Annotated in this window: 98 protein-coding genes, 1 other RNA gene and 2 pseudogenes (1 of these 101 running past the window's edge); 37 read left to right on the forward strand and 64 right to left on the reverse strand. The window is 64.0% G+C overall.

Going from position 1 to position 114,845, the window contains the following annotated elements; translation table 11 throughout:
- The first annotated feature begins 31 nt into the window (after positions 1–31).
- Positions 32–841 carry a hypothetical protein gene (locus QFZ88_RS05105; protein ID WP_024923436.1) on the forward strand — a complete coding sequence of 270 codons (810 nt, stop codon included), beginning with the start codon at positions 32–34 and terminating at the stop codon, positions 839–841.
- A 31-nt stretch (positions 842–872) separates the two neighbouring features.
- Here QFZ88_RS05105 and murB read toward each other — a convergent pair whose 3' ends face one another.
- The 12 genes and pseudogenes from murB to mraZ all read right to left on the reverse strand — a co-directional run bounded on the left by murB (position 873) and on the right by mraZ (position 14,715).
- Entirely contained in the window at positions 873–1,838 is a 966-nt protein-coding gene (gene murB / locus QFZ88_RS05110) for a UDP-N-acetylmuramate dehydrogenase (RefSeq protein WP_024923437.1), read from the reverse strand.
- Positions 1,835–3,241 carry a UDP-N-acetylmuramate--L-alanine ligase gene (gene murC, locus QFZ88_RS05115; protein WP_024923438.1) on the reverse strand — a complete coding sequence of 469 codons (1,407 nt, stop codon included), beginning with the start codon at positions 3,239–3,241 and terminating at the stop codon, positions 1,835–1,837. The genes murB and murC overlap by 4 nt, the downstream gene beginning before the upstream one ends.
- Positions 3,238–4,365 (reverse strand): undecaprenyldiphospho-muramoylpentapeptide beta-N-acetylglucosaminyltransferase, encoded by a 1,128-nt coding sequence (gene murG, locus QFZ88_RS05120; protein ID WP_024923439.1) that lies wholly within the window; start codon positions 4,363–4,365, stop codon positions 3,238–3,240. Before murG ends, murC begins: the two co-directional genes overlap by 4 nt.
- A gap of 12 nt (positions 4,366–4,377) precedes the next feature.
- Complete coding sequence (gene ftsW, locus QFZ88_RS05125; protein WP_024923440.1) at positions 4,378–5,538, reverse strand: putative lipid II flippase FtsW; 1,161 nt, start codon at positions 5,536–5,538, stop codon at positions 4,378–4,380.
- Positions 5,538–6,938: a UDP-N-acetylmuramoyl-L-alanine--D-glutamate ligase gene (gene murD / locus QFZ88_RS05130; RefSeq protein WP_024923441.1), complete on the reverse strand. Its 1,401-nt coding sequence runs from the start codon at positions 6,936–6,938 to the stop codon at positions 5,538–5,540. The genes ftsW and murD overlap by 1 nt, the downstream gene beginning before the upstream one ends.
- Before the next feature lie 7 nt (positions 6,939–6,945).
- Positions 6,946–8,028, reverse strand: a complete 1,083-nt coding sequence (gene mraY, locus QFZ88_RS05135) for a phospho-N-acetylmuramoyl-pentapeptide-transferase (RefSeq protein ID WP_024923442.1) — start codon at positions 8,026–8,028, stop codon at positions 6,946–6,948.
- A 22-nt stretch (positions 8,029–8,050) separates the two neighbouring features.
- Positions 8,051–9,481 (reverse strand): UDP-N-acetylmuramoylalanyl-D-glutamyl-2,6-diaminopimelate--D-alanyl-D-alanine ligase, encoded by a 1,431-nt coding sequence (locus QFZ88_RS05140; protein ID WP_024923443.1) that lies wholly within the window; start codon positions 9,479–9,481, stop codon positions 8,051–8,053.
- Entirely contained in the window at positions 9,478–10,926 is a 1,449-nt protein-coding gene (locus QFZ88_RS05145) for a UDP-N-acetylmuramoyl-L-alanyl-D-glutamate--2,6-diaminopimelate ligase (protein ID WP_024923444.1), read from the reverse strand. The genes QFZ88_RS05140 and QFZ88_RS05145 overlap by 4 nt, the downstream gene beginning before the upstream one ends.
- A gap of 58 nt (positions 10,927–10,984) precedes the next feature.
- Entirely contained in the window at positions 10,985–12,697 is a 1,713-nt protein-coding gene (locus QFZ88_RS05150; protein ID WP_024923445.1) for a peptidoglycan D,D-transpeptidase FtsI family protein, read from the reverse strand.
- Positions 12,698–12,873: 176 nt separating this feature from the next.
- Positions 12,874–13,239, reverse strand: a pseudogene (locus QFZ88_RS05155) (hypothetical protein); the annotation flags it as partial.
- Between the two features lie 4 nt (positions 13,240–13,243).
- Positions 13,244–14,260, reverse strand: coding sequence for a 16S rRNA (cytosine(1402)-N(4))-methyltransferase RsmH (gene rsmH / locus QFZ88_RS05160; protein ID WP_024923447.1), 1,017 nt, complete (start codon positions 14,258–14,260; stop codon positions 13,244–13,246).
- Positions 14,257–14,715 (reverse strand): division/cell wall cluster transcriptional repressor MraZ, encoded by a 459-nt coding sequence (mraZ, locus tag QFZ88_RS05165; protein WP_024923448.1) that lies wholly within the window; start codon positions 14,713–14,715, stop codon positions 14,257–14,259. The genes rsmH and mraZ overlap by 4 nt, the downstream gene beginning before the upstream one ends.
- A 415-nt stretch (positions 14,716–15,130) precedes the next feature.
- Here mraZ and QFZ88_RS05170 point away from each other — a divergent pair, with 415 nt between their 5' ends.
- On the forward strand, positions 15,131–16,249 hold the full coding sequence (locus QFZ88_RS05170; protein ID WP_024923449.1) for a cystathionine gamma-lyase: 1,119 nt from the start codon (positions 15,131–15,133) through the stop codon (positions 16,247–16,249).
- A gap of 80 nt (positions 16,250–16,329) precedes the next feature.
- Here QFZ88_RS05170 and rnpB read toward each other — a convergent pair.
- The 6 genes from rnpB to QFZ88_RS05200 all read right to left on the reverse strand — a co-directional run bounded on the left by rnpB (position 16,330) and on the right by QFZ88_RS05200 (position 21,256).
- Positions 16,330–16,725, reverse strand: an RNA gene (gene rnpB / locus QFZ88_RS05175) — RNase P RNA component class A.
- 80 nt (positions 16,726–16,805) lie between these two features.
- Positions 16,806–17,570 (reverse strand): lytic transglycosylase domain-containing protein, encoded by a 765-nt coding sequence (locus QFZ88_RS05180; RefSeq protein ID WP_024923450.1) that lies wholly within the window; start codon positions 17,568–17,570, stop codon positions 16,806–16,808.
- 186 nt (positions 17,571–17,756) lie between these two features.
- Positions 17,757–18,521 (reverse strand): peptidoglycan recognition protein family protein, encoded by a 765-nt coding sequence (locus QFZ88_RS05185; RefSeq protein ID WP_024923451.1) that lies wholly within the window; start codon positions 18,519–18,521, stop codon positions 17,757–17,759.
- On the reverse strand, positions 18,518–19,237 hold the full coding sequence (locus QFZ88_RS05190) for a J domain-containing protein (RefSeq protein WP_024923452.1): 720 nt from the start codon (positions 19,235–19,237) through the stop codon (positions 18,518–18,520). Before QFZ88_RS05190 ends, QFZ88_RS05185 begins: the two co-directional genes overlap by 4 nt.
- An 89-nt stretch (positions 19,238–19,326) precedes the next feature.
- A complete protein-coding gene (locus tag QFZ88_RS05195) occupies positions 19,327–19,971 on the reverse strand; it encodes a PQQ-binding-like beta-propeller repeat protein (protein ID WP_024923453.1) in 645 nt (214 codons plus the stop codon).
- A gap of 64 nt (positions 19,972–20,035) precedes the next feature.
- A complete protein-coding gene (locus QFZ88_RS05200) occupies positions 20,036–21,256 on the reverse strand; it encodes a hypothetical protein (RefSeq protein WP_024923454.1) in 1,221 nt (406 codons plus the stop codon).
- Positions 21,257–21,375: 119 nt separating this feature from the next.
- On the opposite strand from QFZ88_RS05200, the gene QFZ88_RS05205 reads away from it, so the two are divergent.
- A complete protein-coding gene (locus tag QFZ88_RS05205) occupies positions 21,376–22,170 on the forward strand; it encodes a DUF899 domain-containing protein (RefSeq protein WP_024923455.1) in 795 nt (264 codons plus the stop codon).
- 5 nt (positions 22,171–22,175) lie between these two features.
- Complete coding sequence (locus QFZ88_RS05210) at positions 22,176–22,481, forward strand: hypothetical protein (protein WP_024923456.1); 306 nt, start codon at positions 22,176–22,178, stop codon at positions 22,479–22,481.
- Positions 22,482–22,601: 120 nt separating this feature from the next.
- Here the strand turns inward: QFZ88_RS05210 and QFZ88_RS05215 are convergent, their stop codons facing one another.
- The gene (locus QFZ88_RS05215; protein ID WP_024923457.1) at positions 22,602–22,835 is read right to left on the reverse strand and encodes a hypothetical protein; all 234 of its coding nucleotides are present in this window, start codon (positions 22,833–22,835) and stop codon (positions 22,602–22,604) included.
- Positions 22,836–23,016: 181 nt separating this feature from the next.
- Between QFZ88_RS05215 and QFZ88_RS05220 the strand changes: the two genes are divergently transcribed.
- Complete coding sequence (locus tag QFZ88_RS05220; protein WP_179654195.1) at positions 23,017–26,661, forward strand: hydantoinase B/oxoprolinase family protein; 3,645 nt, start codon at positions 23,017–23,019, stop codon at positions 26,659–26,661.
- Between the two features lie 12 nt (positions 26,662–26,673).
- On the opposite strand, the gene QFZ88_RS05225 is transcribed toward QFZ88_RS05220, so the two are convergent.
- Positions 26,674–27,063: a cupin domain-containing protein gene (locus QFZ88_RS05225; RefSeq protein WP_024923459.1), complete on the reverse strand. Its 390-nt coding sequence runs from the start codon at positions 27,061–27,063 to the stop codon at positions 26,674–26,676.
- Between the two features lie 155 nt (positions 27,064–27,218).
- On the opposite strand from QFZ88_RS05225, the gene QFZ88_RS05230 reads away from it, so the two are divergent.
- Together QFZ88_RS05230 and QFZ88_RS05235 are read left to right on the forward strand one after the other, a co-directional pair.
- Positions 27,219–28,463 (forward strand): DUF3419 family protein, encoded by a 1,245-nt coding sequence (locus QFZ88_RS05230; RefSeq protein ID WP_024923460.1) that lies wholly within the window; start codon positions 27,219–27,221, stop codon positions 28,461–28,463.
- The gene (locus tag QFZ88_RS05235) at positions 28,463–29,122 is read left to right on the forward strand and encodes a class I SAM-dependent methyltransferase (RefSeq protein ID WP_024923461.1); all 660 of its coding nucleotides are present in this window, start codon (positions 28,463–28,465) and stop codon (positions 29,120–29,122) included. Before QFZ88_RS05230 ends, QFZ88_RS05235 begins: the two co-directional genes overlap by 1 nt.
- Before the next feature lie 36 nt (positions 29,123–29,158).
- Here the strand turns inward: QFZ88_RS05235 and QFZ88_RS05240 are convergent, their stop codons facing one another.
- Positions 29,159–30,541, reverse strand: coding sequence for a serine hydrolase domain-containing protein (locus QFZ88_RS05240; RefSeq protein WP_024923462.1), 1,383 nt, complete (start codon positions 30,539–30,541; stop codon positions 29,159–29,161).
- Positions 30,542–30,834: 293 nt separating this feature from the next.
- Here QFZ88_RS05240 and QFZ88_RS05245 point away from each other — a divergent pair, with 293 nt between their 5' ends.
- Positions 30,835–31,644 (forward strand): GH25 family lysozyme, encoded by an 810-nt coding sequence (locus QFZ88_RS05245; RefSeq protein ID WP_024923463.1) that lies wholly within the window; start codon positions 30,835–30,837, stop codon positions 31,642–31,644.
- A gap of 82 nt (positions 31,645–31,726) precedes the next feature.
- A complete protein-coding gene (locus QFZ88_RS05250) occupies positions 31,727–33,001 on the forward strand; it encodes a lytic murein transglycosylase (protein ID WP_024923464.1) in 1,275 nt (424 codons plus the stop codon).
- Here the strand turns inward: QFZ88_RS05250 and QFZ88_RS05255 are convergent, their stop codons facing one another.
- Positions 33,002–33,349 (reverse strand): MliC family protein, encoded by a 348-nt coding sequence (locus QFZ88_RS05255; protein ID WP_036254254.1) that lies wholly within the window; start codon positions 33,347–33,349, stop codon positions 33,002–33,004.
- A gap of 32 nt (positions 33,350–33,381) precedes the next feature.
- The gene (locus QFZ88_RS05260; RefSeq protein WP_024923466.1) at positions 33,382–34,602 is read right to left on the reverse strand and encodes an alanine racemase; all 1,221 of its coding nucleotides are present in this window, start codon (positions 34,600–34,602) and stop codon (positions 33,382–33,384) included.
- Positions 34,603–34,806: 204 nt separating this feature from the next.
- Here QFZ88_RS05260 and QFZ88_RS05265 point away from each other — a divergent pair, with 204 nt between their 5' ends.
- Entirely contained in the window at positions 34,807–35,727 is a 921-nt protein-coding gene (locus QFZ88_RS05265; RefSeq protein WP_024923467.1) for a DMT family transporter, read from the forward strand.
- A gap of 416 nt (positions 35,728–36,143) precedes the next feature.
- Positions 36,144–36,752: a YdeI/OmpD-associated family protein gene (locus tag QFZ88_RS05270; protein WP_024923468.1), complete on the forward strand. Its 609-nt coding sequence runs from the start codon at positions 36,144–36,146 to the stop codon at positions 36,750–36,752.
- A 240-nt stretch (positions 36,753–36,992) separates the two neighbouring features.
- On the opposite strand, the gene metF is transcribed toward QFZ88_RS05270, so the two are convergent.
- Complete coding sequence (gene metF / locus QFZ88_RS05275) at positions 36,993–37,952, reverse strand: methylenetetrahydrofolate reductase [NAD(P)H] (protein ID WP_024923469.1); 960 nt, start codon at positions 37,950–37,952, stop codon at positions 36,993–36,995.
- Complete coding sequence (locus QFZ88_RS05280) at positions 37,952–38,959, reverse strand: ArsR/SmtB family transcription factor (RefSeq protein WP_024923470.1); 1,008 nt, start codon at positions 38,957–38,959, stop codon at positions 37,952–37,954. Before QFZ88_RS05280 ends, metF begins: the two co-directional genes overlap by 1 nt.
- A gap of 120 nt (positions 38,960–39,079) precedes the next feature.
- On the opposite strand from QFZ88_RS05280, the gene tsaA reads away from it, so the two are divergent.
- Both tsaA and QFZ88_RS05290 read left to right on the forward strand, forming a co-directional pair.
- On the forward strand, positions 39,080–39,586 hold the full coding sequence (gene tsaA / locus QFZ88_RS05285; RefSeq protein ID WP_024923471.1) for a tRNA (N6-threonylcarbamoyladenosine(37)-N6)-methyltransferase TrmO: 507 nt from the start codon (positions 39,080–39,082) through the stop codon (positions 39,584–39,586).
- Positions 39,583–39,897, forward strand: a complete 315-nt coding sequence (locus QFZ88_RS05290; RefSeq protein WP_024923472.1) for a DUF2293 domain-containing protein — start codon at positions 39,583–39,585, stop codon at positions 39,895–39,897. The genes tsaA and QFZ88_RS05290 overlap by 4 nt, the downstream gene beginning before the upstream one ends.
- A gap of 2 nt (positions 39,898–39,899) precedes the next feature.
- Here QFZ88_RS05290 and QFZ88_RS05295 read toward each other — a convergent pair whose 3' ends face one another.
- Both QFZ88_RS05295 and QFZ88_RS05300 read right to left on the reverse strand, forming a co-directional pair.
- Positions 39,900–40,667 carry an SDR family NAD(P)-dependent oxidoreductase gene (locus QFZ88_RS05295; RefSeq protein ID WP_024923473.1) on the reverse strand — a complete coding sequence of 256 codons (768 nt, stop codon included), beginning with the start codon at positions 40,665–40,667 and terminating at the stop codon, positions 39,900–39,902.
- Between the two features lie 44 nt (positions 40,668–40,711).
- Positions 40,712–42,214, reverse strand: coding sequence for an amino acid permease (locus QFZ88_RS05300; RefSeq protein WP_307417106.1), 1,503 nt, complete (start codon positions 42,212–42,214; stop codon positions 40,712–40,714).
- A 183-nt stretch (positions 42,215–42,397) separates the two neighbouring features.
- On the opposite strand from QFZ88_RS05300, the gene QFZ88_RS05305 reads away from it, so the two are divergent.
- Together QFZ88_RS05305 and QFZ88_RS05310 are read left to right on the forward strand one after the other, a co-directional pair.
- Positions 42,398–43,222: a helix-turn-helix transcriptional regulator gene (locus QFZ88_RS05305; RefSeq protein ID WP_210270967.1), complete on the forward strand. Its 825-nt coding sequence runs from the start codon at positions 42,398–42,400 to the stop codon at positions 43,220–43,222.
- Between the two features lie 139 nt (positions 43,223–43,361).
- A complete protein-coding gene (locus QFZ88_RS05310) occupies positions 43,362–44,309 on the forward strand; it encodes a D-amino acid aminotransferase (RefSeq protein ID WP_024923476.1) in 948 nt (315 codons plus the stop codon).
- A gap of 193 nt (positions 44,310–44,502) precedes the next feature.
- On the opposite strand, the gene QFZ88_RS05315 is transcribed toward QFZ88_RS05310, so the two are convergent.
- Positions 44,503–45,105, reverse strand: a complete 603-nt coding sequence (locus QFZ88_RS05315) for a TetR/AcrR family transcriptional regulator (protein ID WP_024923477.1) — start codon at positions 45,103–45,105, stop codon at positions 44,503–44,505.
- A gap of 94 nt (positions 45,106–45,199) precedes the next feature.
- Here QFZ88_RS05315 and QFZ88_RS05320 point away from each other — a divergent pair, with 94 nt between their 5' ends.
- Positions 45,200–46,213, forward strand: a complete 1,014-nt coding sequence (locus tag QFZ88_RS05320; protein WP_024923478.1) for a hypothetical protein — start codon at positions 45,200–45,202, stop codon at positions 46,211–46,213.
- A gap of 27 nt (positions 46,214–46,240) precedes the next feature.
- On the opposite strand, the gene QFZ88_RS05325 is transcribed toward QFZ88_RS05320, so the two are convergent.
- Complete coding sequence (locus tag QFZ88_RS05325; RefSeq protein ID WP_024923479.1) at positions 46,241–46,858, reverse strand: MOSC domain-containing protein; 618 nt, start codon at positions 46,856–46,858, stop codon at positions 46,241–46,243.
- Positions 46,859–46,944: 86 nt separating this feature from the next.
- On the opposite strand from QFZ88_RS05325, the gene QFZ88_RS05330 reads away from it, so the two are divergent.
- Complete coding sequence (locus QFZ88_RS05330; RefSeq protein WP_244431120.1) at positions 46,945–47,652, forward strand: methyltransferase family protein; 708 nt, start codon at positions 46,945–46,947, stop codon at positions 47,650–47,652.
- A gap of 1 nt (position 47,653) precedes the next feature.
- Here the strand turns inward: QFZ88_RS05330 and QFZ88_RS05335 are convergent, their stop codons facing one another.
- The 3 genes from QFZ88_RS05335 to ettA all read right to left on the reverse strand — a co-directional run bounded on the left by QFZ88_RS05335 (position 47,654) and on the right by ettA (position 51,485).
- Complete coding sequence (locus QFZ88_RS05335) at positions 47,654–48,775, reverse strand: beta-ketoacyl-ACP synthase III (RefSeq protein ID WP_024923481.1); 1,122 nt, start codon at positions 48,773–48,775, stop codon at positions 47,654–47,656.
- A 225-nt stretch (positions 48,776–49,000) separates the two neighbouring features.
- Positions 49,001–49,771 carry a trans-aconitate 2-methyltransferase gene (gene tam, locus QFZ88_RS05340; RefSeq protein WP_024923482.1) on the reverse strand — a complete coding sequence of 257 codons (771 nt, stop codon included), beginning with the start codon at positions 49,769–49,771 and terminating at the stop codon, positions 49,001–49,003.
- 64 nt (positions 49,772–49,835) lie between these two features.
- Positions 49,836–51,485, reverse strand: a complete 1,650-nt coding sequence (ettA, locus tag QFZ88_RS05345) for an energy-dependent translational throttle protein EttA (RefSeq protein WP_024923483.1) — start codon at positions 51,483–51,485, stop codon at positions 49,836–49,838.
- Positions 51,486–51,860: 375 nt separating this feature from the next.
- Here ettA and QFZ88_RS05350 point away from each other — a divergent pair, with 375 nt between their 5' ends.
- Entirely contained in the window at positions 51,861–52,097 is a 237-nt protein-coding gene (locus tag QFZ88_RS05350) for a GDCCVxC domain-containing (seleno)protein (protein ID WP_081766855.1), read from the forward strand.
- Positions 52,098–52,145: 48 nt separating this feature from the next.
- Here QFZ88_RS05350 and QFZ88_RS05355 read toward each other — a convergent pair whose 3' ends face one another.
- The 4 genes from QFZ88_RS05355 to QFZ88_RS05370 all read right to left on the reverse strand — a co-directional run bounded on the left by QFZ88_RS05355 (position 52,146) and on the right by QFZ88_RS05370 (position 54,014).
- Positions 52,146–52,619: a hypothetical protein gene (locus QFZ88_RS05355; protein ID WP_024923484.1), complete on the reverse strand. Its 474-nt coding sequence runs from the start codon at positions 52,617–52,619 to the stop codon at positions 52,146–52,148.
- A 132-nt stretch (positions 52,620–52,751) separates the two neighbouring features.
- Positions 52,752–53,222: a hypothetical protein gene (locus QFZ88_RS05360; RefSeq protein WP_139116463.1), complete on the reverse strand. Its 471-nt coding sequence runs from the start codon at positions 53,220–53,222 to the stop codon at positions 52,752–52,754.
- Between the two features lie 30 nt (positions 53,223–53,252).
- Positions 53,253–53,729, reverse strand: coding sequence for a DUF2127 domain-containing protein (locus QFZ88_RS05365; RefSeq protein ID WP_024923486.1), 477 nt, complete (start codon positions 53,727–53,729; stop codon positions 53,253–53,255).
- A 123-nt stretch (positions 53,730–53,852) separates the two neighbouring features.
- Complete coding sequence (locus QFZ88_RS05370; RefSeq protein WP_179654176.1) at positions 53,853–54,014, reverse strand: hypothetical protein; 162 nt, start codon at positions 54,012–54,014, stop codon at positions 53,853–53,855.
- Positions 54,015–54,193: 179 nt separating this feature from the next.
- Here QFZ88_RS05370 and QFZ88_RS05375 point away from each other — a divergent pair, with 179 nt between their 5' ends.
- Positions 54,194–54,829: a TetR/AcrR family transcriptional regulator gene (locus tag QFZ88_RS05375; RefSeq protein ID WP_024923487.1), complete on the forward strand. Its 636-nt coding sequence runs from the start codon at positions 54,194–54,196 to the stop codon at positions 54,827–54,829.
- A gap of 125 nt (positions 54,830–54,954) precedes the next feature.
- On the opposite strand, the gene QFZ88_RS05380 is transcribed toward QFZ88_RS05375, so the two are convergent.
- The gene (locus tag QFZ88_RS05380; protein WP_024923488.1) at positions 54,955–55,971 is read right to left on the reverse strand and encodes a ribonuclease T2 family protein; all 1,017 of its coding nucleotides are present in this window, start codon (positions 55,969–55,971) and stop codon (positions 54,955–54,957) included.
- Between the two features lie 206 nt (positions 55,972–56,177).
- Between QFZ88_RS05380 and QFZ88_RS05385 the strand changes: the two genes are divergently transcribed.
- The 3 genes from QFZ88_RS05385 to QFZ88_RS05395 all read left to right on the forward strand — a co-directional run bounded on the left by QFZ88_RS05385 (position 56,178) and on the right by QFZ88_RS05395 (position 60,029).
- The gene (locus QFZ88_RS05385; RefSeq protein ID WP_024923489.1) at positions 56,178–57,113 is read left to right on the forward strand and encodes an alpha/beta fold hydrolase; all 936 of its coding nucleotides are present in this window, start codon (positions 56,178–56,180) and stop codon (positions 57,111–57,113) included.
- 97 nt (positions 57,114–57,210) lie between these two features.
- Entirely contained in the window at positions 57,211–58,371 is a 1,161-nt protein-coding gene (locus QFZ88_RS05390; protein ID WP_036254265.1) for a CaiB/BaiF CoA transferase family protein, read from the forward strand.
- Positions 58,372–58,379: 8 nt separating this feature from the next.
- Complete coding sequence (locus QFZ88_RS05395) at positions 58,380–60,029, forward strand: thiamine pyrophosphate-binding protein (RefSeq protein WP_024923490.1); 1,650 nt, start codon at positions 58,380–58,382, stop codon at positions 60,027–60,029.
- Between the two features lie 29 nt (positions 60,030–60,058).
- Here QFZ88_RS05395 and QFZ88_RS05400 read toward each other — a convergent pair whose 3' ends face one another.
- The 9 genes from QFZ88_RS05400 to QFZ88_RS05440 all read right to left on the reverse strand — a co-directional run bounded on the left by QFZ88_RS05400 (position 60,059) and on the right by QFZ88_RS05440 (position 69,815).
- Positions 60,059–61,081: an LLM class flavin-dependent oxidoreductase gene (locus QFZ88_RS05400; protein ID WP_024923491.1), complete on the reverse strand. Its 1,023-nt coding sequence runs from the start codon at positions 61,079–61,081 to the stop codon at positions 60,059–60,061.
- Positions 61,082–61,264: 183 nt separating this feature from the next.
- On the reverse strand, positions 61,265–62,236 hold the full coding sequence (locus tag QFZ88_RS05405) for an ABC transporter substrate-binding protein (protein WP_024923492.1): 972 nt from the start codon (positions 62,234–62,236) through the stop codon (positions 61,265–61,267).
- A gap of 48 nt (positions 62,237–62,284) precedes the next feature.
- Positions 62,285–63,439 (reverse strand): ABC transporter permease, encoded by a 1,155-nt coding sequence (locus QFZ88_RS05410; protein ID WP_024923493.1) that lies wholly within the window; start codon positions 63,437–63,439, stop codon positions 62,285–62,287.
- Positions 63,436–64,314, reverse strand: coding sequence for an ABC transporter permease (locus QFZ88_RS05415; protein ID WP_024923494.1), 879 nt, complete (start codon positions 64,312–64,314; stop codon positions 63,436–63,438). The genes QFZ88_RS05410 and QFZ88_RS05415 overlap by 4 nt, the downstream gene beginning before the upstream one ends.
- A gap of 6 nt (positions 64,315–64,320) precedes the next feature.
- A complete protein-coding gene (locus QFZ88_RS05420; RefSeq protein WP_024923495.1) occupies positions 64,321–65,112 on the reverse strand; it encodes an ABC transporter ATP-binding protein in 792 nt (263 codons plus the stop codon).
- On the reverse strand, positions 65,109–65,483 hold the full coding sequence (locus tag QFZ88_RS05425; protein WP_036254268.1) for a hypothetical protein: 375 nt from the start codon (positions 65,481–65,483) through the stop codon (positions 65,109–65,111). Before QFZ88_RS05425 ends, QFZ88_RS05420 begins: the two co-directional genes overlap by 4 nt.
- A 2-nt stretch (positions 65,484–65,485) precedes the next feature.
- The gene (hydA, locus tag QFZ88_RS05430) at positions 65,486–66,937 is read right to left on the reverse strand and encodes a dihydropyrimidinase (RefSeq protein WP_024923497.1); all 1,452 of its coding nucleotides are present in this window, start codon (positions 66,935–66,937) and stop codon (positions 65,486–65,488) included.
- Between the two features lie 130 nt (positions 66,938–67,067).
- Positions 67,068–68,318, reverse strand: coding sequence for a Zn-dependent hydrolase (locus QFZ88_RS05435; protein WP_024923498.1), 1,251 nt, complete (start codon positions 68,316–68,318; stop codon positions 67,068–67,070).
- 168 nt (positions 68,319–68,486) lie between these two features.
- Complete coding sequence (locus QFZ88_RS05440; RefSeq protein ID WP_024923499.1) at positions 68,487–69,815, reverse strand: aspartate aminotransferase family protein; 1,329 nt, start codon at positions 69,813–69,815, stop codon at positions 68,487–68,489.
- Positions 69,816–70,056: 241 nt separating this feature from the next.
- On the opposite strand from QFZ88_RS05440, the gene QFZ88_RS05445 reads away from it, so the two are divergent.
- The 4 genes from QFZ88_RS05445 (at position 70,057) to QFZ88_RS05460 (ending at position 73,447) form a co-directional block, all read left to right on the forward strand.
- Entirely contained in the window at positions 70,057–70,695 is a 639-nt protein-coding gene (locus QFZ88_RS05445; protein WP_024923500.1) for a TetR family transcriptional regulator C-terminal domain-containing protein, read from the forward strand.
- Positions 70,696–70,800: 105 nt separating this feature from the next.
- Positions 70,801–72,150, forward strand: a complete 1,350-nt coding sequence (locus QFZ88_RS05450) for a GntP family permease (RefSeq protein ID WP_024923501.1) — start codon at positions 70,801–70,803, stop codon at positions 72,148–72,150.
- Positions 72,147–72,659, forward strand: coding sequence for a gluconokinase (locus QFZ88_RS05455; RefSeq protein WP_024923502.1), 513 nt, complete (start codon positions 72,147–72,149; stop codon positions 72,657–72,659). Before QFZ88_RS05450 ends, QFZ88_RS05455 begins: the two co-directional genes overlap by 4 nt.
- 89 nt (positions 72,660–72,748) lie before the next feature.
- Entirely contained in the window at positions 72,749–73,447 is a 699-nt protein-coding gene (locus QFZ88_RS05460) for a DUF4087 domain-containing protein (RefSeq protein WP_024923503.1), read from the forward strand.
- A gap of 20 nt (positions 73,448–73,467) precedes the next feature.
- Here QFZ88_RS05460 and QFZ88_RS05465 read toward each other — a convergent pair whose 3' ends face one another.
- A complete protein-coding gene (locus QFZ88_RS05465) occupies positions 73,468–74,340 on the reverse strand; it encodes a helix-turn-helix transcriptional regulator (protein ID WP_024923504.1) in 873 nt (290 codons plus the stop codon).
- A 152-nt stretch (positions 74,341–74,492) separates the two neighbouring features.
- Here QFZ88_RS05465 and QFZ88_RS05470 point away from each other — a divergent pair, with 152 nt between their 5' ends.
- Positions 74,493–75,212, forward strand: coding sequence for an SDR family oxidoreductase (locus QFZ88_RS05470; RefSeq protein ID WP_024923505.1), 720 nt, complete (start codon positions 74,493–74,495; stop codon positions 75,210–75,212).
- A gap of 21 nt (positions 75,213–75,233) precedes the next feature.
- Here the strand turns inward: QFZ88_RS05470 and QFZ88_RS05475 are convergent, their stop codons facing one another.
- From QFZ88_RS05475 to QFZ88_RS05500, 6 genes are all read right to left on the reverse strand, one after another.
- Positions 75,234–75,605 carry a DoxX family protein gene (locus tag QFZ88_RS05475; protein WP_024923506.1) on the reverse strand — a complete coding sequence of 124 codons (372 nt, stop codon included), beginning with the start codon at positions 75,603–75,605 and terminating at the stop codon, positions 75,234–75,236.
- Between the two features lie 65 nt (positions 75,606–75,670).
- Positions 75,671–76,048 (reverse strand): DoxX family protein, encoded by a 378-nt coding sequence (locus QFZ88_RS05480; RefSeq protein WP_024923507.1) that lies wholly within the window; start codon positions 76,046–76,048, stop codon positions 75,671–75,673.
- 68 nt (positions 76,049–76,116) lie between these two features.
- Positions 76,117–76,575: a carboxymuconolactone decarboxylase family protein gene (locus QFZ88_RS05485; RefSeq protein WP_024923508.1), complete on the reverse strand. Its 459-nt coding sequence runs from the start codon at positions 76,573–76,575 to the stop codon at positions 76,117–76,119.
- Between the two features lie 18 nt (positions 76,576–76,593).
- On the reverse strand, positions 76,594–77,112 hold the full coding sequence (locus QFZ88_RS05490) for an RrF2 family transcriptional regulator (protein WP_024923509.1): 519 nt from the start codon (positions 77,110–77,112) through the stop codon (positions 76,594–76,596).
- A gap of 113 nt (positions 77,113–77,225) precedes the next feature.
- Positions 77,226–78,539, reverse strand: coding sequence for an NAD-dependent dihydropyrimidine dehydrogenase subunit PreA (gene preA / locus QFZ88_RS05495; RefSeq protein ID WP_024923510.1), 1,314 nt, complete (start codon positions 78,537–78,539; stop codon positions 77,226–77,228).
- Between the two features lie 2 nt (positions 78,540–78,541).
- Complete coding sequence (locus QFZ88_RS05500) at positions 78,542–79,909, reverse strand: NAD(P)-dependent oxidoreductase (protein WP_024923511.1); 1,368 nt, start codon at positions 79,907–79,909, stop codon at positions 78,542–78,544.
- A 266-nt stretch (positions 79,910–80,175) separates the two neighbouring features.
- Between QFZ88_RS05500 and QFZ88_RS05505 the strand changes: the two genes are divergently transcribed.
- On the forward strand, positions 80,176–80,952 hold the full coding sequence (locus tag QFZ88_RS05505; RefSeq protein WP_024923512.1) for a VOC family protein: 777 nt from the start codon (positions 80,176–80,178) through the stop codon (positions 80,950–80,952).
- Positions 80,953–81,030: 78 nt separating this feature from the next.
- Here the strand turns inward: QFZ88_RS05505 and QFZ88_RS05510 are convergent, their stop codons facing one another.
- The 4 genes from QFZ88_RS05510 to QFZ88_RS05525 form a co-directional block, all read right to left on the reverse strand.
- A complete protein-coding gene (locus tag QFZ88_RS05510) occupies positions 81,031–81,426 on the reverse strand; it encodes a type II toxin-antitoxin system VapC family toxin (RefSeq protein ID WP_024923513.1) in 396 nt (131 codons plus the stop codon).
- Positions 81,426–81,671, reverse strand: coding sequence for a type II toxin-antitoxin system VapB family antitoxin (locus QFZ88_RS05515; protein ID WP_024923514.1), 246 nt, complete (start codon positions 81,669–81,671; stop codon positions 81,426–81,428). Before QFZ88_RS05515 ends, QFZ88_RS05510 begins: the two co-directional genes overlap by 1 nt.
- Positions 81,672–81,759: 88 nt before the next feature.
- The gene (locus QFZ88_RS05520; protein ID WP_024923515.1) at positions 81,760–84,201 is read right to left on the reverse strand and encodes a GcvT family protein; all 2,442 of its coding nucleotides are present in this window, start codon (positions 84,199–84,201) and stop codon (positions 81,760–81,762) included.
- Between the two features lie 126 nt (positions 84,202–84,327).
- Positions 84,328–85,866: a trimethylamine methyltransferase family protein gene (locus tag QFZ88_RS05525; protein ID WP_024923516.1), complete on the reverse strand. Its 1,539-nt coding sequence runs from the start codon at positions 85,864–85,866 to the stop codon at positions 84,328–84,330.
- 216 nt (positions 85,867–86,082) lie between these two features.
- On the opposite strand from QFZ88_RS05525, the gene QFZ88_RS05530 reads away from it, so the two are divergent.
- The gene (locus QFZ88_RS05530) at positions 86,083–86,673 is read left to right on the forward strand and encodes a transglycosylase SLT domain-containing protein (RefSeq protein ID WP_024923517.1); all 591 of its coding nucleotides are present in this window, start codon (positions 86,083–86,085) and stop codon (positions 86,671–86,673) included.
- A gap of 789 nt (positions 86,674–87,462) precedes the next feature.
- Here QFZ88_RS05530 and QFZ88_RS05535 read toward each other — a convergent pair.
- The 6 genes and pseudogenes from QFZ88_RS05535 to QFZ88_RS05560 form a co-directional block, all read right to left on the reverse strand.
- Positions 87,463–89,598, reverse strand: a pseudogene (locus QFZ88_RS05535) (dipeptide ABC transporter ATP-binding protein); the annotation flags it as partial.
- A 16-nt stretch (positions 89,599–89,614) separates the two neighbouring features.
- Positions 89,615–90,772 carry an ABC transporter permease gene (locus QFZ88_RS05540; protein WP_024923519.1) on the reverse strand — a complete coding sequence of 386 codons (1,158 nt, stop codon included), beginning with the start codon at positions 90,770–90,772 and terminating at the stop codon, positions 89,615–89,617.
- Positions 90,773–90,784: 12 nt separating this feature from the next.
- A complete protein-coding gene (locus tag QFZ88_RS05545) occupies positions 90,785–91,819 on the reverse strand; it encodes an ABC transporter permease (protein WP_024923520.1) in 1,035 nt (344 codons plus the stop codon).
- 147 nt (positions 91,820–91,966) lie between these two features.
- The gene (locus QFZ88_RS05550) at positions 91,967–93,622 is read right to left on the reverse strand and encodes an ABC transporter substrate-binding protein (RefSeq protein WP_024923521.1); all 1,656 of its coding nucleotides are present in this window, start codon (positions 93,620–93,622) and stop codon (positions 91,967–91,969) included.
- Positions 93,623–93,918: 296 nt separating this feature from the next.
- The gene (locus tag QFZ88_RS05555) at positions 93,919–98,097 is read right to left on the reverse strand and encodes a translocation/assembly module TamB domain-containing protein (protein ID WP_036254310.1); all 4,179 of its coding nucleotides are present in this window, start codon (positions 98,095–98,097) and stop codon (positions 93,919–93,921) included.
- Positions 98,098–98,101: 4 nt separating this feature from the next.
- On the reverse strand, positions 98,102–100,030 hold the full coding sequence (locus QFZ88_RS05560; protein ID WP_024923523.1) for an autotransporter assembly complex protein TamA: 1,929 nt from the start codon (positions 100,028–100,030) through the stop codon (positions 98,102–98,104).
- A 364-nt stretch (positions 100,031–100,394) separates the two neighbouring features.
- On the opposite strand from QFZ88_RS05560, the gene QFZ88_RS05565 reads away from it, so the two are divergent.
- The 8 genes from QFZ88_RS05565 to QFZ88_RS05600 all read left to right on the forward strand — a co-directional run bounded on the left by QFZ88_RS05565 (position 100,395) and on the right by QFZ88_RS05600 (position 114,034).
- A complete protein-coding gene (locus QFZ88_RS05565; RefSeq protein WP_024923524.1) occupies positions 100,395–105,875 on the forward strand; it encodes an alpha-2-macroglobulin family protein in 5,481 nt (1,826 codons plus the stop codon).
- 19 nt (positions 105,876–105,894) lie between these two features.
- Complete coding sequence (gene pbpC, locus QFZ88_RS05570) at positions 105,895–108,009, forward strand: penicillin-binding protein 1C (protein WP_051504756.1); 2,115 nt, start codon at positions 105,895–105,897, stop codon at positions 108,007–108,009.
- A gap of 274 nt (positions 108,010–108,283) precedes the next feature.
- The gene (locus tag QFZ88_RS05575) at positions 108,284–109,312 is read left to right on the forward strand and encodes a sulfate ABC transporter substrate-binding protein (protein ID WP_024923526.1); all 1,029 of its coding nucleotides are present in this window, start codon (positions 108,284–108,286) and stop codon (positions 109,310–109,312) included.
- Between the two features lie 78 nt (positions 109,313–109,390).
- Positions 109,391–110,242 (forward strand): sulfate ABC transporter permease subunit CysT, encoded by an 852-nt coding sequence (gene cysT, locus QFZ88_RS05580; protein WP_024923527.1) that lies wholly within the window; start codon positions 109,391–109,393, stop codon positions 110,240–110,242.
- Positions 110,235–111,119, forward strand: a complete 885-nt coding sequence (gene cysW, locus QFZ88_RS05585) for a sulfate ABC transporter permease subunit CysW (RefSeq protein ID WP_024923528.1) — start codon at positions 110,235–110,237, stop codon at positions 111,117–111,119. The genes cysT and cysW overlap by 8 nt, the downstream gene beginning before the upstream one ends.
- A 13-nt stretch (positions 111,120–111,132) precedes the next feature.
- Positions 111,133–112,185 carry a sulfate/molybdate ABC transporter ATP-binding protein gene (locus tag QFZ88_RS05590; RefSeq protein WP_024923529.1) on the forward strand — a complete coding sequence of 351 codons (1,053 nt, stop codon included), beginning with the start codon at positions 111,133–111,135 and terminating at the stop codon, positions 112,183–112,185.
- Between the two features lie 169 nt (positions 112,186–112,354).
- A complete protein-coding gene (locus QFZ88_RS05595; protein WP_024923530.1) occupies positions 112,355–113,341 on the forward strand; it encodes a sulfate ABC transporter substrate-binding protein in 987 nt (328 codons plus the stop codon).
- Positions 113,342–113,581: 240 nt separating this feature from the next.
- Positions 113,582–114,034: an RrF2 family transcriptional regulator gene (locus QFZ88_RS05600; RefSeq protein ID WP_024923531.1), complete on the forward strand. Its 453-nt coding sequence runs from the start codon at positions 113,582–113,584 to the stop codon at positions 114,032–114,034.
- Between the two features lie 68 nt (positions 114,035–114,102).
- Here QFZ88_RS05600 and QFZ88_RS05605 read toward each other — a convergent pair whose 3' ends face one another.
- On the reverse strand, positions 114,103–114,845 hold the 3' portion of the coding sequence (locus QFZ88_RS05605; RefSeq protein ID WP_024923532.1) for an MFS transporter. It continues 493 nt past the right edge of the window; 743 of the gene's 1,236 nt are visible here — the last part of the coding sequence; its start codon lies off the right edge, out of view — the gene reads right to left on this strand; the stop codon is at positions 114,103–114,105.

The following is a 114,845-nucleotide window of genomic DNA, read 5'->3' on the forward strand; positions in this document are numbered from 1 at the left end:
TTGAATCAGCTGTTCACCACGGAGGGGAACCATGGCCAGGCCAGCACAAGATTGGATCGCATCCGCCGTCGCCATCACGCCTGGCTTCGAGACATCGGGAGATCCTTACCGCGCCGCTGTCGGCGATTTCGACGGCATGGGAATTTCCTGCGGCGCGCTGCAATGGAATATCGGCAAGGGCTCGCTGCAGCCTATGGTCATCGCTGTTGGGCAGGCCGAGGTTTGGGCGCTGATGCCCACCTTTGGACAGGAGTTGTGGGCGGCCTGCGGCACCTCGGTTTCGAGGGGGCTGGCCATCGTTCGCAGCTGGCAGAGCGGCACGACGCTGAGGGCCAGGCCGAAAGCCGAGTTGCAGGCGCTGATGGGCAGCCCGGCTATGCGCGAGCAGCAACGCATCCGGATAGAAGCGGTGGCGCAAAGGGCATTCGACCGCGCCGCCGCCTGGGCAAGCGAGGCCGGGCGGCCGGCGCCCTCGAAGCGGCTTTTCTGCTGGTTCTTCGACATCGTCACCCAGAATGGCGGGCTTGAAGGCCTGACGCCCGGACGGGTTTCCGATTTCATCCGGTTGAACAGTCCCGACCGCGTCGACGATTTGATCTGCGATTTCCTGGCGACGCGCGCCGGCCCCAGCGGCCACATAACCGACGCCAAGAAGAACGGCGCCGCCTGGCGCGACACCGCCGACGCCGAGAAACTGGAAATCCTGTGCATGAGCTATCTGCGCTCGGGAACGGCAGCGCCCAGATGGCGGCACGTCGTCCTCAACCGCAAGGGCACGATCGCCATGGGCAAGGGCTGGGTCAATTCCGCCAGATGGGATTTTTCGGCCCACGGCCTGTGACGGCGCCAAGCGCGACGCGAGGGGGCAGCGGCTAGAGCAGCTGCCCCTGGAATTCCTGCACCTCGTGCCCGGCGCGGAACTTGCCGATGCGCTTGATTTCCCAGTGCAGGCGGATGCCGGAATGTTCCAGCACGCGCTCGCGCACCGTCTCGCCGAGATTTTCGAGGTCATAGCCGGTCGCGGTGCCGGTGTTGATCATGAAGTTGCAGTGCATGGGCGACATCTGGGCGCCGCCCACCATCAGCCCGCGACAGCCGGCCTTGTCGATTTCCTTCCAGGCGGAAGTGCCTTCCGGGTTCTTGAAGGTCGAGCCGCCGGTCTTCTCGCGGATCGGCTGCACCGTCTCGCGATGGTGCTGCACGGCTTCCATCGCCGCCTTGATGACGTCCTTGTCTTCCGCGAAGCCTTCGAACAGCGCCGAGGTGAAGATGAGATCGGCCGGCGCCGCCGAATGCCGGTAGGCATAACCCATGTCGGCGTTGGTCAGCACATGCAGCTCGCCCTTGCGGTCAAGCGCCCGCACTTCCACGACCCGCTCGCGCGTCTCGACGCCATTGGCGCCGGCATTCATGCGCAGCGCCCCGCCGATCGCGCCCGGAATGCCGTGGTAGAAATGGAAGCCGCCGATACCGGCCTCGAGCGCCGCCGCCGCCACCCGCTTGTCGGGCGTCGCGGCCCCTGCCCTGATCTGGGTCGACCCGACCACCTCAGCCTCGCCAAAACCCTTGGCGGAAAGCCGGATGACGAAGCCGGAAATGCCGCCGTCGCGCACCAGAAGGTTCGAGCCGACGCCGACGATGGTCAGCGGCACGTCCTCCGGCACCGCCTTCAGGAAAGCGGCAAGGTCTTCCTCGTCGGCCGGCTGGAACAGCGCGTCGGCCAGGCCGCCGGCGCGGAACCAGGTGATCTTGTCCATCTCGGCATTGGGCGTGATGCGGCCGCGCAGGCCGGCCAGCCTGTCGCCGAGCTTTTCCAGCAGCGCATCGCCGCGTGTCATGATCCTGCCCCGGCAAGTTCCTTCGGCAGCGCATAGGCCCATTGCGTGATGTTGCCGGCGCCGAGGAAGACGACGAAGTCGCCGGCTTTCGCCAGACCGCGCACGATCGGCGCGATATCGGCAGGCCCTTCGATGTAGCGCGCGTCGCGATGGCCGCCGGAGCGGATCCGCGAGACCAGCGCGTCGGAGGTCGCCCCTTCGATCGGATCCTCGCCGGCGGTGTAGACCGGCGCCACCATCACCGTGTCGGCATCGTTGAAGCAGGACGAGAATTCGTCGAACAGATCGTGCAGGCGGCTGAAGCGATGCGGCTGGGCAATGGCGATGACGCGGCCCTTGGTGGCGTCGCGCGCGGCCTTCAGCACCGCCTTGATCTCGACCGGATGGTGGCCGTAATCGTCGAACACCTCGACCCCGTTCCACGAACCGGTGTGGGTGAAGCGGCGCTTGACGCCGCCAAAGGCGGACAGGCCCTTCTTGATCGCCTCGGCGGAAATCCCGAGCTCATTGGCGACGGCGATCGCCGCTGTCGCGTTGGAGACGTTGTGGCGGCCGGGCATCGGCAGGCTGAGATCGGAAATCACCGTCTCGCCGCCGCGCTTGCGGTTGCGGATGACGACGTCGAAGCGCGAGGTGGCGCCCTCCATGCGATGGTTGGCGAAGCGCACGTCGGCCTGCGTATTCTCGCCATAGGTGATGACGCGGCGGTCCTCGATGCGGGCGACCAGCGCCTGCACTTCCGGATGGTCGGTGCACATGACGCCAAAACCGTAGAACGGCACGTTCTCGACGAACTGGCGGAAGGCTTCGCGCACTTTGTCGAACGAGCCGTAGTGGTCGAGATGCTCGGGATCGATGTTGGTGACGACGGCGACATCGGCCGGCAGCTTCAGGAAGGTGCCGTCGCTCTCGTCGGCCTCGACCACCATCCATTCGCCGTCGCCCATGCGCGCATTGGTGCCATAAGCGTTGATGATGCCGCCATTGATGACGGTCGGGTCGAGCCCGCCGGCTTCGAGCAGCGTCGCCACCATCGACGTCGTCGTGGTCTTGCCATGGGTGCCGCCGATGGCGACCGCGTTGCGGAAGCGCATCAGCTCGGCCAGCATTTCGGCGCGGCGCACGACGGGCAGGTTCTTCTCGCGCGCTGCCGCGAGTTCGGGGTTGGCCTTCTTGATGGCGGTCGAGACCACCACCACCTCGGCCTCGCCGAGATTTTCGGCGCGGTGCCCGACGAAGCACTCGATGCCCTTGTCGCGCAGGCGCTGCACATTGGCGCTTTCGGCCTGGTCGGAACCCTGCACCTTGTAGCCGAGATTGTGCAGAACCTCGGCAATGCCGCTCATGCCGATGCCGCCGATGCCGATGAAATGCACGAGCCCGATCGTCTGCGGCATCTTCATGCGCTTCTATCCTTCCTGAATTCTTCCACGGTTCTGCGCGAGGCAATAGCCTCTGTCAGGTCGGCGAGCAACCGCGCCGCGTGTGGGCGTCCGACCGACTTCGCCGCAGCCGCCATGCCGGCCAGCCGCTCCGGTTCCTCCATCGCCACACCAAGCAGCCCGGCGACCACCTCCGGCGTCAGCGTCGATTGCGGGTGCACCTCACCGCCGCCGGCCGCCGCCAGCGCGGCGGCATTCGCCGCCTGGTCATGGTCGAGCGCGTGCGGATAAGGCACCAGCAGCGCCGGCCGGCCGATCACGGCGATCTCCGAAACGGTCGAGGCGCCGGAGCGCGAAATCACCAGATGGGCGGCGGCGATGCGCTGCGCCATATCGGTGAAGAAGGGCGAGACCTGCGCTTCGATGCCGAGCCTCGCATAGGCGTCCTTGACCCTGCCGACATCGTCGGCGCGCGCCTGCTGGACGACGGAAAACCGCCGCCGCTGGTTTTCGGACAGCAGCGCGATTGCCGCGGGGATGGCATCTGAGAAGAACTGGGCGCCCTGGCTGCCGCCGAACACCAGAAGGCGGAAGGGATCCTCGCCGGCCGACGCGACATAGGGCGTCTTGGCGGCTTCGAGCACGGGCGGCCGCACCGGGTTGCCGGTGGTGACGGTCTTGGCGCCGGCGATGCTGGCGTCCTCGGGCAGGAAGCCACCGGCGATGGCGTCGACCCTGGCCGACAGCGCCCGGTTGGCGCGGCCCATCACAGCGTTCTGCTCATGGATGACGGTCGGCACCTTGCGCCGCGTCGCCGCGAACACCGGCGGCAGCGTCGGATAGCCGCCGAAACCGACAACCACTTCGGGCTTGATGCGGCCGATGACGCTGGAAGCCTGCCTGACGCCCTGCCAGATGCGCCACATCGCGCCAGCCAGCGCGAACGGGTTCTTCGAACCCATGGTGGCGGCGCGGATCGTGTGCACGGCCGTTGCCGGAAAATGCGCGGCAAAGCGCGAAGCGCGGTCGTCGGTGGCCAGATGCACCGCCCAGCCGCGTCCGATCAGCTCATGCGCCAGCGCCTCTGCGGGAAACAGGTGTCCGCCGGTGCCGCCGGCCGCGAGTAGAATAACCCCCTTTGCCATATGTGCGCCGATCTACTCCGCCGGCATGACGCGCGAGGCGTAGCCTTGCAGGCCGCCCAGCGACTTGCGTTTCTCGGGCTTCTTGCGGGTCAATGCCAGCACCATGCCCATGGAGATGGCGATCGCGATCTGCGAGGAGCCGCCATAGGAGATGAAGGGCAGCGTCATGCCCTTGGCCGGCATCAACTGCAGGTTCACCGCCATGTTGATGATCGACTGCAGGCCGAAAATGGTGACCAGGCCGCCGATGGAATAACGCGTGAAGTCGTCATGCTCCTTCAGCGCCGTGTTGAGGCCGCGCAGCACGATGAAGGCGAAGATGGTCATGATGAAGAAACACATGATCAGCCCGTATTCCTCGCCCGCCACCGAGAACACGAAGTCGGCGTGGCTGTCGGGAATGACGCGCTTGACCGTGCCCTCGCCCGGTCCGACGCCGAACCAGCCGCCATTGATCAGCGCCTCCTTGCCCATGTCGACCTGATAGGTGTCGCCCTCGCCGGTCAGGAAGCGGTCGATACGGCCGGCGACGTGCGGCAGGATCGTATAGGCCGCGAACACGCCGGTGGCGCCCATTGCGCCCAACACGACGATCCACAGCCACGACAGGCCGGCCATGAAGAACATGATGCCCCAGGTGCCGGTCACCAGCATAGTCTGGCCGAAGTCAGGTTGCGCCACCAGAAGCGCCACGACGAGGCCGAGCAGGATCATGGCCAGCACATTGCCTGGAATGTCGGGCTGGCGCTTGTGTTCGGCGAACAGCCAGGCGCACAGCACGACGAAGGCCGGCTTGAGGAATTCGGAAGGCTGTACCGACAGGCCGGCGAAGGAAATCCAGCGGCGCGCGCCCTTTACCTCCACGCCGACGAACAGCACCGCCACCATCAGCACCAGCATGATGCACAGCATGATGACGGCCATGCGCCGTATCTGCCGTGGTTCGAGGAAGGACACGGCCAGCATCACGCACAGCGCCGGCACGGTGAAGATGATCTGGCGCGTGGCGAAATGGAACGGGTCGAGGCCGATGCGCTGCGCCACCGCCGGGCTGGCGGCGAAGGACAGCACGATGCCCAGTCCCATCAGCGACAGGAACGCCGCCAGGAACCATCGGTCGATGGTCCACCACCAGGTTGCAACGGGGCTTTTGTCGAGACGGCTGGCGGCCATTATCGTGTCCCTCCGATGGGTTTCACGCCATCAATAGCAGCGACGGCTTGCCTGAAGGCTTCGCCGCGCACCTCGAAATTCTTGAACTGGTCGAAGGAGGCGCAGGCCGGCGACAGAAGCACCACCGCCTCGCCGCTCTCGTCCCGGGCGGCTTCCGCCGCCGCGCGTTCCACCGCGGTCGCCAGCGTGCCGGCGATCTCGTAGGGCACCGCCTCGCCGAGCGTCGCCGAGAAGGCCGGGGCGGCCTCGCCGATCAGATAGGCCTTGGCGATGCGCGGGAAGAAACCGCGCAGCGGTTCGATGCCGCCTTCCTTGGGCAGGCCGCCCGCGATCCAGTAGATACGCGGGAAAGACGACAGCGCCGGTGCGGCGGCATCCGCATTGGTTGCCTTGGAATCGTTGATGAACAGCACGTGATCCTTGCGGGCGACCTGCTCCATGCGGTGCGCGAGGCCCGGGAAGCTCTCCAGCCCGGCCTGGATCTCGCCGAGTTCCAGCCCGACTTTCAGGCAGGCGGTGACCGCCGCCAGCGCGTTCTGCGCGTTGTGCTGACCACGCAGCGAGCCGATGCCCTCCAGAAAGCCGACGCGGCTGTAGCGCCCGTGCACGGCTTCCATCAGATTGGTGCCGTCGGCAAAATAGCCGTCGGTGAGCGGCAGCCGCTTGGAGATGCGGATGACTTCCTTGCCGGCGCGCTCGAGCCGGTCGGCGATCTGCGCGCACCAGGCGTCGTCGACGCCGATGATCGCGGTTTCGGAACCCGCCACCAATTGTTCCTTGATCGACGCGTAGTGCTGCATCGTGCCGTGCCGGTCGAGGTGATCCGGCGTCAGGTTGAGCAGGATGCCGGCGGTCGGGTTGATCGAGGGTGCGAGATCGATCTGGTAGGACGAACACTCCACCACATAGTGGCGGCCCGCCGCAGGCGGATCGAGCGTCATCACGGCGCGGCCGATATTGCCGCCCATCTGGGTGTCGCGTCCGGCCGATTTCAGGATATGCGAAGTCAGCGCCGTGGTCGTCGACTTGCCGTTGGTGCCGGTGATGGCGATGAAGGGTGCATCCGCCTGCAGCCTGTTGCGCTCGCGCGCGAACAGTTCGACGTCGCCGATCACCTCGACGCTTGCCGCGCGCGCCAACTCCACCACCCAATGCGGCTTGGGGTGGGTCAGCGGCACGCCGGGCGACAACACCAGCGAGGAAATGCCCGCCCAGTCGGCGCCGCGCAGATCGCCCGTGGTAACGCCCTGCTCCTGTGCCCTCGCCACGCTCTCGGGATTGTCGTCCCAGGCCAGCACTTCGGCGCCGCCCTCGATCAGGGCACGCGCGGTCGCGATGCCGGACCCACCGAGCCCGAACAGTGAAACGCGTCTGCCTGCGAAGGATGTAGCCGGGATCATGCAGGGCCTATCGCAGCTTGAGGGTGGAGAGGCCGATCAGCGCCAGGATGACGGCGATGATCCAGAAGCGGATGACGACCTGGCTCTCGGTCCAGCCGAGCTTTTCGAAATGGTGATGGATCGGCGCCATCAGGAACACACGCTTGCCGGTCATCTTGAAGTAGCCGACCTGGATGATCACCGAGAGGATTTCCAGGACGAACAGGCCGCCGATGATGGCCATGACGATCTCGTGCTTGACCGCGACCGCCACCGTGCCGATCAATCCGCCAAGCGCCAGCGAACCGGTATCGCCCATGAAGATCGCCGCGGGCGGCGCGTTGAACCACAGGAAGCCGAGGCCGGCGCCGATCACCGCGCCCAGGATCACCGCCAGTTCGCCGGTGCCCGGCACGAAATGGATCTGCAGATACTCCGCGAACACCGCGTTGCCCGACAGATAGGCGATGACGCCGAAGGAGGCGGCCGCGATCATGATCGGCACGATGGCGAGGCCGTCCAGACCGTCGGTCAGGTTCACGGCGTTGCCCGCGCCCACCACCACGAAGGCGGCGAAGGGGATGAAGAAGAAACCGAGATTGATGATCAGTTCCTTGAAGAACGGAAAGGTCAGCGAGGAGGAGAACGGCGGCTGGCCGCTGCGCATGATGATCCAGGCGGCGATGCCGGCGATGATGAATTCGAGCGCCAGGCGCGCCTTGCCGGAAAAGCCGAGATGCGACTGCTTGGTGACCTTGAGGTAGTCGTCATAGAAGCCGATGGCGCCGAAGCCGAGCGTGACGAACAACACTACCCAGACATAGATGCTGGTCAGGTTCGCCCACAGAAGCGACGAGCCGATGATGCCGGTCAGGATCATCAGCCCGCCCATGGTCGGCGTGCCGGCCTTCTTGAAATGCGTCTGCGGCCCGTCGGCGCGGATCGGCTGCCCCTTGCCCTGGCGCACACGCAGCGAATTGATGATCGTCGGCCCGAAGATGAAGACGATGAGGGCGGCCGTGATCAGCGCGCCGCCGGTGCGGAAGGTGATGTAGCGAAAGACATTGAAGACCGTGACGTGGTCGGCAAAGTCGACGAGAAGCCAGAACATGCGTTTTCGTCCCCCGGGGCCTTCAAATCTGCGTTGCGGCGGTCTCCGCCGGAAATGTCTTGACCAGAGTGTCGACCAGCTTGGCGAAGCCGATACCCTTCGATGACTTGACCATCACCACGTCGCCCGGCTGCAAGGCCTTGATGAGCGCAGGCTTCAGCGCGTCGGTGGTTGGCATGTAAGTGACGTTCGCCTCGGCCGGCAGCGCTTCCGCCAGGGCCTGCATATCAGGTCCGGCGAGCAGCACCATGTCGGCGCCCGCCTCCGTTACAGGCTCGGCCAATGCGGCATGCAGCTTCTGCGACTGCGAGCCCAGTTCCAGCATGTCGCCGAGCACGGCGACGCGGCGTCCGCCTTCGGCCACCGGCGTGTCGCGCAGCAGCGTCAACGCCGCGCGCATCGAGGTCGGGTTGGCGTTGTAGCTTTCGTCGATCAGCGTCGCCGTGCCGCCGGGCAGGCCGAGCACATGGCGCAGGCCACGGCCCGGTGCCGCCGACAGGTCGGCCAGGGCCTCGGCGATACGCGTAACCTCGGCGCCGACGAGATGGGCCGCACCCAGCACCGCCAGCGCATTCTGCGCGATATGCCGTCCTGGCGCACCGACGCGCGCCACCAATTCCTTGCCGGCGATCTTGACGGTGATGACCGAATGGTCGGCCGCAAGCACGCAGTCGACCAGGCGATAGGTGGAGCGCTGCGCCTCGCCGAAGCCGAAGACATGGGCGACACCGGCCTGGCGCGCCATCTTAGCCAGCAGCGTCGAGCGCGGGTCGTCGCGGTTGAGCAGCGCCGCGCCTTCCGGCTCCAGCCCTTCGAAGATTTCGGCCTTGGCCTTGGCGATCTCGTCCAGATTGCGGAAGAAGCCGAGATGGGCGGCCGCGATCAAAGTGACGATGGCGACATGCGGGCGCACCATCTTCACCAGCGGCCGGATCTCGTCGGGATGGTTCATGCCGATTTCGAAGACGCCGTAGTCGGTGTCCTGCGGCATGCGCGCCAAGGTCAGCGGCACGCCCCAATGGTTGTTGAAGGAGGCGGCCGAGGCATGCACCTTGCCGACCACGGACAGGACGTGACGAAGCGCTTCCTTGGTGGTGGTCTTGCCGACAGAGCCGGTCACCGCGATGATCCTGGCGCGGGAACGCGCGCGCGACGCCACGCCGAGCTTTTCAAGCGATGCCAGCACGTCGGGCACCACGATCATCGGCGCGGTCAGCCGGCCAAGCGCCGGTAATTTGCCTTCGGCGACGATGAGAACGCCGGCGCCGGCCTTGATGGCGGCGGTGGCGAAGTCGTGCCCGTCCATCGCGTCGCCCTTGATGGCGAAGAAGGCCTCGCCCGGCTGCAATGTGCGGCTGTCGATGGAAATGCCGCTGACGCCTTCCGGCATGGCGCCGATCGGGCGGCCGTCAAGGGCGGCAACAAGGGCGTCGGCGGTCCACAGATGGCTCATGCGGCACGCTCCCTGAGTGCGGCGCGCACCTCCTCGTGATCGGAGAACGGCAGCGTTTCGGCGCCGACGGTCTGCCCTTCCTCATGGCCCTTGCCGGCCACGATCAGCGTGTCGCCGGCATCGAGCATCGCCACCGCTTCGTGGATCGCCTTGCGGCGGTCGCCGATCTCGATGGCGCCGGGCGCCGCCGCCATGATGGCGGCGCGGATTTCTTGCGGCACTTCCGAGCGCGGGTTGTCGTCTGTGACGATGACGACGTCGGCCAGTCGCGTGGCGATCTCGCCCATGATCGGGCGTTTGCCGCGGTCGCGGTCGCCGCCGCAGCCGAACACCACCAGGACGCGACCGGTGGTGAAGGGCCGCACCGAGGACAGCACATTCTCCAGCGCGTCCGGCTTGTGGGCGTAATCGACATAGACCGGCGCGCCGACCGAGGTCGTACCGACCAGGTCGAGCCGACCGGGCGCGCCCTTCAGCTTTTCGAGAGCAGCCAGGGCCTTGGCCGCCGGCGTGCCGGTGGCCATCGCCAGCCCGGCCGAAACCAGCGCATTATAGATCTGGAAGTCGCCGGCCAGCGGCAGGTCGATCTCGTAGATGACGCCGTCGGCCTCGATTTCGGCCCGCTGCCGATGGCGCTCGTGCTCGACGCGCTTGAGTTGCAGGAAATCACCATGGCGGCCGACGGTGAGCACGGAAAGCCCGGCCGCTTTTGCGGCGGCAACGGTCGGGGCCGACCACGGGTCGTCGGCGAAGATCACCGCCGGCGCGCCCTTGGGCAGCAGCGCATCGAACAGGCGCAGCTTGGCGCGGTGATAGTCCTCGACCGTCGGGTGGTAATCCATATGGTCGCGACCGAGATTGGTGAACGCGCCTGCAGCGAGCTTCACGCCGTCCAGCCGGCGCTGGTCGAGGCCATGGCTGGAGGCTTCCATCGCGGCATGGGTGACGCCGGCGTCGGCCAGTTCCTTGAGCAGGCGGTGCAACGCGACCGGGTCCGGCGTGGTCAGCGAACCGTATTCGTCGCGGCCTGGCGCTACGACCCCGGTAGTGCCGATGGAGGCGGCGGCAAACCCCGCATGGTCCCAGATCTGGCGGGTGAAGGCGGCGACCGAGGTCTTGCCGCTGGTGCCGGTGACGGCGACCATGGTTTCAGGCTGGCCGCCGAAGAAACGGGCTGCCGCGAGCGCCAGCGCGTGGCGCGGATCATCCACGGAGATCACCGGCACGCCGAGGCCGGAAAGGCCGGCACCGCGCGCGGCAACGATGGCCGATGCACCGCGCTTGGCAGCGTCCGCGGCAAAGGTCGCGCCATCGGCCTTCGAGCCAGCCAGCGCAAAGAACAGATTGCCGGTACGGACCTGCCGCGAATCCGAAGCGACGCCGGTCACCGCTGTGTCGGAGGAAGCCTCGACAGGCAGGACACCGGCTAGATCTCTAAGTTTCATCGAACCCCAGTCATTGCAACAAAACGGCGCGCATCCCGGCGCGCCTCTTAAGAATCACTCAGTAGGACACCATCGTTGCCGCATTTTCTTGGCCGAAATCGGGCTTGACGCCAAGCATCGGCGCCGAGCGGCGGATGATGTTGGCCACCATCGGCGCGGCGTTGGAGCCGGCGGTGGCGCCCATGCCGGGCTTTTCCGGCTTCGGCTCGTCGATGATGGTCAACACGATATATTGTGGATCGTCCATCGGGAACGCCGCCACGAAGGCGTTGAAGCGGACATCCTTCGAATAACGGCCGTTGATGACCTTTTCCGCAGTGCCGGTCTTGCCGCCGACGCGATAGCCGGCGACTCGGGCGTTCTTGCCGGAGCCTTTTTCGGCGTTCAGCGTGTAGAGATAGCGCATGCCCTCCACGGTCTTCTCGCTGACCACCTTCTTGGCGACGTCCATCGCCTGATCGGCGGTGCGGGTCAGGAAGGTCGGCTGGATCAGGAAGCCGCCATTCATCAGCGCCGCGCAACCGACCGCCGTTTGCAGCGGCGTGGTCGAGATGCCGTGGCCGAAGGCGGCGGTGATCGAATGCACCTTCTTCCAGACTTTCGGCTCAGTGGGCTTGGCCACTTCCGGCAGTTCGGTCTTCATCTTTTCCAGCACGCCGAGGCGGTGCAGGAACTCGCGGTGGCCTTCGATGCCGACGACGTCGGCTTCCTTGGCCGAGCCGATGTTGGAGGAATAGATGAACACTTCCGGCACCGACAGAACGCGGCCCTTGCCGTGGAAGTCGCGGATGGTCTGGCGGCCGATGGTGATCGGACGCGAGGCATCGAACTTGGAGTCCATCGTCACCTTGCCGGAATCCAGCGCCATGGCGGTGGTGAAGCTCTTGAAGGTCGAGCCCATCTCGTAAAGACCGGCCGACATGCGGTTCAGCCGGTCCTTCTCCTGGGCGTTATAAGGATTGTTGGGATCGAAATCCGGCACCGAGGCCATCGCCATCACTTCGCCGGTCTTGATGTTGAGCACGACACCGCCGGCGGCGATCGCATGATACTTCTCCATCGCGGTCGCGACCTCGTCGCGCACGATGTGCTGGACGCGCAGGTCGATCGACAGCTTGACCGGCTTCAGATCGCGGGCAACGGCGAGGCCCGACTGCTGCAGGTCGGCCAGCCCCTGATCGTCGATATACTTCTCCATGCCGGAGATGCCCTGGTTGTCGATGTTGGTCAGTCCGACAACATAGGAGGTCGTCTCGCCGGCAGGATAGAAGCGCCGCTTCTCGGTGCGGAAGCCGATGCCGGGAATGCCGAGCTGCATGATTTCCGACTGCTGCTTCGGCGTCAGCTGGCGCTGTAGCCAGACGAAACCGGCACCGCTCTTCAACTTCTTGTAGGTCTGCTCGTAATCGATTTCCGGCAGCACGGTCGCCAGCTTCTCGATCGCCTCGTCGGCATCGACCATGTGGCGCGGCTCGGCGAACAGCGACGACGTCCTGATGTCGGTGGCCAGAACCTCGCCATTGCGGTCGACGATGTCGGGCCGCGAAGCCGTCACCCGGCTGGGCGGCGGGCCGGAATCGCTCGGCCCCTGGAAGCCCAGCCACACCAGCCGACCGGTGATGGCGATGTAGATGCCGAAAAACACCGTCATCGTCATGACGACGCGGGTGCGCGTCTTGCCGCCGGTCGCCTTGCGGGCGCTGTCGAGGACGATCGAGCCGTTGTCGCTGCGCGGCGAACGTTTCAGGAGCTTGTTGAGAACGCCGATCATTCGTCAGCTCCAGCCTCGATCTGTTGCGCGATCTTGTCCAGTGAAGTCGGCTTGGCGGCGCTGGCCGCCTTGTCCTTCGCCACGGGTTTCGGCTTGGCGACGGCGGCAATCTTCTTGTCGGCCGGCTTCGCCTTGTCCGCGGCCTTGGCTGCCAGCTTTGGTTTCTCCGCCGCCTTGTCCTTGGCGATCGATGCGGTCTTTTCCTTGTCGATGCCGGCAGCGCCATTCTCGGCCATGATGTCTTCGATGGAGAGCGGCGGCCGCTGCGGCAGGTCATCCAGCCCGACCACCTGGCGCGCATCGACGGACTGGAGATTGAGCTGTGTCTTGTAGAGTTCGGTCAGCTTCTGCAGGCGGGCCGGCTGCGTCAGCAGGCTCCAGTCGGCCCTGAGCAGTTCGATCGTCTCTTCCTCGGTGCGTATCTGAGACTGCAGCTTGTAGACCGCGGTCTGCTGCACCTCGGCGTCGCGCTTGATCTTGTAGGTCATGGCCGCCGCCGAGACCATGACGGCGATCAGGATGATGTCACTGGTACGGAACACGCGCTCACCTCTCGCCCGGCTTGCTGACGCCGGGAAGTTTTGGAAGGCCGAAGATGGACAGGTCGCCCGCGCGGGCCGGCGCCTCGGTGCGGATCGCGGCGCGCAGCCTGGCCGAACGCGCGCGCGGATTGGCGGCAAGCTCGGCCTCGCCCGCCGTCACGCCGCCGCCCGCCTTGCGGAACGTGGCGGTGCGGATCTGCGTCTCCGGCATATGGCGCGAGCCGGCCGCCTGTTCGGAGCGGTCGGCGATGAAGCGCTTGACGATGCGGTCTTCCAGCGAATGAAAGGTGACGACGACGAGCCGCCCGCCGGGCCTGAGCACCCGCTCGGCGGCGATCAGTGCCATGGCCAGTTCGCCAAGCTCGTCATTGACGAAGATGCGCAGCGCCTGGAACACCCGCGTCGCCGGGTGGATCTTGTCGCCCGGCTTGCGGCCGATATGGGTTTCGATGGCGTCGGCGAGATCGAGCGTGCGCTCGAACGGCTTCTTCTCGCGCCGCGTCTCGATCATGCGGGCAATGCGGCCCGAATGGCGCTCCTCGCCGAGAAAGCCGAAGATGCGGGCAAGGTCGCCCGCCTTGAAGGTGTTGACCACGTCGGCGGCGCTCATCCCCGACTGCGCCATGCGCATGTCGAGCGGACCGTCGAAACGGAAGGAAAACCCGCGTTCGGCCTGGTCGAGCTGCATGGACGAAACGCCGATGTCAAGCACGACGCCGTCGACGCCCTCGGCATGCTGGTCGAGCGTCGAAAAAGGCGCATGGACGAGGCGGAGCCTGCCGTCGGCCTGCTGTTCAAGCGCCCTGCCCGCTGAAATCGCGTCCGGATCGCGGTCGATGGCAATCACCGATGCGCCGCTGTCTAGAACCGCCCTGGTGTAACCGCCCGCGCCGAAAGTGCCGTCGACGATCACCTCGCCGCGCTGCGGCGCCAGTGCCTCGACGACCTCGGCGAGGAGGACCGGAATGTGGCGGGCCGGTCCGCCAGCGGCGTGGAGATCATCGCCGTGGCCCGCCGTCATTCCGGCCGCTCCCCTGGCTTCGTCCCCTGCCGAAGATGCAAGAGCCTGGACCGCGCGGCCGCCCCATAGGCGGCCAGCCGTCCCGGCTCCCATATCTGGAAAAAACTGCCCCTCCCCACGAAGGCCACTTCGGTTGTTATTCCGGTATGCTCGCGAATGAAATCGGTCAACGTGACGCGCCCATCCTGATCCAGCTTCAGGAAGGTGCCGTCGCCATGGCAGAAGAAGGACATGTCGTCCGCCGTCTGCAGGAACGGATCCTCCTGCGCAATGCGTTGCTCGTAACGGTCGAGCAGATCGAGCCCGCCGACATCCATCGCCGCCTGGTCCAGGCAGCGCAGTGCATAGAGTTCCGAATAGCCGCGTTTCTGCAGGACCGTGCGGAAATGCGCAGGCACCGAGACGCGCCCCTTGGCGTCGATCCGGTTCACCGCGCTTGATAGAAAACGGTCCATGACGCGCTACAGCCGCTTGCGCCGCTGCACCTCTCAACATCCTCGCAGCCATGCCGCCGCGGCACGGCCCCTTCACCAGGCCCACCGCGCCGGACGGAGCGAAAAACGACACACGCACAGCCGACGCGGTTGGCCGTTCGGCGTACGCTTCACCCTGACACGAAACGAAGGCTTGATTAGCGAGATGGGATATCATGGGGTATCATGGGCGTCAACGGGAACAGGCTTCACAAACCCCTTAGAAGGTGACATTGCGGGCACTGCCGTATTTATCCTCCATTAAGCCTAACGAAGTGTTTAAGAGTGGCTCCGCCCTTGCCCCGGCAAGCAGCGAGGCATAGCGTTTGAAATGCTCGCCCGAGCGCCGCTTCGACGCTTTCCAACCCTCTCCAGAGACCTTTTCCCGAGATCCGCCATGTCCGAAACAGCTCCCTCCCGCGCCGCCGGGCTCCTTCATCTCAGGCGCGACGGTCTGTCCAAGGGCGATTCCATTCCCCTACCGCTGACGATGGCATCCACCTTCCATGCGCCCGGCGATTCGACCGGCTTCCATCAATATGGCCGGTTCTCGAACCCGACCTGGGATGGAACCGAAGAGATGCTGTCTTATCTGGAGAACGCGCCGGCCCTTGCCTTCCCGTCGGGCATGGCGGCGATTTCCGCGGCGTTCTTCGCGCTTCTGAAAACCGGCGACCGCATCCTCTTGCCGACCGACGGCTACCACACCACACGCATCCTGGCTGATCGCTTCCTGCGCGCCTTCGGGGTCCATTTCGACACCCGCCCGACAGCCTCCTTCCTCGACGGCGGTTTTGACGGCTACCGGCTGGTCTTCGTCGAAAGCCCTTCCAATCCGATGCTGGATATCTGCGACATCGCGGCCGCCGCCGAAGCGATCCACAAGGCCGGCGGCCTGCTTATCGTCGACAACACCACCATGACGCCCTTCGGCCAGCGCCCGCTCGACCTCGGCGCCGACATCGTCGTGGCGGCCGACACCAAGGCGCCGAACGGCCATTCCGACGTGCTGGCCGGCCATGTCGCCAGCCGCAACGCTGACGTCATGGCGGCCGTGAAGGAATGGCGCACCACTTCGGGCAGCATTCCGAGCCCCTTCGACGCCTGGCTGCTGCATCGCGGGCTGGAGACGCTCGATGTGCGTTTCGACCGCATGTGTACATCGGCAGAGCTGATCGCGCCGCGCATCAAGGCGCATCCGGCGGTCAAGGCGCTCCGCTTTCCCGGTCTCATCGGCGACCCGTCGCACAACCTTGCCAGCACGCAGATGGAGCGCTTCGGCTTCCTCATCAGCTTCGTGCTCGGGTCGGAAGACGAGGCCGAGAATTTCATCAATGGCTGCGAACTGATGGCCGCCGCCACCTCCTTCGGCGGGGTCCACACCTCGGCCGAGCGCCGCACCAAGCGCGGCGACGCCGTGCCGCCCGGTTTCGTCAGGCTGGCGATCGGCTGCGAGCCGGCGGAGGATTTGTGGGCTGCGATCAAGGCATCGCTGGACAGGATTGCGGCGGCTTAGGCGGCGCGGCTGAATCAAACTCCGAACGACCTGAATCGAAATCCGATCAAGTCGCCCGAAGCCACTGAAATCCTGAGAAAAATGCCAGCCGGCCTATAAGCCGGGTTCTGTATGGCCCCGCCCCTTGCGGAGCGGAACGTGGCGGCCATTCATCTTGGGCGCATGTTGCCATACGCCTCACGCAACCTACCCGGGCGGTGGGCCGGAAACAGCCCTGAGGGTTTCCCCTCGTACCGCCCCTATTCGGTTTTGCTCCCGGTGGGGTTTGCCCTGCCGCTCCCGTTGCCGGTCGCGCGGTGGGCTCTTACCCCACCCTTTCACCCTTGCCGCGGAGAACCGCGGCGGTTTGCTTTCTGTGGCACTTTCCCTGGGGTCGCCCCCGCCGGCCATTAACCGGCACCGTGTCTCCATGGAGCCCGGACTTTCCTCACCCGCAGCCTTTCGGCTCTTGCTGGTGCGGCCGCCCGGCCGGCTGGCAGGGCGTATAAAGGCATTCGCAAGCGAAAAGGCAAACGAAAACCGCAGCCGGCTCAAATGGGTCCCAAGGAGATCGTGCTTAGCTGGCGCCGCCGAGCTGCGCCTGCACCTTCCGGCAATAGGCCGCCGAGATCGGGTTCATGCGCTTGGCGGCATGGCCGGCATTGTATTTGAGAATGGTGCCGCAGGTGGTGCCGCCGCTGAGCTCCTGCGCCATCGCCAGATACTTCATGCCGTATTTGATGTTGGTCTCGGGGTTGTGCAGCCCGTTGGCCGAGCCGCTGTAGCCCATCATGCGCGCGGTGGCAGGCTTGATCTGCATCAGGCCGATCTCGCCGGCGCTGCCGACCATACCGGGCCGGTAGTTGCTTTCGACCTTGATGACGGCATGCGCCAGCCTGGCCGGCACGCCGTAGCTGGCGGCATAGCGGGCGACGATATCGGAATAACGCACGTCGGTTCCACCGGCGTAATAAGGCTTGGTGGTGCGCGGCGCGATCGAGGCTGTGGTCGTCATGTCGACCATCACTTTCCTCCTGGCCTTGCCGACCCTGTCGCCCTTGCTGACCCTGTCGCCCTTGGCGACCTTGACCGTCTTGCCGGCCTTGGTGTTCGACGCGGTCTTGTTGTCCTTCGCGCAGCCGAACAGATAGGGGCACGGCTCGGCAGCGGTCTTGGAGCGCGCCACGACCTGCTTGGCCTTGGCCGGCTTGGCTATCGTCTGATTGGCGGCTGGGGCGGTCTGGTCAGCCCTTGGACTGGCCGCGGCGCTATCCTGCGACGTGAAGGCAATAGAAATCATCCCGGCAGCAAAGGCTGCCGCTACAACGAACGGTTTTTGCATACGATCCTGTTTTTCTTGGCCGCGCGAAGAACTTCGCGCTACATCCTGTCATGAATGACGAACTAGCCTTGGCAATAGTCCGGCATTGGTGTGGACTTGCCTTTGAAACCCGATTTGGCGGCAATGAAGGCCGGGCAATTCAATTCATATTACAAATTGTAATATTAAACGGAAGCGCAACGATGGTCAGGCTAGACTTGCCGCCGCGGAAGCAACCAGCCGCTTCAACGTCCTGATCGTCGAGCCATCGGCGACGCCGTCGACGAGGCGCGGCCGGAAATGACGCTGGAAGGCCTCTACCGCGATCCGCGTGGCGGGGTCGAAAATCCTCGTGATTCCAAGACCATAGCCGTAAAGCGCCAGCAGCGACTGCAATTCCTCGACCTGAGCGCCCTGGTCGCCTTCGCGCAATGCCGCCCCTTGCCGGATCGGCGCCGCGGGCACCAGATGGCCGATGCCGGCAGCATGCAGCGCCTTCCACGGAAACCTTTCGCCGGGATCGACCTTGCGACCGGGTGCCACATCCGAATGCGCCAGAATACGTTCCGGCACGACGCCGTGGCGAGCCACAATCCCGGCGCAAAGCCCGATCACCGCCTCGATCTGCCGCTTCGGATAAGGCGGATAATCCAGGGAATGGCCGGGATTGACGATCTCGATACCAACGGAAGCCGAGTTGATGTCGGCATGGCCGCGCCAGAAACTCTTGCCCGCGTGCCACGCACGGTCGCTTTCGCGCACCATCTGCACGATCCGCCCGTCCTTGTGCACCAGATAATGCGACGACACCTCGCTCGCCGGGTCGCACAACCAGGCTTCGGCGCCTTCTCCGCTCGCCATGCCCGTATAGTGCAGCACGATCATGTCTGGCCGGAACGGTCCGCGGCGCGGGCCGAAATTGGGCGATACCCTGACGTCTGCTCCGGCATGGTCGGGCGAAAAGCCGCTCATGCCGGGGCGAGGTCCCGTTCGATCAACTCGTAGGCCGCGTTGATCGCGGCAACACGCGTCGTCGCGATCTTGATGAATTCCTGCGGCAGGCCGCGCGCGATCAGCCGGTCCGGGTGGTTTTCGGACACCAGCTTGCGGTAGCGCTTCTTCACCTCGGTGAAGGGCTGGCCGCGCTCGATGCCGAGCACGACATAGGGGTCGTCGGCGCCAAGATGCACATGCCGCGCCATGATACGCTGGTAATGCACGTCCTCGATGCGGAAGATTTCGGCGACCCGGTGCAGGAACTGCCCTTCCCGCTCATGCAAAACGCCGTCGGCGGTGGCGATGTGGAAGAGACCGTCGAGAATATCTTCCAGCATCATGCAGTTGGCGTGGCCGGAGCCGCACAGCCCCGCCATCTTCTCGGCATAGGCCTCGAAGCCGGCAACGTCCTGCTTGGCCAGATCGTAGAGCCGCGCCACATTATGCGTCTCTTCCGGCGGCACTTCGAAAATCTCGCGGAAAGCGCGGATTTCGTCCTGGGTGACGACGCCGTCGGCCTTGGCCATCTTGGCCGACAGCGCGATCATCGCCACCGAGAACGAGACGCGCCGGCGCAGTTCCGCGTCGCCGGAAAACACCGTGCGCACGGCCTCGACCACCTCGGCGATGCCAGCCGTGGCGGAGGCGGAAAGGCGGGCGATGAAATCACCAATGCGGTCCCAAATCGACATGCGCTTCTCTTAGAACCAAGCGCATGGCGCTATCAAGGCACGATCGCGTCATGGGCCGGTTCGGCGAAAGCCGTTTGAGCGATAACGCCCTAGGCGGCCGTCCGGTTCGGCCGGCGCACCGCCCTTATCTTGCTGGAGTGGCCGCCGCCGCAGAAGAAGCGGTCACCGCCGTCGGATTCAAGCCCGGAAACGCCTGAGCCGGCCGGCAACTCCAGCCGTTCCAGCACCTCTCCGGTCTTCGGATCGACACGCCGGACCTCACTCTCCTCGCCATCCCACATGCCGTGCCAGAGTTCGCCGTCCACCCAGGTCACCCCGGTGACGAAGCGGTTGGAGGAAATCGTGCGCAGGATGGTTCCCGTCTCCGGATCGATCTGGTGGATCTTGCAATCGCGATACTGCCCCACCCATAGCGAGCCCTCGGCCCAGGCAAGGCCGGAATCGCCACCGCCGCCGGGTGCCGGGATCGTTGCCAGAACGCGCCCGCTCGCTGGATCGATCTTCTGGATGCGGTCCTCGGCGATCTGGTAGAGATGCTGGCCATCGAAAGCAGTTCCGGCATGCGCGGCAACATCGATCGAGCGCACGGTTTCGCCGCTTGCCGGGTCGAGCGCGTTCAATCTGTCGCCGGAGGCGAACCAGACATTGCGGCCATCGAAGGTCACGCCAGCCACCTTTTCGACGCCCGGAAAGGGACCGTATTCGCGGATGATTTCGGCGGCGGTGCGTTTCATGGTTCAGCCTCGTGTTTCAATATTGGAGCACGGAGCCCTGCGGCTCCTGTCCTTCAAAGCCACTCTAGTCGCTCGGCAGCGGTCCCGGGAGTAACAAGGCTGTCGGGAAACCCGGCACCGGCGGCGTCATCCAGCGAACCGCCCGGCCACGGCCGAACGAGTGGACCTTGCCGGCCGCGGCCAACTGCTCCAGCGCCCGCTGAACCGTGCGCGGGCTGGCGCCGAGCGCGAGTGCCAGAGCCGAGCTCGACCAGGCTTCGCCATCGGCCAGGAAAGCCAGCACCGCCGCATTTTCCTCCTCGACGGGCGGTGCCAGCACCACCGCATCGGCGGACCGGCGCGGCGCAAGCGCAAAACCCTCGCTGGTCGCGTTCACCTCGACCAGCATCCTGAGTTCCGCGCGCAGGCGACCGATCTCGACCCTCAGCCGCGCACGATGCGATTCATCGGCATATTTCGCGCCAAAGGCACGCAGCAGAAGTGTGCTTCGGGACACATCGCCCGGCCACGCTTCAGCCAGTTCGCGCACAAGGGCGAACAGCACCGGGCGCGTCGCCAGCGGCACCACGATGCCGCCGCCGCGCACGACGTTGCGGCAGGCGTCGACCACCAGCGACCCGGACGCCAGCAGCGTCTCGACCTCGTCGAGCAGCAAGGGGCGTGCCTGCCCATGGGCGATCAGCCGCGCGGCGGGTGCCTCAAGCACCACGGCGGCGCTCTCCACCTCGGCGATCAACGCGCCGATGCCCGACTGGCGCGCTGCCTCGCCGGCCCGCGCAAGAGCGGCCCGCGCAGCCCTGGTCTGCAGGCGCCGGATCGCGATGCCGGCCGCCGCCAGCTCGCGCGAAGCCCTTGCCGCCGGTGGCAAGGGTCCGACGTCGGCTTCCGTCAGCAGGCGTTCGGCTTCGTCGAGGCGGCCGATCAACAGCAGGCGCCGGATTTCGAGATTGCGCGCGTGAGCAGCGTTGACGCGATCACCATGGGCTTCCAGCGTCGCTCGGGCGGCATCGAGCGCCTTCACCGGCCAGCCGAGGTCGCGCGAGACCAGCGCGATCTCGGCTTCGGCGACGACACAACGCGCGCGCGCCACCGCTTCCTTCGGACCAAAGGCACGCGCCGCGTTCTTGAGCAGCATCTTTGCCCGGGCGAAGTCGCCAAGCTGCGCCATGGTGATACCGCGCAAAGCCAGCGCCGGCGCGTCATCGCGCAGGCCGACCCGCTTCAAGGCGCCAAGCGGATCACCGGCCGCCAGAGCGCGGGCTGCCGCGGTGATCAGCGAGTCCATGGCAATCCCGTCAAATTTGTAACTCCCGCCATCGCGCGCTCCGGGCTTAGCCTGATCCTATTCCGAAGCAAACGGCCGGACCAGTGACGGTCCGCCGAGAGTTCACAAGGAGACGTTCGATGACGATGCATGTGACAGGAACGCGCAAACAATGGCTCGAAGCGCGGCTCGACCTGCTCGCGGCCGAAAAGGAATTGACGCGGCGCAGCGACGCACTGGCCGAGCTGCGCCAAAAACTGCCATGGGTGCGGATCGACAAGGACTATCGCTTTGACACCGCCGCCGGCAGCGCCTCGTTGGTCGACCTCTTCAAGGGCCGCTCGCAGCTGCTCGTCTATCATTTCATGTTCGGCCCCGACTACAAGGCCGGTTGCCCCTCCTGCTCCTCGATCGCCGACGGCGTCAACGGCAGCGTCGTGCACCTCGAAAACCATGACGTTGCCTTCACCGCCATCTCGCGGGCACCGCTGGAAAAGCTGCTCGCTTACAGGCAGCGCATGGGATGGAGCTTCGACTGGGCTTCCTCCTTCGGCAGCGATTTCAACAGCGATTTCGGCGTCTGGTTCAGCGAAGAGCAGCAGCGCGCCGGCATCGACTACAACTATCGCCGCGAGCCAGCGATGGCTGGACCAGCAGCGGAACTGACCGACAGCAAATCGCAGCCGCGCGACGACGACAGTCCGGTCGCCCAGTTTGCCGCCACGACCGGAACCGACGCTGCCACCTTCTTGCGCGATCTGCCCGGCCTCAGCGCCTTCGTGTTGGAAGACGGGCAGGTCTACCACACCTATTCCGCCTATTCGCGTGGCCTGGACGGTATCTGGGGCATGTATCAGTGGCTGGACCGTGCTCCCAAAGGCCGCAACGAAACCGGTTTCTGGTGGCGCCGCAACGACGAATACGGTCGGGCGTAACGACTATGTTCGCGCTTGATCGAACCGGAAGCAACACGCCCAACGGGCCGCGCGGCGCAACGGCAGGCTTCACGGATTGGCTCTGCCTCGCTGCCACGCCGACCTTCGCTGCAATGGCGCTGCTCAGCGCCGTCACCGGAGGGGCGGACATGATCTGCTCCTCCATGGCGGACGCCCTGCCGCTCAACGGCATGGTGATGATGTATCTGCTGATGAGCGCTTTCCACCTGCCGCCCTGGCTGCGGCTCGTTGCCGGCCGCGCTGGCAGGTCGGTCGATGCAGACCGGCCGGATCGCGGATTTTCCGTCTGAGACCAGAACGTCTCGACAACTGACCGCTAGAAACCAAGAAAAAGGCCGGGACACGCCCGGCCTTCTTCGTTTTTGCGCGGCCGGCATCGACCGGCCGCTTCAAGCCAGGACTTCCCGCGCTTATTGCGCCGGTGCCGTGGAGTTCGGCTGCGCCGGCTTCATGGTGTTGTCGGCTGGCGGCTGCGCCTGCGGGGTCGCAGGCTTCATCGGCTGCACGTCGGCGGGAGGCGGCGTCGTGCTTTCCGTCGTGGTCTTGTCCGTGCCGGTACCACTGCCGCCGCCGCTGTTTTCACTGCAGGCGGCGACACCGAGCAACAGCAACGCCGAAACCGAGGCAAGAACGAGGTTTTTCATCGCTTTTCTCCTTCGCAACTTCACCCCCTTGTGAAGGGCGGCATCGGTTCAATGCCGCAGACGCGCATCCGTTTCGTCACATTGCGTTTCGCTCTGTAACAGCCGAACCCACGCGATCGGCCGTTGCCGGGCCGCGCCATCGGCTCTAACAGGGAGGGCAATGGCATCGAGAGGACGGTCGATGAACGGAAAATGGGACTTCTGGATCGACCGCGGCGGTACCTTCACCGACGTCATCGGGCGCGGACCGGACAGTGCGCTCCATCCCATGAAGCTGTTGTCGGAAAACCCGGAGGCCTACCCCGACGCCGCCATCCATGGCATTCGCACCTTGCTCGGCCTCGCGCCCGGCACGGCCATTCCGGCCGATGCCATCGGCGAGGTGCGCATGGGCACCACGGTCGCCACCAACGCGCTGCTGGAGCGCAAGGGCGACCGCGTCTTGCTGCTCATCACCAAGGGTTTTCGCGATGCGTTGCGCATCGCCTATCAGGCGCGCCCCGACATCTTCGCCAAGGAGATCATCCTGCCCGAACAGCTCTACGAGCGCGTCGTCGAGGTGGACGAGCGGGTGCGCGCTGACGGCTGCGTGGAACGGCTTCTCGACATCGCCAATGTCAAGCCGGCGATCGAACAGGCCAAGGCCGACGGCATCGACGCTGTCGCCATCGTCTTCATGCATGCCTGGAAATATCCCGAGCATGAGAAGGCGGTGGCCAAGGTCTGCCACAAAGCCGGCTTCTCGCAGGTTTCGGTGAGCCACGAAGTGTCGCCGCTCATCAAGCTGGTCGGGCGCGGCGATACCACAGTGGTCGACGCCTACCTGTCGCCGATCCTGTCGCGCTACGTGCAGCGGGTGGCGGGCGAACTGGGCATCGTGTCGGCACAGCCCAGCGAGCGCTCGGCCGCGAGCCCGAGACTGACGTTCATGATGTCCTCGGGCGGCCTGACCGCGGCCGACAAGTTCCAGGGCAAGGACGCGCTGCTGTCCGGCCCGGCCGGCGGTGTCGTCGGCATGGTGGAAACCGCGCGGCTCGCCGGCTTCGAGAAAGTCATCGGCTTCGACATGGGCGGCACCTCGACCGACGTCGCCCATTATGACGGCGACTACGAACGCGCCTTCGACACCGAGGTCGCCGGCGTGCGCATCCGCGCACCGATGATGCGCATCCACACCGTCGCCGCCGGCGGCGGCTCGGTCTTGCATTTCGAGGCCGGCCGCTTCCGCGTCGGCCCGGACTCCGCCGGCGCCAATCCCGGCCCCGCCAGCTATCGCCGCGGCGGCCCGCTCGCCGTCACCGACGCCAATGTCATGCTGGGCAAGCTGCAGCCCGATTTCTTCCCGTCGATCTTCGGCCCTGGACAAGACCGGCCGCTGGATGCCGAGGCGGTACGGGCAAAATTTATCGCGCTGGCAACGGAGATCGGCGACGACCGCAGCCCCGAGGCGGTGGCCGAAGGCTTCGTCACCATCGCGGTGGAAAACATGGCCAACGCCATCAAGAAGATTTCGGTGCAGCGCGGCTACGACGTCACCGAATATCTGCTGAACTGCTTCGGCGGCGCCGGCGGCCAGCATGCCTGCCTGGTGGCCGATGCGCTCGGCATGGAGGCGGTGCTGATCCATCCGCTTTCCGGCCTTCTGTCAGCCTATGGCATCGGCCTGTCCTCGGTGTTCGCATCGCGCCAAAAGGCGTTGCTGGCGCCGCTTGCCGAGAGCGCGCTGGCTGAGATCGAGGACGCGCTGGCTGCCCTGCGCGAGGCGGTTGTGAACGAGCTTGCGGAGCAAGGCGTCGCGGCAACCGGCATCGAGACGAGGCCGGTGCTGCATATCCGCTATGACGGCACCGACACCGCTCTGCCGGTCGATTTTTCCGCTGGCTCCATTGAGGCGGCGAAGCGCGATTTCGAGGCCATGCACAAGGCGCAGTTCGGCTTCGTCTATGCCGACAAGCCGATGATCGTCGAAACCGGCGCTGTCGAGGGATGGGAACAAGCCCGGAATGGCCTGGGCGAGGCCAGTGCTCCGCTCGCGAAAATCGACGCGGCAGCTCCAGAGACCAGACGGGTCTATTGCGAGGGTAAATGGCACGAGGCCGGCATGCTCCGGCGTGAGGCGATGAATGCCGGCAACAAGGTCGCCGGCCCCGCTTTGATCATCGAGCCGAACCAGACCATCGTCGTCGAACCCGGCTGGCGGGCCGAGATCACGGCGCGCAACCATGTGCTCTTGCGCCGCGCGGAGAAAAAGCAACGCCGCGCGGCACTCGGCACCGAAGCCGACCCGGTCATGCTGGAGGTGTTCAACAACCTGTTCATGTCGATCGCCGAGCAGATGGGCGTGACGCTGCAGAACACCGCCTATTCGGTCAACATCAAGGAGCGGCTCGATTTCTCCTGCGCCGTCTTCGATCGCAACGGCGCGCTGGTCGCCAACGCCCCGCACATGCCGGTGCATCTGGGCTCGATGGACCGCTCGGTCGAAACAATCATCCGCCTCAACCAGGGCGACATCCGGCCGGGCGACGTCTTCGCCCTCAACGCCCCTTACAATGGCGGCACCCATCTGCCGGATATCACCGTGGTGACGCCGGTGTTCGACGACGCACGGGAGAACATCCTGTTCTGGACCGCCTCGCGCGGCCACCATGCCGATGTCGGCGGAACGGCACCCGGTTCGATGACCCCGCTGGCAACCACAGTCGACGAGGAAGGCGTGCTGTTCGACAATTTCCGACTGGTCGAGCAAGGCCGATTCCGCGAGACAGAACTCGTCCACCTGCTGACCGACCATCGCTACCCTGCCCGCAATCCCGCCCAGAACGTTGCCGACCTCAAGGCACAGATCGCCGCCAACGAAAAGGGCGTCGCCGAGCTGCGCCGCATGGTCGAGCATTTCGGCCTCGACGTCGTCGAAGCCTATATGGGCCATGTCCAGGACAATGCGGCCGAAAGCGTGCGGCGCGTGCTCGACCGGCTGCCGGACAGTTCCGCCTATGCCTATGCCACCGATACCGGCCAGGTCATCAAGGTCAGCATCGCCATCGACCGCGGCAGGCGCCAGGCCACCGTCGACTTCACCGGCACCTCGCCGGTGATGAAGAACAATTTCAACGCGCCGGAGCCGGTGGCGCGGGCGGCCGTGCTTTACGCCTTCCGCGTCATGGTCGAGGACAACATCCCGATGAACGCTGGCTGCTTGCGGCCGATCACCATCGTCATCCCGGACGGCTCGATGCTCAAGCCGGCCTACCCTGCCGCCGTCGTCGCTGGCAATGTCGAGACCTCGCAGCACGTCACCAACGCGCTGTTCGGCGCCATGGGCGCCATGGCCAACGCGCAGGGCACGATGAACAACCTGACTTTCGGCAACGATCGCTACCAATACTACGAGACCATCTGCTCGGGCTCGCCGGCGGGGCGCATGAATGACGGCCGCGGCTTTGCCGGCACGTCCGGCGTACACACCCACATGACCAATTCGCGCCTGACCGACCCGGAAATCCTCGAATTGCGTTTCCCCGTGCTTTTGGAGGACTTCCGCATTCGCCAAGGCTCCGGCGGCAAGGGTCGCTGGAGCGCCGGCGATGGCACCCGCCGCTCGATCCGTTTCCTGGAGAAGATGGAGTGCGCGATCCTCTCCTCGCACCGCTCGCGCCCGCCGCAAGGCCTCGATGGCGGCGGCGACGGCGAAGTGGGCTCGACCAAGGTGCGCCGCCTCGACGGCCGCGTCGATGTGCTGAAAGCCTGCGACCAGACCGTGCTGGAGAAAGGCGAGGCGGTGATCGTGACGACGCCGACGCCGGGCGGCTATGGCGCGGGATGAAGCGCGTCGTCCCTAGTCCAGGTTGGTCTGGATCCACTTCGGCGACAGGTGGATGTCGAGCGTCTGCAGCCGCCCCGGCCCCAGATTGATGAAGCGGTGCGGCAGGGCGGCCGGTCCGAGCACGACGTCGCCGGCCTCCGCGTCGATCACCTCGTCGCCGACGAAAAAGCGCGCGCGGCCCTGCTGGACCACGAAGATTTCGTCATAGGGGTGGATGTGCAGCACCGGCCCCGTGCCGGGCTCATCGTTGCCATAGGTCAATATTGTGACCTCGGTCGGCAAGGTCTCGCCATTGACAGACCCGCGATAAGGACCCGGCAGCGCGGCGTCGAAAAGCCGGGCCTTCGCCGGTGAACGACCGTCCGGAACGACGGTCGTGGGGTCGAAATCGCGTCGAGTCATAAAAGTCTCCGATCTATGCCCCCGAAAAATGGACAAGCCGGCCGCCGAGCGCAAGCCGACTCCGCCGCGTCATGTGCCCGTCACCCCCGCGTCACCGCACTGTCATGCCGCTGCGCTACGCGCTTCGCCCAATGTAAACGGGGAATCGCCTTGCCATGTCGGACGTTTCTGCGGAACTGGTTTTCAGGCGCGGCAAGGAAGTGGGAAAGGCGGTCTACCAGAACCGCGCCCTCTCCAAGGCGGGCATTTCCGAGCGCCTGTTCGCGCTGCTGTTTTCCGGTCTCGTCTACCCGCAGATCTGGGAAGACCCCGATATCGACATCGAGGCGATGCAGCTCGGCGAAGGCCACCGCGTCGTCACCATCGCCTCGGGCGGCTGCAACATCCTGGCCTATCTCACGCGCTCGCCGGCGAAAATCGACGCCGTCGACCTCAACGCGGCCCATATCGCGCTGAACCGCATGAAGCTCACCGCCGTGCGTGATCTGCCGACGCAGGCCGATTTGTTCCGCTTCTTCGGCGCGGCCGGCGCCGAGCACAATTCCGCCGCCTATGACCGTTTCATCGCGCCCAATCTCGATCCGGTCAGCCGCCACTATTGGGAAAAGCGCAATTGGCGCGGTCGCCGCCGCATCGAGGTGTTCAATCGCAATTTCTACCGCACCGGCCTGCTCGGCCTGTTCATCGCCACCGGCCATCGCGCCGGCCGCCTGTTCGGCGTCGATCCGTCCGGCATCATGGCTGCCACCGATCTCGCCGAGCAGCGCCGCTTCTTCGACGAGAAGCTGGCGCCGGTCTTCGACAACAAGCTTTTGCGCTGGGCAACCTCGCGCAAGGCCTCGCTGTTCGGCCTGGGCATCCCGCCGGCGCAATACGATTCCCTCATCACCTCCGGCGATGGCTCGATGGCCTCGGTGCTGAAGGCGCGCCTCGAAAAGCTCGCTTGCGATTTCCCGCTGAAGGACAATTATTTCGCCTGGCAGGCTTTCGCGCGCCGCTATCCCAATCCGGGCGAGGCAGCCCTGCCAGCCTATCTGGAAAAGGAAAACCACGCGACGCTGAAGGCCAATGTCGACCGCGTCGGCATCCACCATGCCAACATGATCGAATTCCTGGCCGGCAAGGACGCCGGCACGGTCGACCGCTTCATCCTGCTCGACGCGCAGGACTGGATGACCGACGAGCAGCTCAACGCGCTGTGGACCGAGATCACCCGCGCCGCCTCGCCCGGCGCGCGCGTCATCTTCCGCACCGCCGCCGAGCCCAGCCTGCTGCCGGGCCGTGTCTCCGCCTCCCTGCTCGACCAGTGGCACTACGAGGACGAAGCCTCGCGCGACTATTCCGCCCGCGACCGCTCGGCGATCTATGGCGGCTTCCACCTCTACGTGAAGCGCGGCTGATGAGCACGCAGGAGCTTCCCGCCAATCATGCCGAACTGATGGACGGCGTCTATCGCTGGCAGCGCCACATCTATGACCTGACCCGCAAATATTATCTGCTCGGCCGCGACCGGCTGATCGCCGGTCTCGACGTGCCGGCCGGCGGCAGTGTGCTGGAACTCGGTTGCGGCACCGGCCGCAACCTTGTGCTGACCGCCCGACACTATCCTGACGCCCGTCTCTATGGCCTCGACATCTCAGCCGAGATGCTGGACAGCGCGCAGGCCGCGATCGTTCGCGACGGTATCGCCGGCCGCGCTGTTTTGGCCCGCGCGGATGCCACCGACTTCGATCCCCAGGCGCTGTTCGGCGTCGCGCATTTCGACCGCGTCTTCGTGTCCTATTCGCTGTCGATGATCCCCAGTTGGGAAAAGACCGTGGCCGCCGGGCTTGCCGCGCTGGCACCCGGCGGATCGCTGCATGTCGTCGATTTCGGCCAGCAGGAAAAGCTGCCCGGCTGGTTCCGCTCGCTGCTTCAGGCGTGGCTGCGGAAATTCCACGTCAGTCCGCGTGAATCGCTGCACGAAGTGCTTGAATCGGAATCCGCCAAAGCCGGCGCAAGCCTTTCATTCGAAAGACTTTATCGCGGCTACGCATGGCTGGCGATAGCCCGACGCTGACCCCTTTTTCCCTCGCGGGAGAAGGAAACAGCGCCCTTACTTCAGCACCTTTGCCAGCGCCGCCGTCAGGTTCTGCGGCCGGTAGCCGAGCTTGAACGGCGTCAGCCCCAGCCGCACGACGACCAGCTTCTGCGACGGCACGACCGCGACGGTCTGTCCGTCATGCCCTTCGAGCCAATAGGTGTCCGCCGGCACGCCGGCCCGGGCGGTAGCGCCGGGGTCGTTCTCGTTGCCGGGCGCCTCGATCCACAATTGGCCTCGCGTATAGACATTCTTGGAGGCTGGCGCCGGCTCGCGCATCCACGATACGAAGCCGTCGGGGAGGATCTGCTGGCCGTTCCAGGCGCCGTCCTGCAACAGGAACTGGCCGAAGCGTGCCCAGTCACGCGCCGTGGCGTAAAGATAGGACGAGCCGACGAAGGTTCCGTGCTGGTCTGTCTCCAGCACCGCGCTGTTCATGCCGATCGGCTGGAACAGCTTCTGGCGCGGCCATGCCAGCGCCTGCTTCGGGTCGGCGAAGGTGTTTTGCCAGATGCGCGACAGCATCACCGCCGTGCCGCTCGAATAGGAATAGACCTTGCCGGGCTCTCCCGTCAGCGGCTTGTTGGAGGCGAAATCGGCCATGTTGCCTTGCTGGTAGAGCATGCGTGTCACGTCGGTGACCGCGCCATAGTCTTCGTTGAACTCCAGCCCGCTCGACATTGCCATCATGTCGGCCAGCGTGACCGCGGCACGCTTGTCGGCCTTCCAGTCGGCGAACAGGCCCTGGTCGGTGATGGCAAGCTTGCCTTCCTTGACCAGCGTGCCGACGATCGCGGCGTTGACCGATTTGGTCATCGACCAGCCGAGCAGCGGCGTGTTTTCGGAGAAACCGGCACCGTAGCGCTCGCCGAGGATGCGGCCGTTCTGGGCCACCACGACGGCGCGCATGCCCGGACCGGTCAGACCCGCATCGTCAAGGATTTTCGCAATCTCCGGGTTTTGCGAGGGCTCGACACGGCCGCCTTCCGGCCACAGCGCGTCGGCCACCGTCGGCGGCGTGACGATATCGGTGCTGATTGCCTTGGCTGCAGCCACATTGCCGTCGGGCACGTCGGTGCAGCCGAGCCCCGGACGCAGCACCGCCGTCCCCTTGCCGAAGATACCAAGCAGGCCGGCGCTGACCGTGCCGCCGCTCTTGTCGACATTCAGCATCATCAGCTTGAGGATCGGATGACCCGGCGCCTGCACGTCCACCGCCAGAACCTGCCCGGCATCGCGCCCGGCCAGGAAGACGTTCGAGCAGACGATCTTGGCCGTGTAGTTGGCGGCGACCCGGATCAAGACCGGCGGCGCGATCCACAGCCAGACCGCCCCGCCGATAACGGCGACGACGATCAGCCAGAGCAGCCATTTGAAAATCTTGCCGATGACACGCATGCCCTGCCTCCCAACAGTCGGTGCCGCAATCTGCCGCGATTGGCACCAAGATCGCAACAGCGGATGTCGCCGCGCTAATTTCCCTTAGGGAAAGCAGGCTTGTCAGGCTTAACTCCCTCCCCTGCGATGGGACCGCGACCCATTGCACTTCGCCTGGCATCAACCGATTATCAACCATGTTGGGCGATGACAGAGGGATGTGTTGCGGCCAGGTGGGCACGCCGCAACCGGCTAAGGACCGGCAGAACGACCCATCCGCAACCGGCGGCCTCCGGTCTGGACCTGAATATCGGATGCGCCGTCTCGCGATCGCCTTTTCCCTGCTGGCGCTTTCCGCCTGTTCTACGGTCGACACGCTTAGCCCGGTGGCGTCCGGCTCGGGCTCCAGTTCCGGCGCCGGCTCCGTGGTCGTGCGGGCACCCCGCTTCGCCGATTCCAACCCGCATGAATGGGACAGTGGCGCGCCCTGGAACTATGCCGTCCACGGCACCGACGTGTCCAAATACCAGACATCCGTCGACTGGCCGAAGGCGAGAGCCAACGGCGTTTCCTTCGCCTTTATCAAGGCGACGGAGGGCGGCGACCGCGTCGACGACATGTTCGCAGAGCATTGGCGCAGCACGAAAGCAGCGGGTGTTCCCCGCGCGGCCTACCATTTCTACTATTTCTGCCGCCCGGCGGCCGAACAAGCGCGCTGGTTCATCGAGAACGTGCCGAACGAGCGCTCCTCGATGCCGCCCGTGCTCGACATGGAATGGAACCCGCAATCGCCGACCTGCAAGCTGCGTCCGCCTGCCGAGACGGTGCGTTCGGAGATGACCATCTTCCTGCAGATGGTCGAGAAGCACTACGGCAAGAAGCCGATCATCTACACCTCCGTCGACTTCTTCGACGACAACAACCTGTCGACCTTCCGCGGCTATCCCTACTGGCTGCGCTCGGTCGCCGGCCATCCCACCAAGAAATACGGAAGCCACCCCTTCACCTTCTGGCAATACACCGGAACCGGGGTCATTCCAGGCATGAAGGGCGATGCCGACATCAACGTTTTCAACGGTACCGAGGCCGCCTGGAACAAGTGGCTGCGTCAGAACACCCGTTGACAGGGCGGCCCTCGCCTGCTTTTCGACACTGACCGCGCAGGCCATTTGCGCCGCGCCACGTAATCAGTCCGAAAGGAAGACCATGCGACTGCGCTCCCAGCTCATTGCTGCGCTGCTGCCGGTATTGGTGGCAGCTCCCGCCATGGCGCAGGAATCCGCGCCCACGCAACAGCAGGTTACCCCCGCTGCCGGCGTCCAGCCCGATGCCGGCGCCGGCGCACAGTTTGACCCGACTGCAGCACCTTGCGGCGGCGACTTCGATGCCTGGAAGCAGGGCATCACCGAGGAGGCCAAGGCCGCCGGCGTCGGCGCCGCCGGCCTCGAGGCGCTCGAGGATTCGCGCATCGACACCCGCGTCCTGGCGCGCGACCGCTCGCAAGGCGTGTTCTCGCAGACCTTCACCCAGTTCTCCGGCCGCATGATCTCGGCCTACCGGCTGAAGCAAGGCGCCGCGATGATGCAGAAATACGGCTCGGTCTTCGCCCGCGCCCAGCAGGAATTCGGCGTGCAGCCGGCCATCGTCACCGCATTCTGGGCGCTGGAGACCGATTTCGGCGCCGTCCAGGGCGATTTCGGCACGCTGAACGCGCTGGTCACGCTGTCGCATGACTGCCGCCGCCCGGCCACCTTCCGTCGCCAGATCGTGCCGCTGCTCAAGCTGATCGACCGCGGCGACCTGCCCGCCGACGTCAAGGGCGCCTGGGCCGGTGAGATCGGCCAGACCCAGATGCTGCCGATCGACTATCTGGAAGACAGCGTCGATGGCGACGGCGACGGCAAGGTCGACCTGCGCAACAGCGCGCCCGACGTCATCATGACCACCGCCAAGAAGCTCGAGATCAAGGGCTGGAAGCGCGATCAACCCTGGGTGCAGGAAGTGCGCGTGCCCGACACCTTGCCCTGGGAACAGACGGCGCGCACCAACAAGATGCTGATCAGCCAGTGGAACGCATGGGGCCTCACCAATCCCGACGGCTCGCCGCTCAAGGACAACGGACTGAAGGCCGGCCTGGCGTTACCGATGGGCCGCAAGGGCCCCGCCTTCCTGACCTACGAGAACTTCGACGTTTATATCGAGTGGAACCAGTCCTTCACCTATGCGCTGACCGCCGCCGTTCTGGCGACCCGCTTTGCCGGCGCCCCGGCCTATGACCCGCGCGATCCCGAGCCCGGCCTCAGCATGGACCAGATGAAGGAGCTGCAGAACAAACTGGAAGCCAAGGGCTACGACGTCGGCAAGGTCGACGGCATCCTCGGCACCAACACGCGCGATGCCGTGCGCAAGGAGCAGATCAGGCTCGGCATTCCAGCCGACGGCTGGCCGACGCCGGACCTGCTCGCGAAGCTCTCGTCGTAGCTATTTGGCTTCGGTGCAGGTCACCGGTTTCTGCGGGTTCTGCATCAGGTCGGTGAAGGTCGCTTCCTTGCCCTTGGTCCACCACTCGTATTGCTGCCCGACATAGCGCGCGCCGGAACCGCTGATCACCGAAACGGTGACGACGGTGGTCTTGCCGAGATCCAGCACGGCGAACTGGTTGGCGCTGGTGTTGATGTAGGTGACCGTCATTTTGCGCCCGGGGCAGGTGTAGGTCGCTTTTGTGGTCTGAGGTTTTTCCTTCCCCGGCAGCTTGATCGCCACGGTCGTCGCCGATGCGACGACAGTCATCGCCAGCAGCGAGCCTGCGAGAAATGCAATGCCTTTCACGGTCGATCTCCCAATAGGTTGAACCCTCGAACTCAATCCGCCATCGTCTCCAGACTGGCGAAGCCCTGCGGCGCCTCGCCCTCGTCGAAGGGCGTCGTCACTTCCACGAAGGTGTCTGGATAAAAGCCGTTGAAGCGGGTGCGCAGCGACAGCGAATAGGCGCCGATATGGCCGATCTCGATCCAGTCGCCGGTATCCACCGTTTCCGGCAGCCAGAACGGCCGCGACAGGATGTCGACGGAATCGCAGGTCGCCCCGCACACCTTGAACGGCACGATGTTCTTTTCCGAGCCGTTGCGCGAGCGGATCGCGGGATCGGGGATGAAACGCGCCGGCAGCGTGATCTTGCCGGTCCACGAATCCGACAGTGACGCCCAGATGCCGTCATTGATGTAGAGCCGCCTGCCCTTGCGCAGCAACACACGCACGATCAGCGACAGGCAGCGCGCCACGATCACCCGGCCGGGTTCGGCCACCAGCGGCATCTGGTCAAAACCGTATTCCTTGAGATCGCCGGACAGCCTGGACATGATCTGGCCGAGCGACGGCATTTCGACATGCTTGCGGTTCGGGTCGTGGCCATATTCGGCCGGGAAGCCGCCGCCGACATCGAGCCCGGCGAGATCGAAGGAGAGCCGGTTGCGCACCCAGTCGGCCGAGGCGAGTGCCCGCTCATAGGTGTCGGGGTCCTCGATCTGGCTGCCGACATGGAAGCACAGCCCGACCTTGTAGCCGGTGCGCGCCAGCCGCTCCGCCAGTTCCACCGCGTTGGCCGGCCCGGCGCCGAACTTCTTCGACAGCTCATAGGCGGCGTGGCCCTTGGTCTGGACACGGACAAAGACGGTGATCGCACCGGGGTCGATGTCGAGCGCGCGCACCACCCGCGTCAGCTTGGTGATCTCGTCCTCATGGTCGACGGCGATGACGCGGATGCCGTATTTCTCCAGCGCCAGCTTGATGTCCGACTGCGCCTTGATCGGGTGCATGTAGAGCATTTCCGCATCCGGCGAGATGGCGCGCACGGCGGCGAATTCACCTGGAGACGCCACGTCGAAGGCGGTAACGCCTGCCTCGGCCAGCGCTTTCAGCACGATCTGCTCGCCATTGGTCTTGACCGCATAGGCGGTCTTGCCCGGAAACATCTGCATGAATTGCCGGGCATCGTCCTTCAGCACCTGAGGGCGGAAGCAATAGATCGGATCGTCGGGGCGGAGCGCGAGGGCTGCCTCGCGGGCGTTTTCGAATCGCTGCATGGGGCGAATCCCTGTTCTCGGTGCGTAATTATTTCACGCTAGCCGGGAAAGAAAACACTTCCATGTCTGTTCGCTTCATTACTGATCCAGCAAAAGGAATTGGCAGGAATAAAGCCGCCGACGGCAGGATTCGGGTGGCCGCGAGCCTAAGAGCGGCTAATCTTGCCCGACAGCAACGCGCTGCACGGGAGGGAACCGCCAGCCATGAGCACCGCAACGACACAGACCGTTTCCACCGGGCCGATGAGCGCGAGGGACTGGGGCCAGCTTCTGCTGCTCGGCGCCATCTGGGGCGGCTCGTTCTTTTTCGCCCGCATCGCGGTAGCGGAAATGCACCCGCTGGTGCTGGTGTTGTTTCGCGTGGCGATCGCGGCGGCCGCACTGCATGTCTTCCTCCTCCTGCGCGGCCCCTCCTTCCAGCTGGCGCTGCCCCATGCCGGCCTGTTCTTCCTGCTGGCGCTCACCAACAACGTCATCCCCTTCGCGCTGATCTTCGCCGGCCAGACCCAGCTCGGCGCAGGTATAGCCTCGGTGCTCAACGCGACGACGCCGTTCTGGACGTTGATCGTCGCCAATGCGATGACCACCGACGAGAAACTGTCCGTGAACAAGCTCGCCGGCATCGGCCTCGGCATCGCCGGCACCGCCGTCATGGTCGGCCCGGGCGTACTGGCGGGCCTTGGCGGACCGGTCTGGCCGAAATTCGCGCTGATCGGTGCCTCGCTCTCCTATGCCTTCGCACTGATGGTGGCGCGGCGGCTGAAGAGCGTACCGCCGCCGGTGTTGGCGACTGGCCAGTTGACCGCCTCCACCATCATCATGATCCCGGTTGCGCTGCTTGCCGTCGGACCGGGCGGCTTGTTCGTGGCGAGCACGCCGGTGTGGACTGCTGTGTTCGGCCTGGCATTGTTGTCCACCGCCTTCGCCTACATCCTTTATTTCAACCTGGTCGCCTCCGCCGGAGCTACCAACGCGTCGCTGGTGACGCTGATCGTGCCGGTCAGCGCCATCCTGCTTGGCATCGCTTTCCTGGGCGAGCGCATCGAGCTGCTCGAGCTTATCGGGATGGTGCTGATCGGGCTTGGCCTGGTCACCATAGACGGGCGTCTTTTCGCCCGTCGCTGACACCTTTCAGACACAATTTATGCACAGCCGGCTCACCGCTGTTTCGCCAAGGAATTCAAGGCATAGGGGCAAGAGACAGGTCGAATTTTCTAAAGGCTTGTCGCATTGCAGCACATTTTCTTCTTGTGTGTTGCCTGATTGCCTCTAGACTCTGGCCATAGTTTTCCAAGAGGAGGCTATGTCATGGGACTAACGAGGCCACTCAACGCATTGATGATTTGTGCTGCGTTTGCATTCATTGGCGCCCTCATTGTGGGCGTTCTTCCATAAAGCCGCGAAAGCGGGGGAAAGCAGCACCTGATAGTTCAAATCATTGAAAAGGCCGGGGAAACCCGGCCTTTTTCCATTCTGGGACTTTGTAGGAACTCCTGCCCCGCTTATAGTACCGGCGACCCCGGGGGGTAGGAAGACGAGCGATGCGGATCGACGAACCCAGCACCCGCGACGATTTCCCGATGCTTGCCGTCGCCTCCAGCGCGGAGTGGCGCGCTTGGCTGGAAACCAATGGGCGCACCGCCCGAGGCGTGAGCCTCCTCATCCGTCACAAGACCAGCGAGGCGCCGGGCATCCACTTCCATCAGGCGATCGAGGATGCGCTCTGCTACGGCTGGGCCGACGGCCGGGCTTCGCGGCGCGACACCGACAGTTTCCACCTCACCTTTTCGCCGCGTCCGGTCGACGGCGTCTGGGACAGGATCAGCCGCGAACGCGCCGAAAGCCTGATCGACAGGGGCCTGATGCGGGAGCCCGGCCTTGCCGCCATACGCCTGGCCAGAAGCGCCGGCAACTGGGAGACAGCGGCCGGCGCCTTCCCGGCCAGCCTGCCGGTCGATCTGCGGCAGGAGTTCGACAAGAACCGCGCCGCCTACCGCAATTTCGAACGGCTGCCGACACCGTCCAGGCGGCTAATCCTCGACTGGATCAGCCGGGCCGGGCAGCAGCAGACGCGACAGCGCCGCATCGAGCAGGCAGTCGCGATGGCGGAGGGTGTGGCTGGAAACACTGGCACATCCGCCTCCTCCTGAACGACCACGCCGACACCGTCGTCATCCCGGAAGCCGAAGCGCAGCGAAGGCTATCCGGGACCCATTGGCCGCATCGTCGTCGAGAGCGGCCCGGTCCTCGCTTAGTCTGCCCGCACTTCCGCACTGGTGCCGTGCACTCCGCCGATGTCACGGCGAAATTTGAACCCGGCCGCGCTGCTCAATAGGTTCTCGGTCGGCGCTCGGCTCCGCCTCGCTTGCCCGGAATGACGCGCGTGTAACTCAGGCGGCGGCCGGTCCCGCCTTGGCAACCGTTGCCGTGTGGCTTGCCGGCACCGCAGCTTCCGCAGCCGGCTGGTGCGCGCGGATGCCGATCATGTGGCAGATGGCGAAGACGAGGTCGGCGCGGTTCATCGTGTAGAAATGGAAGTCGCCGACGCCACGCTCGACAAGATCGAGCACCTGCTCGGCCGCTACGGCGGAAGCGACCAGCGCATGGGTCTGCGGGTCGTTGTCCAGCCCTTCGAAACGCTCGGCCAGCCAGGCTGGCACATGGGCGCCGGCGCGCGTGGCGAAGTTCGCCACCTGCCGGAAACTGTGCACCGGCTGAATGCCCGGCACGATCGGGATGTAGATACCGGCGCGGCGCACACGCTCGACGTAACGTTCGTAGAGATCGTTGTCGAAGAAGAACTGGGTGATCGCCCGCTTGGCGCCATTGTCCACCTTGCGCTTCAGCATTTCGATGTCGGTGGCGAAGTCTGGGCTCTCCGGATGCTTTTCCGGATAAGCGGCGACCGAAATGTCGAAATCGGCGATCCCCTTCAGGCCCGCCACCAGTTCGGCGCCGTTCTGATAGCCGCCGGGATGCGGCGTATAGGCCTGGCCAACGCCGGAGGCCGGATCGCCGCGCAGCGCGACGAAACGCTTGATGCCGGTGGCGGAAAAATCGCGGATCACCGCGTCCACCTCCTCGCGCGTCGCACCGACGCAGGTGAGATGCGCCGCCGCCGGAACGCCGGTTTCGGTGAGGATACGACGCACCGTGCGTGCCGTGCGTTCGCGTGTCGAGCCGCCGGCGCCATAGGTGACGGAGACGAAGTTCGGCCTCAGCGGTTCCAGCCGCTTGACCGTCTCCCACAGCCTGGCTTCCATCTCGTCGGTCTTCGGCGGGAAGAACTCGAACGAAACCCGGATCTTGTCGCCGATGTCGGGGCGGCGGGAAAGGCGGAACTGGTTCATCAGGCGATTTCCCGCACGGATTGGGTTTCGGGGATGGGATCGGCGATCAGCAGGCGCCGGTCGCGACCGAGCCACAATTTGACGGTGAGCTTGGCGTCGGAGCCGCCGCGCGGTTCGAAATCCTGGCTCTCCTCAAGATCGAGACCGGCTTCGGTGAACCATTCGGCGATCTGCCGGTCTGAGAAGCCGAGGCGCTGATGCGCATGCTCGTCGCGCAGGAACTCCAGCGCGTGCGCGGCGAAATCGACGATGATCAACCGCCCGGACGGGCGCAGCAGCCGCGCCGCGGCGCGAATGGCGGCCGCCGGATCGTCAAGATAATGCAGCACCTGATGGATGGTGATCAGGTCGAAAGAATCGCGTTCCACCGGTGGCGAAAGGATATCGCCTTGGCGCACCTGCGCATGCGCCACGCCGGCCTTGTCGAGATTGGCGCGGGCCACCGCCAGCATCTCACGCGACATATCGATGCCGACGCCACGCCGGTAGAGCGGCGCGAAAATTTCGAGCAGGCGGCCGGTGCCGGTGCCGAGATCGAGCATCGACTGGAACGGCCGCTTGCCGACCAGTTTGAGCAAAGCCGCCTCGACCGCGCGCTCCGGCACGTGCAGCGAACGGATTTCGTCCCAGCTCGCGGCGTTGGTGGAGAAATATTCGGCAGCGCGGTCCTGGCGCTTGCGTTTGACCGTCGCCAGCCGCTCAAGATCGCGCTCGCCTTGCGGATCGTCGGCGCGGATGCCGCCAATCAGCCTGAGCACGAAGTCGCGTGCATTGTCGAGGTCGGAGAGGCGGAAGAAGGCCCAGGACCCTTCCTGGTAACGACCGATCAACCCGGCATCGAGCAGCAATTTGAGATGGCGCGAGACACGCGGTTGCGACTGACCAAGGATTTCGGTGAGGTCGGAAACCGTGAGGTCGCCGCGCGCCAAAAGCGCCAGAATGCGCAACCGGCTGGATTCGGCCGCCGCCTTCAATGTATCTACCATCGTGTCGAGTGCGACATGCATGATCGAAGTCTCGCGCAAAAGATATAAACATATGTTTATGTCAATTTCGCAAGCCTTGCAATTGGCAATGTCGCGTCACGACCAGAAAATGGCGCAGCCCTTTTGCGCGGGGGACGATCGATGTTTGAGATGCGCGACGGAGAGGTACGACTAGCCGACGATCCGGCCATGCTGGACCCGGACGGTCATCTCGTCTTCATCGGCCGCGTTCTGTCGCCCTGGATGGCGCGGGAGGACTGTCCGAAGAACATGCGCGCCGCGAGAGAGACCAGCCAGCCGGCGGCATTGCTGATCGACGAGCCTTATCGCCCCGGCCTGACCGGATTGGAGCGCGCCAACCATATCCATGTGCTGACCTGGATGCACCACGCGCCGCGGAATCTGATTGTGCAGAAACCACGCCATGCTACGGAAGCCAAAGGCGTTTTCGCGCTGCGGTCGCCGGCCCGGCCGAACCCCGTCGGCCTGCATTCGGTGCGGCTTGTCTCGCTCGATATCGCGGCGGGCAGACTGGAGATCGAGACCATCGACGCGCTAGACGGCACGCCGATCATCGACATCAAGCCTTATTTTCCCTCGGTCGATGTTTTGGCCGACGCACTGATGCCGGACCGGGGTGAGCGATGACCGCGCCGACCGGCCGCCGCCGCGCCATCGCCAAGGCGCTCACCGCACTTTTGCCGCTGGCGCCTTATGCCGACATGGAGCGCATCCGCACCGACGCCGGCGCCGTGCATATGAAGACCTTGCCGCCAGGCATCGCGGTGTGGCTGGCGACGATTGCCCATGTCCGCCACCAGCACACCGATTACGAGAAGCTGCTGGCGGAAGGCTATGACCGCGACTCGGCGCGTTTCTTTGTCGTCGGCCAGACCAACGAGGTGCTGACACGCTGGCGCGCCACCCGCCTGCTCGACCCGGATGACGACGAAGACTAGGCTCAGATCGCCGTAAAGGCGTTGTCGACGAACAGGTGCGCGCCGTTGACGAAGCTCGATTCGTCGCTGGCCAGGAACAGCGCCGCCTTCGCCACCTCCTCCGGTTCGCCGATGCGGCCCTGCTGGGCGGCAATCGCCGCCTCGGAGACATCGACGCCGAGCCGCTGCAATTCCGCAACTTCACGCAAGCCGTGCGGCGTGCGGATGAAGCCGGGGCAGACAGCGTTGCAGCGGATGTTCCTGTCGCGGAACTCGACGGCGATTGCGCGCGCGAACATGTGGCAGGCGCCCTTGGTGGTGTCGTAGAGCACCTCCATCGGCGTCGCCGCCACCGCCGAAATGGACGAGGTGCAGACGATGGAGCCGCCGCCGGCCGCGATCATGCCCGGCAGCACCGCGCGCGTCATCAGGAACATCGAGCGCACGTTGACGGCATGCAGCCAATCCCATTCCGTCACCGTGGTGTCCAGGAACGGCTTGATGACGATGGTGCCGGCATGGTTGAACAGCACGGTCGCCGCCCCAAGAGTTTCCGCCGCCGCCTTCACCGCCGCTTCGACCTGGGCCTCGTCCGAGACATCGGCGGTGAAATAGGCGGCCTCGCCGCCGGCCGCCTCGATCTCGGCAACGGCGGCCGCCGAGGCTTCCGCGTTGCGGTCGACGATCGCCACCTTCGCGCCTTCTGCCGCGAAGAGGCGCGAGGCAGCGCCGCCCATGCCCGTCGCACCGCCCGAGACGATCGCCACCTTACCTTGCAGTCTTCCAGTCATGTTCTTGTCCCTGCTGTTATTTTTCTTGCCGGCCTGACTGCTTCTCATTCAGCCGGCTGACCGCGCATGCCGCCCGACACGGCGAATTCCTCCTCCGGCGACAGCACCAGGCGGTGCCGGCGATAGAAGCCGAAATAGGCAAGCCCGACGGCGTACCAGACGGCAGCCGCGATCGCCGCCCAGCGATAGAGCGGATCGAAGAACTGATAGGCCAGCGTGACCACGCAGATGAAGATCGTGGCATAGGCGCCGAAGCGGCCGAACGGGCTGATGAAGGGCCGCTCGATCGCGGCGTAGGTTGTGCGCAGCCGCAGGAAAGCAATGCTCTGCATCACATAGGAGACCATGCCGGCAAAGACGATCATCGAGACCAGGAACCCGCCCATGAAGGCGACATTGTGCCGGCCGCCCAGGAACCAGACGAGCAGCAGCATGAACAAGGCAAGGCCCGAACCCGCTGCCAACGCGATGTTGGGCGTCTTGGTGCGGGGATTGGTCACCGACAGGGCGGTCGGCAGATAACCGGCACGCGACAGCGAATAGATGTTGCGACCGGAAGCGAATGAACCGGCGAAGGAAGCGGCCAGCCCCAGCACCGCCACCGAGGCCAGAAGCTTTGCCCAACCGTCGCCGAAGATGGTGCGGAAACCATCGAGCAGCGGTTCGCCCGAAGTGCCCATGGCATGCGCGCCATGCGGAATGGACGCGCTGAAGAACAAAACGCCGAGCGCCAGCGCGGCCAGCGTGAGGATCGACAGGATCAGCGCGCGCGGCATGTCGCGCTTCGGGTTCTTCGCCTCCTCGGCGGTGAGCGGCAGTTGCTCGACCGCCAGGAACATATAGACCGCGAACGGCAGCGACAGCATCACGCCGGTGAAGCCAAACGGTAACCACGGCCCATTGCCTTCCGGCAACAGCGCCGAGCCCTGCGGACCCGCGGCTATGTTCAGGGCGTAGCGGGCGAAGTCGAGATGCGGGATGGCCACGACGAAGAAGAACAGCAGGACGGCGATCGCGGCGACAGTGATGTAGATGACGACCCGCATCGACAGCTCCAGCCCGCGCAGCGACAGCCCCAGCATCACCGCATAGCCACCCGCCCACCACAGCGGCAGCGCGCTGTCGGGCGTGCCGAAGATGGCAGCGAGATAGGAGCTCATGAAAAACATGTTGGCGGCGGGCGCCAGCACGAATTCGATGTTTTCGGCAAGGCCGGTGGTGAAGCCGCCCCAGGGGCCCAGGGCCGTACGCGAGAAGGAATAGGCGCCGCCGGTATGCGGCAGTGCCGCGCTCATCTCGCCGATCGAACAGCACAGGCACACATACATGAAGCCGATGATCAGCGCCGCCAATAGAAGGCCGCCGAAGCCGCCCTGCGAGAAGCCGATGTTCCAGCCCGAATATTCGCCGGCGATGACGGCGCCCACGCCCATCATCCAGAGCGAAAACAGCCCGGCATGCCGTTGCAACTGGCGTTGCTCGAAATAACTCTGATCGACCGCCTGGTATGTGACGCCGGCTGTCCGCCCGTCGGTGCGTTTGCTCATCCCTATCCCCTCCTTCACGGAGGATCGGCGCCAATCGGTGTCGATTGGTCCTAGCCCTCCCATGCTTATCCGGCATAGTTTCAGCGCCGCGCGCGGGACGAAATATCCCCAAAGGGGTATGGCTTGAGGGATAGGCTGGGTTATGCAGGCTGACGATCCGTCGGACAGGGAGGTTCGATGGGAATGAACGGTCAAACCGCGCTGGCGGCCTGGCACACGGCCACGCCCGACCTGGTGGCGCTTATCGGCAAGCAAGGCTTTGCCGAACGTCTGGACGCGGCGCTGCGCGCCGTCGCGCCCTTCGATCTGTCCTGCATCTTCGCCTATCCGGGCCGCGACCGCCCTCGCCTCCTGCATGACGGGCTGGGCGACATCTCCTCCTCGCAGATCATGCGCAACTATCTCGACGGCACCTATCTCCTCGATGCCGTCTATTCCGCCTGCCTGCGTCGGGCACCACCGGGCCTGCACCGCCTGGTCGATCTCGCGCCCGATGCCTTCATCGAAGCCGAATATTACAACTCGCCGGACGTCCACCCCTGCATCTCGATGGAATCGGGTTCGCTGAGCGAGGAGATCGTCTTCCTGACGCCGTTGCAGCCGGGCTTTTATCTCGCCTATTCGCTGCTGCGGGCGAATTCGAGCGCCACATTCTCCGGCGCCGACTTCGAGCGCCTCCGGCAGACTGCCCCATTGGTGGCAATGCTGATCAATCGCCATTGGGAACAGCTGGCGCCGGCCGCCGCGACCGAAGCAGACCAGCCGCACGACACCGACGATGTCGAGCGTGCCTTCGCGACCTTTGTCCCGTCGCGGCTGACACGCCGCGAGCAGACCATCGTCAGCCTGGTGCTGCGCGGCCATTCCTCGATGTCGATCGGCCGCATTCTCGGCATCGCCGAAGGCACGGTGAAGATCCATCGCAAGAACATCTACGCCAAGCTGGACATTTCCAGCCAGACCGAGCTTTTCAACCTGTTCATCAAACATCTTTTGAGCGAACGCTGAACGCTGGTCGGCGCTCAAGGAAATGCAATGACCAAGGACACACCCGCTGCCCGCGGACGTGGCCCGTCATTTTGACGGAAATGGCGCATCGTTCGCGGGCATTCTCCGTCCGAATATGCCGACAGCCGGAGGAAAGATCATGGACAAGACCGCAAGCCCCCTGCCCGCCATCGAGAGCCGGCATGTCGACCCGCACGCCTATCCAGCCGGCGTCGCCTTCCTCGACGGGCAATACCTGCCGATGTCGCAGGCCAAGATTTCAGTGCTGGACTGGGGTTTCCTGCATTCCGACGCCACCTACGACACCGTTCATGTCTGGAATGGCCGTTTCTTCCGCTTGGATCTGCATATCGAACGTTTCTTCGGCGGGCTGGAGCGGCTGCGTATGTCGATCCCGTTCAGCCGCGAGCAGGTATCGGAAATCCTGCAAAATTGCGTGGCACTGTCCGGCCACCGGGCAGCTTACGTCGAGATGCTTTGCACGCGCGGCGCTTCGCCTACCTTCAGCCGCGACCCGCGCGACGCCATCAACCGCTTCATGGCCTTCGCCGTGCCCTTCGGCTCGGTCGCCAATGCCGAGCAGCGTCAGCGCGGCCTCCACGTGGCGATCAGCGACCGCATCCGCATCCCGCCGGCCTCGGTCGACCCGGCGATCAAGAACTATCATTGGCTGGATCTCGTGCGCGGCCTCTATGACGCCTATGACCGCAACGCCGAGACCGCGCTGCTGCTCGATTTCAACGGCAATGTCGCCGAAGGTCCCGGCTTCAACGTCTTCGCGGTCAAGAACGGCAGGTTGACCACTCCCGCCATCGGCGTGCTGGCTGGCATCACCCGGCGTACCGTGTTCGACCTTTGCGCCGAACTCGGGCTGGACTGCACGGCGGCCGATGTCTCCGTGCCCGCTTTGAAGGAGGCCGACGAAGTCTTCATCACCTCGACCGCCGGCGGAATCATGCCGGTGACGATAATCGACGGCGCGGCTGTCGCCGACGGCAAGATAGGGCCGGTCACGAAGCGGCTCGAAAAGCTCTATTGGGACAAACATGAGGACCCGGCCTGGTCGAGCCCGGTGCATTACGGCTAGGCCGCGCCTTGCCGGCCACAGCCGTTTCTGCTGCCCTCACGCGTCTTCAGTTGGGAGTGGTTCCGCAAGGACGGCACGAAGCTGCGTTCCGGCCATTTCAGCAGCGGCACGCAGGTTGGCGAATGGACCAACTATGACAAGGCGGGCAGGTCTAAAAGGTCACCACGATAAAGGCCAAGCCGCAGGGATAAAGCTAGGTGCTTCTGCGCCCTCCTCCGACCAGCCAGCCGATCAAGGCACGCAGTTCCACCGTTTGTTCGGCGGCATCGAAGCCGGTATTGCCGGAAGCGAGGAAGGAAGCATCGAAAAGATGCTGCACCCAGGCGGCGGCACGCTCCGGCGCGAAAGCGAGCCTGGTGCCGCGTTCGGCCATGCGCCGCAGAAGGACGGTCACTGTCCGCCTCGCCCGCTCCTCGTCTTCCACCACCATCCTGGCGAATTCCTCGTCACGGCCGACCTGCAGAAGCGCCACCGCCATCAATCCGGGGGTCAGCGGATTGGCGAGATCGTCGAACAGGCATTGCAGGACGCGGTCGAAGCCGGCCTCCGGGTCTTTCTCGGCCTCGGCCTCCTCGTAGATCGCCACCATGCGCTCGAATGCATCGCCGAACAGGCCGTGCACGATATCGCGCTTGGTCGGGAAATAGTGGAACAGCGTGCCGGAGCCGATGCCGGCGCGGCGGCAGATCGAGGCGGTCGAGGTGCCGTCGACGCCGTTGGCCGCAAACTCCTCGGCTGCCGCGACAAGGATACCGGCGCGCTTTTGCGCATGTTTTTCAGGATCGACGGTTCGCATCGGCCAGTCTCGGCTGCTTGACAGGTTTCGGCATCTCGATCATTAATAGAGCATACACTCCATTAATATCCAAGGGCCGTTCGTGATGTCCCCCATGCCGGACGCATTGTCAAAGCCGCCATTCGCCGGACGGCTCGGCGCGATGGTCTTCCTGTTCTTCCTGTCGCCGGTCTGCGCCGAATATCTGATCGGCTATGCCGAAAGCACGAACCACCCGCTTGAGATGCTGGGCGGCCTTCTCATTCTTGGACCGCTCTATGGTTCGGTTGCGCTGCTCATCCGCGAAATCACCCGCCGCACCGGGCGCGGCTGGCCGACGATCCTGCTTTTGGCAACGGCGTTCGGACTGATACAGGCCGGACTGATCGACCAGAGCCTCTTCAATCCGCATTACGGCGTCGATCTCAACATCCCCTATTGGGATGAGGAACGATTGCCGACCGCGCTCGATCATCTTGGTATCAGTGCCAATCTGGCGCTTAATTTTATCGGCGGTCACGTCATCTGGAGCTTCGCGGTTCCCATCGCCGTGGTGGAATCCTGTGTGCCGCGCATCGCCGACAGGCCCTGGCTGGGGCGCGTCGGCGTCCTGCTGATGGTTTCGCTCTATCTGGTGGGCGCTGCCTTCATCTTCGACGATAATTTCAGGATCACGGGTTTCGTCGTCACCAAGGCGCAGTTCGTTGCGACGGCCGCCTGCGCGCTGCTTCTGTGCATGGCCGCATTCCTGGTTCCTGTCAGAACCCTGAAGCAGGCCGGTCCGGTTCCGGCGCCGTGGCTAGTCGCCACCCTGATGTTTGCCGTGTTCGGCTTCCAGGCGCTGTCCGCGTCGGACTGGGCCAGTGTGTCCTTCTCGGTGTTGGTGGGTATCGGCAGCGGCGCGTTGCTGGTGATGTGGTCGCGCCGCACCGGCTGGAAGAAACCGCATGTCCTGGCGGTGGCCGCAGCGGCCTTGATCGCCAATGCGATGATTTCCTTTGTCGTCCAGCCGCTCGGTGACCCTTCGCCGACGGTGAAATACGCCGTCAACGCCACCATGCTGCTCGGTGTTCTGACCCTTATCGCCTGGGCTTTTCACCGGCTGCATAAGGCCAGGGCCGATATTTGAAGCCGTGCTAGGCGTGCTTGGTGACGATCAGGCCTTGTAAATCCATTGCTCCGGCACGCGCACCGAAATTTCTTCCCCCGCGCTGACGACGCCCGGCTTTTCAACCCAGGCCACCAGCCCCCGCAACCGCTTGGCCACTCTCGGAAACAGCAGCGAACCGGCATCCTGGTCCGCCATTCCGGCGTTCTCCGCGATCGAACGGCCGGAAAGACGACAGGGTCCGTTCTGCGCGTCGATCTTCAGCGTCACCCCGCCGGCAAAGAACAACAGCGTCGCCGACGGCAGCATCGACAGGTTCGGCAAACCGTCGATGACCAGATTGGCGCCGATCCATTCCGGCTTGATCTCGGCAAGCCCCATCAGCCCGGCAATCGTCGCCAGTTCGTCGAAGGCGACGATCGACACCTGCCGCTCGTTGCGGATTTCGGTGCCGCGTGGATACCACGGCTCGCGGCCGCCCGAGCGGCGGGTCGAACCGCCATGAAAATCGCCCGGTATGCCGTTGAAACCGAGCTCAAGGCGATCGACAGGTCGCGTTTGGAAATCGTCGGACGGCGCCGCATAAAGCCCGGCAACCTTGGCCCCTAGCTTTTTCGCCGGCACGATTTCGGCCGGCGGCTGTATCTGTGTCGGGGCATCGAGCATGGCTCACCTCGTCGGCGCGATGGAATCTCGGTCGCGAAAATGCCCAAACGGGCACGGCGGGTCCAGTCGAAAGCGCTGATGATCCGATGAACGCAGCGAATGGCTCGTCACATCACGCGTTTCTTACCGGTTTTGACCGGCGTCTGGCCGGCGGCTATATTGCCACCGCGCCTCGGGCATTTGATGATCCAGGCTACAACCGGGTGGCGGCCGTGCCGTCTCATGCCATGCACCCTTACAAAATGGTCGCGACGCTCTGGCTGGCCTGGCTGATATCCTGGGTAATCGCCGCTCTATGGGCCGATCCGGTGAAACGACGCGCCGGTCTCGACGCCGAATACCAATATCGCATCGTCCTTCTGGTCGGCACGTTGCTGTTCTTCGTGCCCGCGCATGGCTTCATCGGCCGCGTGCGGCTGTGGCCGCCGAGCCCGACGCTGGCCTGGCTCTGCGTCGCGCTGATCGCCATAGGCCTTCTCTTCACCTGGTGGGCGCGGATCCATCTCGGCCGCCTCTGGTCCGGCACCGTCACCGCCAAGATCGATCACCATGTCGTCGACACCGGCCCCTACGCGCTGGTGCGACACCCGATCTACACCGGCCTGTTGCTTGCCATCCTCGCCACGATGGTGGCGCGCGGCACGCTGTGGGCGGTTGCGGGCGCGGTATTGCTGACCATCGGCATCGTCATGAAGGCGCGCCTGGAGGAACGTTTCCTGCACAGCGAGCTCGGCAAGGCCTATGACGACTATGCCGGCCGCGTGCCGATGCTGGTGCCTTTCACGCCGGCCTAACTCAGCACATGCGCAACAGCGCGCCGCCGATCGAATAGCCGGCACCGAAGGCGCAGAGCAGGCCGAAATCACCGGGTTTCATGTCGGCATGGTTTTCGCTGAGCGCGATGATGGCGCCGGCGCCGGCCGTATTGCCCAGCCGCTCCAGCACCATCGGCGCGCGGTCGTGGCCGACCTCATGGCCGAAAGCGAGCTTCAGGATCATGGCGTTCATGCGCGCATTGGCCTGATGCAGCCAGAAGCGCCGGATGCCGTTGGGCGTCAGCCCATGCTCGGCCAGGAACTCGACGATGAACTTGTGGCCGGCGACGGTGACTTCCTTGAACACCTTGTTGCCGACCTGCTTGATCATGTTGCCTTCGAGGTCGATCATATAAGGATCGTCCTGCGCGGTGCGGGTCAGGTAGCCGAGATTGGTGCGGATGTTGGACGACAGCTGCGTCCACAGGCGCGTATCCAGCACCTCGAAACGGCCCGGGCGAACGTCGTCGCCTTCCACGGCTTCGACCACCATCGAGACGGCGGCGTCGCCGAAGATGAAATGCGTCTGGCGGTCGCGGAAATTGAGATGGCCGGTGGTGATTTCCGGGGTGACGACGAGCACCTTCTTCTGTGCGCCCGAACGCACCAGATTGACCGCCATATGCAGGGCCGCGGCCGCCGAGGAGCAGCCAAGGCCCATATCGAAGGCCGCGCCCCTGGTGCCCAGCGCCTGCTGCATCTCGATGGCGATCGCTGGATAGGGGCGCTGCAGATGCGAGCAGGAGCAGATCACCAGATCGATGTCGCCGGGCTCGATGCCGGCATGCGCCATCGCCTTGCGGGCGGCGGCGATGCCGAATTCGGCCTGCACCGACAGCGCATCGTCTGGCCTTGCCGGCAGACGCGGCGCCATGCGCTTCGGATCGAGGATGCCCGTGCGCTCGATGACGTGGCGTTTCCTGATGCCGGAAGCATGCACGATGAAGTCGGAATCGGATTTCTGCAGCGGCTCCGCGCCGGTGCCGGCTAGTCTGGCATTTTCCGCGTCGACCCAGGCGTTGAAGCTTTCGACCAGTTCGTCATTGGTGATCGACGCTTCGGGGATTTCAACGCCGATGCCGCTGATGATGACACGATGCATGTCCAACTCGTTTGCTGGCGGCGGGGGTGCCGCGCTGATCCTTACGCCGTGGGGAGGATACGGCGTGACCGGCTTTTCCCTTGCGGTTTACGCTACCTTCCGCCGCGATGCGAGCCCTTCCTGTCCGGCATCCATGGCGGATTGTTGACGTAACGTCCGCATCGGACAAGCCTCGGCTTTGCTACGGAATAGCTTGGAAACCGCGCCATCACAGGCAAAAACCGCCTAGCCGCCGCGCGTCGCCACGATGAACAGCCGGGGGAAGCGCAGCAGCACCTTGCCGTCGGAAGTCGGTGGATAAGCCTCGGCGATCCGTGCCGTATAGTGGTCCAGGAAGCGGCGCTGTTCGCTCTCGTCTAGCGGGTCGAGGAACGGCTTCAGCCCGGTCGATTTCACCCATTCGACGATCGCCGCCGCATCGGCGAGCGGGTGGTTGTAGATGGTGTGCCAGATGTCGAGCCGGGCAGCATGCGGCTTCAACCTGTCATAATAGAAGGATACCGGCGGCAGCGGCGCGCGCGCCGCCTTGGCGAGCTTGTCGGCGAAAGGCATCGCCGCCGCAGTCTCGCGCATCAGCCGATGCGACGGCTCGGCCATGTTGTCGGGCATCTGCACCGCCAGCGCGCCGCCAGGCGCAAGAAACCCGATCAGCCGTTGCAGAACCGCAGGATGCTCCGGCAGCCACTGGAACACCGCGTTGGCGAAGATGACGTCGACCGGTTCCTCCGGCGTCCAGCTCGCCGCATCGGCGAGCTCGAAGGAAAGCTTGGGCAGGCGTGCCCTCGCCTTCTCGATCATGTCGGGCGAGGTATCGAAACCGCTGACCTGCGCATCGGGCCAGCGTTCGACCAGCAGCTCGGTGGAATTGCCCGGCCCGCAGCCGATGTCGACCACCCGGCGCGGATCGGCGACGGGCACCTGCGCGAGCAGATCCCGCGCCGGCCGCGTCCGCTCGTCCTCGAACTTCAGGTATTGCGCGGCGGACCAGTCTTTCATCTTGCAAACTCCGAACGGGAGGTGGAACGAAAACGCCCCGCTTTTGGGCGGGGCGTTGGTATTGTCAGCGCGTCAGTCTCTTATACGTCATCCTGTGCGGGTTGACGGCTTCGGGGCCGAGGCGGCGGATCTTGTCCTTCTCGTAGTCCTCGAAGTTGCCCTCGAACCACTCGACATGGCTGTCGCCCTCAAAGGCCAAGATGTGCGTGGCCAGGCGGTCGAGGAACATACGATCGTGGCTGATGATGACGGCGCAGCCGGCATAGCTTTCCAGCGCGTCTTCGAGTGCGGCCAGCGTTTCGGTGTCGAGATCGTTGGTCGGTTCGTCAAGCAGCAGCACATTGCCGCCGGTGCGCAGCATCTTGGCCAAGTGCACGCGGTTGCGCTGACCGCCGGAGAGGTTGCCGACCTTCTGCTGCTGGTCGCCGCCACGGAAGTTGAACGACGAGCAATAGGCGCGGGTGTTGGCCTCGAACTTGCCGAGCTTGACCACTTCGGCGCCGCCGGAAATTTCTTCCCACACGGTCTTGTTCGGGTCGAGCGCGTCGCGACTCTGGTCGACATAACCGAGCTTGACCGTCTCGCCGACGCGGATCGTACCGGCATCGGGCTTTTCCTGGCCGGTGATCATCTTGAACAGCGTCGTCTTGCCGGCGCCGTTCGGGCCGATGATGCCGACAATGCCGCCCGGAGGCAATTTGAAGGTCAGGTTTTCGATCAGAAGCTGTTCGCCGAAACCCTTGTCGAGATCGGCGACTTCGATAACGACATTGCCGAGGCGCTCGCCATGGGGAATGACGATCTGCGTGTCGGTCGGGCGACGGTTGTTGGCCTGTTCGAGCAGGTTTTCGAAGGCCTGGATACGCGCCTTCGACTTGGTCTGGCGCGCCTTGGGCGAGGACTGGATCCATTCGCGCTCACGGCCGATGGCGCGCTGGCGGGCGTCGTCCTCGCGGCCTTCCTGTTTGAGGCGCTTGGCTTTGGCTTCCAGATAGGCGGTGTAGTTGCCCTCGTAGGGAATGCTGCGACCGCGGTCGAGCTCGAGGATCCAGCCGGTGACATTGTCGAGGAAGTAGCGGTCGTGGGTGATGAGCAGCACGGCGCCCTTGTAGGCGCGCAGGTGCTTTTCCAGCCAGGCCGTGGTCTCGGCGTCGAGGTGGTTGGTCGGTTCGTCGAGCAGAAGCAGATCCGGCTCGGAGAGCAGCAGCTTGCACAGCGCCACGCGGCGACGCTCGCCACCCGACAGCTTGGTCACGTCGGCGTCCTTGGGCGCGCAGGCCAGCGCTTCCATCGCCATCTCGACCTGCTGTTCGAGATCCCACAGGTTGAGGCGGTCCATATCGTCCTGGAGCTTGGCCGATTCGTCGGCCGTCTCGTCGGAATAGTTCATCATCAATTCGTTGTAGCGCTCGATGATGGCCGTCTTCTTGGCGACGCCCTCCATGATGTTCTCGAACACGGTCTTTGCCGGGTCGAGATGCGGCTCCTGCGCCAGATAGCCGACGGTTGCGCCTTCGGCGAGCCAGGCTTCACCGGTGAACTCCTTGTCGAGCCCGGCCATGATCTTGAGGATCGTCGACTTACCGGCGCCGTTGGGGCCGAGAATGCCGATCTTGGCGTCGGGATAGAAGGACAGATGAACATTCTCCAGCACCTTCTTGGTGCCGTAGGCCTTCGAGAGACCCGACATGTGATAAATGAACTGGCGTGCCACGCGCGCTTTCCTTGGTCGAACGGATTGGAAGCCGAATTGAACGGAGGTTGCGCGCTATGTAGGCGATGGCGACCGAAACGGCAATCGTCAAGGCCGTGAAAACGCCGGCCGTCAATTGGTCCTGGCGTGAAGCCTCGGCTTGGTTTCGGCCTTCAGCACCTTGCCAGGCTTGAGATGCGGCAAGCCGCCCGCACCTCGATCTGCCGCGGCCTCGACATCGGACCAATGCGCTCGTCGTAGCGGATCGTCTCCAAACGAACGCCTGTGGCCTTTGCCATCTCTCCGACGGCCAAGACCTCGACTTCGCCTTTCCCTCGAACCTGTAGTGACTGCGGGATGCGGGCCGATTATATCGGGGGAGGAAGGCAAACTGTCATGACCGAACTCAACTCGACGATCACGTGTCCGCATTGCGGCCATACCGCTGTCGAACAAATGCCGACCGATGCCTGTCAATTCTTCTACGAGTGCAAGGGTTGTGGCACCCTCTTGCGCCCGAAGGATGGTGATTGCTGCGTTTTCTGTTCCTATGGCTCAGTGCCCTGCCCGCCCATTCAAGAAGAACGAGCTGGCGGTGCACCGACTTCCTGCTGTGGGGCCTCGCACGGCTGAACGAGGCCCAACTCGCAGAAACAGCGTTCTGCATGAAACCGGCAAATATTACCGGCGGGCATCGAGCAGGGCGTTGACCTTGCTGATCTCGCTTTCCGGCAATGCCGGGCGCCCGAAATCGGCGGCAAGCTTCAGTTCCGCCGCATCCAGCGCCTGTTCCTGGGCGACGGGATCCTGGATAGCCAGCGCCGCCTCGCGGCTCTTCTCGTAGGCGGCGATCTTGCCCACTGCGGAGTTCGGGTTTGCGCGTGCCCTGGCCCGCGCCGATGCATGAGCCGCGTTCAGCGCGCCTAGCTTGCCGGTATTGCTTCCGCCGTCTTCCGGCTCGGTTTTGTCGTGCGCGTCGGCAGAAGCATCGTGCTCGGACGAGGAATGTCCGTTGCCGCCGCCATTGCCACCGTTACCGCCGTTCTTGGCATAAGCGGCACTGACGAAACCATAGCCATTGGCATTTGAGAGAGCCACGCCTCCGGCCGCCAATCCCAGGCAAGCAAGAAGCGCGAATTGGCGCGAGAGTTTCATTTTTCATCTCCATGGCCCCATCCCACAACAAGCGGTTCATATCCGTTTGCGGCATATCTGAGGCAGATTCTGGGTTTGTTGGTCCTTCCCCATTCAAATTGCCCATCGGGGGCAACGAATGGCGTGTACCTCTCAGTCGTCCGAATTATCCCAGCCGTCACCGTAGAACGGCCCGTAGTTCGGCATGATACGGATCAGCGGACGCGGCCGCTCATAGCGCCAGTATTCGTCCGGCTGCGGCTCGTAGGTGCGGTACACCGGGCGGTGATAGCGCCAATGCTGGCGATGATGCTTCTTGTAGTGCTTGCGAGGCCGGACGCAGTAGCCATCGGGCGTAAGGTAGGCGCAGCTCACCCTGGCCTGCTGAACGAGGCCAACGGAAGCCGGCGCGACGGGTTTTATCGTCGGCGCCGCCTGGGCGGCAAACGCAAGCGCCGACAACGCGCCCGCCAAAACAAGAACAGAGACTTTCATTTGCCCCTCCTTCGGTTGCTGTTGGCCTCGATCAACACTTCGAATCCGCACGATTTGGGGCAATCCACGATCAAATTGTTTTTCCGACGAACACAGATTTCGATTGCCGTGAGAAAGCGCTTTGTCCATCGCAACCGCGAGATGGCTCGGCCGGCAGCGCTAGGAGGTTGGCAGATGCCGCCGCACCAGGCGGTACTCGTGCCAGATCAGCCACATCACGACGAGGTCAAAGACGGTCAAAACGATGAGCCCGACGCCATGCGTGTAGGAGAAACGATAGAGCTGATAAGCGATGAAGAGGCCGAGCACGACCAGCGATGCTGGATAGGCCCAGAGTTTGTTTCGCAAAAGCCCGGCGACGAGCGCCAGTTTAACGATACCGTGGCTCAGCAGATAGAACGCATAGAAATGCCGGGTTTCCACGGAAAAGCCTTGCGCCCAGGTCAGCAGGTGCGTGGCCAGAAAATCCTTCGGATCCTCGACCAGCTCTTCCTGGGTAAGCATGTTGACCAGATTTGAAATCGTGTCCGTTCCGACAAGCCAGAGCGCGATGCCGCCTGCGCATTCAAGCAGAGCATGGGCGCCTTTGAGCAGGACACTGACTTGAAATATCTGGTGAATGCGGCGTTCTTGCATCCAGGCCTCTGTCGGCAACATTCCTGCGGTTGGTAACATCCGCAGACCAGCGCTTGGAAGCCGGTCGACACAAAAAGAGTTTCACCACGCCGCCCGGCGCCAAAAAGCCTTGTCCGATGTGGATCAGTTCGTTTTGGCGAGAAGCTGTGCCTTGATCTCGGCCTTCAGCACCTTACCAACCTTGGAACGCGGCAGGTCGCTCCACACCTCGATCTGTTTCGGTGCCTCCACCGAGCCGACCTCCACCCACAGCCAACCACACACCACGGAGCTTGTGGCGATCATCCAACAAAAAAATCTTGACAGTTGCCAAGCAAATTTCTGGGCGATTGTATAAATCATGAACCGATGGAATGAACCGGTTCATTGCGTGCGGCGCCGCGTCGTGATTTATTCCGGCAAACTAAAGAGACCCGCCGCGCCGACGATCTTCCGACGCAGGAGCAGGTAAACAGGGATACGCAATGACTGAGGCTCTGATCGAGGTCCCGAGGGCCAGGGCGGGCGGGCGGCGATTGCCGATCGACAAGTTCAATGCGCGCCGCTCGGAACTGTCCGAGGCTGTCCTCAAGACGCTGGGCGAGCTTGGTTATGCGCGCACCAGCCTGCGCGAGATCGCCCAGAAGTCGGAATTCACGCACGGCGTCTTTCACTACTACTTCACCGACAAGATCGACCTGATCTGCTGCAGCGTGCGCCAGTACAAGGCGAAATGCGTGACCCGCTATGACGAGGTGACGGCCACCGCAAGGACGCGGGAGCAACTGATCGATGGTTTCCTCGACAAGCTCGCCGAGACCCTGCGCCAGGAAGCCGACATGCATCGGCTCTGGTACGATCTCAGGGCCCAGGCGCTGTTCGAAAGCGCCTTCCGCGAGGATGTCACCGCCATCGACAAGAGCCTGGAGGACATGATCTGGCGTGTCGCCTCACGGCTTTCCGAACTCACCGGCAAGCCGTTGACGATGTCGTCGCCGGTACTCTACGCGGTGATGGATGGCCTGTTTCAAAAGGCGCTGCTCAAATTCACCGACAACCAGGCCGAGGCGATCCCGGAACTTATCGCCGAGGTGCGCCGCGTCCTCGCCGTGGCGACCTGATCAGCCGACAGGCTCTTTGTCGACACCCTGAAAAGGTGCGCTTTTTCAATACGCTGTCAGTGCAAGCCAAAGAGCGGGCGGGGCCTCGGCCGCCAGCCCGCGCTCTGTGGAATTGATTGTGGCGACTATTGCAATCCGACCGGATCGACAGTGCCCACTGGGCAACCGGCATTGTCGGTCGGCGCCGACGCCAGCATCAGATCCTTCAGCGAACTGCCCGGCCCGATCGGCCCGGCGAGACCGAGCGTTACCTCGCCGATCAACCGCTTGCCGCGGTCGTTGAAGCAGGAAACACGCACGCGATCGCCCGCCCCCTTGCCGAACGCACTGTCGAAGGCGCTGCGGATCTGGTCCGAGGTGATGTCCTTGCCGATGTTCTTTTCGAACAGTTCCCGCACCGGCGAGGCATTGACCTGTCGCATCAATGCCAGCGCGTCGGCGAAGTAAGCCTGCTGATCCTTGCCGTAGCAGGTGCCGTGCTTGATCCACTCATGCCGTTCCAGTTGCGAGGCCGTGCCCGGCATCACCTTATCGAGTTCCTGGCGGGTTTTGGTGTCCAGATTGACCGGTGGCAGATCCTGCCAACGGCCCGGCTTGTCATTGGCCCGGTCCGAGGCGCCCACCTGGCAATAGAAATTGCCGTTCGGCTGCGGCCACAGGCCGTGCAGGGTGAAATTCGTCGCGTCGAAACTCGAACCCGTCATCGCCCGGCATTCCGGCTTGTTTGACTTGGTCTCGCAGAAGGCCGGCTGCCAGGAAAGCGCGAAGACGTATTCGGGCTTGCCGCCCGCGGCTTTCTTCTGTGCCGTTCCCGGTTCGACCGGTGCGGCTGGGACAACCGGCGCGGCGGCGGCCTCGCCGGCGAGATGGCCGCAGCTCACCTTCACCCAGCGACGCTCGGGATCGGCGCCCGGCACCCGGATCATGTAGTGGGTCGGCGCGTCCTTGTTGCCGGCAACAACGTCGTAGCTCTGGCCCACCTGCGTGCTGACATCGCCCGGGTTCTTGCCGCTTTTGATCGCCTGCGTCGCCGGACAGGCGGCGTCGGCGACGAAGCTGCCGCTGAGTTTCGTTTCCGCACGCGCGGCTCCGCTGAGTGCGACCCCGGCAAGCATCGACCCGAGAACAAGCCAAATCCGCATGCGAAAATTCCCCCTGGTTGGACAGCGCGCCATCTGCCTCACCGATATGACAGAATTGCGATGCACTCGTCACCGCGGTTTGAACTTCCGCTGCGGAAATAGCGCAGCCGATTGACGCTAAACCGGCGCCGGCGCAAACAAAAGCCTTGCGACTTTCAGTGGCAAGGAGCGCGGATTTCAACCGCGCCTTGGGGGAGGAGAAGAGAATGCCGTTCAATGACCAGCGCAGCCTAGCCTCACCCACCGGCGCATCGCTCAATCTTTACACGCGCAAGGCAGACGGCAAGGAGCGTGGCGTGGTCCAGATCAGCCACGGCCTTGCCGAGCATGCCGCGCGTTATGCCGGCCTCGCAGATTTTCTCGCCGGCCGCGGCTACCACACCTATGCGCATGATCATCGCGGCCACGGCCACACCACGGCGCCAGACGCGCCGCCCGGCAAGTTCGGTGACACCGACGGCGGCGGTAAGGTGATCACCGATGTCCTCGCCGTGCACGAACTGATCGCAACCGAGCATGACGGGCTGCCGGTGATCGCCTTCGGCCACTCCATGGGCGGACTGATCGCGCTCAACTTCATCCAGAGACATTCGCCGCGCCTGGCGGGCGCCGCCGTCTGGAACGCCAATTTCAGCGCCGGCATCGCCGGTTATGCAGCGCTCGCCATACTGGGCTGGGAGCGGTTCAGGCTGGGCTCGGACGTACCCTCGCGCATGTTGCCCCGCCTCACCTTCCAGGCCTGGGGCAAGGCGGTTCCCGGCCACCGCACCCTGTTCGACTGGCTGTCGCGCGATGCGGCTGAGGTAGACAAATACATCGCCGACCCGCTCTGCGGCTGGGATGCCTCGGTCTCGCTCTGGCGCGACCTGTTCGGTTTCATCTTCGCCGGCGCCGACGATAGCCGTTTCGCCGGCATCCGCAAGGACCTGCCCGTCAACCTCACCGGCGGCGAGAAGGACCCCGCAACCAGTGGCGGCAAGGCCGTGGAGCATCTGACACGGCGCATGCGCCAGATGCACTTTTCGAATCTCGTTTCAAAGGTTTACCCCGAAACGCGGCACGAAAGCCTGAACGAGGTGAATCGGAACATTATCATGGAAGACTTCGCCGCCTGGGCGGACAAGGTCACGGCTTCGCGCTAAGTTTTGCCGTTTACAGATGCTGGTCCATCGCAAGAACCGTGACAGGACCTGTTTGGGTTGCTAGAGCCTGCCCGACCAAACGAACCTGCGGTGTTTCATGGCCAATCCTCCCTTGAAAGGCGTGCGCGTCATTGAACTCGCCCGCATCCTTGCCGGCCCGTGGGCGGGACAGATGCTGGCCGATCTCGGCGCCGACGTCATCAAGGTCGAAAGTCCGGAAGGCGACGACACCCGTAAATGGGGGCCGCCCTTCGTGAAAGGCAAGGATGGGGAGAACCTTTCCGCTGCCTACTACCACGCCTGCAACCGCGGCAAGCGTTCCATCGCCATCGACTTCTCGACGCCGGAAGGTGCGGAGACAGTGCGCAAGCTGGTCGCCAGCGCCGACGTTTTGATCGAAAATTTCAAGCTGGGCGGCCTGAAGAAATACGGTCTCGACTATGACAGCCTGAAGGTCATCAACCCGAAGCTCGTCTATTGCTCGATCACCGGCTTCGGCCAGTCCGGCCCCTATGCGCCGCGCGCGGGCTATGATTTCATCGTCCAGGGCATGTCCGGCCTGATGTCGATCACCGGGGCCGCCAGCGGCGAGCCGCAGAAGGTCGGTGTCGCCGTCACCGACATCTTCACCGGCCTCTATTCGGTCATCGCCATCCAGGCAGCTCTGCGCCACGCCGAGGCGACAGGCGAAGGCCAGCATGTCGACATGGCGCTGTTCGATTCGCAGATTTCGGTTCTGGCCAACCAGAACCTCAACTATCTCGTTTCCGGCAAGGCACCCGAGCGCATGGGCAACGCCCACCCCAACATCGCGCCCTATGAGGTGCTGCCGGTCGCCGACGGGCATTTCATCCTCGCTGTCGGTAATGATAGCCAGTTCGCCAAGTTCTGCGCCGTGGTCGGGCTCGCCTCCCTGCCCGCCGATCCAGACTTCGCCACCAACGCCGCGCGTGTCGCCAATCGCGTGAAGCTCCGCGAACACATGCTCGATGCGCTCGCCAAATTCACCCGCGACGATCTGCTGGCCAAGCTGGAAGGCGCCGGCGTGCCCGCCAGCCCCATTAACGACATTGGCCAGATGTTCGCTGACCCTCAGGCGATTGCCCGCGGCGTGCGGCTCGATCTCGACGATGGCCATGGCAACACCTTGCCTTCCGTGCGCGCGCCGATGGTGATGTCGGCCACGCCGCTCGTCTATGATCGCCCCTCGCCGCGCCTCGGCGAGCACACCGCTGAAATCCTTGCCGAACTGGAGTAGCCCGGATCATGAAAACCGGTGGTAAGCTGATCGTCGAAGCCCTCGAAGCCAATGGCGTCGACCGCATGTTCTGCGTGCCGGGGGAATCCTACCTCGCCGTGCTGGACGCGCTGCACGATTCTCCGATCCGCACCATCGTCTGCCGCCAGGAAGGCGGCGCCGCCATGATGGCGGATTGCCATGGCCGCCTCACCGGCAAGCCCGGCATCTGCTTCGTCACCCGCGGGCCGGGTGCCACCAACGCTTCCGCCGGCGTACACATCGCCATGCAGGATTCCATTCCGATGATCCTGTTCATCGGCCAGATCGCCGGTCACGCTCGCGAACGCGAGGCCTTCCAGGAGGTCAACTACAAACGCTTCTTCGGCGATATCGCCAAATGGGTGGTGGAGATCGACCGCGCCGAACGTATCCCGGAACTCGTCACCCGCGCCTTCGCCGTGGCCACTTCCGGCCGGCCCGGTCCGGTGGTCATTTCGCTGCCGGAGGACATGCTGGTCAGCGAGGTCGAGGCGCCGCTGGCGCAGCCCTTCACACCGGTTGAAACGCGACCGGGCGAAGCCGAACTCGACCAGCTCGAAAAGCTGCTTGCCGGCGCCAAGCGTCCCTTCGTCATCCTCGGCGGCACCCGCTGGACCGACGATGCTGTCGAGCGGATGAGACAGATTTCCGAAGCCTGGTCGCTGCCGGTCGGTGTTTCCTTCCGCCGCCAGATGCTGTTCGATCATCTCCATGCGAACTATGCCGGCGACGTCGGCATCGGCATCAACCCCAAGCTCGCCAGTGCGATCAAGGAAGCCGACCTCGTGCTCCTGATCGGCGGCCGCATGGGCGAAATGCCCTCCTCCGACTACACCATTCTCAAAAGCCCCTATCCGGACCAGACGCTGGTTCATGTCCATGCCGACGCCAACGAACTCGGCCGCGTCTATCGCCCGACTTTGGCGATCAACGCCTCGCCGGCTGCTTTCGTCGAGGCTTTCGCCAAGCGCCAACCCAAGGCGGCGCCCGCCTGGGGCGCCGAGACCGCGAAGCTGCACGACACCTATCTCGCCTGGTCGACGACGCCCAAGACCGGCCCCGGCCCGGTGCAGATGGGCCCGATCATGGACTATCTCGAAAGCGTGCTGCCGCAGGATGCCATCTTCACCAATGGCGCCGGTAACTATGCCACCTGGGTGCACCGCTTCCACCGCTTCCGCCGCTACGCCACGCAGGCAGCCCCGACCTCCGGCTCGATGGGTTACGGCCTGCCCGCTGCGGTCGCGGCAAAGGCTTTGCACCCCGATCGCCCGGTGATCTGTTTCGCCGGCGACGGCTGCTTCATGATGCATGGGCAGGAATTTGCCACCGCCGTGCAATACGACCTGCCGATCATCACCGTGGTGGTGAACAACGGCATCTACGGCACCATCCGCATGCACCAGGAACGCGAATATCCTGGCCGCGTCGAAGGCACCGACCTGAAGAACCCGGACTTCGCTGCACTGGCCCGCGCCTATGGCGGCCATGGCGAGACGGTGGTGAAGACCGACGAATTCGCCTCGGCCTTCGAGCGGGCTAAAGCCAGCGGCAAGCCGTCGATCATCGAGGTGCGTCTCGACCCCGAGGCGATCACCCCGGCCAAGACGCTGACCGATATCCGCGAGAAGCGATAGTAAGTCAGGTCCGGCCTCTGGGTCAGGACCTAGCGCCAGCCTAGCGCTGGCGCCACGTGCTTGACGATCGCCTCGATCACATGGGCGTTGTATTCGACGCCGAGCTGGTTCGGCACCGTCAGCAGCAAGGTGTCAGCCTCGGCGATCGCCTCGTCGCCGCGCAGCTGTTCGACCAGTACGTCCGGCTCCGCCGCGTAGCTGCGCCCGAAAACGGCGCGTTTCTCCGGTTCGATATAGCCGAACTGGTCGGTGCTTTCGCCGCTGCGGCCGAAATACGCACGGTCGAGATCGTTGACCAAGGCGAAGATCGAACGGCTGACCGAAACGCGCGGCGTGCGCTCATGGCCGGCCGCCTTCCAGGCTTCCCGATAGGCGCGGATCTGCTCGGCCTGCTGGACATGCAAAGGCTTGCCGCTCTCGTCGAACTTGAGCGTCGAGCTTTGCAGGTTCATGCCGAGCTTCGCCGCCCATTCAGCGGTTGCGTTGGTGGCAGCACCCCACCAGATGCGGTCGCGCAGACCGGGCGCATGCGGCTCCAGTCTGAGCAGTCCCGGCGGGTTGGGGAACATCGGCTGCGGATTGGGCTGCGCGAACCCCTGGCCGCGCAACAGATCGAGGAACACCTCGCTGTGCTGCCTGGCCATGTCGGCGTCGGTCTTGCCGTCCTGCGGCGCGTAACCAAAATAACGCCAGCCGTCGATGACCTGCTCGGGCGAGCCCCGGCTGATGCCGAGCTGCAGGCGTCCGCCGGCGATCAGGTCGGCGGACCCGGCGTCCTCGGCCATGTAGAGCGGGTTCTCGTAGCGCATGTCGATGACCGCCGTGCCGATCTCGATTTTTTTGGTCCGGGCTCCCACCGCCGCCAGAAGCGGGAACGGCGACGCCAGCTGGCGAGCGAAATGATGCACCCGGAAATAGGCCCCGTCCGCACCCAGCTCTTCCGCTGCCACGGCGAGGTCGATCGATTGAAGCAAGGCATCCGCCGCCGAACGCGTGCCGGACTGCGGCGATGGCGACCAATGGCCGAAGGAGAGAAAGCCGATCTTTTTCATGGAATGCCCAACACGTTGGAGGGTTTGTCGCGACTTAGCTAGGCGGCACGGCCCAACGGATCAAGCCGTTCGGGGTCGATGTTCGAGCACGCACTGTCTCTGCCGCGAGGACGACATCTTAGGGCTCAAACAAAAAGGGGCGGTTGCCCGCCCCTTTCCGATTCAGCATGAAGCCAATAGCGCTTACTTGATCGCCTTGTCGGTGATCGCCGTAGTGTAGGCGCCGGTCGGTGCCTTGGTGATGATCTTCTGGTCGAGCAATGCCTTGGCGGTACGCTCATAGGCGGCCGGGATCAGCTTGCCGTCGGCGTTGTCGACCAGCTTGGCCACTTCCTTCATCATGAACTTCTGGTGGTTTTCGTCCTGACCGCCATTTTCCACGATGATTCCAGCAGCTTCGTCGGTGTTTTCGGTGGCGTATTTCCAACCCTTCATCGAGGCGCGCACGAAACGCACCATCTTGTCCTCGAAGGCCGCGTCCTTCAGCTTGTCCTCGATCGTGTAGAGCCCGTCCTCGAGCAGATCGTTGCCCATTGCCGAATAGTTGAAAACGACCAGGTCTTCCGGCTTGTAACCGGCATCGAGCACCTGTCCGTATTCGTTGTAGGTCATCACCGAGATACAGTCAGCCTGCTTCTGGATCAGCGGCTGCACGTCGAAGCTCTGCTTGAGCACGGTGACGCCATCCGGTCCGCCTTCCGTCTTGAGGCCCAGCTTGTTCATCCAGGCATAGAACGGATATTCGTTGCCGAAGAACCAGACGCCCAGCGTGTGGCCCTTGAAGTCGGCCTCGGTCTTGATCGGCCCGTTCTTCGGGCAGACCAGTTCCATGCCGGCCTTCTTGAAAGGCTGGGCGATGTTCACCAGCCCCACGCCCTTTTCACGCGCGGCCAGGGCGCCGCCCATCCAGTCGACGATGACGTCGGCGCCACCGCCGGCAATCACCTGTTCGGGCGCGATGTCCGGGCCGCCCGGCTTGATGTCGACGTCCAGCCCTTCTTCCTTGTAGAAGCCCTTGTCCTTGGCGACATAGTAGCCGGCGAACTGTGCCTGCGTGACCCATTTAAGCTGCAGCGTCACCTTGTCGGCGGCCATCGCCTGGAAAGCCGCCAGCGACATTGCCGACGCCAGCATCGAAACCATCAGTTTTTTCATGTTCTTACCCTCTGAAGTTGAACCCAAACCCTCTTTATTCTTCTCCGCCTAGCCTCCCCGGACAGACGGATGCCAGAACGTGGCTGCTCGTTCGATGAGCGCGACCACGCCATAGAAGACCGAACCCGCAAGTGCTGCAACCGCGATTTCGGCCCAGACCATGTCGACATTCATCCTGCCGACCTCGGTCGATATCCTGAAGCCCATGCCGACCACCGGCGTGCCGAAGAATTCGGCGACGATGGCGCCGATCAGCGCCAGGGTGGAATTGATCTTCAACGCGTTGAAGATGAAGGGCGCCGCCGCCGGCAGCCTGAGCTTCGCCAGCGTCTGCCAGTAGTTCGAGGCATAGGTGCGCATCAGGTCGCGCTCCATGTGCCCGGACGCCGCCAACCCCGCCACCGTGTTCACCAGCATCGGGAAGAAGGTCATGATGATGACGACGGCCGCCTTGGAGTGCCAGTCGAAGCCGAACCACATCACCATGATCGGTGCCACGCCGATGATCGGCAGCGCCGACACCATGTTGCCTATCGGGATCAGCCCGCGTCGCAGGAAAACGAAACGATCGGCGAGAATGGCCGCAACGAAGCCCGACCCGCAGCCCAGCACATAACCGATCAGCACCGAGCGGAAGATGGTCTGGTTGACGTCGGCCCACAGCACGGGAAGCGAATTGACGATGCGCGCGCCGACCGAGCTTGGCGGCGGCAACAGGATGAACGGAATGCCGGCGCCGCGGGTAATCGCCTCCCACAACACCAGGATCCAGGCGCCGAACAGCGCCGGAATGGCGAGCTTCAGTGCCGTCGACATCCATCGTTGCGACGGCTTCATCGACGACAGCGCCGCCACGCAACGCCAGCCGAGCAGCCAGGCGGCGGCCAGCACAAGGAAATATGGCGCCAGCGCCGTGCCCTCGAAGCCGGCGATGCCACGCACCAGCAAGAACGCAGCCATGCTCGAACCGACGAACAGCGCCAAGGCTTCGAGCGCCGGCGCGAGCGCCAACATGGACAGGAGCCCGGCCGCGATGACGATCCCGTACATCAGGGCTTTTGTGCCCATGTAAGGGTAGTTGATCGTGGCCGTGGGCTGGGCCGAGGCAACTGCCTCCGGTGCGCTTATGGCGCCGAGTGCCGCCGCGACAAGGCAGAGCACGATTGCGAGTACAGCCTGCCAGGACGGTTTCAAGCCTTTCATGCCGGCCTCCCGCCCATGGCGCGGTCAACCAGGCGACCCGCCAGCCCGACCAGCGCAACCAGAAGTGCCGCCACGATCGAGCCCGCCACCAGCGCCGACCAGATGTCGATGGTCTGGCTGTAATAGGCACCGGCAAGCAATTTTGCGCCGATGCCGGCAACAGCGCCGGTCGGCAACTCGCCGACAATGGCGCCGACCAGGCTTGCCGCCACCGCCACCTTCATCGAGGCGAACAGGAACGGCACCGAGGCCGGCACCCGCAGCTTCCAGAAGGTCTGCGTGGAACTGGCGTTGTAGGTGTGCATGAGGTCGAGATGCATGAGTTCCGGCGAGCGCAGTCCCTTCACCATGCCGACCGCGACCGGGAAGAAGGAAAGATAGGTCGAAATCAGTGCCTTCGGGATCAACCCGGTGATGCCGATGGCGGCCAGCACAACGATCACCATTGGCGCGATCGCCAGAATGGGGATGGTCTGCGAGGCGATGATCCACGGCATCAGGCTGCGATCGAGCGTCGTCACATGGACGATACCGACGGCAATCGCGATGCCCAGCGCCGTGCCGAAGGCGAAGCCGAGCAGCGTCGAGGAGAGCGTCACCCAGGCATGGTAGACGAGGCTGCGATTGCTGGTGATCTTGCGTTCGAACGTGTTCTCGAAAAAGTTCTGAGCCACCTGATGTGGCGCCGGCAACGTCGGCTTCGGCTGCGACAATGTCTTGCCGATGAACTCGACCGTGCCGGGCGTGACGTTGTTGCGGCTGTCCATGTCGCGCTGGAACGGCGCGTTCATCGCCACCGCGCCGACATACCAAATGATCACGATGATCGCGAGGATCGTGGTGACCGGGATGATCTTGGAGCGAAGGGTATCCATGCTCCGTCAATCCTCGTAGGAATGGCCGGCGCGCAGCCCGTCGCGCACGCGGGCCGCGATGGCAAGAAACTCCGGCGTCTCACGAATGTTGAGCGGGCGTTCCCTCGGCAGCGTCGATTCGATCACGTCGGTGACGCGGCCGGGCCGCGGCGACATGACAACGATGCGCGTCGACAGATAGACCGCTTCCGGGATCGAGTGGGTGACGAAACAGATCGTCTTGTCGGTCGCGGCCCATAGTTGCAGCAGCTGCTCGTTCAGGTGATCGCGCACGATCTCGTCCAGCGCGCCGAACGGTTCGTCCATCAAAAGAAGATCAGCCTCGAAGGCAAGCGCGCGGGCAATCGAGGCGCGCTGCTGCATGCCACCCGACAGCTGCCAGGGATATTTCTTCTCGAAGCCGGCAAGATTGACCAGTTCCAGCGTGCGCTTGATGCGCTCGGCCTGCTCTGCCTTGGGCAGGCCGATGATCTCCAGCGGCAGCGCCACATTGCGCTCGATGGTGCGCCAGGGGAACAAGGCGGCCGCCTGGAACACATAACCATAGGCGCGCTTCTCGCGTGCCTGTTCAGGCGTCATGCCGTTGATGGTGATGGAACCGGAAGTCGGCTTCTCCAGATCGGCGATGACGCGCAGGAACGTCGTCTTACCGCAGCCCGAAGGCCCGATGAAGGAGACGAATTCACCCTTGCCGATGGTGAGATCGACATTGCTCAGCGCCTGCACCGGCCCGTCATTGGTCTGGAAGGTAAGACCGAGTTTGCTTGCCGCGACGACGGCTGGCTCTACGGCGGTCATTTGCACTGCGACACTTCCCCCATGACAAAGCCGCTGTCATCGACAACGATGAGCTTCTTCTTGTTCTTCGGACTTGGCTTTAGCGTGAACTCGGCAGGCGCCTTGCCCTCCTCGCCCTCGGCCTCGCATTCAGTTTTCAAAAGCAGAGAGCCGTCGGCGTTCTGCTTGCTTTCCTTGATGGTGCAGGCGCTCGCCGCCGTAACAAAATCGGTCTTGGTGACGAGCAGCATATCCTCGGCATAGACCTGCTGGCCATCCTTGTTGATGCAGCCGGACTTGTTGCCATACGGCTTGCTGACATCAATGCCGGCCGCATGGACCGGCGCCGCCGCGAAAACCGCAGCGGCTGCGAACCAGAGGAGCGGACGCAAGCTCAAACCCCCGTCGCGGGAATGCCGGTGCGCTCGACCTTGCGCGGCGCGGTGATCTCCTTCCAGGCCGACAGCGCCCGGTTGACCGCGCCATTCGGCTCGCGCGCCACGAACTCGCCATGGCCGGCCTTGGTCTTCACCTCGGCCTCCTGGATCGTCAGTTCGCCGCGCGAGAACACGAAGCGCGGCAGGCCGGTCACCTCGTAGCCCTCGAAGACATTGTAGTCGATCACCGACTGCTGGGCCTTGGCAGAGATCGTCTTCTTGCGCTTGGGGTCCCAAACCACGATGTCGGCATCCGCGCCTTCGACGATGGCGCCCTTCCTCGGATACATGTTCAGGATCTTGGCGATGTTGGTCGAGGTCACCGCCACGAACTCGTTCATGGTCAGCCGGCCGGTGTTGACGCCGGCCGTCCACAGCACCGGCATGCGGTCTTCAAGGCCGCCGGTGCCGTTCGGGATCTTGGTGAAGTCGCCGACGCCGAAACGCTTTTGTTTGCTGGTGAAGGCGCAATGGTCGGTGGCCACCACTTGCAGGGAACCCGCCTGCAGGCCTGCCCACAGCGAATCCTGGTGCAGCTTGTTGCGGAAGGGCGGGCTCATCACGCGCCGCGCGGCATGGTCCCAGTCCTTGTTGAAATATTCGCTCTCGTCGAGCACCAGATGCTGGATCAGCGGCTCGCCATAGACGCGCATGCCCTTCTGGCGAGCGCGCCGGATCGCCTCATGCGCCTGCTCGCAGGAGGTGTGCACGACATAAAGCGGCACGCCCGCCATGTCGGCGATCATGATGGCGCGGTTGGTCGCCTCGCCCTCCACTTCCGGCGGGCGCGAATAGGCATGCGCCTCCGGCCCGTTGTTGCCGGCGGCAAGCAGCTTCTGCGAAAGGGCGGCGACGACGTCGCCATTCTCGGCATGCACAAGCGGCAGCGCGCCGAGTTCGGCGCAACGCTGGAACGACGCATACATCTCGTCATCGTCCACCATCAGCGCACCCTTATAGGCCATGAAGTGCTTGAACGAGGTGATGCCCTTGTCGACCACGGTCTTCATCTCGTTGAAGACCTGCTCGCCCCACCAGGTGATGGCCATGTGGAACGAAAAATCGCATGCCGCCCTGGAGGTCTTGTTGTCCCACATCTGCAGCGCTTCGAGCAGCGATTGCTGCGGCGCCGGCAGACAGAAATCGACCACCATGGTCGTGCCGCCGGAAAGGGCGGCGCGGGTGCCGCTTTCGAAATCGTCGGCCGAATAGGTGCCCATGAACGGCATTTCGAGATGGGTGTGCGGGTCGATGCCGCCAGGCATCACATAGCAGCCGGTGGCGTCGAACTCATGGTCGCCATGCAGGTTCTGGCCGATCGCGACGATCTTGCCGTGCTGGATCAGCACGTCGGCCTTCCAAGTCCGGTCGGCCGTGACGACGGTACCGTTCCTGATCACTCTGGTCATCGTTCTTGTTCCCTTGTTTCGTTCGCGCTTCTTGTGAGCTGCGTTCGGTATGTGATTCAGATCAGGCGACTTTGGACAATAAGTGCATCGATTTTGGCCGGGGATCGATGGCTTGTCCTCCAAAGTCGCCTTATTCGACGATCTCCGCAGTCTCCGCCACCGCGTGGAACAGCACGTCGCAACCGGCGGCGGCCCATTCCTTGGAAATGTCTTCGGCCTCGTTGTGCGACAGCCCGTCGACGCAGGGGCACATGACCATCGTCGACGGCGCCACGCGCGCTGTCCAGCAGGCGTCGTGACCGGCGCCCGAAATGATGTTCATGTGCGAATAGCCCAGCTTCTCCGCAGCGGCGCGCACGCGGGCAACCAGCGTCGGGTCGAAGGTGACGGGGTCGAAATGGCCGACCGCCTCGACCGAACAGCCGACGCCCAGTTCCTTGGCGATCCTGGCAGCTTCGGTCTCGATCGCGGCGCGCATGCGGTCGAGCTTGGCCTGTTCGGGCGAACGAATATCGACGGTGAAGATGACGGTGCCCGGCAGCACGTTGCGCGAATTGGGCGAGAACTTGACCTGGCCAACGCCGCCGACGGCGCCTGGCTGGTTGTCCATCGCCACCTTCTGTACCATCTCGAAGATGCGGGCCATGGCGAGCCCGGCATTGACGCGCATGTTCATCGGGGTCGAGCCGGTATGCGCTTCCTTGCCGACAAGTGTGAATTCGAGCCACCACAGGCCCTGGCCGTGAGTGACCACGCCGATCTGCTTGTTCTGCGCCTCGAGGATCGGCCCCTGCTCGATATGGTATTCGAAATAGGCGTGCATCTTGCGCGCGCCCACCTCTTCATCGCCGAGCCAGCCGACGCGCTTCAACTCGTCGCCAAACGTCTTGCCGTCCGGGTCCTTGCGCGAATAGGCGTAGTCCAGCGTATGGACGCCGGCAAAGACGCCGGACGCCAGCATCGCCGGCGCGAAGCGCGCGCCTTCCTCATTCGTCCAGTTGGTGACGACAACGGGGTGCTTGGTCTTGAGGCCGAGGTCGTTCAGCGTGCGGATGACCTCCAGCCCGGCGAGGACGCCAAGGACGCCGTCATACTTGCCGCCGGTCGGCTGGGTGTCGAGGTGCGAGCCGACATAGACCGGCAACGCGTTGGGATCCGTCCCTTCGCGGCGGGCAAACATGGTGCCCATCTTGTCGATGCCGGTTTCGAGCCCCGCCGCATCGCACCAGCGCTTGAACAGATGCCGCCCTTCGCCGTCCGCGTCGGTCAAGGTCTGGCGATTGTTGCCGCCAGCGACGCCCGGGCCGATCTTGGCCATCTCCATCAGGGAATCCCAAAGACGATCGGGATTGATGCGCAGATTCTCGCCGGGTGCGGCCATTACCATCCTCTCATTGTTCAGTCAGCGTTGCGGCCGGCGGTTCCCGACGCCAGCCGCAACGTTTGGCTTTTGGAGCGCCGCGCGTCCATTCGGACGCGCGGCGCTCCAACACTTTAAGTCCACGCATCGTGCTTTCCGAAAATCGATTCCGATTTTCGGATCGACGCGCTAGTCGATCGCCCTCAGCACTTCACGGACATGGTCGATCAGCTCGTTGATCTGGCCCTTGGTGATGATGAGCGGCGGCGACAGCGCAATGATGTCGCCGGTGGTGCGGATCAGCGCGCCGCGCTCATATGCCTTCACGAAAGCCTGGAAGGCGCGCTTGGTCGGCTGTCCGGCAATCGGCGCAAGCTCGATGGCGCCGATCAGGCCGATGTTGCGGATGTCGATAACATGCGGCTCGCCCTTCAGCGAATGCAGCGCATCCTCCCAATAGGGTGCGAGCTCCTCGCCGCGGGTGAGCAAGCCCTCTTCCTTGTAGGTGTCCAGCGTGCCGAGTGCCGCGGCACAGGCGATCGGATTGCCCGAATAGGTGTAGCCGTGGAAGAACTCGATCATGTGGTCCGGGCCGGTCATGAACGTGTCGTGGATTTCCTTGGTCGCGAACACCGCACCCATCGGGATGACACCGTTGGAGACACCCTTGGCGGTGGTGATGATGTCGGGCGTCACGCCGAAATAGTCGGCGGCGAACGGCGTGCCGAGACGGCCGAACCCGGTGATGACCTCATCGAAAATCAAAAGGATGCCGTGCTTGGTGCAGATTTCGCGCAGGCGCTGCAGATAACCCTTCGGCGGCAGGATGACGCCGGTGGAGCCGGCGACCGGCTCGACGATGACGGCGGCGATGGTCGAGGCGTCATGCAGCGTGACGATGCGTTCCAATTCGTCGGCGAGTTCGGCGCCATGCTCCGGCACGCCCTTGGTGAAGGCGTTCTTCTCGGGCAGATGGGTGTGCGGCATGTGGTCGACGCCAGTGAGCAGCGTGCCGAACATCTTGCGATTGTTGACGATGCCGCCGACCGAGATACCGCCGAAATTGACGCCATGATAGCCGCGCTCGCGGCCGATCAGGCGGAAGCGCGAGCCGTTACCCTTGGCGCGGTGATAGGCGATCGCCATCTTGAGCGCGGTGTCGACCGATTCCGAGCCGGAATTGGTGAAGAAGACGTGGTCCATACCTTTCGGCGCGATGTCGACCAGCCGGTTCGCCAGTTCGAACACGATCGGGTGGCCCATCTGGAAGGCCGGGGCGTAGTCGAGTTCCGCCGCCTGCTGCTGGATGGCCTCGGTGATCTTCGGCCGGCAGTGACCGGCGTTGACGCACCACAGGCCGGCAGTGCCGTCCAGGATCTTACGACCGTCCGAGGACGTGTAGTGCATGTCCTTGGCACCGACCAGCATGCGCGGCGCCTGTTTGAATTGCCGGTTTGCCGTGAACGGCATCCAGAATGCACTGAGATCGTTCGGCGTTACCTTGAGCCGATTGGACATGACCAAGCCTTTCCTTTCACTGCTTCGTTTCGGTGCGGCCAACGCTTGGTCTTCGGCGCGTTTTCGTGCTACGCAAATTTTTGACCGGATGGACAAACGTTAGCACCGCCATGAAGACGGTCAAGGGATTACTAGCGGAAATGCCGCATTTGAAGCGCGCTCCACAGCCCAGCAAAAACTGGTCCAGACAATTGGTCCAGATTACCCGGAACGCCTTGCCATTCAACGGGTGGTCCGCGCCATGAACGCCCCCGCCCCACCCCGCACCCGCATCCAGCAAGAAAAGCGCGAGCTGATCCTCGAAGCCGCGCTCGAAGTCTTCGCCATGCACGGTTTCCGCGGCTCGACCATCGACCAGATCGCGGAAGCGGCGGGCATGTCGAAACCGAACCTGCTGTATTATTTCCGGCGCAAGGAAGAGATCCACGAAACGCTGATCCAGCGCCTGCTGCAAACCTGGCTGGCGCCGCTGCGCGAGCTCGACGACATTGGCGACCCGTTGACGGAGTTGCGGTCTTACATCCGCCGCAAGCTGGAGATGGCGCGCGACTATCCCCGCGAGAGCCGGCTGTTCGCCAACGAGATCCTGCAGGGCGCGCCGCGCATCATGCCGATGCTGGAGGGCGAGCTGAAAAACCTGGTGGAGGAAAAGGCCGCCGTCATCAAGGGCTGGATGCGGGCCGGCAAGATCGCCCGCACCGACCCCTGGCACCTGATCTTCTCGATCTGGGCGACGACCCAGCATTATGCCGATTTCGACGTCCAGGTGCGCGCCGTGCTTGGTCCAGATCGTGGTGGCGAAGGCCGCTTCGAGGACGCAGCCCGCTTCCTGGAACAGCTCTTCCTCGAGGGACTGCAACCGAAAACCGGCGCGGGCTGATTCCTCCGGCCCCTATCGCCGTACAGCGGAAAGTTTCCAGAAACCGGCATTGACCTCCCGTGCAATCGTGCGAACTAATGCATGTGGGGGCATGGAGGACACTGCATGGAACAGGCTGCCACCGCCGGCGATGCCCAGCTAATCATCGCCGCGCTTGCCGGCGTTGCCGCGATCGTCATCCTGATCAGTTGGCTGAAGCTGCATCCCTTCCTGTCCCTGTCCATTGGGGCGCTCGGCGTCGGCCTCGCCGCCAATCTCGGCGCGGCCGGGTCGATAACCTCCTTCACCAAGGGCTTCGGCGCGACAATGGCCGGCGTCGGCATCCTGATGGGACTGGGTGCGATGTTCGGCAAGCTGCTGGCCGATTCGGGTGGCGCCGACCGCATTGTCGACACGCTGGTCGGCCGATCGAAGCCGCAGATGCTGCCCTGGACCATGGGACTGGTCGGCGCGATCATCGGCCTGCCGATGTTCTTCGAGATCGGCCTGGTGCTCCTGATGCCGGTGATCCTGCTGGTCAGCCAGCGATCCGGTCAATCCATCGTCAAGATCGCAATCCCGACGCTGGCCGGCCTGTCGGCCATGCATGGCCTGGTGCCGCCGCATCCCGGTCCGCTCGTCGCCGTCAGCACGCTCGGCGCCAATCTCGGCCTCACCCTCGGTCTCGGCGTACTCGTCGCCATACCGAGCGTGATCATCAGCGGTCCGATTTTCGCGACCATCGCCGATCGCTGGGTCAAGGTTCCGACCCCGCAACTGTTCGCCCCTACCGCAAGCGATCAGGCGCCCTCTACCGCTCAGCCGAGCTTCGCGACCGCCGTCACCGCCATCCTGCTGCCGGTGGTGCTGATGCTCGCCCGCGCCATCTCGGAAGTCGTCGCACCCGGTTCGAAGGCCTTTGTTCCGGCCGCCCTGCATGTGCTGGGCGAACCGCTGATTGCGCTTGGAATAGCCGTCATCGCCGGCGCACTGATGTTCCAGATGCCGAAGAAGGCGGTGGCCCACAGCCTGGAGAGCTCGCTTGGCCCCATCGCCGGCATCCTGCTCATCGTCGGCGCCGGCGGCGGCTTCAAACAGGTCCTGGTCGATACCGGCATCGGCGCCGTCATCGCCACCGCGATCAGCGGCAGCGGCCTGCCGGTCATGTTCCTGGCCTGGTTCGTCGCCGTCCTCGTGCGCGTCGCCACCGGTTCGGCCACCGTCGCAACCGTCACCGCCGCCGGCATCCTGGCGCCGGTCGCCGCCGGTCTGCCGCCGGCCCAGGGCGCTTTGATGGTGCTTGCCATCGGGTCGGGCTCGCTGTTCCTGTCGCATCTGAACGACGCCGGCTTCTGGCTGGTGAAGGGTTATCTCAACATGGACATCGGCCAGACGCTGAAGACCTGGACGCTGATGGAATGCATCATTTCCGTCTGCGGGCTAGTCGGCGTCCTCATCCTCGGGGCCTTCCTGTGAAGCCGGTCGTCGTGGTGGTAATGGGTGTCTCGGGTTCCGGCAAATCGACGATTGCCGGCCTTGTGGCGGAACGGCTACGATGGGATCTCCTCGAAGGCGACGAGCTGCATCCCAAGGCCAACATCGAGAAGATGAGCCACGGCATACCGCTTACCGATGACGACCGCCGCCCCTGGCTGGGGGCCATCGCCCGCTGGATCGACGAGCGCATCCGCACCGGCCGGCCCGCGCTCGTCACCTGCTCCTCGCTAAAGCGGTCCTATCGCGACATCCTGCGCGGCGAGAGCCAAAAGGGCGTGGTGGCCTTTGCTCTCCTCGCCGGATCGCGAGAGCTGCTGATGCAGCGCATGGGCGCGCGCAAAGGTCATTTCATGCCGGCGAGCCTGCTCGATTCGCAGATCGCGACGCTGGAACCACTGCAACCTGATGAAGCAGGCGCCGTCATCGACATCGGCGAGAGCCCGATCGAAGAGGCGGAGCAGGTCATCGACCGCTTGCGCCTCGCCTGAGAAAAGCAGCCACCGATACCAATCGCCTTGAACCTAGTCCGCACACGTGCAGAATTAGCGGGCGTGCATATGCCGTGGGGGAGGAAATAATGCGCCTGAAATTGTTCGTCGCCAGTCTGATTGTAGTCTGCTCCGGGTCGGTGCCGGCTTTCGCCGATGACACGAAAGTTCCAACTGCCGCGCAAGGCGTGTGGGCTGAGGCCGGCAAATGCAGCGGCACAACGGTCACCGTCACCGCCAACACGCTCCAATACAAAGGGCAGAAATCCCAGGCCGTCTTTTTTGCGGCGAAGGAAAGCCCGCGCGGTTACGGCGCCATCCATTACACGGAGGAAGGCAATGTCGATAACTTCGAATATGCCAACGACAAGGACCTGATGCTCTACAATCCGCAAGGGTTCGGCATGGGCAAGCCGGTGCTCTACAAGCGTTGTTCTGGCGCATCCGCATCGGCAGCTTCAAACGCAAACGCCGCGGCCGGACAGATCGAAAACCGTTGCGGCTGGCTGGCCAATCCGACACCCGGCAACTGGTGGCTGACCGACAAGGACGCAACCTGGGTGCTCGCCGCGCAGGGCGGCGCCGAAGCCACCGGCATGGACAAACTGCCGGACTTCAATCCAAAGCAATATGTGAAGTCGAACGGCAATTACGGCTATGGCTGCGCGTGCGTGAAGCTGACCACCGACCCTGCGACCAAGACAGTGAAAAGCGTAACGGGCGGTAAGACCCTTCCGCTTGTCACCTGCAGGAAAGACAAGAGCCTGCCTTCTGAAAGCAAGTTGTAGACCTCAACCGCGACGCTGGTTCAAGCATCTGTAGCGGCAAGTTCGCGTCGCGTTGCCATGTCCTGCAGCAGGTCACCCAGCTTGCCGACCGTGTCGTCCTCGTCCAGCGGCTGGTAGACCAAGATACGCATGTCGGAACCGTCGTCCGGCGACAGCGACGTGTATTCGAAACTCAGCCTCCCGGCCGTCGGGTGGTGGAAATGCTTGGTGCCCGAAAGCAGGCGCACCACATCCCGCTTCGGCCACCATTCGCGAAACGCCGGGCTGCCGACGTTCAACGTTTCGATCAGTCCGGCAAATCCCGGGTCGTCGAAATATCTGGCGCTATCCATGCGGAAATGGCCGAGCACCAATCTGGCGATGTCCTCCCAGTCCTCCATGCGCTGGCTGCGCTCGGGATTGAGGAAGGTCTGGTAGACGACGTTGCGTTCCGCCGCAGGCAGCGCGCCATAGTCGCCGAAGACGGCCGTGGCCGCGCTGTTCCAGGCCAGGACATCCCAGCGGCGGCCGATGATTTGCGCTGGCTGCAGATGGAACCCGTCGATCAGCCGCAGCAGTCTTGGACTGACCGCTTCCCGCACCGGCACGGTGCAGGTGGGCAGCGGACGACCGGCGATGATGTAGAGGTGACGCTTTTCCGGGATCGACAGTTTCAGCGTATCAGCCAGCCGCTCCAGCACTTCGGCGGAGGGTTTGACGTCGCGCCCCTGCTCCAGCCACGTATACCAGGTCGTACCGATGCCGGTCGCGATCGCCACTTCCTCACGCCGCAGGCCTGGCGTGCGCCGGCGCGCGCCTGACGGCAGCCCGATCTCCGCCGGCGTCAGCTTTTCGCGCCGCGATCGCAGGAAAGCGCCGAATTCGCGCCTGCGCGCCTCCAGGACATCGCCCATCGCAGTTCCAGTTCAGAATAGTAGTATCGATACCAGGATAACTTTGGTCCTGCCTGGCGTTTTGTCAAACGCCATCTTGCAGCCATCGGCGTCGCCGCCTGACCGGCAGCGATGGCACGAACATCAAAAAGGCCCAAGAGAAAGGCATCGAAATGAGCAAGAACCAGCATGTCATCGTCATTGGCGGCTCCTCCGGCATCGGCCTCGCCACCGCAGCGACGCTGATCGAACGCGGCTACCGCGTCACCATCGCCGGGCGCGATGCCGCAAAGCTTGACGCTGCCAACAGGCACCTCGGCGGCAAGGCTTCAGCCATAATCGCGGACTCCACGGATGCGGCTGCCTTGCGCGCCTTGTTCGACAAGGTCGGCCCCTTCGACCATCTGGTGACCACGGTCAGCAGCGGGCGCGGCCTCGGCACCTTCGCCGAACTCGATCTGGCCGACCTTTCGCAAGGCTTCATCGAGAAGGTGCAGGCACAATTGCTGTCGGCCCAGATCGCGCTGAAGACGATCCGCAAGGACGGCTCGATCACCTTTGTCTCGGCCGCGTCGGCAGCGATGAGTTCGCCGGGCATGGCCGGAGTGGCGACCGTCAACGGCGCCATGAACAGCCCCGTCGTTGCATTGGCCGCCGAACTCAAGCCACTGAGGGTCAATGCGGTGGCGCCGGGCGTCATCGACACGCCGTGGTGGAACACCTTGCCGGCGGAACAACGCAGCCAAGCTTTCGCGCATTTCGCCGGGCTCGCGCCCGCCGGTCGCATCGGCACCTCCGAGGACGTCGCCGATACCATCGCCTTCCTGATCGGCAACAGCTTCGTCACCGGTCAGCGGCTCTATTGCGACGGCGGCCTGAGCCTGGTCGCCTGACCGGCTGGGTACCTCCAACGCTCACAGCGCACCGGCGATCACCATGAGAAGACCGCCGGCCAGCGTGATGTTGACCAGGGTGAAATAGAGGTGCGGGTCGCGCTCGGCCCCTTGGAACAGGAACAGATTGTGATAGAGCGCCGTCGCCAGCACCAGGAAGACGATCAGCGCCGCCGCTGCCGGAACCGTCCAGATGCCGAGGACGAGCAGCAGCCCGCCGAAAAACTGGACCGCGAAGCCGGCGGCCATCACGGGTGCCGGCAGCAACCAGCCGTAATTGGTGGTGGCGGTCGTTCTGCGTTCGCTGAAATGGGTAAAGTTGCGGATGCCCGCAATCAGGAAGAAGCCACCGAAAACAAGGCGGCCGACCAGCATCAAGGTTTCCGCGATCATCGTCTCCCCCGGGGCGTTAAGCGGCGCTCCTGTGCTTGAAGCGCTCGCCCGACGCCTAGTCAACCTTATTGCGCGACGGAGAGCAGGGTAAGGAAGCCACCTGCCAGCGCGATATTGCCGACAAAACCGTTGATCTTGGCGGCGCGGTCCGGGCCCTGATGGTCCCAGAAATTGTGGAACATCGGCGTGGCAGCCAAGAGAAACAGAAGAAGCAGCGCCGCCGCCGGTGCGGTCCAGAAGCCTACCATCAGCAGCACGCCCGCCACGATCTGCGCGACGATGCCAAGCCACAATACGGTCGCCGCCTGCGGCACGCCGCGCGCGCCCATCATCTGCGCCAGAAATGCCATGTTCTGGATGTTGCGCAGCCCGGCGAAGACAAAAGCGCCGCCCATCAGAAAACGGCCGACAAACAGAATCTCGTTATGAAAATTGGCATGCATCGTATTGATCCCTCTTGAAAAAACAGGGCGCGGCTACCCGCGCCCTTTCTGCAAAAAATGTTCGGTTCTTATGCGGCTTTGGCGGCCGGCACCGGATGGACGGCGTGGAAGGTCACGCAGAGCCGGTTCCAGACATTGATCATGGCGACGGCAACGGTGAGCTTCACCAGTTCCTCCTTGCTGAACAGCTTGGAGCCCTTGTCGTAAAGCGCCTCCGGCACGCCGGCTTCGGCGATGTTGGTGACGGTTTCCACCCATTCGAAAGCGGCACGCTCACGCTCGCTGTAGAGCGGCGATTCCTTCCAAGCGGAGACGAGGTAGACACGCTGTTCGCTCTCGCCGTCGTCACGCGCCTCGCGGCTGTGCATGTCGACACAATAGGAACAGCCGTTGATCTGCGAAGCGCGCAGCTTGATGAGATGCAGCAACCCCTTGTCGAGGCCGCATTCGTCCACAGCCCGATTGAGGCTGATGACATATTTCATCAGCTGCGGCGCCTCGGCGAAAAAATCCATCCTGGGTTGCATGATCGGTCCTTTCACAAGTTACTGGTTACGGTTCTGAGCGGTTTTCTGCGGCCGGGCGTGGTTCACTGCGAACGCGCAGGCGGTCTGGACGACGCGCGGGTCGGCGTCGGCCATGAACTCGGCGATAATGTCGGAAAGCTTCTCCGCGGCGAGTGCCGTGCGATAGGCGCGCTCGGCACGCAGCATCGCGGCATTGATGCCGCATGGCTGAACATAGGCAGACGCGTCGATCTTGGCCGGGCCGTTGCGGCGAATCTCGCCGCAACGAAACGCCGGACGCGCGCCGTCGACGGCCAGTACGATGTCGAGCAGCGAGATCTTTTCCGGCACACGCGCCAGGCGGTATCCACCGGTCGGACCGGGTACGGATTCGAGAATGCGCGCAGCCGTCAACGCCTGCAGATGCTTCAGCAGGTAGCTGGGCGACAGGCCGAACGCTTCCGCCAAGGCAGAGGCCGGCATGGTTGCCCCGTGCTCGATCGCGGCAAGCATGGCAGTGGAGTGGATCGCCGCTTCGACGCCTTCGCTCAACTTCACGATTGCTTCTCCTTAATCATGGATATTTAATATCGTGGATATTTTTTATCGTCAATAGAGGGAGCAAAAAAGCGGTGCATCACTGCACCGCTTTTTTCGTTTTCCGTCAGACCCTATTCGGCGGCCACTTTGGCCATCGGGTTGTTCGGGTGTGTCGTCCAGTTGGCATAGGCAGGATCGACCGGCTTGCCCGTACGCTGATCGAGCACGCCGGCGCCCAGCGGCACCATGGTGATGCAGCCTTCCACCGGGCAGACGTTGACGCAGAGATTGCAGCCCACGCACTCGTCTTCCATCACTTCGAAATGGCGAGCACCGTCCACCATGGAGGTGATCGCCTGGTGCGAGGTGTCCTCGCAGGCGATGTGGCAGCGACCGCATTTGATGCAGGCGTCCTGGTCGATATGCGCCTTGGCGATGTAGTTCAGGTTCAGATACTGCCAGTCGGTAACGTTGGGCGTGGCGCGGCCGATGACGTCGTCCAGCGAACGATGACCCTTCTCGTCCATCCAGTTCTCGAGACCGGCGATCATTTCCTGTACGATCTTGAAGCCATAGGTCATCGCCGCCGTGCATACCTGCACGTTGCCGGCACCCAGCGCCAGGAACTCGGCCGCGTCGCGCCAGGTGGTGATGCCGCCGATGCCGGAAATCGGCAGGCCACGGGTTTCCGGATCACGGGCGATCTCGGCCACCATGTTCAGCGCGATCGGCTTGACCGCTGGGCCGCAATAGCCGCCGTGGCTGCCCTTGCCGTCGATCGACGGTTCCGGCGAGAACGAGTCGAGATCGACCGACGTGATCGAATTGATCGTGTTGATCAGCGACACCGCGTCGGTGCCGCCGGCCTTGGCCGCGCGCGCCGGCTTGCGCACGTCGGTGATGTTGGGCGTCAGCTTGGTGATCACAGGCATGCGCGTGTACTGCTTGCACCAGCGCACCACCATCTCGATATATTCCGGCACTTGGCCGACGGCCGCGCCCATGCCGCGTTCGCTCATGCCGTGCGGACAGCCGAAATTGAGCTCGATGCCATCGGCCTCGGTCTCCTCGACCAGTGGCAGGATCGCCTTCCAGCTCTCTTCCACGCAAGGCACCATGATCGAGGCGATCAGTGCGCGGTCGGGCCAATTCTTCTTCACCTGCTTCATCTCGCGCAGGTTGGTCTGCAGGTCGCGATCGGTGATCAGCTCGATGTTGTTCAAGCCGAGCAGACGACGGTCGGCACCCCAGATCGCGCCGTAGCGCGGCCCGTTGACGTTGACCACCGGTGGGCCTTCCTCGCCCAATGTCTTCCAGACCACGCCGCCCCAGCCCGCCTTGAAGGCGCGCTCGACATTGTAGGCCTTGTCGGTCGGCGGCGCCGAAGCCAGCCAGAACGGGTTGGGTGACTTGATGCCGATGAAATTGTTGCGAATATCCGCCATGCTCATGCCCCCCCATTCGAGGTGAGTGCCCGATGGATGCTTTCGGCGGCATCGCGCCCGGCCGCCACCGCCGAGACGGTGAGGTCCTCGCGGCTGTCGACCACGCAGTCGCCACCTGCCCACACCTTGGCCAGCGAGGTGCGACCCTCCGCATCGACCTGGATGCGGCCGTTCTCCAGCGCCATCGCCTGCCCGCTGCCGTTGAGCGCGGCGGGCTGGAACGACTGGCCGATGGCCTTGAACACCTGGTCGGCGGCGAGCCTTAGCGTCTCACCGGTGCCTCCGAGCTTGTCGCCCTTGATGGCCGTGTATTCGAGCTCGACGGCGACGACCTTGCCACCATCGGAAACGACCTTTTTGGGCTGCAGCCAGTGGCGGATGGTGACACCGTTGGCGGCGGCCAGATCCTGCTCGAAGCCGGAGGCGTTCATGTGCTCCTGGCCGCGGCGGTAACAGATCGTCACCTCTTCGGCGCCGAGCAGCTTGGACTGCACGGCAGCATCCACCGCCGTCATGCCGCCGCCGATGACGACGACGCGGCGCCCGACCGGCAGGCCGGCAAGATCGCTGGTCTGACGCAGCTCGGCAATGAAGTCGACCGCGTTGGCGACGCCATCGGCATCTTCGCCATCGGCGCGCAGCGCGTTGACACCGGAAAGCCCCATGCCGAGGAAAACGGCATCATATTGCTTGGTCAGCTCGGAGAGCTGGAAGTCGCGGCCTAGCGCCTTGTCGTTCTCGATCGCAATGCCGCCGATGGCGGTCACATAGTCGACCTCGGCCTGGGCGAAATCGTCTACGCTTTTATAGGCGGCGATGCCGTATTCATTGAGGCCACCGGCCTTGGGGCGAGCCTCCAGAATCTTCACCTCGTGACCGTGACGGGCCAGCCGGTGCGCGGCAGCAAGACCGGCGGGACCGGCGCCAACCACGGCAACCTTCTTGCCGGTCGATTTCGCGCGCTTGTAGAATTGCTTGCCTTCGTCCATCGCCACGTCGGTGGCATAACGCTGCAGGCGGCCGATCTGCACCGGCTTGCCCTCGGCGGTCTCGCGCACGCAGGCTTCCTCGCACAATGTTTCGGTCGGGCAGACGCGGGCGCACATACCGCCGAGGATATTCTGGTCGAAGATGGTCTTGGCCGATCCTAGCGGATTGCCGGTGGCGATCTGCCTGATGAACATCGGGATATCGATCGACGTCGGGCAGGCCTGCATGCAAGGCGCGTCGTAGCAGAAGTAGCACCGGTCGGATTCGACCAGCGCTTCGTGATGGTCGAGCGGTGGATGCAGATCGGAAAAATTGTCGGCATAAGCCTCGGGCGACAGCCGGCCGCCAGCTATGCCCTCCTTGAAATGACCTGTTGTCATTCCGGTTCCCCATTGTTGTGGTTTTGAGGAAAGGCTAGCACGTTTTGTTTTTTTATCAATTGGTCAATTTTCAAGATAAGTGCTTGAAAAAGCTCAAAAATAACATGACTTTTGTAGTCATGATTTATTGCGGATATTTGCCGCTACGCGAAATATTTTGACTTGCTGTCGGAATTCCGTCCGGCTCGGCGTCCTATGATCGCCCTGCCGCAGCATGGCGAACCATGCGCCTATGGAAGACGGCAGGAAACGTAAGGGAGCCCGACATGCCGAATGCCTCGAAAAGCTTCTTCTGGTATGAATTGATGACAACCGACCTCGACGCCGCCGAGGCCTTCTACACCGAAGTCGTCGGTTGGCGGCCCGAACCCTTCGAGAAATCGCCAGGCATGCCGCGCTACATCGTCGTCAATGCCGGCGACCGTGGCGTCGGCGGCCTGATGACGCTGCCCGAGGACGCCGCCAAGATGGGCATGCCACCCGCCTGGGTCGGCTATATCTACACAAGGGACATCGAAGCTTCGGTGGCCTCGCTGACCAAGGCCGGCGGCGCCGTTCACCGCGCGCCCGACGACATCCCCGGTGTCGGACGCTTCGCCGTCGTCGCCGACCCGCAGGGCGCCGGCTTCATGTTCCTGCAGCCCAACGGCCCCGACCAGCCGCCAGTGCCCTTGGGCACGCCCGGCCATATCGGCTGGCATGAACTGTTCGCCACCGATTGGCAAAAGGCCTTCGATTTCTATTCCGGCCAGTTCGGCTGGGCGAAAGGCGATCCTTTCGACATGGGACCGATGGGCATCTACCAGCTCTTCACCGCCGGGGCCGAACCGATCGGCGGCATGATGAACAAGCCCGAGCAGATGTCCGTGCCGGCCTGGCTGTTCTATTTCAACGTGCCGGCCATCGATGCCGCCGCCAAGCGGGTCACCGACCGTGGCGGCAAGGTGGTGATGGGGCCGATGGAAGTGCCGAGCGGCCAATGGATCGTGCAATGCCAGGACCCGCAGGGCGCTTACTTCGCCATGGTCGCGCCAGGGCGCTGAACGCCCCGATTTTCACGGGGCAGGTTGATCGCTATCTCGCCTGCCCCGCCTGCCGCCTCAGATGAACATCACGGCAACTCAGGCCAGTGAAATATCGGTCTGCGTAAAATCATTTCCTTTACACAGCAGCCGAATTCCGGCTTGCTTTGCAATTGCATAGGAGAAGCAGTCGCCAAAATTCAACTTCGCCGCGTGGCCGGTACCCTTACCATAACGCGCATAAGCGCGAACCACGTCTTCATAAATATCCGGAGTTACTGGCAAAACGCGGATTCCGGCCTTTTCCAGGAAGTCGCCAACCAACTTCCCGGCCAAAGTAAAATCCCGGATTCGTCGGCCTATGGATATCGCTGCTTCTACCTCATTAACCACGGACGTCACTGGCCCAACCGCGGCATGCAGCCGAGCGAGCAAATCTTTTTTGTCAGGCTCTTCAAGCAATATGCCCACGATTGTGGAGGTCTCGACAAACATCAGTCATTCTCCCCCCACATATCATCCATAAAAGCTTTCTCATCCTCAAACCCATTGGCTTTAAGCGCCCTGATTTGCTCGATAATCGGCTCGATCCGCCGGGCGAACTCCTCGACCCCCTGCCGCTCGTGGCTGGTCGCCTCTTCGATCGCGAGTTTTATAGCTGCAGTTATACCCACCCCACGCTTCCGCGCGAAATCGCGCACAAGCCAATCGGTCTCCTCATCTTGCACGTGTATAGCCATTTATGTCCACAACCACAAGTGATTTGTACAATCATCATTGTATCTTGTAGAAAACAAGAACACAATGGGAACGGCTATCTAGAAACCACTACCCCCTCATCCGCTCCTGATTGCCGTCGAACAGCGGCGTGGGCTGTATACGGGCGGCATGGCGCCGTCCCAGATATTCGATCTCGAAGCCGTCGCTCTCGTCGGCGATCTCCTTCGGCACGTAGCCCATCGCCACCGACACGCCGGAGTGATGAGCGTAGCCGCCGGACGTTACCCATCCCCGCACCGAACCGCCATGCCAGATCGGCTCGTCGCCGATGACGTCGGCGTCCACGGCATCGACGACGAAGCTCCGCAGCCTCAGCTTGCCGCCGGAGGCACGTTCGACGACCGCCGCCTGCTTGCCGAAGAAATCGGCCGGCTTCGAATAGGCGACGAAACGGTCGAGCCCGGCCTCCAGCGGCCCATAGATCGGCCGGTATTCGCGCGCCCAGGAGCCGTAGTTCTTTTCAAGGCGAAGCGCGTTGAGCGCCCGCGAACCGAACAAACCGACGCCGAATTCCTTGCCGGCTTCCATCAAGGTTTCAAGCACATGGCGCTGATATTCCGGCGCCATCCAGATTTCGTAGCCGAGGTCACCCGTATAGCTGACGCGACCGACGAGGCATGGGGCAAGACCAATCTCCGTCCGCTTGATATCCATGAATTTGAAGGCCGCCGCCGAGACGTCGGCGCGGGTGACCTTTGCCAGCAGATCGCGGGCGTGCGGTCCGGCGATCGACAGGCCGACACGGCTCAACCCGAGCGCCTCGACCTTCACCGACCCCTCGGCCGGCAAATGCCGTTCGAACCAGCGCATATGATACTGCTCGGCAAGTCCGGAACCGGCGATGAACCACTCTTCGTCGCCGGCGTTGCCTGGCCCCAGATTGGCCAGCGAAAAATCGCCGATCAGCTTGCCGTCTTCCTTCAACATGGGTGCAAGCGTCATGCGCCCCGGCGCTGGCAATTTGCAGGCAAGCAATCTGTCCAGCCAGGTTCCGGCCCCCTCGCCGGTCACCCGATATTTAGCGAAGGAGGAAATCTCCGACAGGCCAACGCGTTCGCGCACGGCTCGCACCTCATTGGCGACATGTTCGAAATCGGTCGAGCGGCGCCAGGAGAACGCGTCGCGGACGCCTTCCGGCGCATACCACAGCGGCACTTCCAGCCCGTAGGACGCGCCGAATTGAGCACCCTCCGTCGCCAGTAGATCGTAGACCGGTGTCGTCCTCAGCGGCCTGCCGGCCAGCAATTCCTCGTTGGGGAAACGGATCGAGAAACGGCGCGAATAGTTCTCCCGCACCTTGGCGTTGGTATAGGCCATGGAAGCCCAGCCGCCGTAGCGCGCAACGTCCATCGCCCAGATATCGGCGCCGGGGTCGCCATGCATCATCCAGTTGGCGAGCGCCAGCCCGACGCCGCCGCCCTGGCTGAACCCGGCCATGACGCCGCAGGCAAGCCAGAAACCCGGCAGGCCGCGCACCGGCCCGACCAGCGGATTGCCGTCCGGCGCGAAGGTGAAGGGCCCATTGATGATCTGCTTGATGCCGGTGTTCTGGAAGGCCGGGAAATGGCGGAAGCCGACTTCCAGCGACGGCGCGATGCGGTCGATATCGGGCTCCAGCAGTTCGTGGCCGAAATCCCAGGGCGTCGACTGTTCCGACCAAGGTTTGCCGGCCTTCTCATAGGTACCCATCAGCATGCCGCCGCGCTCCTGGCGCAGATAAAGTTCGCCGTCGAAATCGACGGCATGCATGATCTCCATGCCGGTCTTCTTGTTCCAGGCAGCGACCTCGGGCATGTCCTCGGTGATCAGATACATGTGCTCCATGGCGAGCACCGGCAGTTCCAACCCGACCATGCGGCCGACCTCGCGCGCCCACAGGCCGCCGGCATTGACGACATGCTCGGCCACCACCTCGCCCTTGTTGGTGATGACGCGCCACAGACCGTCCGGCCGGCGCACGATGTCCTCGACCTTGGTGAATCGCTCGATCTGCGCGCCGAGTTTTCGCGCGGCCTTGGCATAGGCGTGGGTCACGCCGGACGGGTCGAGATGGCCGTCCTCCTTGTTGTGGATGGCGCCGACGAACTGGCCGGGATCGATCAGCGGCATCAGTTCCGCCGCTTCGCGCGGGGAAATCTCCTCGAGTTCGATGCCGAGATAGCGGCCCTTGGCCACCATGTTGCGCAGCCAGTCCATGCGCGCTTCGGTGGCCGCAAGGAACACACCGCCGGTCAGATGCACGCCGGTCGCTTGCCCGGAAAGTTCCTCGATCTCCTTGTAGAGGCTGATCGTGTATTTCTGCAGCTTGGCGACGTTGGGGTCGCCATTGATCGTGTGCATGCCGCCAGCGGCATGCCAGGTCGAGCCGGAGGTTAGTTCGTCGCGCTCCAGCAGAACGACGTCCATCCAGCCGGCGCGCGCCAGATGGAACAGCACCGAACAGCCGACGACACCGCCGCCGATGACAACGACCCTTGCATGCGATTTCATGATTTTCTCTTCTGCTTCAAAGAGTTGGGAAAGTTGCGTGAATCTGGGTTGGAACGTGTTGAATCAAGATATCAGCTGCACCGCGCTCCGCCTTCCCTCGCGGGAAAGGTAGCGCTGCGGTGGCCGTCATGGTTCGTCCGCGCCGATTTCTTGCCTGCGCCTGGCCACATAGGCTTCGAGCTCCTCGCGCACGCCTTCGTCCATCGGCGGCTGGACATAGTCGGCCAGCGCCTTCTTCCACACTCCGGTGGCGCGCTGTGTCGCGTCCATCGCGCCGGCCTCTGTCCACGCCTCGTAGTTCTGCCAGTTGGAAAGCAGCGGCTGGTAGAAGGCCGTCGCGTAGCGTTCCAACGTGTGCGGCTCGCCGAAGAAATGACCGCCGGTCGGCACACCCGCCAAAGCATCGAGCGCCAGTTCGCCATCATCGACAACGATCGGACGCAGGAACTCCATTATGTGCTGCACCATCTCGACATCGATGATGAACTTCTCGAACGACGCCGTCAGCCCACCCTCCTGCCAACCGGCGGCATGGTAGACCAGATTGCCGTGGCCGAGCACCGCACCCCACAGCGCCATCAGCGTCTCGTAGGTTCCTTGCGCGTCGGCCGCGTTGGAGGCAGACCCCGGCGTGGTGCGGTAAGGCAGGTTGTAGCGTCGCGCCATCTGCCCGGAAGCGATGTTAGCCTTGGTGTTTTCCGGCGTGCCGAAGGCCGGCGCGCCCGAGCGCATGTCGACGTTGGAAGTGAAGGCACCATACATAACCGGGCAGCCAGGCCGCACCAGCTGGGTCAGCACGATGCCACACAGCGCCTCTGCATTCTGCTGCGCCAGCGCACCCGCAAGCGTCACCGGGCTCATCGCCCCCATCAGCGTGAACGGCGTGATGCAGACCGACTGGCCGTACTCGGCCATGGCCATCAGCCCTTCCAGCATCATCTCGTCGAAGCGGCGCGGCGAATTGACGGAAATGATGGTGCCGACACCCGGGTCGGCAGCGACCTCCTCCAGGCTGAGGCCGCGCGCGATCGCCATCATGTTGATCCCATCCAGCGCCCTGCCCCTGCCGATGGCCGATACGTGGAACGGCTTGTCGGTCAGCGTCAGATTGGCAAGATAGGTGTCGAGATGACGCGTGTTGGCCGCCAGTTCGATCGGCGCGCAAACCTGGTTGCCCAGCATGTGGATGCAGTTGAAATGTTGCGCCAGGCTGACCAGCTCACGATAGTCGCGCATGTTACCAGCGCGGCGGCCGCGTTCACGGTCATGCACATTGGGCGGTCCCGCCACCAGCGTGAAGTTGATGACGTTGCCGCCAATCGCCATCTGCCGGGCTGGGTTGCGCGACGACAGGGTGTAGGCCGCAGGTGCCGTCTTCAACGCCTCGGCGACCAGCCCGCGATCGAGCCGCACCGTCATGGCGCTGTGGTCGACATCGGCACCAGCGCGCTCGAACAGCGCCAGCGCACGCCTGTTCATCACCTCCATGCCGAGATTTTCCAGGATGTGCAGCGAGGCCAGATGGATCGCCTCGACCTGGTCCGGCGAAAGTAGCGCCATCGGTGGGTAGGGATTTTCGACCCGGCGCGCCGGCAACTGCGGAATGGGCGCCCCGCCTTTGGCATGGGTGCGCTCGGCACTGCGTCTGGTGCGAAGAGCGGTCATGCTTCGTATCAGAACGCGGTTTGGCCGCCTGAACTATCAGGAATGCGACACATATGGACGAGATTTTATCTGAAGCGTCGTATTTGCTACATAATATAAATAATACGACATTTACGCGTCGAATTATCATTATTTCTAACGTTCCGCCTTGTAACCGCCAAACAGGTTAAGGAGCCACGAAAGACTCCCTTTATGATTTGCGGCTAATGCTGGCGCATGCGTGCGTATAGTTTTAGTCGAGTTTTAGTGATCGGTGTTCCGCTGGCGCTGGCCGCCTGCGCGAGCACGCCCAACCGCATCAACGACGTCTGTGCCGTCTTCGACCAACGCGACGGCTGGTTCAACGACTGGCAGTCGTCGGCCGAGCGCACGCAGCGCAAATATGGCGTGCCGGTGCATGTGCTGATGGCAACGGTGCGCAAGGAATCCGGTTTCAACAGCTATGCCCGGCCGCCGCGCCGCAAGCTGCTCGGCTTCATTCCCTGGGGCCGCATTTCCAGCGCCTATGGCTTTTCGCAGGCGCTGGACGGCACCTGGAGCCAATACCGGCGCGAGACCGGCAACTTCACCGCCAGCCGCACCAATTTCGGCGACGCTGTCGATTTCGTCGGTTGGTACCACTCAAAGACGATCGACACTTTCGGCGTCGGTCGCGACGACACCTACAATCTCTACCTCGCCTATTATCTCGGCTGGGGCAGCTACAAGCGCGGCGAATGGCGCTCCAATGCCGGCGTGCAGCGTTATGCGCGCGACACCGCCGCAATGGCAGACCGCTACCGCGGGCAGTTGCAGAACTGCCGCTGACCCGAGACTTGGCGATAGCCTCATCTGCATCGATGCGACGTTGTGGCCGGCGCGGCCTCCATTTTCCGGAAGCCGCCAATCTGGATACGTTCAGCCGGCCTAGTGCGGCTTGCGGCCGAAAACCCGGATGTATTCTTCCACGCCGCCATCGGCCAACGCCTTGGCCTGCCGGCCCCAATCGTCGCGCTCGATGCGCCCAAGCAGCGTCAGCCGCGTGTCCATCCATTCGCGTTCGATCTCGGTCCAGCCGGCGACCTGCGCGAAACGATAGATGCCGAGCTCATTGAGCGCGATCTCGATCTGCGGACCGATGCCGACGATCAGCTTAAGGTCGTCGGGCTCAGCGGGTCTCGCTATGCCGGCCGGCCGGCCGCGATCCGCGGGATCGACCGGTTCAGGAGCAGGGCTCGGCACGGCCGCCTTCACGGCTGGAGTAGCCGGCACCGCCTTGGTCCTGGAGCCGGTTGCCGCCTTCGGCTTGTGACTCTTAGTGACCGTTGCCTTCTTCGCTTGCGTTGCAGCAACCGCCTTGCCGGCAGTGGCGGCCGTCTTCCCGGCTGCAGCAGTCTTCGCCGCAGGCTCCGATTTCACGGCTGGCGCAGTCTTCTTGGAGGCTGCCGTAGACTTTTTGGCGGCAGGTACATTTTTCGCTGCCGGCGCTGGCTGTGTCGCCGGTTCCGGCGCGACCATGGCCACCTTCGCGGACACCTTGGAGCCCCTGGCGACAGTGGATGCCTTGCGGGCAACCTTCGCCTTGGCAGCCGCAACCGGCGCGTCAGCAATCTCGACTGCATCGTCGGGCACGCCCTCCAGCGCCGCATGCGCCTTGTCGAAGCTGATCACCGGCTCCATGCCGGCCAGCACCTCGTCGGAAAGCCAGCACAGGCTGCGGTGGCCGCCACCGAGATCCTTCAGCGGCGGCACCTCCTTCTCGCAACGGCCGTCCGGCACCAGATGTTTGTAGCGGCAGCGGGTCTGGAACGGGCAGCCGCTCGGCGGGTTCATCGCCGAGGGAATGTCGCCTTCGAGCACGATGTGTTTCTTGACCACGCTGGTGTCGGCGATCGGGATCGCTGAAAGCAGCGCCTCGGTATAGGGGTGATAGGGCGGCGAAAAGATCTGATCGGTTGTGCCCTGCTCGACGATGTAGCCGAGATACATGACCACCACGCGGTCGGCGATGTAGCGCACCACCGACAGATCGTGGCTAATGAACAGCATCGTCATCCCGGACTGGCGCTGGATGTCCATCAAGAGCTCGGTCACCGCCGCCTGGACGGAGACATCGAGCGCCGAGACCGGCTCGTCGGCCACCACCACCTTGGCCGAGCCGGCAAAGGCGCGGGCCACGCCGATGCGCTGCTTCTGCCCGCCGGAAAGCTGGCGCGGCTTGCGTTCGGCGAAAGCGCGTGGAAGCTTCACAAGATCCAGAAGCTCCAGCATGCGCTGCCGACGGTCCGCCACCGTCTTGCCGACGTTGAACTTCTCAAGCGTGCGGATGATCTGCGAGCCGACGGTGTGGCTGGGATTCAGCGTATCGAACGGGTTCTGAAACACCATTTGGATGGCCGAGACCGTATCGACGCTGCGCTTCTCGATGCCCGTCGCCTGGATTTCGGTGTTGGCAAGCGTGACCTTGCCGGCGCTTGCCGTTTCTAGGCCGAGCAGCACTTTCGCCAGTGTCGACTTTCCGCAACCGCTTTCGCCGACGATGGCGACGGTCTCGCTCTCGCGCGCCTCGAAGCTGATCGTCTCGTTGGCCTTGACGGTGCGCCCCTCGCTACCGCCGAACACACCGCCGGCGCCGACATGGTAGTATTTTTTCAGGTCGTCGACCTTGAGTACCGGTGCGCCGGGCTTGACCGGTTCGCCGGCCTTCTTGGCGCCGGGCGGCAGCGCTGCCCAGTCGATCTCGTTGAAGCGCACGCAGCGCGAGAAATGGCCGTCATGCCCCTGCACCGGGATCATCGGAATCTCGGCTGCGTTGCACACGCCCTCAACGAAGTGGTGGCAGCGAGGACCGAAATTGCAGCCTCGTGGCCGCTCCTGCGGCAACGGCAATTGACCAGGGATCGCCACCAGCGGCCGCTCGTTCTTGTCGGCGCCGGGCAGCGGAATGGAGCGGAACAGCCCTTGCGTATAGGGGTGCCGCATGCGGTCGAAGACGTCGGTGATCTTGCCGGTTTCCACCGCTTCGCCCGAATACATCACCGTGATCCTGTCGCAGGTCTCCAGGATCAGGCCCAGATTGTGCGACACGAAGATCATCGAAGTGCCGAACTGCTTGCCCAGCCCCTTCACCAGTTCGACGATGCCGGCCTCCACCGTCACGTCGAGCGCTGTGGTCGGCTCGTCGAGCAAAAGCAGCGCCGGATTGGACAACAGCGCCATGGCGATGACGATGCGCTGTTGTTGGCCGCCGGAAAGCTGGTGCGGATAGGAGCGCATCATGCGCTCGGGGTCGGGCAGCTTGACCGAGCGCACCATGTCGAGCGCACGTTTGTAGGCCTCTTCCTTGGAGACCTTATCGTGCAGCAGCGGCACTTCCATCAATTGCTGGCCGATCTTCATGGCCGGGTTCAGGCTGGCCATCGGCTCCTGGTAGATCATGGCGATCTTGTTGCCGCGGATGGAGCGCAGCTCCTCCTCCGACATGTCGCCCATATCCTTGCCCTGGAACTTGATGCGGCCACCGACGATCCTGCCGATGTTGGACAGGTCGCGCATGATGCCGAGCGACACGGTCGACTTGCCGCAACCGCTCTCGCCGACGATGCCCATCGCTTCGCCGGGCATCACTGTGCAGGAAAAGTCCATCACCGCCGGTATTTCGCCCTTGCGGGTGAAGAAGGAGATCGACAGGTTCTCGATCTCGATGATCGGCTGGGCGTTGGCTGTGTTCGTGGCTTTAACGGCTTCGTTCATGGCGTCGCCCTCCACTCTAGTCTTTCATCGATTGTTCGCGCAGTGCGTCGGCGAGCAGGTTGAGCCCCAGCACGAAGGACATCAGCGCGATCGTCGGCGGCAATGCTGGATGGATGAAGGAGCGCAGCAACCGGCTGGCGTCCTTGATCGCGGTACCCCAGTCCGGACTTTCCGGCGCCAGACCCAGGCCGAAATATCCCAGCGTGCCGAGCAGGATGGTAGTGTAGCCGATACGCAGGCAGGCATCGACGATCAGCGGGCCGCGCGCATTGGGCAGGATCTCCCACAGCATGATGTACCAAGGCGTTTCGCCACGCGTCTGGGCGGCCGCCACATAGTCGCGCGTCTTGATGTCCATGGTCAGCCCGCGCACGATGCGGAACACGCCAGGTGACGAGGCAAAGACCACCGCCACGAAGATGTTGAGCTGATTGGGATCGATATGCACGATCTTCAGCGGATCGGCGTCGAATACAAGGCCGAGATAAACCCAGCCGCCGATCAGCAAAGTCAACCCCATCAGCACATACAGCCGGTCCGGCCGCTTCTTGTAGCGGGTCCAGAACAGGACGCAGAAGAAGATAATCGGGAACAGGAAGAACAGCCCCGCCATCGCATAGGGGATCGGCGTGTCCATGATGCCGGGCGTAACCAGCAGGTAGAACAGCAGGATCACCGGGAAGGCGAGAACCAGATTGGCGAGGAACGACAGCACGGTGTCGATCTTGCCGCCATAGTAGCCGGCGGGCAGGCCAAGCGTGATGCCGACCATCAGCGCGAAGCCGGTAGCGGCCGGGGCGATGATCAGCACGATCTGAGAGCCGAACACCATACGCGAGAAGATATCGCGCGCCAGCTTGTCGCCGCCGAACAGGTAGACGCCCTTGGAGGCCGGCTCGACCGCGCCGGGCAGCGCGTCCTTCATCACCGGCAACTGCCCCAGCGGGTCAAACGGCGCCACATGCGAGGCAAAGATCGCGGTGAACAGCCAGAACAGGCAGATGATGACGCCGGCGATGCCGACGCCGCTGTCGAACAGCTGGCCGTAGAGGCCGAGTTTCTTCTTATAGGTGAAGCTTGTGCCGAGCACGACGGCGAGCGCCAGCCAAACCGGCCAGAACCGCGCCAGCACGCCCAGGATGATACCGACGGCTCCGATATATTCGATCTGCATCGCCGGCCTCCCCTACTGCACGCGAATGCGCGGATTGAGATATGCGTAGCCGACATCCGAGATCAGCTGGGTGATCAAGACGATGAACACCGAGACCATCGAGCAGCCAAGCAGAAGATCGATGTCGTTGTTGCCGGCAGCCTCGACCAGCGTGTAGCCAAAGCCCTGGTAACGGAACATCGTCTCGACGATGACGACGCCGGTGAGCAGCCAGGGGAACTGCAGCATGATGACGGTGAACGGCGCGATCAGCGCATTGCGCAGCGCGTGCTTGATGACGACGTTGGAGAACGACAGGCCTTTCAGCCGCGCCGTGCGGATATATTGCTGCGTCATCACCTCGACCATTGAGGCGCGTGTCATGCGCGCGATGTATCCGATGCCGTATATGGCCAGCGTGATGACCGGCAGCGTGAAATTGTAGAAGGTGATGCCCTGGCTTGCCGAGGCAGCCGAGCCGTTCAGCCAACCGAGCCACGACGCGAATATGACGGTGAAAATAACGCCCGAGACATATTCCGGCGTCGCCGTGGTGATGATCGAGGCAACCGACAGGGTTCGATCCGTTCGCGAGCCCTCCCGCATGCCGGCCAGGATGCCGATGAGCAGCGACACCGGCACCATCACTGCAAGCACCCAGAACATCAGGATGCCGGTGGCACGCAGTGCTGGGAACAGCTTGGCCGCAACGGTGGCCTTGAATTTGGTGGAGCAGCCGAAATCGCCCTGCAGCACACCATTATAGGCGGGCTCCATCGGGTCATTGCAGAAGGTGAAGCGCTGCGAGGCCTTGCCGGTCGCCGCATCGACGATCGGCTCCTTCTTGACCACGCCGAGCCACTGTCCGTAGCGGACGAAGAAATTCTGCCTGTAGCCGTGATTGACGAGCCAGCTTTCGAGCTGCTCGGGCGGCGTGTGCATTTCTGTCTGGCTGATCGCCAGCTTCTTCAGATTGGGTTCGAGATTGACCAGGAAGAAGACGACAAGCGTCAGACACAGCATGGTCAGCAGGATCGTGCCGATGCGTCTGGCTATGAATGAGAACATTGCGCCCCCCTGCCGGCCGGGTTGGGGTCAGATGCTGTCAACCCTGCGTCCAAAAACCTGGTGCGGAATCATGCCGCCGCGGCGTGCGACGCCGCGAGGCCATGAACGGGATGAGGGCGTGCGCCCTCATCCCTGCCGAAGGACCGGTTAAGCCTTGTCGATCCAGACCTTGCCGAAATCGTGCTCGTAGGTCGGGTGCATCGAGTGGTTCTTCACCTCGGGCTTGATGTTGATGTAGAGCTTGCGCCAGTAGGGCTGGATGATGATGCCGGAATCCTGCAGCGTCTGCTCGATATCCTTCATCACAACCTTGCGCTTCTCCGCATCCGCGATGCCGAGGGCTTCGTTGACCTTCTTGTCAAAGTCCGGATTGGCATAAGCCGTTTCGTTCCAGGCTTCGCCCGAGCGGTAGGCGATAGCGATGACTTGGATGCCGAGCGGGCGCATGTTCCAGTTGGTTTCCGAGAACGGATACTTCGTCCAGTCGTTCCAAAAGGTGGAGCTCGGCAGCACCGTGCGCTTCACCTTGATGCCGGCCTCACGCAGTTGCGCCGCGATCGCGTCGGTGGTGTTCTTATGGTAGTCCTCGTCGTTCGAGATCAGCTCGTGCTCGAAATCGAGCGCGCCTGCCTCCTGCAGCATCTGCTTGGCCTTGGCCGGGTCGCGCTTGATCTTGGGCAGCTCGACATATTCCGGATGGATCGGCGCGACGTGGTGGTTTTCAGCGGCGGTGCCGGCATTGCCGTAACCGAGCTGCAGCACGGTGGCGTTGTCCACGGCAAGGCACATGGCCTGACGAACCTTCTGGTTGTCATAGGGCTTGGCCTTGACGTTGAAGCGCGAGACGACGGTAGCCGCCGTCACCACTTCAGAGACCGGGGCGCCGACGCCCGCGATGATCTTGACGTAGTCGGCGGTGGTCTCGTGATTGGTCTGCACTTCGCCGGATTCGAAAGCCGCAACCGTGGCAGCCGGATCGGTGCCGTAGTCGATGAATTCGACTCCATCGAGATAGGCCTCGCCGTTCCACCACTTGCCGGTTTCGCGGCGCTTGTAGACCACCTTCTGGCCGACATCGTAGGAAACGAGCTCAAACGGACCGGTGCCGATCGGGCAATTCTTGAAGTTGGCGCCCTTCTCGTCAAAGGTCTTGTGCACGACGAGCGCCGGATAGTCGGCCAGGTTAGCGATAACGGCGATGTCGGGCTTGGTCAGCTTCAGCTTGACCGTCATGTCATCGACCTTGACGATCGAGCCTTCGCGCAGCTTCTTGGTGGTCTCGTCGACGAGGCTGCCCAGACGGCCGGGCATCGAGTTGCCTTCCACAGACTTGTCGGCCCAGCGCGTGAAATTGTGGATCACGTCATCGGCGGTGAACTTGTCGCCATTGTTCCATTCGACGCCCGGACGCACATGCAAAGTGTATTCGGTGGCGTCGTCGTTGACCTGCCATTTTTCGAGGAGGTAGGGCTCGAAAGTGTACTGCTTGGTGTACTTCACCAGCGGCTCGAGCGCCTGGCGCTCGGCATTGGAGATTTCCGACCAGTCGGCGGTACGCGGGTCCTTCGGATCCTTGACCGACATGGCCACTTTGAGGACGCCGCCCTTCTTGGGCTGCTCTTCGGCCATGGCTGGCGTCGGCATGGCAACGCCCAGCAGGCCATAGGCCATGGCTGCAGATGCGCCAAAGATGCTTGCCATCGCCAGGAACTCACGGCGATCGACTTCCCCGGTCTTGACCTGCTCGGCCATTGCCAGGATGTGATCGGGAACGCGGTCGCTGTTACTCCGATAGAATTTCATGACTAACTCCCATTGTTGGCTTTTTGCCTTTTAACATTCCGCACTCGACCGACGATGTCAAAGATCGTTCGACTTTGGAACTCAAAAAGGAGAGTGCAACTTTGAAAAGGGAGCAGTTCGCGTGAATGCGACAATCTTGACGGAAATTTGCTATCGATGGCAACAAAATGACCACGGCGGTTTTGTCCAAACCGCGCGCAAGCTAGACTTGCGGCAACACACCTTTTTCTGAAAGCACCAGTTGCGCGACGCCGTCGGTCCAATACACTCTACCGGCAGGCGTGCGATTGGCTGCCTCAGTACTCGCGCTCGTAGAAGATGCCGCCCTTGGCTTCGCCGGCGTCCGACGCTTCGCCACGCAGCTTGACGCCCTTGCCGACATTGAAGTCGATGCGCGCCTTGCCCGAGCCCGGCTTCTCGCCCTTCTGGATGTTGAGATAGGTGCGGTCATTGAGATACTTGCCGGCCGATACCGCCGTTCCGCCCTGATCGTCGGTGGTCACGTCGAGATCGTCGACGCCGAGCTTGCTGCGCAGTTTTTCCAGCAGCGAGGTCGAGCCGCCAACGCCGCTGAGCTGGGCTGCCGCCTCGGCGAGCTGGGCGATTTGCAGCGGCGACAGGTTGGACATAGAGCGGCCGAAGATCAGGCGGGCAAGAACCTCGTCCTCCGGCAGTGCCGGCACCGAGGAGAAGGCGAATTTCGGATTGGTCGCCTCGCCCGACACGGTGATCGTCACCGTCGCGTCGGTGGCTGTCGATTCCGCGACCAGGTTCAGATACGGCACCAGCGAGCCCGAGAAGGTCAGCGTGCCTTCGGTGAAAGTCAGGCGCTTGCCAAGGATGGAGAGCCGCCCGCGCTGCAGCGTGAACTGACCGACCGCCTGCGGTGCCGACGCCGGCCCCGCCAAGCGCAAATTGCCGCCGAGCTCGGCATCCACGCCCCTGCCCTGCACGAAGATCTGGTTCGGCGCGTTGACGGTGATGTCGAGCGTCAACCCGCCGCCCCCACCACCGCTGCTGGTGGCGCCGGCCGGGCGCAGCGCCTTGTCCTGCGCGCGCACCGCCGCCGGTGCGTCCTTGCGCTTGACGTTGAGGGTCGACAGCGATGTCGGCAGCCGCTCCGGCACGGTGACGACGACCTTGCCCAGATTGATGGTGCCGGCGATCGCCGGCGCCGTCGCCAACGGCCCCTTCACGGTCAGGTCGCCGCCGAGATTGGCCGTGACGATACGGCCGTCGGTGTAGCGGCCGTCAACCAACTTGATCGACAGGTCGGCCGGAAACCCCTTGGCCGGGTCGATGCCGACCGTACCGCCGGCGCTCAGCGTGCCGCGCGTCGACAAAGTGCCAGTCAGTCGGTTGATGGTCGCGACGCCGTTGCCGAGGCCGACATCGAGCGCAATGTCCTTGACCGCGAGGCCAGAACCGGCGTCGAGGAAGCGCGCGCCCGACGAGCGCACCGTGCCGGAAATGACCGGCTGGCTGGCCGGTCCGCGCACCTGCACGGCGACATTGGCGGTGCCGGTGAGCGACAGGCCCTGCGCCGCCAGCTTGCGCGCCAGGAATTCGAACGGCACGTTGCCATTGACGTCGACCGAAAGGTTGGGTGCGCCTGCCGTCGTCACAGAGCCGCCAGCCTTCAGCGCAAGTCCCGTCCCGCCACCGATATCGGCGTTGAAGTTCAGCTTGTTGGCTGCGAAGGTGCCGCCCGATGTGATGTTGAGGGCGTCGATGCCGGCATCCCGCATAGCCGCCAGCGCGACGCCATTCGCCTTGATGTCATAGGCCACCGACGGCGCCGACGCGGGGCCAGTCACCTTCGCAGTGCCCGAAACGGTACCGGCGGCACCGAGGCCCGGCGAGAAAGCATTGGCGGCGGCGATCGGCAAATTGGCCAGCGCGACGTTGAGGTCCAGCGCGTTGCCGGCAGTGCCGCTGACCGTGGCGCGGCCGCCCTCGACGCCCACCACCAGCTTCTGGATCGTCGTGGTGCCGTTGGCGACAGCGATGGTGGACGGCTCGGCGATCGCTGCCCTGAGGCCGCGGATCGTAGCCTGGCCGGAAGCGAGTTCGAGCGTCGTCGTACCGCCGGCGACCTTGACCCGTCCCGCCGCCTTCGCCGGAATGTCCTTGACCGTGGCGCCGCCGGAAAAGCCAGTCCATTCGCCGTCGCGCTTCAGGTCGATGGCGATGCCGGTCACGGTCATGGTTCCGGAAGTCACGGCATCCGCACGAACCGTGCCAGCCACGACGGGCGCCGCCGCGTAATTCGCCACCTGCGCGTCGATCGCGACATTATTGGCCGTCAGGTCGCCGCGCTTGAGACCTGCCTTGGCCTGCAGCGCCAGTTGCGGCACGCCGTCCTGCTTGCTGAAGCGGACCATGCCGCGCACATTGCCTTCGGCCTTTTCCAGCGCCAGCGCCGCCAGCGGCCCGATATCCGGCAGATCGATCTTCACCAACCCTTCCGGCAGAAAGGCCTGGTCCAGCACGAGATCGCCGGAAACCCCGTTCTGGCCGAGCGCCAGCGACAGGCCGTCGATGCGGCGCTGGCCATTCGCGGTCTTCAGCACCGCCTTGCCCTGCAGCGGCTGACCGGCAACGGTGCCGGACAACGAAATGTCGGCGGCGGGATTGGCCGCGTCGGCCCTGCCGGATGCCGTGAGGTTCAATCCCTGGATCTCGCGGCCGGCTACCTCGAGCTTGTCGCCGCTCACCGAAAGCGTAACGTCCGGTGCGACCATGACACCCTTGGCCGTGACCGAGAGGCCGATCGCGCCTTTGGCTTCCTTCGACAGCAAGGACAGGTCGGCCAGCGCACCCTTGAGCTCGGCAACGATCTGGCCGTCATGGAGGCTGGCGCTGCCGTCAGCGGAAACCGCGCCGGAGACGAGCTTGATGGAATCGGCCGAGACCAGGCCCTTGGCGTTGCGCTTGATCGCAGCCGACAGTACGGCGCGCTCGCCGAGCACCGGGCGTGCCGCAGCCGGCAGTGCCGACGAAGCGGCATCGGCCTTGACGTTCAACTCGATCGAACCGTCGGCAAGCGCCATCTTGCCGTTGAAATCGCCGGCGAGCGTGTCCGAGCGGATCGACCCCTTGTCGACGTTGATCGTCTCTTTCTCGATACTGCCGGTGACGTCTGCCTTGATCTTGCCGGCGATCAGCGGCGCGATGGTCGGGTTGTCGAGGCCGATCTTGTCGACGGTGACGGCGCCAGTGATCGGCCCGACGCGGTTTGCGATATCGAAGCTGTCGGAATGGATGGTCAGGTCGATATTCTCGAACTTGGTGACTGTGGTCGTCACCTTGGCGAGCGACGCGCCGATGTCCAGCATCGGCTTGCTGCCCTCGCCGAAGGCGTGCACCGAAGCCGATTTCAGGTCGAGATCGATCGGGCTTTCCTTGCTGCCGAGCGCGAGCGGCAGCACCGGGCCGACCGAGTTGAATTGCAAGCCGAAATCGGTGGTGCCTTGGGGGTTGATGGTGCCCTTCGCCTCGCCGCGCACCGCGTCGCTGGCGATGTTGGCACGCTCGACCTCGACGCCGCCGACCTTGGTGGCGGTGCCCGCGAGATCGAATGTCGTGCTTCCGGCCAGAAGCGGCTTGAACCGCTCCGGCAGGAAGCGGGCGAAATCGCCGTCGCCCTTGGCCTCGAAGCGGTTGCCCTTGTCGGTGAGCTGATGACGGCCGACAAGCTGGGTGATTACCTGGCCGTCGACGCTGAATGTGCCGGTGCCGTTCCAGTCGGCTAGCGCACCCTTGCCGGCAATCGATATTTCCACTGGCGGCGCGCCGGGCAGCTGCAGCAGATTGGCCAGGATGCCGCCCGACGGTTCCGACGCCTTGACGTCGAGGTCCAGCCTGTCGGCGGCCGGCGCGAAATCGACATTGGCGTCGACGGTGCCTTGCTTGCCGTCGTTGCGGGCGACATTGAGCTTGGCCGCCACCGCGAGTGGCGAGGCATCGGCCTTGACCGAGCCCTTGGCGGCAAGCTCAGCGATGCCGACGCCGGCCAGGGCCTGGCCGAGCGCGATATCAGGCAGATCGATCGCCTTGATGTCGAGGGACACAGGCAGATTCACGCCACCGGCATTGTCGCGCTTCTGCTCGCCACCAACCGGCGGGCGGGCCACCTCGATGCGCTCGACCGCGACGCGCTCGGCGCTAAAAGTCTTCGACAGCAACGCCAGCGGCGACCAGTCGACCGCAACCTTGCGCAGCACCAGCCATGGCCCTTGCTTGTCTTCGAGCACGACATGATCGACCGTCAGGGCGCCCGACCAGATGCCATCGATGCCGGCGACCGTCACCTTGGTATCCGGCGAGGAGGCCATCGACGAGATCAGCCCGGCGAGATTGTCGCGGCCGCGTTCCGTGGTGGTGAAAACGACGAGCGCGCCGATAGCACCGGCGACGACGATCGCCACCAGGTAGAGGAAGATTCGCGCCGCGCGCCTGAGCAAGCCAGCCATCTCGTCAGAACGCCTGACCGATGCCGGCATATATGCCGAAGCGTGGATCGCCTGGACCGCGGTTGAGCGGAATGGCGCCGTCGATGCGCAGCGGACCGAACGGCGTCACATAACGCAGGCCGACGCCGGCGCCGACCTTCACATCGGAGAAGTCCGGGAACTGCTTGGTGGACACAGTACCGGCATCGACGAACGGAACGATGCCGATCGTGTCGGTGATGCCGATGCGCATTTCGGCCGAGGTCTCGAAGTAGGAAAGCCCGCCGGTCGGCTTGTTGTTGATGTCCTTCGGGCCGATGCCTTGATAGGCGTAGCCGCGCACCGAGCCGCCGCCGCCCGAATAGAAGCGGCGGTCTGCGGGAACGTCTCCCAGAGATGCGCCGACGATCGAGCCCAGCGCCACGCGGCCGGCCAGCACAAACCGGCCGCCGGTGTCGAGTGCCTGATAAGCCGAACCCTCGCCCCTGAGCTTCACGAAAGTGGCGCCATTCAGGAGATCGTAGCTCGGCTCGACATAGGCCAGTGCCCTGAAGCCGCTCTTCGGGTTCAGCTTGTTGTCGCGGTTGTCAAAGACATATTGCAGCGGCACGCTGGCAATCAGGTAGTCGTGCTTGCCGAAGCTGTCGGTGATCTTGGAATAGTCGAGCGACAGTTCCGCCGAAACGGTCTGCCTCTTGTCGATCTCGTAGGAGAGCCCAGCGCCGCCCTTGACCGAGAAGCGGTCATAGGCGTCCGGATGCTCGTAGACGGTCTTCAGATTGGCAAAGAACTTGGAAGCGGGACCGACCACGCCCGGTTTCTCGAACATGATGCCGGCATTGTAGTTGAGCTGGCCAATAGCATTGGAGCCGATGCCGCTGATCGAGCCGTCGATGCGCAGCTTCTCCGCCTTGCCGAACAGGTTGCGATGGCCCCAATAACCTTCCAGTCCCAGCCCTTCGGTGTTGGACAAAGTGCCGCCAACGCCGAAATAGCGCGGCTTGCGCTCGCTCACCTCAACACCGATGGGGATGTTGCCGTCGGCGTCCAGCTTGTCGGCTTCCTTCAGCGTCACGCTGTTGAAGACTTCGAGGCCGAGCAGCCGGTCCCGCGCCGTATCGATTTCCTTGGGCGAATAGCGCGCGCCGCGCTTCAGCCCGGTCATGTATTCGGTGAAATCGCGATCCACCGTCTCGGTGCCCTTCACCGTGGTCTCGCCGTAGCCCGCGACCGGACCGGCCTCGACGGTCAACGTCACGTCGAGCCGGCCGTTGGCATGGTCGGCGACGACCTCGCGATCGGTGACCTTGGCGAGCGGCCTGCCCTCGTCCTTGAGCGCCTTGACCAGTCTCGCCTCAGCCTTCAGCACCGCGCCCGAGCCGGCATCGCCGCCGGAGATCAGACCGAAATCGGCGCTGGCGAGCCCCGCGGCATCGCCCTTGAGACGGATGTCGCCCAGCGTGAACTTCTGGCCTGGGGTGACGGTGATCGTCACCGGTATCGGTTGCTGGCCCTTGAATTCGGCATCCGGCGGCAATTCGTCGATCGACTGGCCGGCAATTGAGATGTCGACCACGCCTTCGTAGCGGGCGTCCTCGTAAAGCGCCGCCACCAGCTGCTCGCGATCGCTGCGCGCCTTGGTCATCAGGCCGAGAGAACCGGAAACAGGATGGTCCTCGTCGGCTTTCAGGCCGGAGACCGCCTCGATCCTTTTCTTCAGATCCGCGTCGTCATCCTTGACGTCAATGGTCACAGCATAACGCAGCGGGTCGGCAATCTCGGTGTCCGCCTTGTCGTCGGACCCCCACAGCTTGATGCCGAAGAGTTCGAAGGCGGAAACGCTACGGCTTTCGGCTATCATCGTGGCGGCGCCAAGCGTGACAGCGAGCAAGGCGCGCGAAAGGCTGCGCCTGCACGCGCTGCCCTGCCAATCGCGCTTTTCCCTCGTCGGCATCAGCCGCACCTGTCCTCCAAGACCCGAACCGTGTCCCTCCCATGCTCCCTGATTGCTAAAATTGGAGTGAACTTCTGAAGTCCTCGTAAATTCCTATAGGGCACGAACCATGAAATGTCTGAATTGCTTGCACCTTTGAGTTCACACCTTTTGTTCCGTCGCAAAATTGTGTGAAGCTTTTCATATGAATGCACACTGAATGCCCCTAAGGCACGGTTTGCAATGGACCTTCGTGGGCCGGTTATGGCCGTTTGCGCGTGTTGACAAGCCTCGGCTAAGGCGGAACATGCCACGACAGCCGGAAAAATCGGGCACCGTTGTCGCTTGGCAACGCGGCTGTGCTGGAAAGTGAGAGGAGGATGCGATGGTTTTGCGTGCGGTCAGGATACTGCCGGTTGTTCTCCTGCTCCTCTCGGTCTTCCACGGCCTCGCGCAAGCGGCGGAGACCAAGCGAATCGTCACCACCGACAATGTCGATTATTTCGGCTTCGACCTCCGCTCGGAGCAGAATGTCACGCTGGATCAGTGCAAGACCGACTGCCTCGGCGACAATGCCTGCCGCGCCTTCACCTACAACACCAAGGCCAAGTGGTGTTTCCTCAAATCCGACTACAACACGCTGAAGCCCTTTGCCGGCGCGGTCGGCGGCAAGGTGGTTAACGTCGCCAGCGAACCCGACATCGGCGCGCCCAAGGAACTGACCTATTTCCCGGCCTGGATGGCCGACCAGGCGCTGCAGTATCGCAAGCGCCTGGTCGGCCCCGGCTATTCCAAGCCGACCGACGGGCTGACGACGCTGGAACAGGCCGCTGAACAGGCGGCCCTGACCGGCGACCACCGCGCAGCAATGCAGAAATATGAAGCGGCACTGTCGATGATGCCGGACGACGGCACACTGTGGACCAAGCTCGCCCACGAGACCCTGGCGACGCTGACGACGGCATCCAGCAACGACCAGTCGACATTGCAGGCTAATGCGACCTCGGCCACCTTCAATGCCTACCAGCTGTCGCGCACCACGACCAACCGCGCCGAGGTGCTGGCCCTGCTTGCCGCCGGTCTCGACAAGCGCGAACTCTACCGCCCGGCGTTGCAGGCCTATGAGGCCAGCCTTGCGCTGGTCAATTCACCGGCGGTGCTTTCCGAATACCAGGACCTGAAGGCCCGCAAGGGTTTCCGCGTCGTCGAGCACAGCGTCGATGCCGACACCACCGCGCCGCGCATCTGCGCGCAGTTCTCGGAAGAGCTGGTCAAGACCGGCGTCGACTATGCGCAATTCGTCACCATCGACGGCGCCGCACCCAAGGGCGTCGAGGCCAAGGGCAAGCAGATCTGCGTCGAGGGCCTGGAGCACGGACAGCATTACAACATCACCTTCCGCGCCGGCCTGCCTTCGGCCATCGGCGAGGTGACAGCCGCCCCGGTTGCACTGTCGATCTACGTACAGGACCGCGCGCCGTCCGCCCGCTTCACCGGCGACAGCTTCGTGCTGCCGGCCGGCGTGCGCCGCGGCATTCCGGTCGTTACCGTCAACATGAACGCCGCCGACATGAAGCTCTTCCGCATAGGCGACCGGTCCTTGGCCCAGCTTCTGTCCGGCTACCAGTTCTTGCGCCAGCTCGACGGCTACGACATGACCAACATCAGGGACCAGATGGGTCAGCCGATCTGGGAAGGCCGGATGGAGATCGCCGGCGACCTCAACAAAGAGGTCACCACCTCCTTCCCGGTCGACGAGGCGCTGCCGCAGCGCAAGCCCGGCGTCTATATCCTGACCGCCCAACCGGTGGATGACCACAGCGACACCTACAATTCGCGTGCCACGCAATGGTTCGTGGTCTCCGACATCGGCCTTTCCACCTACACCGGACAGGACGGCCTGAACGTCTTTGCCCGCTCGCTCGGCACCGCGAAGCCGATCCAGGGCGCCGAACTCACCCTTCTTGCCCGCAACAACGAAATCCTCGGCACCGCGACGACAGACGCCGAAGGCCGCGCCGTCTTCAATCCTGGCCTCACCCGTGGCGAGGGCGGCATGGTGCCGGCCGTGCTGATGGCCAAGCAGGGCGACCAGGACTTCGTCTTCCTCGACATGGCCAAGGCCGGCTTCGACCTGTCGGATCGCGGCGTCGCTGGCCGCGCCGCGACGGGCGCGCTCGACGTCTACGCCTGGACCGAGCGCGGCATCTACCGCGTCGGCGAGGACGTGCATGTGCAGGCGCTGGCCCGCGACGACACCTCCAAGGCGGTCGACAACCTGCCGCTGACCTTCATCTTCACGCGCCCCGACGGCGTCGAGGCGCGCCGTATCGTCAGCGACGGCACCTCGGCAGGCGGCCATTCCGTCGACCTGTCGCTGGAGCCGAACGCCATGCGCGGCAGCTGGACGGTGTCGATCCACACCGATCCCAAGCAGCCGGCGGTGGCGAGCCAGATGTTCCTGGTCGAAGACTTCGTACCGGACCGCATCGAATTCGACCTCACCGCCGACAAGACCGAGATCGCGCAGGGCGAGACGGCCAATGTCACCGTCGACGGCCGCTTCCTCTACGGCGCGCCGGCGGCCGGCCTGGCGCTGGAAGGCGAAACCACGCTGGCGGTGACACGCGACTGGGATCGCTTCAAGGACTTTGTCTTCGGCCTTGCCGACGAGCAGGCCGCCCAGCCTTCCTCGACGCCGCTGGCCGACCTGCCGGTGGTCGGCGACAACGGCAAGGCGACCTTCCCGGTCACCATCGCCCAGCTGCCATCCACCACCAAGCTGGTCAACGCCAAGGTGACGGTGCGCATGCGCGAGACCGGCGGCCGCGCCGTCGAGCGCTCGCTCAATCTCGCCATCCGCCCGCAGGGTGACATGATCGGCATCCGTCCCGATTTCGAGAATGACGAGGTACCGCAGGGTGGCACCGCCAAGTTCAGCCTGATCGCCGTCGACCGCGACGGCAAGCGCAAGGCGATGGCCGGCGCACAATGGTCGCTGGTCAAAGTCGAACGCAACTACCAATGGTACCGCAATGGCAGCTCGTGGAACTACGAGCCGGTGACCTTCACCAAATCGGTCGCCAACGGCGCGGTCGACATCGCCACCGACGGCGAAGCCAGCCTGTCGCTGCCGGTCGACTGGGGCCGCTACAGGCTGGAGGTGGAGACATCAAGCGCGGACGGCCCGGCAACGAGCTACGAGTTCGACGGCGGCTGGTATGTCAGCGCCACCTCGACCGAGACGCCCGACGGCCTCGAAATCGCGCTGGACAAGGACGGCTATGCCGCCGGCGATGTCGCCAAGCTGAAGGTCTCGCCGCACTACGCCGGTGAACTTCTGGTGACGATCGGCGCCGACCGGCTGATGAAGACCATCGACGTATCGATACCCGCCGATGGCGGCACCGTCGACATTCCGGTTCCCGACAATTGGGGCGCCGGCGCCTATGTCACCGCCACGCTGTTCCGGCCGGGCAACGCGCAGGAAAGCCGCATGCCGGCCCGCGCCATCGGCGTGAAATGGTTGAAGATCGATCCCGGCGCCAAGAAACTTGGCGTCGCGCTGACGCCACCGGCCAAGACCGAACCGCGCCAGTCGCTGTCGATCCCAGTCGCTGTCACCGGCATGCAGCCGGGCTCGCAGGCCTATGTCATGGTGGCGGCCGTCGATGTCGGCATCCTCAACCTGACCAACTACAAGGCGCCGGACCCCGAGAACTGGTTCTTCGGCCAACGCATGATGGGACTGGAGCTGCGCGATCTCTACGGTCGTTTGATCGACGGCTCGCTCGGCACCACCGGCAAGCTGCGCACCGGCGGCGACGGCAATGCCATGCAAAGCCAGGGCAGCCCGCCCACCGAAAAGCTGGTCGCCTTCTTCTCCGGCATCGTCAAGCTTGACGCCGAAGGCAAAGCGACGATCGATTTCGACCTGCCGCAATTCAACGGCACGGCGCGTGTCATGGCCGTGGCCTGGACGAAGGAAGCCGTCGGCCACGCCTCCACCGACGTCATCGTGCGCGATCCGATCGTGGTCACGGCCGGCTTGCCGCGCTTCATGGCGCCGGGCGACTCGGCCACCATGCGGCTCGACTTCGCCAACACCGACGGCCCGGCCGGAGACTACGCGCTGAGCATCCAGACCACCGGCGACCTGACGATCGGCGAGGAAGCGGTGCCGGCCAAGCTGACGCTCGCCCAGGGCAAGCGCCAGTCGCTGACCGTGCCGCTGATCGCGGTCTCGCCCAGCGATGCCACTCTCACCGTCAAACTCGCCCATGAAGGCGGTCCTGAGGTCGAGCAGACGCTGTTCCTGCCGATACGGCCGTCGCAGCTGCCGGTGACGTCGCGCATGGTCGTCGACCTCAAGAGCGGCGGCGGCGCGCTGCGCGTCGACAAGGAACTGCTCGCCGCCAGCATCCTGCAAGGCGCCTCCGTCAGCGTCGGCGTCTCGCAATCGGCGGCCCTCGACGTGCCGTCACTGCTGTTGTCGCTCGACCGCTATCCTTATGGCTGCGCCGAGCAGACGACGAGCCGCGCCATGCCACTGCTCTATATGAGCGAGATGTCGAAGGGTTACGGCATCCCCGACGATCCGGGCCTGCACGACCGTGTGCAGCAGGCGATCTACCGGGTGTTGAGCTACCAGGCTTCCGCCGGCAGCTTCGGCCTGTGGGGCCCCGGCTCCGGCGATTTGTGGCTGGATTCCTATGTCAGCGATTTCCTGACCCGCGCCCGCGAAGCGAAATACGACGTACCGGCGCAGGCAATCTCGCAGGCGTTGAGCAACCTGCAGAATTCGATCGGCTACGATCAGGACGTTCAGGATCGCGGCACCGATATCGCCTATGCGCTCTATGTGCTGGCCCGCAACAAGAAAGCCTCCGTCGGCGACCTGCGTTATTATGTCGACACCAAGCTCGAAGCCTTCTCGAGCCCGATGGCGGTGGCGCAACTGGCCGCCTCACTCGCGCTCTACGGCGACGCGCAGCGCTCCGACGCTACCTTCTCCACAGCGCTGCGGCTGGCCAAATCCATGAATGACTATGACTGGTACCGCACCGACTACGGCTCGGCGCTGCGCGACGGTGCCGCCATGCTGGCGCTTGCCGCGGAATCCAAGCCAGCGCCGGCCGTGTTGCCGGAACTCGTCAAGCTGGTGGAAAGGGAACGCGCGAAAGCCCGCTGGACGAGCACGCAGGACAACGCCTGGATGCTGCTGGCGGCCCGCGCGCTGAAGGAAGGCAACGACACCATAAAGCTTGAGGTCAACGGCCAGCCCCATACCGGCGCCTATTCGGCCGACATGACCGGCGAGACCCTGCTCGACACCCCGCTCACCGTCGCCAATGACGGCAAGGCTCCGCTGCAGGCGGTCGTCACCAGCGTGGCCTCGCCCTCGCAACCGCTGCCGGCAAGCGGCGACGGCTACACCATCGAGCGCACCTACTACACGCTCGACGGCAAGGAAGCGAACGTCACCGAAGCCAAGCAGAACGAGCGTTATGTGGTCGTGCTCAAAGTCGCGTCGCAGAACGACTGGCCGCAGCGCATGCTGGTCACCGACCTCTTGCCCGCCGGTTTCGAGATCGACAATCCCGGTCTCGTCTCCAGCGCGCAGCTCACTGGCTTTCCGTGGCTGGCGCAGACCAATGCCGCGCATCTCGAATTCCGCAACGACCGTTTCGTCGCGGCCTTCGACCCGTCGGAGGACGACGGCGACCGCACCAAGACGATGGCCTATGTCGTGCGCGCCGTGACACCAGGTGTCTATGTGCATCCGGCGGCCTCGGTCGAGGACATGTACCGGCCGCAATATTCGGCCCGCACCGCTACCGGCATGATGGAGGTGAAGGCGCCGTAAGGCGGCCGATGAGGCGATCATGACGATCGAAGCGTCCCCTCCCTCGCCTGGCAGGAGCCGGTTGCGGCGCCTCGCCATCCTCGCGACCGCCGCCATCGCCTTGGCGTCGATCGCGGTCGGCGGCCTCTGGGCGCTCGACCGTGCCTTCCCGCCGCCTCTGCCGGAGAAACTGGCCGTTTCCGCCGAGGTCGTCGATCGCGACGGGACCTTGCTGCGCGCCTTCGCTACGCCGGATGGCTATTGGCGCCTGCCTGTTGCCATCGATCAGGTCGACAAGAGCTTCGTCGAGATGCTGGTCGCCTATGAGGACAAGCGCTTCTGGGATCACGAGGGCATCGATTTCCTTGCCCTCGGCCGCGCGGCAACCCAGTTCGCCACCAACCGCCGCATCGTCTCCGGCGGCTCGACGCTGTCGATGCAGCTCGCCCGCCTGATCGAACCGCGCGAAAGCCGTTCCCTAGGTTCCAAGCTCAAGCAGATGCTGCGCGCCGTGCAGATCGAGCGGCGGCTAACCAAGCGCCAGATCCTGGAGCAATATCTCACGCTTGCACCCTATGGCGGCAACCTTGAGGGCGTGCGGGCGGCCTCGCTGGCCTATTTCGGCAAGGAGCCGCGCCGCCTCACCGTCTCGGAAGCGGCACTCCTGGTGGCGCTGCCGCAATTGCCTGAGCGCCGCCGTCCGGACAGGAACCTCGCCATAGCCCAGGCGGCGCGCGATCGTGTGCTCACGCGCATGGTCTCGGCTGGCCTGATCGGCGACCGCGAGGCCCGCCGTGCCGCGCTCGACGATGTCTCCGGCCTGCGTCGCCCGCTGCCCGCTTTTGCCGCGCATGCTGCCAACACGCTGGTGCGCAAGGCCGAGGCCGGCGCGCCGCTGAAGCTGACGATCCGCAAGAGCGTGCAGGAAGGCCTTGAAGCGGTCGCCCGCGAGGCCGCCGCCAAGCTCGGGCCCAAACTGTCGGTCGCTATGGTGCTCGCCGATTCCCGCACCGGCGACATTCTGGGCGAGGTCGGCTCGGCTTCCTTCTTCGATTCCAGCCGCTCCGGCTGGATCGATATGACCCGCATCCTGCGCTCGCCCGGCTCGACGCTGAAACCCTTCATCTACGGCCTCGCCTTCGAACAAGGCGTGGTCGCCCAGGAAACCATCATCGAGGACAGCCCCGCCGACTTCTCCGGCTACCGGCCGAAGAATTTCGACATGGGCTACCAGGGCGATGTCTCGATCCGGCAGGCGCTGCAATTGTCGCTTAATGTGCCGGCTATCCGCATCCTCGACACGGTCGGGCCGGCGAGGCTGATGGCGCGCTTCCGCCAGGCTGGCGTCTCGCCGTTGCTGCCGGTCAACGAAGCCCCCGGCCTTGCCATCGGCCTCGGCGGCGTCGGCGTCAGCCTGCGCGACCTCGTCCAGCTTTACACAGGGCTCGCCAATGGCGGAAAAGCGCATCCGCTGCGCGACGGCACCGAGGCTGTGCCCGTGACGGGTGCCGCAACAACCATCCTCGACGAGCGCGCCAACTGGCAGATCACCGACATCCTCGCCGGCGTGCGCCCACCCGAGGGCGCGCAGCAACGCGGCATCGCCTACAAGACCGGCACCTCCTATGGCTATCGCGATGCCTGGGCGATCGGCTTCGACGGCCGCCATGTGCTGGGGGTCTGGGTCGGCCGGCCCGACGCCAGCGCGGTGCCCGGGCTGTCGGGTTACATTTCCGCCGCACCGATCCTGTTCGAAGGTTTCGCGCGCTCCGGCATCGCCGCCGTCGCTTTGCCAAGCCAGCCCGCGGGCGTGCTGCGGCCACGGCGCGAGGACTTGCCGGTGACGCTCGCCCGCTTCGGCACCGCCTCCGACGTCTCGGTTGTCGCCGCGCCGACCGAACCCGCGCCGCGCATCGTCTTTCCACCCGACGGTGCCCGTGTCGATCTCGGCACGTCGGGGCCTGGCGCCACGCCGCTAGTACTGAAGCTGCAGGGCGGCCGCGCACCGTTCCGCTGGTTGGCCAACGGCAAGCCGCTGGTCGGGATCGATCGCCGGCGCACCGCGACCTGGCTGCCGGACGGCGCTGGCTATTCGACGCTGACCGTCATCGACGCCGCCGGTCGCGCCACCAGCGTCAAGGTGTTCGTCGAATAGCCTGTCGCGCGGTTCCCCAAGGCGCCGCCGCCATACCGAAGAAATCGTTGGGTTCGCCGCCGGCCGGCCCGGCTTGAATCGCGTACGGCCAAGGCGGCCTCAAACGCGTCGGCGCCGCTGCGTGCACCCGAAACCGTCACCAGGCAAGGAAGAATTTTCTTGCCCTGCGGCTCACACGCTGCAACTTTTCTCCCTACGCCTGAAAAATGCAACTTTCGCCGCACCCAATTTCTACAATTTCGATAGAGTAGAATTGTGTTCAACGGAGGCTGAAATGACCAACCCTCATTTCAAGAAGCTGCTCGGCGCGCTCATCGCCGGTTCTGTCCAATTCGGCGCGCTCGGTTTCGCATTCGCCGACACGACCATCCTGAATGTATCCTATGACCCGACCCGCGAACTCTACAAACAGTTCGACGAAGCCTTCGCCGTCCACTGGAAGAAGGAGACCGGCGAGACCGTGACCATACAGCAATCGCATGGCGGCTCCGGCGCGCAGGCCCGCGCCGTCATCGACGGTCTCGATGCCGATGTCGTCACGCTTGCCCTGGAAGGCGACATCAACGCGATCTCCTCGAAATCGAAGAAGATCAACCCAGACTGGCGCACCAAGTTCGAGAACAATTCGGCCCCTTACACCTCCACCATCATCTTCCTGGTGCGCAAGGGCAACCCGAAGGGCATCAAGGACTGGGACGATCTGGTCAAAGAAGGCGTGCAGGTCATCACGCCGAACCCGAAGACATCCGGAGGCGCGCGCTGGAACTATCTGGCCGCTTGGGCCTATGCCAATGCCAAGGACGGCAACAACGAGGCCAAGACCAAGGAATTCATCTCCAACCTCTATTCGCATGTTCCCGTGCTCGACACCGGAGCGCGCGGCTCTACCGTCACCTTCGCGCAGAAGGGTCTGGGCGACGTGCTTCTGGCCTGGGAAAACGAGGCTTACCTGGCGCTCGACGAATTCGGCGCCGACAAATTCGACGTCGTCTATCCGCCGACCTCGATCCTCGCCGAACCGCCGGTCGCCGTGGTCGACGCCAATGTCGACGCCAAGGGCACCCGCAAGGTCGCAGAAGCCTATCTGAAATACCTTTATTCCAAGGAAGGCCAGACGCTGATCGCCAAGAACCACTATCGTCCGGCCAAGCCCGACCTGGTGCCGGCGGAAGATCTCGCCAAGCTGCCGCAGATCAAGCTGGTCACCATCGACGATCCGCAATTCGGCGGCTGGAAGAAAGCGCAGCCTTATCATTTCGCCGACGGTGGTATATTCGACCAGGTCTACAAGCCGGCGCAGTGACAAGAACGGCATATCCGCTTCGGCACCTTCGGAGCGGGCGAAAGCCAGGGCGAACAAAAGGGACGGATTTCTAGAAACATGACCATGGCACCCGCGCAGGCGGGGTGGCGGTTCAGGCAGCCGAGTGTCATTCCGGGTTTCGGACTGACGCTCGGCTTCTCGCTTGTCTACCTCACCCTCATCATCCTCATCCCGCTGACCGGGCTGGTCTGGCGTTCGGCTGCCCTGGGCTGGACCGATTTCTGGCATATCGTGACAGCGCCGCGCACGCTGAAGGCACTGCAGATCAGCTTCGGCACCGCGCTGATCGCCGCCGCCATCAACGTCGTCTTCGGCACACTCGTCGCCTGGGTGCTGGTGCGCTACAAATTCCCCGGCCGCCGCATCGTCGACGCGATGGTCGACTTGCCTTTCGCCTTGCCGACCGCCGTTGCTGGTATCGCGCTGACCACGCTCTACGCGCCGAATGGCTGGCTGGGTGCGCCGCTGATGCAGGCCGGCATCAAGGTCGCCTACACGCCGCTCGGCATCGTCATCGCCCTTGTTTTCGTCAGCCTGCCCTTCGTGGTGCGCACCGTCGAGCCGATCATCGAAGAGATCGACAAGGAGGTCGAGGAAGCCGCCGCGACGCTCGGCGCCAGTCGTTTCCAGACCATCACCAAGGTGCTCTTTCCCGGCCTCGCACCTGCCATCATCACCGGTTTCGCACTCGCCTTCGCGCGTGGCGTCGGCGAGTTCGGCTCGGTCATCTTCATCGCCGGCAACCTACCCAACGTCACCGAAATCGCGCCGCTGCTCATCGTCATCCGGTTGGAGGAATTCAACTACGCCGCCGCCACCGCGATTGCCGCCACCATGCTCGGTCTCTCCTTCGCCCTGCTGCTCGTCATCAACCTCCTCCAGTCATGGAGCCGCAAGCGCTATGGCTGATCCGGAAATCAAGTCCTACGAGCCGGTGCACAACAATCCCTCGTCGGCAATTACCGAGAGCCGCGCCGCGCGCGGCGTCTTCATGACGATCGCCTTCGTGTTTCTCGGCCTGTTCCTTGTCCTGCCGCTGATCATCGTGTTCGAGCAGGCCTTCGCGAAAGGCATCGGCGCCTATTTCACCTCGCTGAACGACCGCGACACGCTCGCCGCGATCCACCTCACCTTGCTGGTGGCGGCGATCTCGGTACCGCTCAACGTCGTCTTCGGCATCGCCGCATCCTGGGCGATCGCCAAGTTCGAGTTCAAGGGCAAGGCATTCCTCATCACGCTGATCGACCTGCCCTTCTCGGTCTCACCTGTCATTTCCGGCCTGGTCTATGTGCTTTTGTTCGGCGCACAAGGCTTGCTTGGCGCCTGGCTGAAGGCCAATGGCATCGTCATCCTGTTCGCGGTGCCGGGCATCGTGCTTGCCACCATCTTCGTCACCTTTCCCTTCGTGGCCCGCGAGTTGATCCCGCTGATGCAGGAACAGGGCAATGGCGACGAGGAAGCGGCCCTGTCGCTCGGCGCCAACGGCTGGCAGGTTTTCTGGTATGTCACCCTGCCCAACATCAAATGGGGTCTGCTCTACGGCGTGCTGCTGTGCAACGCCCGCGCCATGGGCGAGTTCGGCGCGGTGTCGGTGGTCTCGGGTCATATCCGCGGCATGACCAACACCATGCCGCTGCACATCGAGATCCTCTACAACGAATACAACGCCGTCGGCGCCTTTGCCGTGGCTTCGCTGCTGGCCGGGCTCGCGCTCGTCACGCTGGTCTTGAAAACCGCTCTCGAGATGCGCTACGGCGCCGAGCTCGCCGCCACACGCGGACACTGACAGGGACACCCGCATGGAAGTTCGCGTTGCCAATGTACGCAAGGAGTTCGACCGGTTCCCGGCGCTCCGTGACGTCTCGCTCGACATTCGCTCGGGCGAGCTGATCGCGCTGCTCGGTCCGTCCGGTTCCGGCAAGACCACATTGCTCAGGCTGATCGCCGGGCTGGAGCAGCCGACCGCCGGCAAGATCTTCTTCGGCGACGAGGACGCTTCGAGCAAGACCATCCAGGAGCGCAATGTCGGCTTCGTGTTCCAGCACTATGCCCTGTTCCGCCACATGACCGTGGCCGACAATATCGGCTTCGGGCTGAAGGTGCGGCACGGCACCAACCGGCCGCCCAAAGACGAAATTCGCCGCCGCGCCTCCGAACTGCTCGACCTCGTTCAACTTTCGGGACTTGAGAAGCGCTATCCGGCGCAGCTGTCAGGCGGCCAGCGCCAGCGCGTCGCGCTCGCCCGCGCCATGGCGATCGAACCCAAGGTGCTGCTGCTCGACGAACCCTTCGGCGCGCTCGACGCGCAGGTGCGGCGCGAATTGCGGCGCTGGCTGCGCGACATCCACGACACCACTGGCCACACCACCGTCTTCGTCACCCACGACCAAGAGGAAGCGCTGGAACTGGCCGACCGCGTGGTGGTGATGAGCCAGGGGCAGATCGAGCAGATAGGCACCGCCGACGAGGTTTACGACACGCCCAACTCGCCCTTCGTCTTCGGTTTCATCGGCGAGTCGAGTTCGCTGCCGGTCAAGATCGACGACGGCCAGCTCTGGATTGCCGACCGTCCGATCGGCCTGTCCGCGCCGAATCATTCGCCCGGCGACGCCCTGCTCTATTTCCGCCCGCACGATGTCGAGCTGCTCGACGGTTGCAGCGGCTGCATCGCCGGCACGGTAATCGCCAGCCGCCGCGTTGCCGGCACCCGCCGCGTCGAACTGGAAATCGGCGGCGAGCGCCAGCGCGTCGAGATCGAACTGCCGGTCGACCATCCCGCCGCGCAGAAGAGCCGCGTCGCTTTCCGCCCACGCCGCTGGAAGCTGTTTCCGCAACAGGACGGGCAGAAGTAGTCGGAGACGGAGTTTTCCGGCCAATCATGGAATGAACGACCCGGAATTGTCGATCCGGGAGACGGTTTTTCCAATTCCACGACGGCTGTTGAAGCCCGCATGCCTCGTGTTGCGCGGCGCGGGCTTTATGGTGCGAGGCTCCTGATGTTTTTTTGAACGGAGCCTTTTCATGAGACGCCTTTTGCTTGCCGGTGCCGCCCTGGCCGGTCTGATCCTCGCTGCCGCGCCCGCTTTGGCCGCCGACAAGCTGCTCAACGCTTCCTATGACGTTGGCCGCGAACTGTTCGTGCAGATCAACAAGGCCTTCGTCGAAAAGCATCCGGGCACCACCATCGACCAGTCGCACGCCGGCACCTCGAAGCTGGCGCGCTCCATCGTCGAAGGCCTCGGCGCCGACGTGGTGACCTTCAACCAGGTTCCGGACGTCGATTTCCTGGTCAAGCAGGGTTTTGTCTCGGCCGACTGGCAGAAAGATTTCGCCAACAACGCCTCGCCCTTCTATTCACTGCCCTCTTTCCTGGTCAGGGCCGGCAATCCGAAGAACATCAAGGATTGGGATGATCTCGCCCGCGAAGGCGTTCAGGTGATCTTCCCGAACCCCAAGACCTCGGGCAATGCACGCTACACCTATCTGGCGGCGGCGGCCTACGCCAAAGAGAAGTTTAATGGCGACGAAGCCAAGGTGAAGGAGTTCCTCACCAAGATCTTCAACAACGTGCCGGTGTTCGACACCGGTGGCCGCGCCGCCACCACCACCTTCGCTGAACGCGGCATCGGCGATGTGCTGATCACCTTCGAGTCCGAAACCCAGGGCATTGCCCGCGAATATGGTGCCGACAAATACCAGCAGGTGACACCGTCGGTCAGCCTTTTGGCCGAGTTCCCGGTTGCCATCGTCGACAAGGTTGCCGACGAGCACGGCACCCGCGACCTGGCCAAGACCTATCTCGACTTCCTCTACACTCCCGAAGGCCAGAAGATCGAGGCCGAGAACGGCGTGCGCGTGCGTGACGAAAAGGTCGCGGCCGAGTTCAAGGACAAGTTCCCCGCCGTGCGCCTCGTCACCGTCGAGGACGTATTCGGCGGCTGGGCGAAGGTCCAGAAAGACCACTTCGGCGAAGGCGCGCTGCTCGACCAGATCTACGGCAACCGCTGAGGCGGCACGACGCTCCACGCAAAAAGCCGGCGCAAGCCGGCTTTTTCATTTATGGCCGCGGGGTCGACCAATTCACTCGAAGATTTCGAAAAGTCACGAAAAATCAACGCTCTTCTTATTGTATATCAAAACACTGAACTCTATTCTCCCAATGCGCGTTCAGGCTGCCGATCCTGCCATGATTTGCGCACAAACAGCCGGCAAATGGCTGGTCGGATCGCGGATCAAGCAGTGTCGGGCATGCTCACCAAAAAAGGCAAATACGGGCTCAAGGCTCTCGTGCATCTGTCGCGCATGCCGGTCGGGCAACTGGCCTTCGTCAACGACATCGCCGTTGCCAACAACATCCCGAAGAAATTCCTCGACGCCATCCTCGGCGAACTGCGCAATGCCGGCTTCGTGCAGAGCCGCAAGGGCAAGGATGGCGGCTATCGGCTGGCCAGGCCCGCCGCCGAGATCAAGATCGGTCATGTTGTGCGCGTGCTCGACGGGCCGCTGGCGCCGATCCCTTGCGCCAGTCGCACGCAGTATCAGCGCTGCGAGGACTGCAACGAGGCGACCTGCGAAGTGCGCCATATGATGCTGGAAGTGCGTCAGGCCATCGCCGACGTGCTCGACAACCGCAGCCTGGCCGCCATGCGCGACGCCGACAATGACGATTATCCGGCGGAACTGTCGACGCAGTCCAACTAGCTCACGTTCCACCCTGTTCGAAACGGCCTGCGGTGGAACGAGTTACCGGCTCCCCGCCGCGATGAGCGTCACACGGTCGCCGCCTTCACCCGTCCCACCAACCACAGCAACAGCAGCATCGCCGCGAGATTGACCAGGTTCCAGGCGATGCCGTTCAGGAAGGCAGCGCTGTAAGAGCCGTAGAGGTCATAGATCCAGCCCGACATCCAGCCGCCCGCCGCCATGCCGAAGATCGTTGCCATCATCACCAGGCCGACGCGTTGGCCGGCTTCGGCCGCCGGCATATATTCGCGCACGATGATGGCGTAGCACGGCACGATGCCGCCCTGCGACAGGCCGAAGACCAGTGAGACGATGTAGAGCGAGGCCAGCCCGTCGAAGGGGATGTAGAACAGCAGCGCCAGGCACTGCAGCGCCGAGCCGATCAGCAGCGTCTTCACGCCGCCGATGCGGTCGGCGACGAAACCCGAGGCGATGCGGCTGACCACGCCGCCGGCGAGCATGATCGACAGCATCTCGGCGCCGCGCGCCACGCCATAGCCGAGGTCCATGCAATAGGCGACGATATGCACCTGCGGCATCGCCATGGCCATGCAGCAGCCGAAACCGGCAACGATGAGCAGGCCTTGCAGCGTCGCCGGCGACAGTGGGATCGGCTGCACGCGCCGCCCGCCGGGGGTGTTGGCAGCCGCCTCGCGCGGGGCGCCTTCGCGCAGCATCAGCGTCAGCGGCACCATGGTGACGACGCAGAATATGCCGATGCCGAGATAAGTGGTGCGCCAGCCTTCGGCATGCATCAGCGGCGGTATCA

This window comes from Mesorhizobium sp. YL-MeA3-2017 (assembly GCF_030814575.1).
Classification (GTDB): Bacteria; Pseudomonadota; Alphaproteobacteria; order Rhizobiales; family Rhizobiaceae; genus Mesorhizobium; species Mesorhizobium terrae.

Coding starts and splice junctions, on each gene's coding strand:
- QFZ88_RS05260 (WP_024923466.1), bottom strand. CDS start 34,602: ATGCAGCGATTCGAAAACGCCCGCGAGGCAGCCCTCGCGCTCCGCCCC.
- QFZ88_RS05180 (WP_024923450.1), bottom strand. CDS start 17,570: ATGCAAAAACCGTTCGTTGTAGCGGCAGCCTTTGCTGCCGGGATGATT.
- QFZ88_RS05435 (WP_024923498.1), bottom strand. CDS start 68,318: ATGGCCGCACCCGGCGAGAATCTGCGCATCAATCCCGATCGTCTTTGG.
- QFZ88_RS05395 (WP_024923490.1), top strand. CDS start 58,380: ATGAAAACCGGTGGTAAGCTGATCGTCGAAGCCCTCGAAGCCAATGGC.
- QFZ88_RS05555 (WP_036254310.1), bottom strand. CDS start 98,097: ATGGCTGGCTTGCTCAGGCGCGCGGCGCGAATCTTCCTCTACCTGGTG.
- QFZ88_RS05230 (WP_024923460.1), top strand. CDS start 27,219: ATGTCGGACGTTTCTGCGGAACTGGTTTTCAGGCGCGGCAAGGAAGTG.
- QFZ88_RS05565 (WP_024923524.1), top strand. CDS start 100,395: ATGGTTTTGCGTGCGGTCAGGATACTGCCGGTTGTTCTCCTGCTCCTC.
- QFZ88_RS05440 (WP_024923499.1), bottom strand. CDS start 69,815: ATGTCCAATCGGCTCAAGGTAACGCCGAACGATCTCAGTGCATTCTGG.
- murD (WP_024923441.1), bottom strand. CDS start 6,938: ATGATCCCGGCTACATCCTTCGCAGGCAGACGCGTTTCACTGTTCGGG.
- QFZ88_RS05225 (WP_024923459.1), bottom strand. CDS start 27,063: ATGACTCGACGCGATTTCGACCCCACGACCGTCGTTCCGGACGGTCGT.
- tam (WP_024923482.1), bottom strand. CDS start 49,771: ATGAAAGACTGGTCCGCCGCGCAATACCTGAAGTTCGAGGACGAGCGG.
- pbpC (WP_051504756.1), top strand. CDS start 105,895: ATGACGATCGAAGCGTCCCCTCCCTCGCCTGGCAGGAGCCGGTTGCGG.
- QFZ88_RS05330 (WP_244431120.1), top strand. CDS start 46,945: ATGAACGCAGCGAATGGCTCGTCACATCACGCGTTTCTTACCGGTTTT.
- murB (WP_024923437.1), bottom strand. CDS start 1,838: ATGACACGCGGCGATGCGCTGCTGGAAAAGCTCGGCGACAGGCTGGCC.
- rsmH (WP_024923447.1), bottom strand. CDS start 14,260: ATGACGGCGGGCCACGGCGATGATCTCCACGCCGCTGGCGGACCGGCC.
- QFZ88_RS05140 (WP_024923443.1), bottom strand. CDS start 9,481: ATGAGCCATCTGTGGACCGCCGACGCCCTTGTTGCCGCCCTTGACGGC.
- QFZ88_RS05545 (WP_024923520.1), bottom strand. CDS start 91,819: ATGTTCTCATTCATAGCCAGACGCATCGGCACGATCCTGCTGACCATG.
- QFZ88_RS05310 (WP_024923476.1), top strand. CDS start 43,362: ATGGACAAGACCGCAAGCCCCCTGCCCGCCATCGAGAGCCGGCATGTC.
- QFZ88_RS05325 (WP_024923479.1), bottom strand. CDS start 46,858: ATGCTCGATGCCCCGACACAGATACAGCCGCCGGCCGAAATCGTGCCG.
- mraZ (WP_024923448.1), bottom strand. CDS start 14,715: ATGGACCGTTTTCTATCAAGCGCGGTGAACCGGATCGACGCCAAGGGG.
- hydA (WP_024923497.1), bottom strand. CDS start 66,937: ATGACCAGAGTGATCAGGAACGGTACCGTCGTCACGGCCGACCGGACT.
- cysW (WP_024923528.1), top strand. CDS start 110,235: ATGGCTGATCCGGAAATCAAGTCCTACGAGCCGGTGCACAACAATCCC.
- QFZ88_RS05485 (WP_024923508.1), bottom strand. CDS start 76,575: ATGCAACCCAGGATGGATTTTTTCGCCGAGGCGCCGCAGCTGATGAAA.
- QFZ88_RS05235 (WP_024923461.1), top strand. CDS start 28,463: ATGAGCACGCAGGAGCTTCCCGCCAATCATGCCGAACTGATGGACGGC.
- QFZ88_RS05475 (WP_024923506.1), bottom strand. CDS start 75,605: ATGATCGCGGAAACCTTGATGCTGGTCGGCCGCCTTGTTTTCGGTGGC.
- QFZ88_RS05280 (WP_024923470.1), bottom strand. CDS start 38,959: ATGCATGTCGCACTCGACACGATGGTAGATACATTGAAGGCGGCGGCC.
- QFZ88_RS05525 (WP_024923516.1), bottom strand. CDS start 85,866: ATGACCGCTCTTCGCACCAGACGCAGTGCCGAGCGCACCCATGCCAAA.
- QFZ88_RS05105 (WP_024923436.1), top strand. CDS start 32: ATGGCCAGGCCAGCACAAGATTGGATCGCATCCGCCGTCGCCATCACG.
- QFZ88_RS05515 (WP_024923514.1), bottom strand. CDS start 81,671: ATGGCTATACACGTGCAAGATGAGGAGACCGATTGGCTTGTGCGCGAT.
- QFZ88_RS05390 (WP_036254265.1), top strand. CDS start 57,211: ATGGCCAATCCTCCCTTGAAAGGCGTGCGCGTCATTGAACTCGCCCGC.
- QFZ88_RS05520 (WP_024923515.1), bottom strand. CDS start 84,201: ATGAAATCGCATGCAAGGGTCGTTGTCATCGGCGGCGGTGTCGTCGGC.
- QFZ88_RS05320 (WP_024923478.1), top strand. CDS start 45,200: ATGCCGGACGCATTGTCAAAGCCGCCATTCGCCGGACGGCTCGGCGCG.
- QFZ88_RS05405 (WP_024923492.1), bottom strand. CDS start 62,236: ATGAAAAAACTGATGGTTTCGATGCTGGCGTCGGCAATGTCGCTGGCG.
- QFZ88_RS05355 (WP_024923484.1), bottom strand. CDS start 52,619: ATGAAACTCTCGCGCCAATTCGCGCTTCTTGCTTGCCTGGGATTGGCG.
- QFZ88_RS05295 (WP_024923473.1), bottom strand. CDS start 40,667: ATGACTGGAAGACTGCAAGGTAAGGTGGCGATCGTCTCGGGCGGTGCG.
- metF (WP_024923469.1), bottom strand. CDS start 37,952: ATGAACCAGTTCCGCCTTTCCCGCCGCCCCGACATCGGCGACAAGATC.
- QFZ88_RS05600 (WP_024923531.1), top strand. CDS start 113,582: ATGCTCACCAAAAAAGGCAAATACGGGCTCAAGGCTCTCGTGCATCTG.
- tsaA (WP_024923471.1), top strand. CDS start 39,080: ATGTTTGAGATGCGCGACGGAGAGGTACGACTAGCCGACGATCCGGCC.
- QFZ88_RS05365 (WP_024923486.1), bottom strand. CDS start 53,729: ATGCAAGAACGCCGCATTCACCAGATATTTCAAGTCAGTGTCCTGCTC.
- QFZ88_RS05410 (WP_024923493.1), bottom strand. CDS start 63,439: ATGAAAGGCTTGAAACCGTCCTGGCAGGCTGTACTCGCAATCGTGCTC.
- QFZ88_RS05200 (WP_024923454.1), bottom strand. CDS start 21,256: ATGGACTCGCTGATCACCGCGGCAGCCCGCGCTCTGGCGGCCGGTGAT.
- QFZ88_RS05500 (WP_024923511.1), bottom strand. CDS start 79,909: ATGACAACAGGTCATTTCAAGGAGGGCATAGCTGGCGGCCGGCTGTCG.
- QFZ88_RS05170 (WP_024923449.1), top strand. CDS start 15,131: ATGTCCGAAACAGCTCCCTCCCGCGCCGCCGGGCTCCTTCATCTCAGG.
- murC (WP_024923438.1), bottom strand. CDS start 3,241: ATGAAGATGCCGCAGACGATCGGGCTCGTGCATTTCATCGGCATCGGC.
- QFZ88_RS05190 (WP_024923452.1), bottom strand. CDS start 19,237: ATGTCGATTTGGGACCGCATTGGTGATTTCATCGCCCGCCTTTCCGCC.
- QFZ88_RS05445 (WP_024923500.1), top strand. CDS start 70,057: ATGAACGCCCCCGCCCCACCCCGCACCCGCATCCAGCAAGAAAAGCGC.
- mraY (WP_024923442.1), bottom strand. CDS start 8,028: ATGTTCTGGCTTCTCGTCGACTTTGCCGACCACGTCACGGTCTTCAAT.
- QFZ88_RS05245 (WP_024923463.1), top strand. CDS start 30,835: ATGCGCCGTCTCGCGATCGCCTTTTCCCTGCTGGCGCTTTCCGCCTGT.
- QFZ88_RS05265 (WP_024923467.1), top strand. CDS start 34,807: ATGAGCACCGCAACGACACAGACCGTTTCCACCGGGCCGATGAGCGCG.
- QFZ88_RS05220 (WP_179654195.1), top strand. CDS start 23,017: ATGAACGGAAAATGGGACTTCTGGATCGACCGCGGCGGTACCTTCACC.
- QFZ88_RS05195 (WP_024923453.1), bottom strand. CDS start 19,971: ATGAAACGCACCGCCGCCGAAATCATCCGCGAATACGGTCCCTTTCCG.
- QFZ88_RS05560 (WP_024923523.1), bottom strand. CDS start 100,030: ATGCCGACGAGGGAAAAGCGCGATTGGCAGGGCAGCGCGTGCAGGCGC.
- QFZ88_RS05460 (WP_024923503.1), top strand. CDS start 72,749: ATGCGCCTGAAATTGTTCGTCGCCAGTCTGATTGTAGTCTGCTCCGGG.
- QFZ88_RS05470 (WP_024923505.1), top strand. CDS start 74,493: ATGAGCAAGAACCAGCATGTCATCGTCATTGGCGGCTCCTCCGGCATC.
- QFZ88_RS05270 (WP_024923468.1), top strand. CDS start 36,144: ATGCGGATCGACGAACCCAGCACCCGCGACGATTTCCCGATGCTTGCC.
- QFZ88_RS05380 (WP_024923488.1), bottom strand. CDS start 55,971: ATGCGGATTTGGCTTGTTCTCGGGTCGATGCTTGCCGGGGTCGCACTC.
- QFZ88_RS05300 (WP_307417106.1), bottom strand. CDS start 42,214: ATGAGCAAACGCACCGACGGGCGGACAGCCGGCGTCACATACCAGGCG.
- QFZ88_RS05315 (WP_024923477.1), bottom strand. CDS start 45,105: ATGCGAACCGTCGATCCTGAAAAACATGCGCAAAAGCGCGCCGGTATC.
- QFZ88_RS05370 (WP_179654176.1), bottom strand. CDS start 54,014: ATGATCGCCACAAGCTCCGTGGTGTGTGGTTGGCTGTGGGTGGAGGTC.
- QFZ88_RS05480 (WP_024923507.1), bottom strand. CDS start 76,048: ATGCATGCCAATTTTCATAACGAGATTCTGTTTGTCGGCCGTTTTCTG.
- QFZ88_RS05400 (WP_024923491.1), bottom strand. CDS start 61,081: ATGAAAAAGATCGGCTTTCTCTCCTTCGGCCATTGGTCGCCATCGCCG.
- QFZ88_RS05595 (WP_024923530.1), top strand. CDS start 112,355: ATGAGACGCCTTTTGCTTGCCGGTGCCGCCCTGGCCGGTCTGATCCTC.
- QFZ88_RS05185 (WP_024923451.1), bottom strand. CDS start 18,521: ATGAGCGGCTTTTCGCCCGACCATGCCGGAGCAGACGTCAGGGTATCG.
- QFZ88_RS05205 (WP_024923455.1), top strand. CDS start 21,376: ATGACGATGCATGTGACAGGAACGCGCAAACAATGGCTCGAAGCGCGG.
- QFZ88_RS05360 (WP_139116463.1), bottom strand. CDS start 53,222: ATGGACAAAGCGCTTTCTCACGGCAATCGAAATCTGTGTTCGTCGGAA.
- QFZ88_RS05415 (WP_024923494.1), bottom strand. CDS start 64,314: ATGGATACCCTTCGCTCCAAGATCATCCCGGTCACCACGATCCTCGCG.
- QFZ88_RS05335 (WP_024923481.1), bottom strand. CDS start 48,775: ATGCATCGTGTCATCATCAGCGGCATCGGCGTTGAAATCCCCGAAGCG.
- QFZ88_RS05240 (WP_024923462.1), bottom strand. CDS start 30,541: ATGCGTGTCATCGGCAAGATTTTCAAATGGCTGCTCTGGCTGATCGTC.
- QFZ88_RS05150 (WP_024923445.1), bottom strand. CDS start 12,697: ATGATCGGCGTTCTCAACAAGCTCCTGAAACGTTCGCCGCGCAGCGAC.
- QFZ88_RS05250 (WP_024923464.1), top strand. CDS start 31,727: ATGCGACTGCGCTCCCAGCTCATTGCTGCGCTGCTGCCGGTATTGGTG.
- QFZ88_RS05210 (WP_024923456.1), top strand. CDS start 22,176: ATGTTCGCGCTTGATCGAACCGGAAGCAACACGCCCAACGGGCCGCGC.
- QFZ88_RS05385 (WP_024923489.1), top strand. CDS start 56,178: ATGCCGTTCAATGACCAGCGCAGCCTAGCCTCACCCACCGGCGCATCG.
- QFZ88_RS05550 (WP_024923521.1), bottom strand. CDS start 93,622: ATGAAATTCTATCGGAGTAACAGCGACCGCGTTCCCGATCACATCCTG.
- QFZ88_RS05510 (WP_024923513.1), bottom strand. CDS start 81,426: ATGTTTGTCGAGACCTCCACAATCGTGGGCATATTGCTTGAAGAGCCT.
- cysT (WP_024923527.1), top strand. CDS start 109,391: ATGACCATGGCACCCGCGCAGGCGGGGTGGCGGTTCAGGCAGCCGAGT.
- QFZ88_RS05375 (WP_024923487.1), top strand. CDS start 54,194: ATGACTGAGGCTCTGATCGAGGTCCCGAGGGCCAGGGCGGGCGGGCGG.
- QFZ88_RS05420 (WP_024923495.1), bottom strand. CDS start 65,112: ATGACCGCCGTAGAGCCAGCCGTCGTCGCGGCAAGCAAACTCGGTCTT.
- QFZ88_RS05290 (WP_024923472.1), top strand. CDS start 39,583: ATGACCGCGCCGACCGGCCGCCGCCGCGCCATCGCCAAGGCGCTCACC.
- QFZ88_RS05215 (WP_024923457.1), bottom strand. CDS start 22,835: ATGAAAAACCTCGTTCTTGCCTCGGTTTCGGCGTTGCTGTTGCTCGGT.
- QFZ88_RS05590 (WP_024923529.1), top strand. CDS start 111,133: ATGGAAGTTCGCGTTGCCAATGTACGCAAGGAGTTCGACCGGTTCCCG.
- QFZ88_RS05450 (WP_024923501.1), top strand. CDS start 70,801: ATGGAACAGGCTGCCACCGCCGGCGATGCCCAGCTAATCATCGCCGCG.
- QFZ88_RS05530 (WP_024923517.1), top strand. CDS start 86,083: ATGCGTGCGTATAGTTTTAGTCGAGTTTTAGTGATCGGTGTTCCGCTG.
- preA (WP_024923510.1), bottom strand. CDS start 78,539: ATGGCGGATATTCGCAACAATTTCATCGGCATCAAGTCACCCAACCCG.
- QFZ88_RS05465 (WP_024923504.1), bottom strand. CDS start 74,340: ATGGGCGATGTCCTGGAGGCGCGCAGGCGCGAATTCGGCGCTTTCCTG.
- murG (WP_024923439.1), bottom strand. CDS start 4,365: ATGGCAAAGGGGGTTATTCTACTCGCGGCCGGCGGCACCGGCGGACAC.
- QFZ88_RS05305 (WP_210270967.1), top strand. CDS start 42,398: ATGAACGGTCAAACCGCGCTGGCGGCCTGGCACACGGCCACGCCCGAC.
- QFZ88_RS05505 (WP_024923512.1), top strand. CDS start 80,176: ATGCCGAATGCCTCGAAAAGCTTCTTCTGGTATGAATTGATGACAACC.
- QFZ88_RS05350 (WP_081766855.1), top strand. CDS start 51,861: ATGACCGAACTCAACTCGACGATCACGTGTCCGCATTGCGGCCATACC.
- QFZ88_RS05540 (WP_024923519.1), bottom strand. CDS start 90,772: ATGCAGATCGAATATATCGGAGCCGTCGGTATCATCCTGGGCGTGCTG.
- QFZ88_RS05575 (WP_024923526.1), top strand. CDS start 108,284: ATGACCAACCCTCATTTCAAGAAGCTGCTCGGCGCGCTCATCGCCGGT.
- ftsW (WP_024923440.1), bottom strand. CDS start 5,538: ATGGCCGCCAGCCGTCTCGACAAAAGCCCCGTTGCAACCTGGTGGTGG.
- QFZ88_RS05145 (WP_024923444.1), bottom strand. CDS start 10,926: ATGAAACTTAGAGATCTAGCCGGTGTCCTGCCTGTCGAGGCTTCCTCC.